This is a genomic window from Nocardia vulneris (genome assembly GCF_001613425.1).
GTDB classification, from domain to species: domain Bacteria; phylum Actinomycetota; class Actinomycetes; order Mycobacteriales; family Mycobacteriaceae; genus Nocardia; species Nocardia vulneris.
On record NZ_BDCI01000048.1, the window covers coordinates 1 to 115,343 of the forward strand.

Annotated in this window: 92 protein-coding genes and 3 pseudogenes (1 of these 95 running past the window's edge); 53 read left to right on the plus strand and 42 right to left on the minus strand. The window is 65.0% G+C overall.

Going from position 1 to position 115,343, the window contains the following annotated elements:
* The 5 genes from NVU01S_RS38775 to NVU01S_RS42905 form a co-directional block, all read left to right on the plus strand.
* The coding region (locus tag NVU01S_RS38775; RefSeq protein WP_156522243.1) for a type I polyketide synthase at nt 1-1,257 on the plus strand (1,257 nt) is incomplete at its 5' end.
* A 352-nt stretch (nt 1,258-1,609) separates the two neighbouring features.
* Nucleotides 1,610-2,425, plus strand: a complete 816-nt coding sequence (locus NVU01S_RS38780; protein ID WP_043679012.1) for a class I SAM-dependent methyltransferase — start codon at nt 1,610-1,612, stop codon at nt 2,423-2,425.
* Between the two features lie 871 nt (nt 2,426-3,296).
* Complete coding sequence (locus NVU01S_RS38785; protein ID WP_043679015.1) at nt 3,297-4,508, plus strand: cytochrome P450; 1,212 nt, start codon at nt 3,297-3,299, stop codon at nt 4,506-4,508.
* Between the two features lie 4 nt (nt 4,509-4,512).
* Entirely contained in the window at nt 4,513-4,743 is a 231-nt protein-coding gene (locus NVU01S_RS45560; RefSeq protein WP_082032362.1) for a 4Fe-4S domain-containing protein, read from the plus strand.
* Between the two features lie 522 nt (nt 4,744-5,265).
* The gene (locus NVU01S_RS42905; RefSeq protein WP_244467468.1) at nt 5,266-6,528 is read left to right on the plus strand and encodes a glycosyltransferase family 87 protein; all 1,263 of its coding nucleotides are present in this window, start codon (nt 5,266-5,268) and stop codon (nt 6,526-6,528) included.
* A 676-nt stretch (nt 6,529-7,204) separates the two neighbouring features.
* On the opposite strand, the gene NVU01S_RS38790 is transcribed toward NVU01S_RS42905, so the two are convergent.
* A complete protein-coding gene (locus tag NVU01S_RS38790) occupies nt 7,205-8,254 on the minus strand; it encodes a GAF domain-containing protein (protein ID WP_169815271.1) in 1,050 nt (349 codons plus the stop codon).
* Nucleotides 8,255-8,287: 33 nt separating this feature from the next.
* Complete coding sequence (locus NVU01S_RS38795; RefSeq protein ID WP_244467469.1) at nt 8,288-9,688, minus strand: cytochrome P450; 1,401 nt, start codon at nt 9,686-9,688, stop codon at nt 8,288-8,290.
* Nucleotides 9,689-10,260: 572 nt separating this feature from the next.
* On the opposite strand from NVU01S_RS38795, the gene NVU01S_RS43850 reads away from it, so the two are divergent.
* From NVU01S_RS43850 to NVU01S_RS43860, 6 genes and pseudogenes are all read left to right on the plus strand, one after another.
* Nucleotides 10,261-11,442 carry a hypothetical protein gene (locus NVU01S_RS43850; protein WP_156161879.1) on the plus strand — a complete coding sequence of 394 codons (1,182 nt, stop codon included), beginning with the start codon at nt 10,261-10,263 and terminating at the stop codon, nt 11,440-11,442.
* A 217-nt stretch (nt 11,443-11,659) separates the two neighbouring features.
* A complete protein-coding gene (locus NVU01S_RS43855) occupies nt 11,660-12,178 on the plus strand; it encodes a DUF8176 domain-containing protein (protein WP_156161880.1) in 519 nt (172 codons plus the stop codon).
* A gap of 1,100 nt (nt 12,179-13,278) precedes the next feature.
* Nucleotides 13,279-14,031, plus strand: coding sequence for an AfsR/SARP family transcriptional regulator (locus NVU01S_RS44420; RefSeq protein WP_244467475.1), 753 nt, complete (start codon nt 13,279-13,281; stop codon nt 14,029-14,031).
* Nucleotides 14,032-14,357: 326 nt separating this feature from the next.
* Nucleotides 14,358-14,819: a GNAT family N-acetyltransferase gene (locus NVU01S_RS38815; protein ID WP_041562578.1), complete on the plus strand. Its 462-nt coding sequence runs from the start codon at nt 14,358-14,360 to the stop codon at nt 14,817-14,819.
* A gap of 499 nt (nt 14,820-15,318) precedes the next feature.
* Nucleotides 15,319-16,227: an FRG domain-containing protein gene (locus NVU01S_RS42915; RefSeq protein ID WP_167829447.1), complete on the plus strand. Its 909-nt coding sequence runs from the start codon at nt 15,319-15,321 to the stop codon at nt 16,225-16,227.
* Between the two features lie 136 nt (nt 16,228-16,363).
* Nucleotides 16,364-17,238, plus strand: a pseudogene (locus tag NVU01S_RS43860) (IS5 family transposase).
* 807 nt (nt 17,239-18,045) lie between these two features.
* Here the strand turns inward: NVU01S_RS43860 and NVU01S_RS38835 are convergent.
* From NVU01S_RS38835 to NVU01S_RS38850, 4 genes are all read right to left on the minus strand, one after another.
* Nucleotides 18,046-18,435, minus strand: coding sequence for an immunity 7 family protein (locus NVU01S_RS38835; protein ID WP_043679033.1), 390 nt, complete (start codon nt 18,433-18,435; stop codon nt 18,046-18,048).
* 19 nt (nt 18,436-18,454) lie between these two features.
* Entirely contained in the window at nt 18,455-19,915 is a 1,461-nt protein-coding gene (locus NVU01S_RS38840; RefSeq protein WP_218023648.1) for a restriction endonuclease fold toxin, read from the minus strand.
* Nucleotides 19,916-20,442: 527 nt separating this feature from the next.
* Nucleotides 20,443-20,697, minus strand: coding sequence for a hypothetical protein (locus tag NVU01S_RS38845; RefSeq protein ID WP_052281203.1), 255 nt, complete (start codon nt 20,695-20,697; stop codon nt 20,443-20,445).
* A gap of 68 nt (nt 20,698-20,765) precedes the next feature.
* Entirely contained in the window at nt 20,766-21,521 is a 756-nt protein-coding gene (locus tag NVU01S_RS38850; protein WP_244467470.1) for an MspA family porin, read from the minus strand.
* 1,431 nt (nt 21,522-22,952) lie between these two features.
* Between NVU01S_RS38850 and NVU01S_RS38855 the strand changes: the two genes are divergently transcribed.
* The 9 genes from NVU01S_RS38855 to NVU01S_RS43870 all read left to right on the plus strand — a co-directional run bounded on the left by NVU01S_RS38855 (nt 22,953) and on the right by NVU01S_RS43870 (nt 32,226).
* Nucleotides 22,953-23,306 carry a hypothetical protein gene (locus NVU01S_RS38855; RefSeq protein WP_156161882.1) on the plus strand — a complete coding sequence of 118 codons (354 nt, stop codon included), beginning with the start codon at nt 22,953-22,955 and terminating at the stop codon, nt 23,304-23,306.
* Between the two features lie 67 nt (nt 23,307-23,373).
* Complete coding sequence (locus tag NVU01S_RS38860) at nt 23,374-24,546, plus strand: AAA family ATPase (RefSeq protein ID WP_043679045.1); 1,173 nt, start codon at nt 23,374-23,376, stop codon at nt 24,544-24,546.
* A gap of 109 nt (nt 24,547-24,655) precedes the next feature.
* Nucleotides 24,656-26,263 carry a VWA domain-containing protein gene (locus tag NVU01S_RS38865; protein ID WP_244467471.1) on the plus strand — a complete coding sequence of 536 codons (1,608 nt, stop codon included), beginning with the start codon at nt 24,656-24,658 and terminating at the stop codon, nt 26,261-26,263.
* 488 nt (nt 26,264-26,751) lie between these two features.
* Nucleotides 26,752-28,023: a cutinase family protein gene (locus NVU01S_RS38870; protein ID WP_043679051.1), complete on the plus strand. Its 1,272-nt coding sequence runs from the start codon at nt 26,752-26,754 to the stop codon at nt 28,021-28,023.
* Between the two features lie 503 nt (nt 28,024-28,526).
* Complete coding sequence (locus NVU01S_RS38875) at nt 28,527-29,153, plus strand: DUF2339 domain-containing protein (RefSeq protein WP_052281204.1); 627 nt, start codon at nt 28,527-28,529, stop codon at nt 29,151-29,153.
* A gap of 17 nt (nt 29,154-29,170) precedes the next feature.
* On the plus strand, nt 29,171-29,686 hold the full coding sequence (locus NVU01S_RS43865) for a hypothetical protein (RefSeq protein ID WP_156161883.1): 516 nt from the start codon (nt 29,171-29,173) through the stop codon (nt 29,684-29,686).
* Nucleotides 29,683-30,945, plus strand: a complete 1,263-nt coding sequence (locus NVU01S_RS38880; protein WP_043679054.1) for a hypothetical protein — start codon at nt 29,683-29,685, stop codon at nt 30,943-30,945. The genes NVU01S_RS43865 and NVU01S_RS38880 overlap by 4 nt, the downstream gene beginning before the upstream one ends.
* The gene (locus tag NVU01S_RS38885) at nt 30,942-31,514 is read left to right on the plus strand and encodes a hypothetical protein (RefSeq protein ID WP_156161884.1); all 573 of its coding nucleotides are present in this window, start codon (nt 30,942-30,944) and stop codon (nt 31,512-31,514) included. The genes NVU01S_RS38880 and NVU01S_RS38885 overlap by 4 nt, the downstream gene beginning before the upstream one ends.
* Nucleotides 31,515-31,542: 28 nt before the next feature.
* Entirely contained in the window at nt 31,543-32,226 is a 684-nt protein-coding gene (locus NVU01S_RS43870; protein WP_156161885.1) for a hypothetical protein, read from the plus strand.
* 223 nt (nt 32,227-32,449) lie between these two features.
* Here NVU01S_RS43870 and NVU01S_RS43875 read toward each other — a convergent pair whose 3' ends face one another.
* The 10 genes from NVU01S_RS43875 to NVU01S_RS38935 all read right to left on the minus strand — a co-directional run bounded on the left by NVU01S_RS43875 (nt 32,450) and on the right by NVU01S_RS38935 (nt 45,375).
* The gene (locus tag NVU01S_RS43875) at nt 32,450-32,791 is read right to left on the minus strand and encodes a hypothetical protein (RefSeq protein WP_156161886.1); all 342 of its coding nucleotides are present in this window, start codon (nt 32,789-32,791) and stop codon (nt 32,450-32,452) included.
* A gap of 575 nt (nt 32,792-33,366) precedes the next feature.
* The gene (locus tag NVU01S_RS38895; RefSeq protein WP_043679063.1) at nt 33,367-34,005 is read right to left on the minus strand and encodes a hypothetical protein; all 639 of its coding nucleotides are present in this window, start codon (nt 34,003-34,005) and stop codon (nt 33,367-33,369) included.
* A 403-nt stretch (nt 34,006-34,408) separates the two neighbouring features.
* Nucleotides 34,409-34,621 carry a hypothetical protein gene (locus NVU01S_RS38900; protein ID WP_043679066.1) on the minus strand — a complete coding sequence of 71 codons (213 nt, stop codon included), beginning with the start codon at nt 34,619-34,621 and terminating at the stop codon, nt 34,409-34,411.
* 40 nt (nt 34,622-34,661) lie between these two features.
* Nucleotides 34,662-35,600 carry a C40 family peptidase gene (locus NVU01S_RS38905; RefSeq protein ID WP_244467472.1) on the minus strand — a complete coding sequence of 313 codons (939 nt, stop codon included), beginning with the start codon at nt 35,598-35,600 and terminating at the stop codon, nt 34,662-34,664.
* A 53-nt stretch (nt 35,601-35,653) separates the two neighbouring features.
* On the minus strand, nt 35,654-36,619 hold the full coding sequence (locus tag NVU01S_RS38910; protein ID WP_052281205.1) for a replication-relaxation family protein: 966 nt from the start codon (nt 36,617-36,619) through the stop codon (nt 35,654-35,656).
* Between the two features lie 105 nt (nt 36,620-36,724).
* Nucleotides 36,725-39,205 carry a type IV secretory system conjugative DNA transfer family protein gene (locus tag NVU01S_RS38915; protein WP_043679075.1) on the minus strand — a complete coding sequence of 827 codons (2,481 nt, stop codon included), beginning with the start codon at nt 39,203-39,205 and terminating at the stop codon, nt 36,725-36,727.
* Nucleotides 39,202-42,198 carry a TraG/VirB4 family ATPase gene (locus tag NVU01S_RS42920; RefSeq protein ID WP_082032367.1) on the minus strand — a complete coding sequence of 999 codons (2,997 nt, stop codon included), beginning with the start codon at nt 42,196-42,198 and terminating at the stop codon, nt 39,202-39,204. Before NVU01S_RS42920 ends, NVU01S_RS38915 begins: the two co-directional genes overlap by 4 nt.
* 17 nt (nt 42,199-42,215) lie before the next feature.
* A complete protein-coding gene (locus NVU01S_RS38925) occupies nt 42,216-44,036 on the minus strand; it encodes a TrbL/VirB6 family protein (RefSeq protein WP_483143705.1) in 1,821 nt (606 codons plus the stop codon).
* A 2-nt stretch (nt 44,037-44,038) separates the two neighbouring features.
* On the minus strand, nt 44,039-44,452 hold the full coding sequence (locus NVU01S_RS38930; RefSeq protein ID WP_244467473.1) for a pilin: 414 nt from the start codon (nt 44,450-44,452) through the stop codon (nt 44,039-44,041).
* Nucleotides 44,443-45,375 carry a hypothetical protein gene (locus NVU01S_RS38935; protein ID WP_052281207.1) on the minus strand — a complete coding sequence of 311 codons (933 nt, stop codon included), beginning with the start codon at nt 45,373-45,375 and terminating at the stop codon, nt 44,443-44,445. Before NVU01S_RS38935 ends, NVU01S_RS38930 begins: the two co-directional genes overlap by 10 nt.
* Nucleotides 45,376-45,759: 384 nt before the next feature.
* Between NVU01S_RS38935 and NVU01S_RS44690 the strand changes: the two genes are divergently transcribed.
* Nucleotides 45,760-46,407 (plus strand): hypothetical protein, encoded by a 648-nt coding sequence (locus NVU01S_RS44690; RefSeq protein WP_052281208.1) that lies wholly within the window; start codon nt 45,760-45,762, stop codon nt 46,405-46,407.
* 77 nt (nt 46,408-46,484) lie between these two features.
* A complete protein-coding gene (locus NVU01S_RS38945) occupies nt 46,485-47,492 on the plus strand; it encodes a TRM11 family SAM-dependent methyltransferase (RefSeq protein ID WP_244467474.1) in 1,008 nt (335 codons plus the stop codon).
* 410 nt (nt 47,493-47,902) lie between these two features.
* Here NVU01S_RS38945 and NVU01S_RS42930 read toward each other — a convergent pair whose 3' ends face one another.
* A complete protein-coding gene (locus tag NVU01S_RS42930) occupies nt 47,903-48,667 on the minus strand; it encodes a TIGR02391 family protein (RefSeq protein WP_167829448.1) in 765 nt (254 codons plus the stop codon).
* 494 nt (nt 48,668-49,161) lie between these two features.
* On the opposite strand from NVU01S_RS42930, the gene NVU01S_RS44425 reads away from it, so the two are divergent.
* Nucleotides 49,162-49,515, plus strand: coding sequence for a peptidase inhibitor family I36 protein (locus tag NVU01S_RS44425; protein WP_043679081.1), 354 nt, complete (start codon nt 49,162-49,164; stop codon nt 49,513-49,515).
* Between the two features lie 375 nt (nt 49,516-49,890).
* Here the strand turns inward: NVU01S_RS44425 and NVU01S_RS38960 are convergent, their stop codons facing one another.
* Together NVU01S_RS38960 and NVU01S_RS38970 are read right to left on the minus strand one after the other, a co-directional pair.
* The gene (locus NVU01S_RS38960) at nt 49,891-51,717 is read right to left on the minus strand and encodes a tetratricopeptide repeat protein (RefSeq protein ID WP_082859558.1); all 1,827 of its coding nucleotides are present in this window, start codon (nt 51,715-51,717) and stop codon (nt 49,891-49,893) included.
* Between the two features lie 125 nt (nt 51,718-51,842).
* The gene (locus NVU01S_RS38970; protein ID WP_043677753.1) at nt 51,843-52,307 is read right to left on the minus strand and encodes a Het-E N-terminal domain-containing protein; all 465 of its coding nucleotides are present in this window, start codon (nt 52,305-52,307) and stop codon (nt 51,843-51,845) included.
* Nucleotides 52,308-52,598: 291 nt separating this feature from the next.
* Between NVU01S_RS38970 and NVU01S_RS42935 the strand changes: the two genes are divergently transcribed.
* Nucleotides 52,599-53,243 (plus strand): uracil-DNA glycosylase, encoded by a 645-nt coding sequence (locus NVU01S_RS42935; RefSeq protein ID WP_082032283.1) that lies wholly within the window; start codon nt 52,599-52,601, stop codon nt 53,241-53,243.
* A gap of 198 nt (nt 53,244-53,441) precedes the next feature.
* On the opposite strand, the gene NVU01S_RS38980 is transcribed toward NVU01S_RS42935, so the two are convergent.
* The 5 genes from NVU01S_RS38980 to NVU01S_RS39000 all read right to left on the minus strand — a co-directional run bounded on the left by NVU01S_RS38980 (nt 53,442) and on the right by NVU01S_RS39000 (nt 57,399).
* Complete coding sequence (locus tag NVU01S_RS38980) at nt 53,442-54,296, minus strand: hypothetical protein (RefSeq protein ID WP_043677669.1); 855 nt, start codon at nt 54,294-54,296, stop codon at nt 53,442-53,444.
* 53 nt (nt 54,297-54,349) lie between these two features.
* A complete protein-coding gene (locus NVU01S_RS38985; RefSeq protein ID WP_043677671.1) occupies nt 54,350-54,802 on the minus strand; it encodes a DUF4254 domain-containing protein in 453 nt (150 codons plus the stop codon).
* 108 nt (nt 54,803-54,910) lie between these two features.
* Nucleotides 54,911-55,417: an NUDIX hydrolase gene (locus NVU01S_RS38990; RefSeq protein ID WP_052281077.1), complete on the minus strand. Its 507-nt coding sequence runs from the start codon at nt 55,415-55,417 to the stop codon at nt 54,911-54,913.
* A gap of 10 nt (nt 55,418-55,427) precedes the next feature.
* Complete coding sequence (locus NVU01S_RS38995) at nt 55,428-55,787, minus strand: hypothetical protein (RefSeq protein WP_156161806.1); 360 nt, start codon at nt 55,785-55,787, stop codon at nt 55,428-55,430.
* A gap of 643 nt (nt 55,788-56,430) precedes the next feature.
* Complete coding sequence (locus NVU01S_RS39000; RefSeq protein WP_156161807.1) at nt 56,431-57,399, minus strand: hypothetical protein; 969 nt, start codon at nt 57,397-57,399, stop codon at nt 56,431-56,433.
* A gap of 388 nt (nt 57,400-57,787) precedes the next feature.
* On the opposite strand from NVU01S_RS39000, the gene NVU01S_RS39005 reads away from it, so the two are divergent.
* Both NVU01S_RS39005 and NVU01S_RS42940 read left to right on the plus strand, forming a co-directional pair.
* Nucleotides 57,788-58,645 carry a helix-turn-helix domain-containing protein gene (locus NVU01S_RS39005; protein WP_043677682.1) on the plus strand — a complete coding sequence of 286 codons (858 nt, stop codon included), beginning with the start codon at nt 57,788-57,790 and terminating at the stop codon, nt 58,643-58,645.
* A 9-nt stretch (nt 58,646-58,654) separates the two neighbouring features.
* The gene (locus tag NVU01S_RS42940) at nt 58,655-59,026 is read left to right on the plus strand and encodes a DUF397 domain-containing protein (protein WP_082032284.1); all 372 of its coding nucleotides are present in this window, start codon (nt 58,655-58,657) and stop codon (nt 59,024-59,026) included.
* A gap of 58 nt (nt 59,027-59,084) precedes the next feature.
* On the opposite strand, the gene NVU01S_RS42945 is transcribed toward NVU01S_RS42940, so the two are convergent.
* Nucleotides 59,085-59,555, minus strand: coding sequence for an NUDIX domain-containing protein (locus NVU01S_RS42945; protein WP_082032285.1), 471 nt, complete (start codon nt 59,553-59,555; stop codon nt 59,085-59,087).
* Between the two features lie 41 nt (nt 59,556-59,596).
* On the opposite strand from NVU01S_RS42945, the gene NVU01S_RS39015 reads away from it, so the two are divergent.
* On the plus strand, nt 59,597-60,565 hold the full coding sequence (locus tag NVU01S_RS39015) for a phosphotransferase family protein (protein ID WP_156161808.1): 969 nt from the start codon (nt 59,597-59,599) through the stop codon (nt 60,563-60,565).
* Here the strand turns inward: NVU01S_RS39015 and NVU01S_RS39020 are convergent.
* The 3 genes from NVU01S_RS39020 to NVU01S_RS39030 are packed head-to-tail and all read right to left on the minus strand — an operon-like array spanning nt 60,552 to nt 63,480.
* Nucleotides 60,552-61,187 (minus strand): hypothetical protein, encoded by a 636-nt coding sequence (locus NVU01S_RS39020; RefSeq protein ID WP_209444851.1) that lies wholly within the window; start codon nt 61,185-61,187, stop codon nt 60,552-60,554. The two genes, NVU01S_RS39015 and NVU01S_RS39020, sit on opposite strands and share 14 nt — an antisense overlap.
* An 8-nt stretch (nt 61,188-61,195) precedes the next feature.
* Complete coding sequence (locus NVU01S_RS39025) at nt 61,196-62,233, minus strand: phosphoenolpyruvate carboxykinase (ATP) (RefSeq protein WP_043677757.1); 1,038 nt, start codon at nt 62,231-62,233, stop codon at nt 61,196-61,198.
* A complete protein-coding gene (locus NVU01S_RS39030) occupies nt 62,230-63,480 on the minus strand; it encodes a glycosyltransferase family 4 protein (protein WP_043677688.1) in 1,251 nt (416 codons plus the stop codon). Before NVU01S_RS39030 ends, NVU01S_RS39025 begins: the two co-directional genes overlap by 4 nt.
* A gap of 482 nt (nt 63,481-63,962) precedes the next feature.
* Here NVU01S_RS39030 and NVU01S_RS39035 point away from each other — a divergent pair, with 482 nt between their 5' ends.
* Nucleotides 63,963-65,036: a hypothetical protein gene (locus NVU01S_RS39035; RefSeq protein WP_043677689.1), complete on the plus strand. Its 1,074-nt coding sequence runs from the start codon at nt 63,963-63,965 to the stop codon at nt 65,034-65,036.
* A 21-nt stretch (nt 65,037-65,057) separates the two neighbouring features.
* On the plus strand, nt 65,058-65,984 hold the full coding sequence (locus NVU01S_RS39040) for an inositol monophosphatase family protein (protein WP_043677691.1): 927 nt from the start codon (nt 65,058-65,060) through the stop codon (nt 65,982-65,984).
* A gap of 473 nt (nt 65,985-66,457) precedes the next feature.
* Here NVU01S_RS39040 and NVU01S_RS42950 read toward each other — a convergent pair whose 3' ends face one another.
* The gene (locus NVU01S_RS42950) at nt 66,458-67,000 is read right to left on the minus strand and encodes a site-specific integrase (RefSeq protein WP_082032286.1); all 543 of its coding nucleotides are present in this window, start codon (nt 66,998-67,000) and stop codon (nt 66,458-66,460) included.
* Nucleotides 67,001-67,678 carry a site-specific integrase gene (locus tag NVU01S_RS43880; RefSeq protein WP_156161809.1) on the minus strand — a complete coding sequence of 226 codons (678 nt, stop codon included), beginning with the start codon at nt 67,676-67,678 and terminating at the stop codon, nt 67,001-67,003.
* 320 nt (nt 67,679-67,998) lie between these two features.
* Here NVU01S_RS43880 and NVU01S_RS39050 point away from each other — a divergent pair, with 320 nt between their 5' ends.
* On the plus strand, nt 67,999-69,702 hold the full coding sequence (locus tag NVU01S_RS39050; protein ID WP_156161810.1) for a hypothetical protein: 1,704 nt from the start codon (nt 67,999-68,001) through the stop codon (nt 69,700-69,702).
* Nucleotides 69,703-69,911: 209 nt separating this feature from the next.
* Here NVU01S_RS39050 and NVU01S_RS39055 read toward each other — a convergent pair.
* Nucleotides 69,912-70,259: pseudogene (locus tag NVU01S_RS39055) on the minus strand (IS701 family transposase); the annotation flags it as partial.
* 556 nt (nt 70,260-70,815) lie between these two features.
* Here NVU01S_RS39055 and NVU01S_RS39060 point away from each other — a divergent pair.
* The 6 genes from NVU01S_RS39060 to NVU01S_RS39080 all read left to right on the plus strand — a co-directional run bounded on the left by NVU01S_RS39060 (nt 70,816) and on the right by NVU01S_RS39080 (nt 78,036).
* On the plus strand, nt 70,816-71,730 hold the full coding sequence (locus NVU01S_RS39060; RefSeq protein ID WP_043677698.1) for an RNA polymerase sigma factor: 915 nt from the start codon (nt 70,816-70,818) through the stop codon (nt 71,728-71,730).
* 326 nt (nt 71,731-72,056) lie between these two features.
* Nucleotides 72,057-73,004: a helix-turn-helix domain-containing protein gene (locus NVU01S_RS39065; RefSeq protein ID WP_043677760.1), complete on the plus strand. Its 948-nt coding sequence runs from the start codon at nt 72,057-72,059 to the stop codon at nt 73,002-73,004.
* Between the two features lie 108 nt (nt 73,005-73,112).
* On the plus strand, nt 73,113-73,301 hold the full coding sequence (locus NVU01S_RS39070) for a hypothetical protein (protein WP_209444852.1): 189 nt from the start codon (nt 73,113-73,115) through the stop codon (nt 73,299-73,301).
* A 461-nt stretch (nt 73,302-73,762) separates the two neighbouring features.
* A complete protein-coding gene (locus NVU01S_RS42955; protein WP_156161811.1) occupies nt 73,763-75,049 on the plus strand; it encodes a hypothetical protein in 1,287 nt (428 codons plus the stop codon).
* Between the two features lie 927 nt (nt 75,050-75,976).
* Nucleotides 75,977-76,510 (plus strand): GNAT family N-acetyltransferase, encoded by a 534-nt coding sequence (locus NVU01S_RS39075; RefSeq protein ID WP_043677704.1) that lies wholly within the window; start codon nt 75,977-75,979, stop codon nt 76,508-76,510.
* Between the two features lie 62 nt (nt 76,511-76,572).
* The gene (locus NVU01S_RS39080) at nt 76,573-78,036 is read left to right on the plus strand and encodes an aldehyde dehydrogenase family protein (RefSeq protein WP_043677706.1); all 1,464 of its coding nucleotides are present in this window, start codon (nt 76,573-76,575) and stop codon (nt 78,034-78,036) included.
* A gap of 142 nt (nt 78,037-78,178) precedes the next feature.
* Here NVU01S_RS39080 and NVU01S_RS39085 read toward each other — a convergent pair whose 3' ends face one another.
* Nucleotides 78,179-79,225, minus strand: a complete 1,047-nt coding sequence (locus NVU01S_RS39085; protein WP_052281081.1) for an AraC family transcriptional regulator — start codon at nt 79,223-79,225, stop codon at nt 78,179-78,181.
* A 242-nt stretch (nt 79,226-79,467) separates the two neighbouring features.
* Here NVU01S_RS39085 and NVU01S_RS39090 point away from each other — a divergent pair, with 242 nt between their 5' ends.
* Genes NVU01S_RS39090 through NVU01S_RS39110 form a run of 5 tightly spaced genes read left to right on the plus strand, consistent with a single transcriptional unit; the run spans nt 79,468 to nt 84,411 of the window.
* Nucleotides 79,468-80,097 carry a hypothetical protein gene (locus tag NVU01S_RS39090; protein ID WP_043677707.1) on the plus strand — a complete coding sequence of 210 codons (630 nt, stop codon included), beginning with the start codon at nt 79,468-79,470 and terminating at the stop codon, nt 80,095-80,097.
* Nucleotides 80,098-80,132: 35 nt separating this feature from the next.
* Nucleotides 80,133-81,305, plus strand: a complete 1,173-nt coding sequence (locus NVU01S_RS39095) for a glycoside hydrolase domain-containing protein (RefSeq protein ID WP_043677709.1) — start codon at nt 80,133-80,135, stop codon at nt 81,303-81,305.
* A gap of 19 nt (nt 81,306-81,324) precedes the next feature.
* On the plus strand, nt 81,325-82,635 hold the full coding sequence (locus NVU01S_RS39100; protein ID WP_043677711.1) for an ABC transporter substrate-binding protein: 1,311 nt from the start codon (nt 81,325-81,327) through the stop codon (nt 82,633-82,635).
* Complete coding sequence (locus tag NVU01S_RS39105) at nt 82,632-83,555, plus strand: carbohydrate ABC transporter permease (RefSeq protein WP_082032289.1); 924 nt, start codon at nt 82,632-82,634, stop codon at nt 83,553-83,555. The genes NVU01S_RS39100 and NVU01S_RS39105 overlap by 4 nt, the downstream gene beginning before the upstream one ends.
* 31 nt (nt 83,556-83,586) lie before the next feature.
* Nucleotides 83,587-84,411 (plus strand): carbohydrate ABC transporter permease, encoded by an 825-nt coding sequence (locus NVU01S_RS39110; RefSeq protein WP_373864245.1) that lies wholly within the window; start codon nt 83,587-83,589, stop codon nt 84,409-84,411.
* Between the two features lie 20 nt (nt 84,412-84,431).
* Here NVU01S_RS39110 and NVU01S_RS39115 read toward each other — a convergent pair whose 3' ends face one another.
* Both NVU01S_RS39115 and NVU01S_RS39120 read right to left on the minus strand, forming a co-directional pair.
* Entirely contained in the window at nt 84,432-85,532 is a 1,101-nt protein-coding gene (locus NVU01S_RS39115) for a glycoside hydrolase family 183 protein (protein WP_043677714.1), read from the minus strand.
* Nucleotides 85,533-85,631: 99 nt separating this feature from the next.
* Entirely contained in the window at nt 85,632-86,114 is a 483-nt protein-coding gene (locus tag NVU01S_RS39120; RefSeq protein ID WP_052281082.1) for a DUF2867 domain-containing protein, read from the minus strand.
* Nucleotides 86,115-86,767: 653 nt separating this feature from the next.
* Between NVU01S_RS39120 and NVU01S_RS39125 the strand changes: the two genes are divergently transcribed.
* The 11 genes and pseudogenes from NVU01S_RS39125 to NVU01S_RS39175 all read left to right on the plus strand — a co-directional run.
* Complete coding sequence (locus tag NVU01S_RS39125) at nt 86,768-87,769, plus strand: ParB/RepB/Spo0J family partition protein (protein WP_043677768.1); 1,002 nt, start codon at nt 86,768-86,770, stop codon at nt 87,767-87,769.
* A gap of 162 nt (nt 87,770-87,931) precedes the next feature.
* Complete coding sequence (locus NVU01S_RS39130; protein WP_043677716.1) at nt 87,932-88,204, plus strand: acyl carrier protein; 273 nt, start codon at nt 87,932-87,934, stop codon at nt 88,202-88,204.
* A complete protein-coding gene (locus tag NVU01S_RS39135; RefSeq protein WP_043677718.1) occupies nt 88,201-89,202 on the plus strand; it encodes an acyl-CoA desaturase in 1,002 nt (333 codons plus the stop codon). The genes NVU01S_RS39130 and NVU01S_RS39135 overlap by 4 nt, the downstream gene beginning before the upstream one ends.
* Nucleotides 89,199-90,863, plus strand: a complete 1,665-nt coding sequence (locus tag NVU01S_RS39140; protein WP_043677720.1) for an AMP-binding protein — start codon at nt 89,199-89,201, stop codon at nt 90,861-90,863. The genes NVU01S_RS39135 and NVU01S_RS39140 overlap by 4 nt, the downstream gene beginning before the upstream one ends.
* The gene (locus tag NVU01S_RS39145; RefSeq protein WP_052281084.1) at nt 90,860-91,903 is read left to right on the plus strand and encodes an SDR family oxidoreductase; all 1,044 of its coding nucleotides are present in this window, start codon (nt 90,860-90,862) and stop codon (nt 91,901-91,903) included. Before NVU01S_RS39140 ends, NVU01S_RS39145 begins: the two co-directional genes overlap by 4 nt.
* A 6-nt stretch (nt 91,904-91,909) precedes the next feature.
* On the plus strand, nt 91,910-92,845 hold the full coding sequence (locus NVU01S_RS39150) for an SDR family NAD(P)-dependent oxidoreductase (RefSeq protein ID WP_043677722.1): 936 nt from the start codon (nt 91,910-91,912) through the stop codon (nt 92,843-92,845).
* A 1-nt stretch (nt 92,846) separates the two neighbouring features.
* Nucleotides 92,847-93,719 (plus strand): SAM-dependent methyltransferase, encoded by an 873-nt coding sequence (locus NVU01S_RS39155; RefSeq protein WP_043677724.1) that lies wholly within the window; start codon nt 92,847-92,849, stop codon nt 93,717-93,719.
* 20 nt (nt 93,720-93,739) lie between these two features.
* Entirely contained in the window at nt 93,740-94,738 is a 999-nt protein-coding gene (locus tag NVU01S_RS39160) for a 3-oxoacyl-ACP synthase III family protein (protein ID WP_043677726.1), read from the plus strand.
* 55 nt (nt 94,739-94,793) lie between these two features.
* Nucleotides 94,794-96,176 (plus strand): NAD(P)/FAD-dependent oxidoreductase, encoded by a 1,383-nt coding sequence (locus tag NVU01S_RS39165; RefSeq protein ID WP_052281085.1) that lies wholly within the window; start codon nt 94,794-94,796, stop codon nt 96,174-96,176.
* Nucleotides 96,177-96,212: 36 nt separating this feature from the next.
* Complete coding sequence (locus NVU01S_RS39170) at nt 96,213-101,864, plus strand: type I polyketide synthase (RefSeq protein ID WP_052281086.1); 5,652 nt, start codon at nt 96,213-96,215, stop codon at nt 101,862-101,864.
* Nucleotides 101,865-101,884: 20 nt separating this feature from the next.
* Nucleotides 101,885-105,052 (plus strand): annotated as a pseudogene (locus NVU01S_RS39175) (type I polyketide synthase); the annotation flags it as partial.
* A 40-nt stretch (nt 105,053-105,092) separates the two neighbouring features.
* Here NVU01S_RS39175 and NVU01S_RS39180 read toward each other — a convergent pair.
* The 8 genes from NVU01S_RS39180 to NVU01S_RS39215 form a co-directional block, all read right to left on the minus strand.
* A complete protein-coding gene (locus NVU01S_RS39180; protein ID WP_043677728.1) occupies nt 105,093-105,968 on the minus strand; it encodes a MaoC/PaaZ C-terminal domain-containing protein in 876 nt (291 codons plus the stop codon).
* Nucleotides 105,969-105,997: 29 nt separating this feature from the next.
* The gene (locus NVU01S_RS39185; RefSeq protein ID WP_063776030.1) at nt 105,998-106,990 is read right to left on the minus strand and encodes an enoyl-CoA hydratase/isomerase family protein; all 993 of its coding nucleotides are present in this window, start codon (nt 106,988-106,990) and stop codon (nt 105,998-106,000) included.
* Nucleotides 106,991-107,015: 25 nt separating this feature from the next.
* The gene (locus NVU01S_RS39190) at nt 107,016-109,358 is read right to left on the minus strand and encodes an MMPL family transporter (protein WP_043677730.1); all 2,343 of its coding nucleotides are present in this window, start codon (nt 109,356-109,358) and stop codon (nt 107,016-107,018) included.
* Nucleotides 109,355-109,636 carry an acyl carrier protein gene (locus NVU01S_RS39195; RefSeq protein WP_043677732.1) on the minus strand — a complete coding sequence of 94 codons (282 nt, stop codon included), beginning with the start codon at nt 109,634-109,636 and terminating at the stop codon, nt 109,355-109,357. Before NVU01S_RS39195 ends, NVU01S_RS39190 begins: the two co-directional genes overlap by 4 nt.
* Before the next feature lie 37 nt (nt 109,637-109,673).
* The gene (locus NVU01S_RS39200) at nt 109,674-112,067 is read right to left on the minus strand and encodes a hypothetical protein (protein WP_043677734.1); all 2,394 of its coding nucleotides are present in this window, start codon (nt 112,065-112,067) and stop codon (nt 109,674-109,676) included.
* A 41-nt stretch (nt 112,068-112,108) separates the two neighbouring features.
* Nucleotides 112,109-112,957: a class I SAM-dependent methyltransferase gene (locus NVU01S_RS39205; protein ID WP_082032292.1), complete on the minus strand. Its 849-nt coding sequence runs from the start codon at nt 112,955-112,957 to the stop codon at nt 112,109-112,111.
* 11 nt (nt 112,958-112,968) lie between these two features.
* Entirely contained in the window at nt 112,969-114,114 is a 1,146-nt protein-coding gene (locus NVU01S_RS39210; protein WP_042255902.1) for an LLM class flavin-dependent oxidoreductase, read from the minus strand.
* Between the two features lie 64 nt (nt 114,115-114,178).
* Nucleotides 114,179-114,598: a hypothetical protein gene (locus NVU01S_RS39215; protein WP_156161812.1), complete on the minus strand. Its 420-nt coding sequence runs from the start codon at nt 114,596-114,598 to the stop codon at nt 114,179-114,181.
* Nucleotides 114,599-114,803: 205 nt separating this feature from the next.
* Here NVU01S_RS39215 and NVU01S_RS39220 point away from each other — a divergent pair, with 205 nt between their 5' ends.
* A protein-coding gene (locus NVU01S_RS39220) for a gamma carbonic anhydrase family protein (protein ID WP_042255860.1) crosses the window boundary here: on the plus strand, nt 114,804-115,343 show its 5' portion. 3 nt of this gene lie beyond the right edge of the window; the window shows 540 of its 543 coding nt (coding positions 1-540); its start codon is at nt 114,804-114,806; its stop codon lies beyond the right edge, outside the window.

The following is a 115,343-nucleotide window of genomic DNA, read 5'->3' on the forward strand; positions in this document are numbered from 1 at the left end:
GGTGCCGAGGGTGGTGGTGTGGATTCGGGTGTGGTGTCGCTGGTGTCGCGGGGCACTGTTGTGGTCACCGGTGGGACCGGTGGGCTGGGTGCGATGCTGGCCCGGCATCTGGTCACCGCGTACGGGGTGCGTTCGTTGTTGCTGGTGAGTCGTCGTGGACTCGCGGCGCCGGGGGCCGAGGGGCTGGTCGGGGAGTTGACCGAGCACGGTGCCCGGGTGCGGGTGCTGGCTTGTGATGTCTCCGATCGCGGGGCCGTGGCGCAGGTGCTGGCTGCGGTGCCCCAGGATGCGCCGTTGACCGGTGTGGTGCATACCGCGGGTGTGCTCGACGACGGTGTGGTCACCGCGTTGACTCCCGAGCGGATCGATACCGTGCTGGCGGCCAAGGCCGATGCGGCCTGGCATCTGCACGAGCTGACCCGGGAGCTGGATCCGGCGTTGTTCGTGTTGTATTCCTCGGCGTCGGGTGTGCTGGGCGGGGCCGGGCAGGGTAACTATGCGGCGGCCAACGCGTTCCTGGATGGGCTGGCCGAGTACCGCCGCGGTCGCGGGCAGGCCGCGGTGTCGATCGCGTGGGGATTGTGGGCCTCGGGTACCGCTATGACCGGCCATCTCGGTGATACCGATACCAAGCGGATGGGTCGCGGTGGTGTGGTGGCGATGTCGGACGAGCAGGGGTTGATGCTGTTCGACGCGGCCGTGGCGCAACCCCGTGCGGGGGTGGTCGCTGCCCGCATGGACACCACGGCCATGGCTGCTCAGGCCCGCTCCGGTGTGCTGGCCCCGATGCTGCTGGGACTGCTGCCCGGGGTGCGCCGGGCCACCGCGGCAGCGGTGAGTCTGCAATCCCGGCTCGCGGGACTGGCACCGGCCGAGCAGCATGCGCTGATCCTGGATACCGTCCGTGGCCAGATCGCCGAGGTCCTGGGCCACGACAGCGGCGCGGTCATCGACCCCGCCCGCAACTTCCAAGACCTCGGGTTCGATTCCCTGACCGCGGTCGAGACACGCAACCGGCTCAACACCGTCACCGGGCTGCGGCTACCGGCAACCCTGGTCTTCGATCACCTGAATCTGTTGGAACTCGTACGTCACTTGGTTCGGGAACTGGCGACCGCTTCAATCCATGCAGAGTCAATCCCCGCAGATCCAAGGGAAGTTGACGAGGACCGGATCCGGCAGCTGTTCGCCAGAACCTCACTTGCACAGTTGCAGGAAGCCGGGATCATCGAGGCGCTCATGTCGTTGGCGCGGTAACACATAACAGCACAAAGTATGGAGGTTGAGTTGTTTCTGGACTCGGGGTGAATTTTGTGTGGCTGGCCTGAATGTAGGTATTTAGTCAGCCGCGCAGCAAACCATCCCATTAAGGGGCGCTTGGCGGAGATTCATCGTGGTTGTAGTAGAGTTCGCGTGCCCAGTAATCCGTCAGGCATGAGCTTTCGGACTGGAGTGAACTGGAAGACAATAGAATCTTGCTATCGAAAAAAATTCTCACATCGGCAAACGAATCGCGCGATTTGGCGGTATGCATGACTGTATGTCTCTACTTGAACTCAGTACGGTAAAGCCATCGACAATTATGGGGATTTGACTCCATGGAGGACTAATGACCGAGCAACGATCACCAGCTTTCAACATAGAAACAATGCCTCGAGGCGGTCCGCATGCTTCATGGCTGGACCGTCGAATGCAAACCGACGTGCCCGAGTACCTCGACCGATATGACGTGCCGGACGAAATAAAACAAATAGTCATTAGTGAACTTGACCGCTACGGTGACCGGGGCTGGAACGAGAGCAATGCACGTACGGCGCTCTCATTGATCTCCGATATTGAGAGTCCGCGGATCCTTGAGTTGGGCGCTGGTCACGGAAAACTGTCCTCGAAAATCCTTGAACTACATCCCACCGCCACCGTGACCGTTACTGACCTGGACCCGATCTCGGTCTCCAACATAGCTTCAAGCCCGCTTGGCGCTAACCGGCGCGCCATTGTGCAGGTCGCCGATGCTACCGCCATCGACGCCCCCGACAACAGCTATGACCTAGTTATATTTGCCATGTCCTTCCATCACCTACCTCCCGCGATAGCCTGGCGTGCAATCGCTGAATCTACTAGAATCGCCACGAAGTTCCTAGTGATCGACCTCCTTAGGCTGCCAACTCCAGCCCTCCCCCTGATCCCTGTAGCGGGCGTTCTCATCGCATTGCCGAGCGCATTTCGCAAGGGTCCGCGCACAATCCTTCCGTTTTTGCATGACCTAATCATAAGTATGCTGCGTGCATATCGGCCACAGGCGCTCTCTGCCCTCGCTGAATACGCAGACTCTGCAATTAAAGTTGAATTCATACCGGACCGTCAGCCGTTCATGTGTGCCGTCTTTTCTCGCGGGCGCTCGAATGTCGAAATCCGCCTCTCCTAATGGTGCGGAGTGACGGATCGCGTCGATCGGAGAGGTGTACGACTTCGGGCTACACTACCGCGGTAATGTCACTTTCTGGTTTCGTATTCGACGGTATCAGCCATTTTCAATGAGAAGGAAGCCTGGGATGCAGGCTTTCGGGGCGTGCGGTGCCCCCAACTGCCGAAGCTCAGTCCCACCGCTACTAGGCGAAAACCTGCCGGTGTTGTGCCGCGCGGGCACTCCCTGACGATTACTTCTGCCTTTATGCTGGACTCGATTACTGGAAGACTGGAGACTTATGGGGTGGCGATGGGTTGGTCTTCTTTACGGAGACCAACGTTTCGCAGTCTTGTTCGTAGGGTGGCGATGCGTAATCCCAGGGCAACGAAATCTCGCCAGGAAAATGCCCGGGGCCGATCTGTAGACGCCACAGTAGGGCTTAGGCTCGATCCTGCGAACAGTTCTACTTCGGCAGGAATGGCTGGGCTGTTCACAGGGGAGCCGGTCGATGGCTTGCCAGTCCGGTTGCTAGTTTGTTTCCGAGTCATCAAACGCTGTGGCGAGGTGAATTAGGACAAGCGGCGCTGCGACCTGGCAGGCACGGCGAAGGAGCGGCGGTCCGGCGGAAGCTAAGTGACGAGTGCACATGGGCTGGTCGGACGTGCAACTGCGTGCGATTCGCTGCTCGATCGAGTGCTCAACACAGGTTGACGTGGTCTGTGCTGCGACGAAGAGGTGTCGGCGACAGCGGACCGAATTTCCCACCGCCGTAAGGCAATCCGTCGTTGACCATCGCGGTGCCGCGTGCCTAAGATCAGAATTCGTCAGCAAGATCGAACGTCGTAGGCAGCTGCTTGGAAGCTGATTCGCTCGTTGAAGGGGAGATCACATGACCGCGCACACCAAGGTACGTCGTTACCCCTTCAATGAACCGGTCCGCCTTGACATCGACCCTCTGTATGTGAGATTGCGCCGAGAGGAGCCGATCGTCCGGGTCCAACTACCCTACGGTGCTGAGGGTTGGCTGGCCACTCGCTATGCCGACATTAAGCTAGTGTTGTCCGATCCTCGCTTCAGTCGGGCCGCGACGATCGATCGAGAAGATATTCCCCGTAGCTCGGCACCTCCGTTCCGTGCGGATGGGCTGCTGGGCATGGTAACCATGGACCCGCCGGAACACACCCGATTGCGGCGGCTCGCCGCGAAGGCGTTCACAGGTCGCCGTGTAGAGGAGTTACGTCCGCGGGCGCAACAGATAGTGGACCAGCGGTTGGCTGATATGGAGCGAAACGGGCCGTCTGCAGATCTCGTGCAGGATCTCGCTCTACCACTGCCTGTCACCATGATTTGTGAGATGCTAGGCGTCCCTGCGCGAGATCAACACCGTTTTCGGGATTTCTCTGAAACCGTGCTTTCCACCTCCGCGTACGCGCCCGCCGATATCCTCGCCGGCCGGATGGCTCTTGAGACGTACCTCGCCGAACAGGTGGCGCGGCGCCGGGAGCAACCAACAGATGATCTGCTCGGCGCGTTGGTTGCCGCGCGGGACAACGAAGATCGACTCAGCGAGGCCGAGCTGGTGAACATGGGTATCGGTCTACTCATCGCGGGGCACGAGACCACGGCGAACCAGATCGCCAATTTCACCTATGTGCTGCTCACCGAGTCTGGGCAGTGGGAATTACTGTGCCGGCGACCCGAGCTGGTGCCTGAAGCTGTAGAAGAACTGTTGCGTTACGTCCAGCTCTTCTCTGGCGCCTCGTTCCCCAGGGTCGCCACAGAGGACGTCGAGCTGGGCGGTATTACCGTGCGGGCGGGCGAAGCGGTGCTGGTCTACACCCAGTCCGGTAACCGGGACGAGGCGGTATTCACTATGCCAGAAAATTTGGACCTCACCCGTAAGGACAACCCGCACATGGCCTTCGGCCACGGTGCGCACCACTGCATCGGAGCGCAGCTGGCCCGGCTGGAGCTACAGGTCGCGTTGGAGGCCTTGCTGCGCCGGTTCCCCCGGTTGGAGCTCGCGGTGCCGGTGACAGAAATCCCTTGGAAGACGGGACTAATGATGCGCGGTCCGCAGGCACTGCCGGTAAAGTGGTAAGGCTATGGTCGAGCAGCGATGGCGGATAGAGGTAGACCGGAAGAGATGTTTGGGTTCAGGAGCATGCGTAGCCATAGCGGCGCAGCATTTCGCGATGGTGGATGACCGCTCCAGCCCACGCTCGGAACTAGTCACGCCCGATGACATCGTCTTGGGTGCTGCCGAATCTTGTGTCATGGGAGCAATTCTGGTGAGCACAGCAGACACCGGTGCGATTCTTGCCCCGGAACAGTGACACTCGTCGAATCGCCTGGCGTACGAACGTTCCAGTGCTACGGGCCCTTCGCAATCGACCGCGAAGGCGCAGAGCTCGGGAGCCGTCGTTCAGATAGGGGTGGCTTCGTAAAGGCTATGCATCGGCGAGCCGCTCTGCCCTGACGCTGTCACCGGCGGTGCGTTGCACCGCCACACGGTTAGGGTCCACCAGGCATTTCGGCCGCCTGAGCGACACGTCGGCACAGACACGCAGCTCGTCGGCATGTAACCATACTCGGCATGGAAAACGATCATCGGCGTTGTCGCGGTGATCAGCCCTGCATGGCCGCTCCATACCTTCCACTGAGTCGAACCTGCGTTCATCGACAGGGTCCGACGGCGCGACGACGCTAGGCTTCCTAGACGTCGTGCACTGCCTCCTGTGTCTAGCTACCAGCAGGCAGAGTAGCGGTTCGCCGGAGACCGAATCTCGTCTCCGTGGATAGTCCACTCAACGGCGGGTTGGATGTGCTCGAACGGCGACAACGTGTACTGTGCGCTTGTGCTTGCTCGCGCTATCGCCATCAATCATCGACTGTTTGGCTCAACAGACCTTTCTCCCGAACGGGTCCTCAAACTGGTCATGTGGCCGCTCGCTGTCGTGACCGGCCTTACGGTCGTGTTCAACAAGGCGCTAGCCGGTGACGTAACTAATGATTTCACTCCCGTATACAAGGCGGCCGTTGCGTTCTTGCACCACGGTCCCGTGTATGACGAGAACCTCGAGACAGTTGATCCACACTATCTGTACTCTCCAGGTGGTACAATGATATTGTCTCCGCTTGGCCTCTTTGGTGAGATTGAGGCGCGCCAGCTCTTTATTTTGGCGAACGCCATAGCGATAGTATTCGCGACCTATTTTCTTCTTCGGGTGTTTGGCTTTGGCCTTCGAACCGTTGCTGCGCCGATTTGCTATTTTGCGATTTTCATTTCGGAACCGGTAGTAAATACGCTCACTTTCGGAAATATCAATGGCTTTATATTTCTGGCTGAAGCTTTGTATATTAATTTTCTGATATCGAGGCGAGATCTATGGGCCGGTGTCGTGCTTGGGCTAACAATTGTGACCAAGCCCACGTTGGCGCCCCTGTTGCTGATAGCTGCCGCCCGTCGACAGTGGTCCACGATCTTCTCCGCTATTAGCGTTCCGATCTTGATCACAGCTGTAGCCTGGCCGTTATCGGCAGATCCTGTTTCCTACTTTCAGCGAAATCTTCCGTATAGCCTCGAAATTCGAGACTACTTTAACTCTTCTATTTCTGGCATAGCTCTTTACTATGGTGTCTCATCTCCGGTGGCAATGGCTGCCCGCTTATTACTTGCCATTGTGACCGCCGCGACGCTTTGGCTCCTGTTTCGATATTATGTCAACGACGACGTATTTTTCGTGTGCACGGCAGCTGGCGTTATCATGACGGCCGAGTTTATACTTGCGTCACTGGGGCAACAGTATTACTCCATTTATATTTATCCATTGATAATGACTGTCGTTATGAGTCAATCGCTCATCCGAAATTGGCCCGCTTGGTTGGCGATATTTGGATTCGTATCCTACGATAAATGGCTCTTGTATCGTAGCCCATCGCTTGGTCGGGACCTTGAGTATCTGCGAGTTCCTTTTGGCTGGTCGCTACTTTTGATAGTTGTATTCTGCGTATTGTCTGATCGCTATTTGACAGCACGGCGCGAAGGTCGACTTCGGCAGGGGATAGATTCGTTCAACGTTGCCCCAGATCTTTCACCGTTGAAATCTTCTCGAAGATAAGTTCGCGTCCGCTTTTTGATGCCGCTCGAATTCTATGATGACGTCGCATATGTGCGCGACAGTGCCGACGAAGACGACTTTCCAGGAACGTCTGCGTCGGTTGCTCCGCCCGATCCGCGCGGGATCCTGAGGACCGGGACGCGACGGTCAACACAGGGTTTAGGTGCTGGTTTCTCAGCAGCAGATGTGAGGTGAGCGTGCGTTAGACTTCACTCCGTGCACGCCGAGATAGCCCTAGGCTGGGGCGTAGCCCGACGACGTTCTCGCGTGCTACCTGCTGACGTGGATGATCCTGAGAGCGAGCCGTGAGTGATTGAAGGCAGCCGCTGCTCCCGCTCGCGGGGATGAGCCCACCAGCGCCGGACCGGTGGGGTTCTTCGAACCGCTTCTTCGCGAAATCGGAGATGATCCGCCCGGCGAGTTCGAAGCGATCGGTTTGCGCTCCCCGCGTCGGCAGGAATGATCCTGCGACGACGGTCCGCGAAGGCGGACGGGGTGTTGTGCTCCTCGCGCGCGGGGGTGATCCGGCCACCGCGGGTAGGTCGGGTCGCGGTCGTCATCAACGTCGGTGCGGGATCCGTGGCCCGCCCGAGATGTGGGCGCGTGCCTCTATACCTCGCATCATCACCGGATCCGCCGACAAACTCGGAGAGCAGCCAGGGCGCTGCTAGCGAGATCAATTGCTGGCTCGGACGATTCGGACGATGTGGAGATGGTCGCCGACGTCGCCGGGGTAGCGGCGGGAGGTGACGGTGACGGGTTGCCATCCGGTCTCGGTGAAGGCGCGTATTCGTGCCGGAGTCGCTGTCTCGCTGTTGCCGGCGAGGCTTTCGAAGGTGCGTTGTAGTGCGTTGTGGTCGTCGGGGTGGAAGGTGACGGGATCGCCTTCGCGTTCCCAGTCGATCCAGGTGGGCACGCGGCTGATCCATTCGGCGATGACCGGCATCCGGAGCCGCGGAGAGTAGGCGAGCAGGGCCGCGGCGGTGGTCTCGTCGTCCGGGGGTGGCTCGGTCCACCAGCCTTCTTTTCGGGCGCTGAACGACCCGGCGCCTGCGCTGAGGTCGCGTACCTCGACAGGGCTGATCACTGGCGGGTTGGTGTCGGTCACGTCGATGGCGAGTCCGCGCATTCCGTTGTGCTGCTCGTCTTTTCGTCCGCGTGCGACGTTGTACCAGGTCATCAGGTGCCCCAGATCGTGAAGCACGACCGTGGAGGAGCGATGGGTCGTCGTTGCGTCCGGGTCGCTGGCCTGCACGAGGAGTTCCTCGATGCGGTCGAATCTGACGACGTTGCGGAAGAATTCGGGTGGTGACAGTGTCATGGAGGGAGCTGGGCCGGCGCAGTCTGGTCCGCGCCAGTTGCGCCACCATTGTTCGGTCACCTGGACCTGGAGGTCGTCGAGATTCCATGACATCCCCGAGGCAGGGCAGTGCGGAGGCGGATCGTCGGTGTCGGGGCCGATCCACAGATGCATGCCGTGTGCGTCGCCAGCAGGACCGATCACCGGCACGATGTCGATCAGGCGCATGCTTCCATCACCGGCGCGAACGACTCGCTGGATCGGTTCTCCGGTGCGCCGCACAGACTCCAGCAAGTCCTCGATGTCGACGAATTCGTGACGACGCAGCATCCGCAACGACGTCCAGGCGCGTGCGTCTCCGTCTTTGCACACGATGGTCATCGGTTCCGGCAGGGGCCCAAGGCATTCCACCACAAACCAACTCACCGCAGATTCTCTCCGCTTCTGTCCGTTTCGATTTCAGGGCTGGTGTAGGGGTCGGGCTGTGAGGGTGTAGGGCTCGGGCCGCAGGGTGCCACGTTCGTACATACGAAGTGGGCCAACACCGCTCAGGTCGTAGGCGTCGAGTACCCGGGCCAGCAGCAGTGTTGCCTCGTGCAGCGCGAAAGCCCGGCCAATACACGACCGCGGCCCCGAGCCGAACGGATGGAAGAACCGGTCGGGAAACTCACGGGACTGGTGAGGGTCGAACCGCTCGGGATCGAACTCCTCTGCTCGCGGCCCCCACACCTCGGGATCGCGTTGGGCTGCCAGGGCCAGCACGAATACCGATCGTCCAGCCGGGATCTTGTAGCCGCCGAGGACTTGGTCGGAGCGGGCGACGCGGAAGAACCCCGACACCGGCGGCCACAGGCGCAGCACTTCGTTCAACACCGCACGAATACGCCGCATCCTGATGATCGCCTCGTACCCGAACTCTTTTCCGTGGGTTGCGATTTCCGCCCGCAGATCCTCTTGCAAGTCGGGGGCAGCCGCGAGGTAGTGCAGGGCGGTTTCCAGCAGAGCAGCCGTTGTCTCATGACCAGCTACCAAGAAGGTGAGCACCTGCTCGCTCACATTGGAAGCCGGGAGGAGTTCACCTGTCTCGGGGTCGGACGTAGTCAGCATCAAGCCGAGCAGATCGTGCACCTCATCGTCGTCGTGCTTTTTGCGGTCGGCGACCACGGCGTCAACGTATCCGCGAATGGCAGCGATCTGAGCCCGGATACGGCGGGCACGTGCCAGGGTTCGAACCGTGCCGACGAGCGGTAGGTCGTTGGCCTGCCCGCTGAACCAGCTCAGAATCTCTGCGAAGGCTTGGGCAAACTGACGGGATTCTGAACCGTCGACGTCGCCGGGACCGAGCAACCCGAGCCGGCGGGAGAACCCGGCTCGACCGATCACCTCCAACGTCGCCGCCGTCATCGCCTCGTGTACGTCGACTTTGCCGTCCGCCGCGGTCGACCAGTGCGCGATCAAATCGTCTGCGACGCTGGTCATTGCGTCGTGATAGACCCGCATCGCTGCCTGGCTGAAGCCAGGAGTGAGAATGCGGCGGGCCTGCCCCCACAGAGGATTCGACGTCCGAGCGGTGAACAAACCCTCGGGCACGACATCGCGAAGCATTTTGACAGGTCCAGCGAGGCACCGGGCCCACGATGTTTCATCGCAGCACTCGGCCGCGAGACGTGCACCGGAAACGATGATGACCCGGCTGCGCAGCACCTTGCGCTCGAAGATCGGCCCGAGTCCGCGCTGGGCGAGCACAAGCTCGTTCTGTGTTGTGCGTCGGCGGTCCACACTGGCCAAATCCCCGAGGATCGGCAAGCGTCCACGGGGGTGCGGCAACCGGCCCGCGGGCATAGCGCTGCTTTCGGTCATGCTTTCAAGCTCTCACTTTCGGAGTAAAGATCCCACCCACGTCCCACCCATCATGATCAAGAGCTTACTGCTATATGTGATTGACGTTACAAATCCGGCGTGGTTAACTGGTCGTGCGCTGGGTGGTCTTTCCCCAGTGGCGTCGCTAATTCCACAGATCCCGCACGAGCGTGTTGTCTCGTGCCGCGAGATCGGAACCGACTGCCACGAGGACCGCCATGTCACCAAAAGCGCATCATCCCCAAGCTCCCGTTGCACCCACGAGTGCCTGCGCTGATCGCAATGTTGTTCAACAACGGTGCGGCGCAGCGTGTTTCACGAGTTTGGCAACAGCAGGATCCAATCGGGGGCCACCGCAGCGGCCGGCGCCAGCGTCTTGCGAGTTCTGAGCGATCGGATCGAGGGCCAGTCTGCGTGATTTGGCAGCACAGCTGCCGTGCGAGGAAGCCCTCTCGAGCTACAGCACATCCGGTGTGGACGGTACTGCCGTCTCCCGAAAGCCCGGCCGAAGCCAGCGACGAAGGCCGTTCGTGGGGTGCTGGCGATCGGACGAGATCGATTGGAGGACAACCATGTCTGAAACAAGCGTGAAGCGTTCGGCGGAATTGATCGAGTCGGCACTACTGACGGTCGCTCGCGCGGCCGACAGTGAACACACGACAGTGGGAATCTGGCTGGTCTGGATACACGAGTACCAGGTGATGGCGTGGGAATGGATCACTCGGCTCGACGTAGCCGTCCCAGCGACGGTTCCTGTCGGTGCGGACACGGTCGTGGTCGTTGCAGTCTCACCGACCCGCGTCGCAGGGGCGGTTATCGGTCGGGTGGACGTGATTTGCGAGCAGATCGCGGCGTCAGGGTTGGCTGTCGAGCCAGTGCACGTGTCGGCGTTGAAAGCCGGTGCCCTGTGGACGTGTCTACGAGTGAATGGTCTCGGCGGCGTCGTTCCGATGCTCGACGGCACCGGCGGGTCGGCGGCACGGCGTCGGCGGTTCGGCCGGTCTGTAGGTGCACGTTCGTTGCGGCGTGCCTCGGCACTGGTCATGGTTGTGATGGCCGTTGTGGTCTATTCGGTCGCCGGGTTTGCAGATCCTGGCGGTCAGGCTGGAGTGATTGCCGCTCCAAGTCCCGGACAAGCGGGCGTGACGGCAACGCCTGCCAGACCTCCCCAACCTCAGGAGATCGAAACTGGTCCGACTGTTGCGACTCCGCGGACACAGCCGCAAATTCCGCGCCAAGTCGGACCGCGCATGTACACGGTGCCGGACTGGTACCAGGGCTCCGATTCCGGCCGAAGCGAGGAGGCGGTGGACGACACACTGCACATCGGTGCCGCCCGTGTTGCACGCCCGGAGTGGCTACCCGGTGAAGTGGCAGAGGCCGAGCGGGCATGGAACGGCTATCTGTCCGGCCAGGCCGCGGTGAGCCTTGATCAGTTCGAAGCTCAGGTTGCAGCGAGCGTGCAAGGTGCGTACGAGGCCGGGCTCACCGAGATCGCCGCGGGAGCCAACGAGGCCGCAGGCGCAGCAGTGGCCGAGGCGAGTGCAGCGGTTGGTTCAGGTGACGGCGAACTGCCAGGGCCTGGTGTCGGCGAGTTGGCCGAGATAGTGGTTGCGACATTGTCGCAATGGCAGAACCCGGCACGAGCATCGGGCATTTCGCCCAGCGTGATTTCGGCATGGGAGCCGACTGTTTCGCAGCTCTGGTCGGAGTGGGAGCAGTGGGGTTCTCACCTACCGCCTCAACTGGGCTGACGGACGGAATATCATGTGTCCTAACAGCATTGAGGATCGTTCTCATGACACGGCTGCAGTCAACGTACCCGGCGTCCCGGTCTATGGTTTCGCGCGTTGGCTCGCCGATCTAGCGGCCAGTCGTCGCGATGTTGCCGTCGGACTGGAGTGGATTCCTCCCCTGAATGCCTGCCGACGTGACCGAGTCGGGTTCCGCCGACTCCGGCGGGGCGCCGCGTTGCTCACGGTTGCCGCGGTGCTCTCGGCGGGAACCTACTTCACCGTCACCGGCGGCGACGTGACATCGATGACGCCAGATGCGAATTCGCAAGTGCACGAAACGATCCCGCGCCCATCACCGGCTGCCGAGGAGTCGACAGTCGTCAGTGGTAACGCGTCCGGGCGGTGTCAGCCTGGCCTGGTTCTTGGTGCTGGTGGAGATCGCGCTGAACACGGTCATCAGGCGATCGTGGCGTTCGAGCACGCCTACTACATCGCGCGTGACGGCCGGCAAGCTCGTGATGTGGTGGCCTCGGACGCGGCGGTGCCCGGGGCGGAGCAGATCCAGGTCGGTATTGATTCTGTTCCGGCGGGCACCACCTATTGCGTGCGGATTCATGCTCTGGTCGGCGGCCAGTACCTCGTCGAACTGACCGAGACGCGACCACGCGAACCGGAAACAACATGGAAGCAACGGATTTCGACTGCCGAGGTCAATGGACGCGTCGTAATCACCTCCATCGCAGCGGTGACCTGACCACACGGAGCTACTCGACAGGACGAGCACTGACGACTGGATGAAAGGGGCCGATCATGTTGATCGCAATCACCGGCATCAGGCCGCGGACAGGGGTGACGACTGCCGCTGTTGCTTTGACAGCGACGTGGCCCCGACCCGAGCAAGCAGTATTGGTCGAGGCCGATCCCCGTGGAGGGCGCCTGGCCCACTACGTCAGCGACGGGCCCGGCCGCGGGCTTATGGGCGTGGCAGCGGCAGCCGGAGCCGGTCGGTGCGGCGTGGCGCAGTTGGTCGAGCACGCTCGCCTACTCCCCGTCGGCGTACCAGTGATTACCGCACCCACGCGAGCCGACCATGCCCACGCGTTTCTAACCGGAGCGGTCGCGCAGCCAGATCAGCCTCCGAGGTCCGGAGACGGCGAGCTAGTGGTGATCGTCGACTGCGGCCTCGCTCACCCGGACTCGCCAGCGAGGCCGATCATGGCTGGCGCCGATGTGTTGATCGTCCTTGCGGACGTCGAGATCGCCGATCGAGGTCTAGTAGGCAGGCAGCTACGTGAGATTGCAGGATGGACGGCCGGTGCTCGGGCGGTGTTGCTGGTGGGCTCGGACCTGGCCGGCGAGTCCGCCGCTGGGCTCGGCGTGCCAATCATGGGTCGGCTACCTCACGATCCTCGCGGTGCGAGCGCGCTGCTGTTCAGTGAGAAAGTTCGAAGTCACCGCGGCTCGCTCGCGTCGACGGCGCGCGAGATCGCAGCTGGGCTGCGAGTCCAGCTCGCGGCAGGCCAGCTAACAGTTGCCGCTGTTGTAGGCGAGCAATGTGGCCGAGGCAGATCGCGGTCACGCTGGCGTGCTTCCCGCGCAGGAAGCGATGCTGCACCCGTGGTGTATCGAGTTCCCGGACACCTCGCGAATCGAGGTCTACCGTCACATCCTCGTTCGAGCCGCGCTCGGACCCAGCTCATGACAGGCCATAGGCAGGAGACCGGTGACGCCGAGCTGGAGATCCTCACAACGTCTCCTGGCCCGTCTGCCGATCAGGCAACCCTGCCGGCTCCAACGAGGTCAGTGGCACCACCAGCTTCGGGCGGATACAACACACCAATGAGGCCCTTGAGCATGAATGTTCTAGGGCCCCTTCGTATCACCTGGCATGCAGGGTCGGATGCCAGTGACGGCATCGACATCACCAGCAGGCTGCAACCTCGAAGCCGCGAGTTGATTGCGTTGCTGGCGGCCCACCCGGGTGGTGTGAGTCGGCAGAGCCTCGTGGAGGCGTTGTGGGGTGCGCGCTGCCCGGTCCGGCCGGCCAACGCGATCAATACTGCTCTAGCCCGCCTACGTGCCGCCCTGGCCGCAGCAACCCAATGCACAGTGTCGACCGGCATCGTCACCGACGGCAGGACTCGGTATCAGCTCGATCCGGCCCTCATCGTGGTGGACTACTGGGCGTTTGCGTCCGCCGTCGACGCGCGCCGCGGCGCGGGTACTGAGCAAGCACGGTTGCAGGCTTGCCGTCGCATCGTCGAATGCGCGGGAGGCCCTCTAGCGCAAGACCTCTGCGCACAGTGGATCGAGCCGATGCGCGAGTCGGTGCGCCGCGATCACCTCAACGCGCTAGGTGTTTTGGCGCGCAGCCTCGTTGATGACGATCCCCGTCGGACGCTGGACCTGCTCGAGCGTGCCATCGCTGCCGACCCAGGCAACGAGCTGATCTACCGCGACATCGTGCGTCTCCAAGCCCGCCTAGGTGAATACGACGCCATCGAACGAACCATGAAGCTACTGGCGCAACGGATGGCCGAGCTGGGGCTGGCGCCGACCGCGCAGACCCGCGAACTCGTCGAGCGACTTCTCAGGCAAGCTCCGTAGGGAGCCTTGCCCCTACGCTTTCGGGATTAAGGCGTCTCGCTGATGTTGTTGTCGTCGCGGTTCGCTGAGGTTCCAGATCCGGCGTGTCTCGACACTCGGTCGTCTCGGCGAACAGCGGTTAGAGTCCGTCGTCGGTGCCGCCGACCATCCGTCGGTGTAAGCGATCCTGACGAGACGCTCTGCGTTAGTCCGCTGGTACGGCAAGCGCATCAACGGATCGGTTACAGCTAATTGGTCTTCCGTTGCATCACTCTGGCCGGTTCCGTCAGCGCGGTATGCGGCAGTAGCGGATGTTCGACCACAGCGGCTGCTGCCAAACTGGTCGAATGATCGTCAGACTTGCGCAGGAGCAGGATCTTTCGGCGTTCCTGAGGTTGGCTTCTCAGGTCGAGCACTGGTTCGGTCCCATGGTGAACGATGCCGGCTTCCATGAGGCCGTGAGCAGACACATCCACCGCTCCGCGGCCTTGGTCGCCCATTCAGGGTCCGGCATCGTGGGCGGATTGCTGTTCGGGGGCAATGCTCCGCGCTATCAGGTGCACTGGCTGGTTGTTTCGGAGCGAGAACGCGGAAACAACATCGGGACGACATTGCTGGCCGAGGCCACGCGGAGGTTTGTCCGGTTGCCGGGCTGCATCGAAGTGATCACCTTCGGTGCCGATCACCCAGGCGCGGTCGCCAGCGGAGCACGAGTCTTCTACGAGAGACACGGCTTCCTCCCCGGCGAGGAAGCCCCAGTGGGGCCGGAGGGCGGTTCACGACAGGTTTATCGCCTGGCCATCAGCTGATCCTGCATTCGGCGTGCGGGCGGTGGCGGTTCGGAAACGCTCCGGAAGCAGCAGAAGTAGTGGACGTTCGGATCGCTCAAGAGGCCGTGCCCACGACAAACCAATGTCAAACGAGGCTTGCCAGTTGCCAGCGACCGCACAGAGCCGGTCCCCAAAACAGAATCGCGGACCGCGTACATGAGTCGCAAGACAACCGCCGCAGCGACACCGAAGACTCCAAGTTCGTCGAACACTTCTGACGATGGAAGTCGACCCACCGTCGAGTTCCATCGCCGGGTCGGAGTCAGTCAATCGGGAACCGAAGTCTTGAAATCTTGCGTCGCGATGCCCCATAGTAAGTATGCTCCGACCAGAGCGCTTTCAGCACGCAAGCCGGGAGGTGTCGTGGACCGGCAACCTTTCATTGAATCAAATGATGCCAATTGTGGACACATCCACGAGTGGGACAAGCTGGTCGAACTTCAGGTTGGACCGACTTCGGCGCCAAGGAAGTAAGTACGTGGGTGCCGATCAGTTTTTCGGGCCGTGGGAAGGCGAACCGGTTACATCATGGGCTGAAGCACTCAAGGCCGTCGAGCAGATCATCAATCGAGTAGGCAAGCGGGCAATGGCCTGGCGAGGGCAAGGAGACGCCTCCTGGAACCTGCACAGTGGACTATATCGACGCCTTCCTGGCCTGGTTGACGAGACACACGGGGCTCCTACGGAAGAAGACCTGCTGAAGTTGGAGAAGCGCGTCGCCTCGTATGTACGCCAGCGCTGGCGTTTCGACCACATGCCGTACCTGCAGCTTTTGGCGCAACTCCAGCATTTCCGGGCGCCCACACGCTTACTGGATGTGTCACTGAGCCCTCTTGTCGCATTGTGGTTTGCCGTCGAGCAACAGTTCGACGACATCGACGGCAAGGACGGACGCATGTTCGCGTTCGACGTTTCGAATCGTGCGGTGTCCCTGACGGCCGAGTGGAGCGCCTACGACATCCCTTGGCAAAATGACGGCAGGAACACACCTTGGTGTCGCGAACTCCCTCTATTTTGGCGTCCACCTGCGTACAACGAGCGAATCCCGGCCCAACAGTCCGGCTTTCTGCTAGCGGGAGTGCCAAAAGTGTACGGCGGTGGTAACTCTCAGTATCGGAAGGGGCCAGGCACGGCAGGCGAGTTCTGGAAGGTGGACGAGGTACGCCATGCCACGTCCGTGCCTACTCGTCTCGCTGGACGAGACCGCGCAATACAGGCAAAGACCGAGCCGAGCTTCACACTGCGAATCAAAGCGGTGGCGAAATCAGAAATCAGAGAGAAGCTGGAGAATCATTACGGCATCAACCCCGCCACCATGTACCCGGATCCTTTCGGCATGGCCGAAGAGGCCCGTAAAGTGATCGACCACGGGCTATTAGACAGTTGACTAGTTGCGGACAGTGATGAACGCGAGGCGGGCTAGGTCATGTCTCCCAATCGTTTTCGTCGATCGCGTCCGGTAGCTCGATCGTTCGGGCATCGTCTTCGCCGTGGCGAGGGTTGTCGGTGATCGGTATCGCGTTCTGACGGATAAGCAGTGGGAGTTGCTGGAGCTGCTACTGCCGACCTCGGGTGGCCACGTGGGCTGCAACTTTGCCAATAGTCGCCTGGTGGTGGAGGGGATGCTGTTCCGGTTGCGGACCGGCGTGCCGTGGCGGGATCTGCCGGAGGTGTTCGGTCCGTGGCAGACGGTGTGGAAGCGGCATCGAAGGTATGCCGGTGACTGGACCTGGGATCGAGTGCTGGTCGCGTTGAGCGCGCTTGCCGATGCGACCGGGAATCTGGATTGGGTTGTGTCGGTCGACTCTTCGATCATCCGGTGTGCATCAGCACGGCGCGAACATCTCCCGTGGCAATGGGGGCACCGGCCCGGATGGTGAGTTATGAGCCAGCTGATCACGCGGTCGGCCGATCCCGCGGTGGGCTGACCACGAAAGCGCATCTGGCCACCGATGGCAACGGCCGCGGTCTGGCGGTGCTGCTGACCGGTGGGCAGGCCGGTGAGTCACCGATGATGCCTGCCGTGCTCGACGCAATCGCGGTGCCGCGGCTGGCGGGTGGCTCGCCGCGCCGTTGTCCCGACCGCGTGCTCGCCGACAAGGCGTATTCCTCGGAGAGTAACCGAGCGACGTTGCGCGGCAAGGGTATCGGTTGTGTCATTCCCGAGCGCGCCGACCAGGTCGCGCACCGCAAACGGCGAGGCCGCAATAGTGGGCGACCACCCGGGTTCGACCGGGCCGCCTACAAGGGCCGCAACGTCGTCGAACGCGCCTTCAACAAGGCCAAGCACTGGCGCGGTGTCGCTACCCGCGACGACAAACTCGCACTGACCTACCGCGCCGGAATCGTCATGGCGCTGACCGTCGAATGGCTGAGGCTATTGGGAGACATGACCTAGCCGCGCATCAACGTCACGACGGCCTTGGCGAAGGTGCCGACCGCGGCGAGTATCGCAATCGCCCCAGTAACCGAGACACCGACCGGGCCGACCAACCACACGGTCAACCCCACTCCGACAGTTAACGCCAGCAGCAGGATCGCCAAATCCCGATGCGACGCCGGATCTTCCAGGGCGCGTGTTGGCGACTCCCGGGGCGCGGGTTGCCGGTTCCGACGCGCGGCAGGCACCGTCCGTGAGTGGTCGGCAGCAGTGCCTGCGCGCCGTCGTCGGTTTCGTCGCGTTTCCGGTATCCCAGCGTTCCGACCACCGCTCACGGATGAGTCAGCCACAGGCGGCCGCCTGTACGTCTATCCAAATATCGCTGGTGCATATTAGGTTTGACGTAAATCTTGAGCAAACTAGCCTATCGATGGCTTTCCGGCCTGGATACATACAATAACCATGGACCTACGACGACGAAAATGCTTGTCACTTTCCTATCGAGTTTCATCGACTTTTATCGAGGGCGGCCGAGCTCGGCAAGGTTCGCTCTAGACTGTCCTCGGAGCACGATGAGGATTCGAAAGCAGTGCCCGGCGCCCGTTCCCCACAGCGGTCCAGGAGCAACGCTCCGCAGGGCATCTGGCGGGGCGGGTCGCGCGCAGCCGGATCGGCAGGGGGCTAACGAGCCTTCGCTATCCACCCCAATGCGGGTACGCGATGCCTTGCGCGATCAACGTCATCGGTCCGGGTCGCTCTCGATTTCGAAGAAGCTGCTCGACGATCGCCCGGCCGATGGTCGGCCTGTCGCGATAGGCACCATCGTTATTCGTCTTGGTTCTCGATCAGTGGAACGCAGGGGGATAGAAGGGTGTCTTTCTGCGTTGATGTTTGCCCGCGGCGCATGACGAATATTTGAAACTCGTTGTAGAGTTTCGGGTCTTCATCATTTCTTACCCACAGGGTACCGAAAGACCCCGGCGCTAAGCTACCGATTTCTTTGAAGCCGTCCAGTACGTTCCAGTGTGGATGGTTCGTGTATCCAGCGAAATGAAGTTGAATTTTTCCATTGACGCGCCGGAGATCGACGAGACCGCTACCGGTATCGAGGGCGTCGAGTCGGGCCTCCACGGCCTGGTATGTCGATTCGATCTGGGCATGGTCGTCGTACTCGACGTCGTATTGCACGGTGAGCCATCCGTGGTACTCGAACACTCGTCCTCCTGGTCGCGGGTCAGAACGGTGTGGTGTCGATGACAACGTCGACGCCATACCGTGCTGAGTATTCGTACAGCTTGTCGATCACGCCTGGCCCTGGTTCACCGTCGAAATGGTAGTACACCTTACGGCCGGTCGCTCGAGCTGCTTCAAAGGACTCCTTGCCCTGATTTCTGAATGCTGAACCGAGTTGCTGTCCGCCTGGTTTTGCTTGTCCGATGAATTCGTCGCTGACGACGTCGAATTCTCGTCCGCTGGGGTCGTTGCCGAACTTCATTCGCGACTGGCCACCGATGCGTTCGGCCAGTTTGTCCGCGTCGGCGTCAGGTTTGTTGACCTTCTGGAGATCTCCCGAGTACTGCTGGCCCTTCGGCAGATCGTCAGGGGCGTTGGGTTGCTCGCCTGAGGGACGGTTCGGGGTGTCATCGCGGTTGGGGCCGCCTTCTCGGGGACGGGTTTCGCCCTTGTCGCTGCCTCCGCTGCGGTTTTCGGTGCCGCGGTCGCTGTTTCCGCCACTTCGTTCGCTTCGTCCTTCGCTGCCCTTCTCGCCTTTGCCTCCGCCGGAGCGGCCTTCTCCGATCAGGAGTTTTCCCAGCCAGGTGCCGGCCCGCGCGAGTCCGCCTTCGGCGAGTAGTGGGGCGAGGACGAGGGCTTGGGCTTCTTCGGTGGTGGCCAGAGCGCGGCCTTCGTCGAGGGTGTCGGTGTTGGTGAGTTCGGTCTGTCCGTTGTTCTGGCCGTAGCTGGACATGGTGAGTGTGGCTTCTTCGAACGCGGTGACCAGGTCGCCGTTGCTGTCGAAGGTTGTGGCCAGCCCGTAGGTGACGCCGTTGCTGTCGGTGTAGGTGAAACTGTTCGGGATGATGTTGCCGTCACCGTCGCGGGCTGGTCTGTAGGTGCGGACGACTCCGTCCGCGCCGGTGGTGGTGATGGTGTCGAGAGCTCCTCGTGAGTCGTAGCCGTAGACCTGGCGGCCACCGTCGGGTGTATCGAAGCTCTGGGCGGTGCGCGTCGAGGTCATCGGGTCGGCACCGGGGATGTAGGCGGTGGTGGTGGTTGTGGTCGTGTTGCCCTCGGTCGTCGACTGCTGGGTGGCTGAGGCGCCTTGACCCAGCAGCAGGGTGGTGACCGTCGGGTCGAGTTCGGTTTCGCCCTCGGCCAGTGGGGGTTTCGCCGGTACTGCCGGCGCGGATTCAGCGTGTGACGGATAGTCGGGCGAGAGTTCGGGGTAGAGGACCCCCAGCACGCCTTGTTGTGTGTTCGATGTCGTCGATGCGCCGCCGCCGCCGCCCTCGTCGAAGCCAGCCGAGGAGGATTTGCCGACCGGTTTGATCAGGCCATTGACCGGGTTGGACGAGGCGTCGAGACGTGCACGGCCTCGCGGATAGGCTGCGGTGAAGCCGGCAGCGGCCGTGAGGACCAGCAGCGGCACGAGGCGTCGGTCTCCGCCGTCCGGGTGCTCCTCACCGGGTGTGGTCACCACAGCAGGTGGCCGCGGCAGCCCAGTGGGTTCCGGAGGCGGTGTTTGCGCGACCTGAGTTGGCGGCGGATCTATTGCTGTGGGCGGTGTTTCGAGCGCAGGCTGACTCGGGGCCGGCTCAGCGTTCGTGGTCGCTCGGGGTGGTGGTAGCGCCGGTGATTCGTTGCCTGGCAGTGACGGTCGCTCGGCGCCCGGGACGGGGACGATAGGCGTGCCGTTGCCGGGTCCCACTGGCGGCGGGGTGAGCGCACCGGCCTTACCGCCGACACCGCTGCTGTTGTTCGGGGGCTGTCCAGGCAACGCTGGTGTGGTGAGCAGAGGCGGCGTGGTGGGTTGGCCCGGTGGTGGCCCCGGCGGGGGCTTCGGCACGGGGACACACGGCCAGCCGGGATGCATCTGCTGCCACTGCTCGCACGGGATGTCAGGCTGCGCAGGAGCGATGCCGGCACCCAAACCCGTTGCCGCCGCGACGATCCCCGCGGCAGCGAACACACCGGCCAGCGGAAGCCGCCAGCGGTCGACGCGCCTCATTTCCGGTCTCGCCACCGCTGGACGAGGCCGTCGATACCCCGCCAGGTGAGCCGACCGGCGATCGACATCCACAGAAAAAGCGCGAGATAAATCAGCACCGCACCGTAATCGTCGGCCCAGCCCGGCACCCGATCGAGCGCCGTGAACGCGACGATGAGCATGATCAGGCCCAGAACGAGCGCGATCAGAGCCGGCACCGCTCCAGCCGGCGAGTCCTGCGTGCGTGCCGTGTGGCCCGGATTCGCGTGCATGGTCGGCTCCTTCACCAGTATTCGCGGGAAGACCCTGTGCAACAGGACATCTCGCGGCGAACGGATAGTCAGAGGTAAATCGGGTCGCCGTAGACGGAGACGGTGTCGTCGGCTTCGGGAGTGGAGATACGGGCAGTGGCAAAGGAGCGCAGCGAGACCGGTCCCATGCAAGCGTCGACTTTGATCTGGACCTGGTCGACGGCGATCGAGGCACGCGCTCCGGCAAGGGGTTTGGTGCCCAATTCGATGGTGGTGATACCGCCGGGTTTGACCGTGGTGGAGATGTTGGGTGTCACCGAGGCGCTGGCACCGAGGGTGACGGCGGGGAACTGGGAAATGGTGACGCTGGCGTTGGGACCGACCGAGAAACCCATGCCCAGAGTGAGTCCGTTGGAGACATCGACTTGGCAGCCGATCTGATAACCGAGCGCGATCGCGCCCGCGATGACAGGTTGACGGCCGGTGCCGGTGACCTCGGCTGTGGCTTTGACCGCGACGAACCCTTCACGGGTGAACATGGTCGCGGCCAGGTTCGGGTAACGGTCGAGAGTTTCACGGGTCTTGGTGACCGAAAGCTGCCAGCCGGTGTCGTTGTCGACCGTACGGGTTTTGTCGGCGACGGGGTCGGCAACCGCGAACCCACTCGCGACCCAGACCACGCCTGCCGTCAACAGACCCGCGACGCCGACACGACACACCCTCGACGACCTCGATGACATGGAGATACCCCCTCGCTGAACCAGCCCGTCGAGTACCTGATCGACGGACATCTCCCATACAGAACATCCCATGAGCAAATATTTAGCAATCTTTGGATGTTGCATGATGGTCGCTGTGACCGCTACTTGATCTGCTTGTTACCTATCGGGCGCAGGCCAGGCGACGATTTGGCAAACATCGGGCGCGATGTGTGAGGTCGCTCATGTCGGATCCGTGACCTCCGCTGTGTTTTGTCATCCCGCCCGGCGGACGTCACACGCCTACGGCACCGTATCTGTGCGCCACGGGGAGGGGTGTGCCGGTACCGGGGCCGCCTCGCCGACGCCCAGACGCTGGCGCCTGGCTGATCTCTTGTTGCCGCCGCTCCCGAACTCGTTGACGAACTCGCACCGATGCCTGACCTGTGCGGCGAGTGTGGTTGTTGCGTAGGAGCGGACCGTAAGCATTTCGAAAAACCGCAGGCGTCTGAGGAACGATGTAGTACGGGCGGTAGCGATTCGCGAAGATCTGCTCCCGAGAGCCAAGAGCTTATCGAGGCTGCAGCTTAGGTGCTCAAGACCTAGGATGTAGCGAGCGGGAAGGTGAAGTTCCTAACCGTCCTAGCGAGTCGGACGGGGTGCCGAATCCTTTAGGCGCAGCCAAAGCATCTATGCGGGACGTGCACCTGGCCTATACGTCCGGGGAGATACTCTTGCTGCCGATCTCGAATCGACTGAGGTCCGGCGAGGCGAGCAATCCCGACTCAACAGTCCCGGCTGTAAGGAGAGTGCGTCTCATTCTGGTCGCGCTCGAATCGGATAAATGGGTTTGATATAGATATAGCATACCGGCCGGACGGGGCGGGATAGAATGAAACCGGCACATGAATACGCACGGAAATGTACTGAATGAAAGATTCAGCACGCACGCTGATGGATAAGTGAGAATCCGATACTTCAACATAACCAGGCATGTGTGAAGCCGGGAGTCTGCAGTGCGGTTGCCGCGGCCGGGGTTGCCGCACTGCCTGGTGATCGTTCGGTGCGTTGTTGGGTGCATCGATCCGCGGCCTGGTCGGGCCTTCGCTTAAACACGCCACCTCGGTCCGGAATCTGTGCAGGTAGATACCGATTTTCAGCTGCGCTGGCCGTTCAGGCTACACAAGCCCGCAGGGCATCCAGAAGATCAATTCGGGCCGGGCGGTCGTGGTGTGGCTAACGAGCGGATGGGCAGGAGGGCCTAAAGCCGGGCCGCATCCGGGTGCCCCTCTGTGCCCGTAGTCCATGTGCCGGCACATCCGACTTAATTTGATACTTAATTGGAGCGGGCAATCGGAAATGCATTGATCAATTCACCTTCGTTCGGTGTGGAGATTTGCGAAAATTAATCGAAATATATTTCTGAAATGACTTGAATTCCCGCAGTCGCGCGAGTTATCGTTAATCAACGGCAAAAACCGAACGCAGTTAATGCGGATGCCGTGTCCGATTCTGATGTATGCAATGATCCACCATGCCCCGATGATTACCGCGTGTCTTGTTGTCGAAGGAGTCGAGATGATATCTCTGGCCACCGCAGATCTCGAAATGGATAGTTTGGTGTACGCCGCTTGCTTGAGCGGTATCGCGCCAGCAAGCTCGCGTGACGAACTCGATACCGACGTATTCGATTGCCCCCGCGCTGCCCAGCAGTGGGCCGAAGAACAGCTGTGCGACAGCGTCAAATGCAGCGGTACCGCCTGGAATTTCCAGGTCGAACTCGTCCGCGTGGAATTTCACGAATGGACGACCGACACCTGGGCCGTCAATGACGAGACGATCGTCGGCCGTGTCAGCTGGGATTCCGGAACCGGAGACGTCAAGTGGCAGACCACCGGCCCCTACATCTGGGCCCACGACGAATGCGACTAACGCAATCCCCGGCCGCACCCCGCAGGCCGGACACATCGATACAGCCTCATCGTTCTAAGGAGTCGACATGACATCGTCCAGCGCCACGCCGGTGCCCTCGTCAGGGACGCGCCTGGGCAATGGTCAGTTGCGCCAGATGGTGGCTGGCGTACTGGCCGACAATCCCGGCACCGCCTACACGCCGCGTGAAATCTCGAACCTCATCGGCCACTCGTCCGGTGCGATCGGGAACGCACTCGCAACGTTGACCGCCGCCGGACACGCCGAACAGACCAGCATGACCCCCCGCCGCTACCGTGCCACCACGCAGACCGTCGGTGCGGCTGCCGGAACAACCCCGACCCTGGCCGCCAACCCGGCCCCCGCCGCCGCACGTTCGAACGCGCCCGCCCCTGCGGCGAACCGAACGCGTGCCACCGGTAGCCCCGCCCTAGCTGCCACGCCGGGCTCGGCAGTGGCCCGGCCAAACGGACAGCTCTACCACTTGCGCAAGTTGGCGGGCCGCGCCGATGTGGAAGTGCTGCGGACCATGCGTGACAACGAGGTCCCGGTGCTACTCTATGGGCCGCCCGGCACGGGCAAGGCGTCGCTGATCGAGGCCGCCTACGGTGATCTGCTGACCGTGCAGGGTGACGCCGATTGCACGGTCGCTGACTTCGTGGGCGAATACACCCAGAACCCTGACGGCACATTCACTTTCGTGCACGGCCCGCTGCCCCGAGCGATGCGTGAGGGCCGGGTGCTCTTCATCGACGACGCGACCCTGATCCCGCCCACGATCCTCTCGTGCGTGTACCCGGCGATGGACGGTCGCAAAGAGATCGTCATCAAAGCCAACAGTGGCGAGATCGTTACTGCCGCAACGGGTTTCTTTGTGGTGGCTGGCCACAACCCCGGCGTGCACGGCGCGATCCTCTCCGATGCCCTGGCGTCCCGGTTCGCGTTCCAAGTGCAGGTCGGGAGTGACTACGATCTCGCCCTGCAACTTGGGGCCGACCCGAAAGCTGTCCGGGTGGCGCGCAACCTGACCACCCGTAAGAACCAGGGCGAAATCGGGTGGGCACCGCAGCTGCGTGAATTGCTGGCGTTCAGCAAGATCGCTGCCGCCACCGATACCAACACCGCCGCCGCCAACTTGATCGGCACCGCCCCCGAGGACGACCGCGCCATCGTTGCCGAGGTGGTTAAGACCGTGTTCGGCATCACGCTCGAACCTCTCACGCTCGGTACCCGAATCTGAGAACCCCTCGCATGGAAAGGAATTCGCAATGGGAAGCCATGTAATCGCAGATCCCGCGACCACGCCCGGGATGCCACCGGCCGCGACCGGGTGGGAAGCGTTGTCAGCGGTGCTGACCGATCAAGCCCCGCCGATCGCTGACCGCGACGACTTGATCGTCACCATCGCCCCGGGCGCGGCGCACGGGCACCCGGCGGTATTCATGCCCCACAGTGCCGCCATCGAGATCGACGGCAGCTATTTGGGCATCGACCCTGATACTGCCCGCCCGGACCGCAACAGCGACCGCACCCGTTACGCAGCCGCATGGGGAGCGTTCACCCACGAATGCGCCCACGCCAAGCACTCACGCTGGAATCCGCCACCGGTCGCGAACCCGGCGGTCGTCGAGGCCGCGATGCTGCTCGAAGAATCACGCATCGAAGCTGCCCACATCCGCCGCCGCCCCGAGGACCGGTATTGGCTGCGCGCAGCGACCACCGAAATCGTCATCGGCGACAACGGCGGACCCGGCGCTGCCGCGCAGGTCCCAGCAACCGAGCACGCCGCCGCTCACAACGCCGCGCTGCTGCTGGGGCGCGTGGACGGCGGCATCCTCGAAGCACCCGAATGCGCCCCGGCCGCCGCTGCGATCGAGTCCGTCCTCGGAGCCGACAAACTCGCCGAACTGCGCGCCATCTGGACCCAAGCCCAGACCGTTGACGACGAGGACGGTGCGGGCATGCTCGAACTCGGGCAACGCTGGCTCGATATCGTCGGCCCCGACCCCCACGCTGCCCCTGAACCCGGCTCGATGCTGTCATCTGCCATCGGCGCAACCATCGGCAATATCGCCGATGCCGTTGCTGCACAGAAGATTTCCGACGATCCCGCCGATGTCGCCGCACGAGCCGCGCGCGAAGAAGCCAGCCAAGCCGCAATCGCCGGGGCGATCGCGCGGCGGGTGTTCGGCAACGGCAGGCAACCAGCATCAGCGCGCAGAACACGGCCACCGACCGCCGTCGAGCACTCGGCGGCGCGGGTTCTGGCTCGCGCGTTTAACACCGGCAGCCAACGCGAACGGGCAATGGTGAAAACCACCTCTGCAATGCCACCGGGCCGCTTGAGGATGCGCGGGGCCATGGCTCGCGAAGCTCAACGCGCCGCCGGGACGATCCCCACAGCCGAACCGTTCACTCGCATCACACGCCGCGCGACCCCTATCCCGCCCTTGCGCGTCGGCATCGCCTGTGATGTCTCCGGATCAATGCGCGAGTACGCCAAGCCGGTCGCCTCGGCCGCTTGGATCGTCGCGCGCGCCGCCGAACTGGCCGTCATGCCCGCACAAACAGCGACGGTCACATTCGGAGCTGCGGTCAAGCCCATCACCTACCCGGGCACCGCACCTGACCGGGTCACCGAATTCACCTGCCCTGACAGCGACCACTTCATCGATGACGCCATCAACGCACTCGACGGCGCGCTGGGGCTGTCGCACCCGGTGAACACACGCCTTCTCGTGATCATTTCCGATGGTTGGTACTTCGACCAGCACCGCACCGAGGCGCAGAAGAGGATCGACCGGCTGCGCGCAACCGGATGCGCGGTGCTGTGGCTGACACCCGACGACGAGGACCGCCGCCCGCTCTCGGGCACCACCGTGCACGTGATCACCAACCCGGGCACCACCGCTCACGAAATCGGCCGCGCCGCAACCAAAGCCGTACGCCACGCCTGAACCCCACCCCCGTGGGAGAGTACTTTCCGACCGCCGAACAGGCGGCTGCGGCGATGGTCGCCGACGCTTAAACAACACCGGCCGATCGAATCGCGCCTTGAGCCACCGGATTTGTCCGGTGGCTCAAGGCGCGATTCGTTGTAGGCACTCAGCTTCCGTGCTGAGGTTCGCGGCAGCACGACACTTTCGGCGCGCTGGTTGTCGGAAACGCGGCTCGAATACGGAGTCCCTTCATGCGGAACACAAAACTTCCCGCACTCGGACCCACGGTTGACTCGAGGAGCGCGCGCATGGTCACTACTGGCACCACCGGGATCGACTCCACTCTCCCCGCACACACGTCATTTCGCCGCCGTTGGGGTGGGCGCGGCCAGGGCGGCTGCACCGCTGGTGTGGCCGCAGCTATCGCTGCGGTGGTGGTCACTGCCGCCACCGCCGGGCAGGTGGGAGCTGACCCCGGCGGCGGAGGGTGCGCACGCTGGACAGCAGTGCTCGTGCCTGGGACCTCGGAGACTTCGGCGACCGCGAACTCGGCTCAACCGGCCGGACTGCTCGCCGGTGTCGGTGCCGGGCTCGCCGCCCGCTACGGCGACGACATCGCCGTGCGCTACCTGCCCTACGCTGCCGCGCCCGCCCCATACCGGGCCTCACAATCCGGCGGAGTGGCTGGCCTGACGAGCCTGCTCGGCGGGCTGTGCGACTCAACCCAGGTCGTGCTGGCCGGGTACTCCCAAGGAGCCGATATCGTCGGCGACGTGACCTCGGCGATTGGACACGGCCGAGGTCCGATTTCCGCGGCACGCGTGCTCGCGGTCGGACTGCTCTCCGACCCGCGTCGCGATCCCGACACACCCCAGCTGGGCGCGCCTGCCCCGGGCCAAGGCATCGCCGGGCCCCGGGCCGAGGACTTCGGCGAGCTCGCCGGCCGAGTCCGCACACATTGTGCGCCAGGCGATCTCTACTGTTCGACCTCACCAGAAACCTCACCCGCACTCTCGGCTATCGGGCGCGCGTTCACCGGCACCGCTGCCCTCGGCACCGACAGCACGAGCTCGGACTCGGCGGCAACGACCGCATCGGGTTTGATTGCCTCGTCGGTGACACGGCAAGTCGTGATCGTGCTCGGCGGTCTGGCCGGATTCGCCGCCAATCTCCCGACTATCGTCGACGACCTTGCCCAGCTGCCGAACCGAGTGCTCGCGGGCGACATCGCTGGCGCCCACCAGCTCGCAGGCGACCTCAACACCCAATTCGAGCCACTGGTCACCATGGCAGGCAAAGTCGATCTGCACCTGGTCGCGCAAGCCCTGTCGATGGCCGCACCGCTGGACTCGAGCGGTACCACCGCTACAGCCGCGCAGATCGTCGACATTCTCGCTCGCGTCGACATCGCCCGCGTGGCCCGCGATGCGGGTATCGCCCAAGAGCTCACCTGGCGGGCAGTGAGCAAAGTCAGCAGCGGAGACCCGCTTGGCGCGGGCCTGGAAATGATCGGGCTCATCCCCGTGGCCGCCGACCTCGCCGGCGTCGCCGCGGTCGCCCTCACCGGAGAAGGCGGCGCCCAATTGGCCGGACTCGCGCAGTCTTTCACCACGACTACCCCCTCTAGTCCCGAGGCCGGCGCCGCCCTCGCCGAGCTCGCACGCGAAGGAGGTGACGCCGCACGCTTCTACGGCGGCGGCGTCCACCAAACCGGCTACCACGACGCTGTGACCATTCTCCTGAACTGGCTCACCAGCCAAATCGACACTGCCCGATAAACCTTCAACTCTCACTGATCATCGGTCGGCACTCGATCACGAAATTCGACGAATTTCGAGACCGAGTGCCGACACTCTCTTGTGGGAAGAGTCTTCGCAATATGCCCTTCTGTCCATAATTCGAAGCGAGCCACTGCGTGATCTCGCCTGTGGCTCGACGCGTGAGCTCGACGCAATTCTGTCGAATCCGAAGCTCGATAGACAGCGTGCATCCCTCGAGTGTTGTCGCGGCGTCGAGACTCCGGACGTGAAATGCTGATCGCTCGTTACGCAACCAAAAAAGACAGTTGGCTTGTTTTTGCAAACGGCTTGACATTTACGGGTGTATCGAGCGTCCATATAGATGGAGGCCCAGGAACTATCCCGGTAGCGCAACCGGAAGGGCCAACAAATGTTCCGGCCGGGACATGACCCACCAACCTCTAACCCGAAATGGAGTTGTCATGTCCACACCTACCGCCACGACACCGACCACACCGAACGAAATCGCACTGTGGTCTGCGGTGGAAAACAACCACAACAGCACTGCCCCTGAACTCGCCGACATCGCCGGAATCAGCGCATCCACCGCTCGCAAGATACTGGCCCGCTGGTCCGCCGAGGGGCGGGTCAAACGCTTCCCGCGCAGCGATCCCCGCTCGGCCGCCCGGTGGGTGCCCTTCCCGGCCAGCACAGAGGAACCCGTCACCCATCCCGGACCAGGCCCCACCGGGTCCGACACGCCCGTCGACGAGCCTGACTCCGCCAGCACGGAATCCATCGAACCGCCACAGACCTCCGACCCTGCCCCAGAATCCGGCCCAGCCGTCGACGACGACAGCGCCGACTCTCAACCTGGCACCGACGAACCCGAAGCGACGCCAGCCGATCCCGCCAGCGGCACCACCGATGCCGATGCTGACAGTGACGCCGCCGACAAGCCGAACAAGCTTGCGCCGGGCGCTTTGCGTGGACAGGTCGAAGACCATCTGCGCGAACATCCGGTCGACGAATTCACGCCCCATCAGATCGGAAAAGAACTCCATCGCTCCAGCGGCGCGGTGCACAACGCCTTAATGAAACTCACGGCAAACGGAGTCGCAGCACAGACCTCGACCGCGCCGAAGAAATTCCGCCTCGCCTCCGCGTGAAGCAAGACTGCTCATGCGTGGCATCGGATACCTCAGTTATCCGATGCCACGCACCCACAGCCAACAACTCCACGTACGGAATAGACCTGATTTCTCACCATGGACAGAGGGAGATTATCGCCATGCCCAGCTTTGCGCATCTGATCTACGGCCCAGGGCCCGACTGTCTCGGCGCGGTAGCGGCCATGCTGACCGAACAGGGATACATCGTCGACGCACCCCTCCATATCGGAGCGACATGTGAACTGCTGGGCTGCAATGGGCGCACCCATCACCATTGGCTGCTGATTGCCTACGGCTCATATAAAGCAGCATTCGCCTCCGGTGGGCGCGACCACATCACCACTGCCTGCGCGGCGAACAACGCCACTTACAGCGGCGGCGGATTCTTCGTCATACCCCCCGCTATAGCGGCCAGCGAATACGAACCGCCAGTCCGGACGCTCGACCGCCGCCCCGGCCGCCTCGAAAACGCTGACACAGCTTCGGCTGCCCGTCGGTGCCCGCTCCAAAAAGAGGAGAGACTTCGATGACGAACGACAACCGCGCCTCAGCGGATCAGGCCCTCGCCGAGCTGCGTCATGCCGCCCAGGCCAAGACCACGAGCGACCTTGGGCAGACGCTCGAATTCTTCGACCAGCAAGACGATTTCGAGCGAGTGTTCCTCCAGAACGAGGCGGGGCTGGGAGCCAATGAGCGCCGCGCGCAGCAAATCATCGTCGACACGCTCTGTGAACGACACCCCGAGATCACTGTGGCCTACCAACAGTGGAAACGCGACCCTGGCACAAACACGCTCGGCACAATTGTCAGCGCCGCGATCCGGGGCCTGGGACCATGCTACGTCTATCGCCACCACAACAATCTGGTCTGCGGCACCCTCGCGGAATACGCACTGGCCTGGCAGCACAGCCGCCCCACCCCGAAGGTCTTGTCGCCGGACGTGATCGCCGCCGACAGCCAGTGTCTCGCCGTATCCATCGAAGAACTCGACGGATACGACAACGGGATGACCACCGGTACCGTGTACCGGTTCACCGCTGGCGAAGACGTGATCGAACACCGCGTCCCCACTGACATCTTCGACGCCGACCCGCCTGCGGCGGACTCAAAGAGGAAGAGGCGCAAGGGGAATGGCAGAATCCTCATCGCTCGTCTCGATGAGTCCTACGCCGACTCCACCACCGGCAAACAGGTCCACAAGGTGCGCGAAGTCCCCTTCAAGGTCCGCCTCCCAAGCGTATGCGACCACCGCGAAGGCTCGATCTGCTCGATCTGCGCCCGCACATGGCAACTCGACTACGACTTCGCCAAAGGCAGGTTCCCATTCCCGCGAGCGCCCCGGGCGCGCGTGGCCGACCTGATCAACAACGGGATCCTGCGACCAGGCACCCGCGTAGACAGTGGAACCGGTGTCAGCGCGACCATCACCGAAGACGGCGGGCTGCTGCTACCCGACGGCCGCATCTTCTACAACCAGGCCGCCGCCAAGATGGCCGCCATGAATACGCTCCCGGCTCGGCGCGCCACTGTCGGCGGTGAACTGCCCGACGTGCCCAGCGACTGCTGGCACGTCGAACGGATTCGCCACTACCCCGAATCCGACCCGATCGTCGTGGTCGCTATCGACGCCGCCAGCGCCACGGAAGCCGAACAACGCGCCCTGGCATGGGCGCGGCACCCCGGCAGCGAAATTACCGCCGAACTCGACGAGGTCACAACCACCGCACACACCGACATCGGCTCAGGCCGGTGGACAGTCCTGCTGCACCTCACGAGTGGTCGGTCATGAACACCCGAAAAGGACCAAACACCAACAGTATTCGGGCAATTATCACCAGTAGCGAGCCCTCAGCGATCACCAGAATTGCTGTCCAGCAGTCGAACCCGCCACCTGTCACGCTAGCTGATGCGTTACATCGCGTGTTCTGCTTGAGCGAACACAGTTCCGACAGCGTCGAGCTGTGGCTCGCTATTGCCGTCGACGCGATCCGATTGATCACCACCAGCACATCCGAAGATCTTTGCGCGGTGCCAATATTCGCGATCTACAACCGCGTGCGCACTAATGCCATGCTCGACCCGCGCACAAGCGCCGTCTTCATCATCTCGGGCCCGCTGACGGGCACGCACTACCCTACGCTGGACGAGGCGGCACGGGCGATCGTAGCCTGCACGACCAACCTCGATGACACCCCAGCCGGAAATGGCCGTACGCGCTGGCGGCTACCCGCCCGCGGCGTCCATGGGGGGTTTCCCAAAAGTGAACAGGATCCGCGCGGCGGTCAGCTACCCATGGACTTCGACGGGGACCAGAGAGGGAGGTGGAGTCGCCGGGCAGACAACGAACCTCTGCGCTGAAGACGGTGCTTCGCGGCAAGATAGACCGATGACACCTGTCTGGATACCACTTGTCGCTTCGGGAATCGGCGTCCTGGGCACACTCACCGGCGGCATTCTGACGTACTTTCTCGGCCGGGGCCTGTTCAGGTTCGATCAGCGGAACCGCCTACGGGACCTGCAGCGCACTGCCATAGCAGATGTACTGGCACGAGGCAGTGAGTATTTCTCAGCCATGACCACGTTAATGAGGCGAAGCGCGCAGGATGCCATACGACATATCGCTGCAAACGACCACGAACGACTGACCGCTCATCGTTCTATCACCGAGGCATTGGATACATCCAGCAGCCGCGTCTCCTACTTGTCGGCCCTCCAGAACGCGTACCTCGTAATCGAGGACGTGCCGATTGCGCGAGCACTCAATGCCTACGCCAACGGCGTGTCCGCGATAGAAGCTCTCGCTGCTCGATCCGTTGAATCCCTCGAAACCGGAGAAGTGCCCGACGAGGCTGAAGTCGATAACGCTCGCGACGCCTTCCTTGCCGGGACAACAGCGTTGTCCGAAACGACGCGCAGGCAACTTCGTCCAGAAGTTCGATGGCACCGAGGCAGCGACAAATCGAACGGATGGCCCCCGGCAGCCGAAGAACCGCGCAATAGCGAGGTCAGCGCGTCAGGCCGTCCACAGGCCGTGGGAGGCCAGGAAACGCCCAGATTGACCGAGAACTAGCGAGGGTTCTTCGACCAGCTCAACGGGCATGCTAGTCGCAGGATTCTCGGCATCGTTTAGCGCACTAAGTAGATCCAGCAGCTGATCCTGGATCGACGCGTGCTCGGGGAGAGCAGCGCCGAACTGAAGTGACATGGTACGCATTGAAATCCGGTGCGAGTCAGCGTTTCGACTCGCACCAGACTTCTTGGTCAGGGGATGAAGAGCCAGACTTCCGTGACCATCAGCGCATCGGAGGATTCTGGCGTCCGAAGCTCGTGAAGAACACCAGGCAGCTACCGAACAGCACCACTGCCTGATCCCAATCGGTCAACCAGCCACCGGCACCAGCTACCGCGAGGCTGATTCCCATCGCGACGACCGGTTGGACGCTCGTCTTAGGATCTGGATCCTCGGGCTGAGATGAGCCCTGTACGGGCGCGTTTGAAGAGGGCATGATAGTCCTGTCCGTGGATTCCGAAATTGTCATGGACCAGCTGCCGCTTCCTGTTGCCTCAGGTAGCGGCAGCGCCCGTTTGAAGTAGCTGAATCTCCAAGCAGGCCAGAGCCATTGGATCATGGTCACGGGTTCATGCCAAGGTGGAGCAGCCTGTGGTCATTACACCCACGGCGCCGAGGTGGAATGGGTACTTCGGAGGGTTTAGTCGTATCACCTACCCCGGAGTAAAAATGGTCATGCGATCCCGACACGGCGAAATTGCCCACAACCATGGCGAACTTGCCCTCGTGCTCCGGGGTAGACGTATAACCCCTCGGGTGGAATGGCATTGCCCTCGGGGTGGAATGGGGGTTAGACGAGGAATGCGGGGGCGCAAAGGCCGCAGCATGGAGGCGAGTTCGCCATGAAAAGTGATGGGCATCACTAGATAGAGGGCTATACGCGTTGTCACGAACGACAACCCGTCGACTAGTCACAGCTTGAGCCGCGGCGGGTACCCGGCGGCGATCCCGCGAACGTGCCCGGACCTACTCACCATCCGGGCACGTTCGCTGGTAAACCGCGCGAATGCGTTCGCTGTTGAGCCGACTGCTATGGAGACAACGCTGAGGACTCAGCTATTTCCTTCCGGTGAAGTCACTGGATCTGTTGTGACTACCGGATTCTTCCGGAGATCATCGTTGTGCGGCTCGCGGTCCTTCCTAAGGGTGGGACGGAAGTTCGTCGACTTCTTGAGGGCTGCTCAGACCGAACAGTTGATGCCGTTTTTCCTTGAGCGCTTGACAGCGCTCATCGAGGTTGACGTCGTAAGCGGCACGGATCCCCAGATCCTCGCGGAGCGCCCGCCGCAAGAGGCGCACAGCGAAACCCAGTGTCTCGTTGAGGTATTGCTCGAGCTCAGCGATTCGTGCAGGCGCAGCCGTATCGGCGTCGATGACTGCTTGGCGGCCAGCATCCATGCAACGGCTGACTTCAGACGCGATGACAAGCGCGTCGTCGGACAAGACCATCTGAGAACGTGCGTAGCTGTCGCGCAACGCTTCCCACGCGTTGTGAAACTTCTCGGGCTCAGGGGCTGTGCCCGCTCTCTCGGCAAGGTATCGGCGGGCCGCGGTGCGGAAGTAGTGTGCCGAAGTGTTGAGGGCGGCATACGCTGCCCGCTTCTCATCTGAGGCCTCCTTAACGGCAAGCTCGCGTAGTTCTTCGGCGCGTAGTTCACGCTGGAGCTGGTTATCAATCCGCTTGGCGCGCAGGGCGTAGAGCTGTGTGGCGATACCTCCGCTGAGCGTGCCCGCCGCGGTGATGGCGGCAACTGACACGTTGGTCCAATCCAGGCTCATACCAACCGATTGTCCACGGCTGCCGAACAAGGCGGCCGGGTGGCCCTGCTCATCATTCTGGGGCCCTGGCGCAGAGTTCGTGATGCGAGTAAGCGATAGTGACTGCCCGGACTACAGGCGTGTTGCAGGTCGGGTTGCGCTGCCCGCCAACTGATTTAGTCGCACAAGCGCGCCCCGCGGTGTTATGGCGCGTTCGATGCCCCAGAATGTTGGGCAATGCGGGCTGACTTTCCGCACGGGCCAACAACGACGGCGCCCGGCGGGAGAGTTGCTGTCTGCCGAAGTAGCGGTCGACTTCGACCATCTGATCGAATGCCTGGCGGCGTTGGTGACTTTGATCGGCAGGCGGCTGGGCGGGCGGTAGGGTTTCGGCCCGATAGGAAGGCGCGCACCAAAGCCGAGATCATCGGGTGTCGCGTTCCCAGGGCAGGGTTTCGACGAAGAGGTACTCCAGCTGCCATGCCCACGAGCATTCGGGGCAGATAGTGTCATTGTGCTGGCATTGTCCAGTAGCGGCGATGGGGACTTCGACTTGGTCGATGCGGTGGACGATGTCTTTGCCTGCGGGTTTGGAGGCGCAGTCCACGAGCGCGCTGACGGTAATCTCGCTGCCCATCGAGGCAGTCCTTTCCGATTTGGCGTAAGGGGATCGCCGGTCATGGCTCAAGCCCGGCGGAGGTGAGGCTGGGTGGGCGAGTGGCACCGTAGAAGTCGTCGCCAGGGTGGCGATAGCTGCTCACCTGCACTGGGATGCCGAAAGTGGGGGCGTGGATCATGCTCCCGGCGCCGAGGTAGAGCCCGACGTGGTGGATGTCGGCGGGGGTTCCGTAGAAGACCAGATCGCCGGGCAGCAGCTCGTTCTCCGGGACTTCGAGCCCGATCGCGTATTGCTCGGTGGTGGTGCGGGGCAGAGTGATTCCTGCGGTGCGGTAGGCGGCCTGGACCAACCCTGAACAGTCCCAGCCGCCGTTGACCTCGGGGCCGTTGCCTCCCCACACGTAGGGTTGCCCGAGCTGGCCGCAAGCGAACTCGATCGCGGTGGCCGCGGCGAGGCCGGCGAGCTCGCCTGGGCTGCACTCGCCGGCGAGGGTTGAGCGGGTGTAGCGGGCAGCTTGGTCGAGGACCTGTTCGACGTACCAGTCGGCGTGGTTGTAGGCGAAGATCGCGCCGTGCAGGTCGGCGGGTGCGCCGGAATCGCACAGGTACCAGGCGGCGGCGTAGGCGGCGTCGACCGGGTCATAGCGTGACGGCGGCCCGGTTCGGCCGGGTGGGTTGCCGTGGCGGGTGATGACGGCGTCGAAGCTGGGTTGAAGGAACTGCATGGGTCCGCCCGCGCCCGCGAAGTTCTCCCCGGAGCGGACTCCGGGTAGGGGTGAGCGGCCGTGGTCGGTTTCGATTTTGCCGATCGCGGCCAGCACCGACCAGTCCAAGCCCGCGCAGACGTGTGCGGCCTGCCGATAGATCACCAGCCGGTCTGCCGGAATGTCCTGGGCTGCTTCACTACTAGGTGTCTTTTGGCCACCGGCGGGCGGGCTCGAGGTCGGTGCGCCGGATTGGTCGTAGATGGCGACGGTGGCGGCCACCGCGGCGATCACAACCGCAGTGAATACCCCTGAAATCCCCGCCGCGCCTACCACTTTGGCGAACATCACGACCCTGCCAGCCACGGGTTCGGAGGCGGAACCGGGCTTGGTGCCGCGATGATGGTCGCCCCCGGCTGCACCGGATCCTCGGCGTCGATGTCGACCTGATCACTGCTACCCGGTGCGGTGGTGCTGGCCGGTGGCCAGCGGGAGGGCAGTTCGTGTAGCCGGGCACGGTCGTGGCCGGTCGTATCGTGGAGCGGCAACCAGACACGATCGGCGGGGCTCGTATGCGCCCCGGTGGGGTCGAGCAGGTCGGCGGCGGCGGTGGCGATCGGCACGGTATCGGGGGCGGGAAGATCCTGCCATGCGTCGAACAGTGTTGTGCGGGCGTTTGTTTCGCGTTGGTGGGTGGGAAACCAGATCAGTAGCGGGGTGGTGATGGTGGTGGCGGCGGCGAGTTTGGCGTAGCCGGGAAGTTTGCGGGTGAGTTGAGAGTGGTTTTCGGTGGCGAGGTCGTATTCGAGGAAGAACTCGATGCTGGTGTGGTGGGCACTGAAACGGCCGTAGGCATCGGGGCGGACGAGATCGCCCCACAGCCGTGCGCAGCGGGTCTGGGACCACCAGGCGTGCAGGGTGCTGTAGTCGTCGTGGTGGCGGGTGTGCTCGGCGAGGCTGGTGAACCAGTCGCCGACTCCGACGGCGTGGGCGAGTTGCAGGCCGACCGCGATGGCGATGGCGTCGCGGTGTCGCCATCGCAGGGCGGCGGGTTCGATGCCTTCCTCGGCGGCGATGACTCGGGCTCCGGCGGGGGCGAGGATGTAATGGTAAGGGAAGCTGCCGATGGCACGTAGTGGCCGGAACCGGTCGATGACCCCGTACCGGTAGAGCTCTCGCAGTCGCCGCCGGGCCAGGCCGATGGCCGGAAAGGCCAGAGCGGCAATGTGTTCGCTGGTCAGGACGCGATGTTCGTAGAGCATCCGCAGCAGCCACCGGTCACGGTCGGTCAACCGTGCGACCAGTACTCCCACACTCGCTCCCGCTGGCGTGCCCGCATGCTCGACTTGGCGAAGGTCTTTCTGTCGCAATGAATCTCCGATCACGAGGTCCTCCTTCCTGGATGACAAGGTGGGTGGCTACCGGCGTGGGTCGTGATGACGGGGCGTGGCAGGGGAACGCAGGCTCGGGCCGGGCGGGGCTGTCGTGGAGGAGTGGGAGCGGGTGGTGGCGCGGATACCGCGGGGGTTGCCGGGAATCGGCGGAGGTAGCGGTTGGGTGATGAGGGTGAACGGCGGAGCTTGCTGGCCGTTGGTGACCAGGCGGGCGGCGGCGTGGAAGGCGTCTAGGTGGATGAGATCGTGTTCGCCCAGCCAGGGGCTGGTGTGGCGGGAGAGTTCGCGGGCGTCTTCGGGTGAGGCTGTGAAGATGACCTTGTTGCGGGCGTTGGCCGAGACCGCGTCGCGTAGTTCGCGCGGTAGTTGGGCGAGGTTCTGATGCGCCAGCACAAGCGAGAGGCGTAGTCCGCGTGCTTCGGCGAGCATGTCTTCGACAGGGGTGGACAGGTTGAGGAAGTTGTGTGCTTCGTCGAGGACCAGGGCGGCGTCGGGTCGGCTGGTAGTGGGGGTGCGGGCGCGGCTGGTGGCGGCTTGCCAGGTGCGTGCGACGAGCAGTGATCCGACCAGGCGGGTGGTTTCCTCGCCGAGGGAGCCTTTGGGCAGTCGTGCCAGGCAGATGCCGCCGTGGTCGAGGATCTCGGGCAGCGAAACGGTGGACGGGCCAGCGGCGAGGGCGGCTTTGACGAAGGGCCGCAGTAGGAATGCGCGGAGCTTGTTGAGCAGCGGGGCGATGATCTCGGCGCGTCCGGCGTCGGAGAGGGTGTCGTAGGAGCGCCAGAATCCGCGCAGGACCGGGTCGGTGGTGGTGGCGGTGAGTCGGGCGCGCAACGCGGGCTCGGTCAACAGTCTTGGGAGGTCGGCCAGGGTGGCGGTGTCGTGCTGGGCGCACAGGGTGAGCAGGCTGGTGCGCAGGACGTCGTCGGTGCGTGGGCCCCAGTGGCGAGAGTAGATGCGGGCGAAGATGGCGATGAGGTTGTCTACGGCCAGATCGACCTCACCGCGGGTGGTGTCGAGAGGGTTCACGCATGGCGGCGGGGTGGGGGAGTCGGCATCGAAGAGCACGACTCGTTCGCCGTGGCGGGCGGGTAGGCGGTCGAGGATGTCGGTGACGAGGTCGCCTTTGGGGTCGATGACGACCACGCCGCGGTGGTGGGTGGCGTCGTCCAGCACCAGTTGGGCGAGCAGGGTGGACTTGCCGACACCGGTGGAACCGAGGATGTGCACGTGGTGGCGTGCATCGGCCACGCGCAACGCGACCGGCCGTTGGCCGCTGCCCGCGTCGGCTATCCCGAGTGGTTTTGTGTGCGGGCCGCTGGTGGCGATGATGGTGGCGGGGGCCAGCGCGCGGGCTCCGGCCCGCGCTACACCGGCGACGGTGGGATCGAAGGGCAGATGCGCAATGGCGGCGAGTTCAGGGATCGAGAGCAGATCGCCTCGCGCGAGCCGTCTTTCGGTCAAGGCCGTGGCCAGTCGTAGGTGCCGGTGACGGCGGTAGTAGTTGAGGTCGGTGCAGGCCCCGAACACCGCGGCGAGTGCATGGGCGCGTCCGCGCGCCACCGCCCGCGCCTGTGCCACGGTCTCGGAGTCGGCGTCCTCGTCGAGGGTGGTGGTGACGGCGTAGCGCAGCCGGGTTTCCCAGTGCCCGCCACGCGCTTTCGCCACCGCAGCGCGGGTGCTGGCGGTTTCCTGCATGGCGGCCTGGCGGTCCCCGTTGCGTGCACGGTAGCGGGGACGAGCGGGTGCGCCGGGGGTGAGCAGGTCTAGCAGATCACGCAGCACCGTCTGGACGAGAGTGAGGGACTGGCCGGGTAGGTGTGTGCTGGCGCGGCGTAATCGGTGGCTGGTGACCGGGCGGGCGAGGACTTGCACGCATGCGGCTTGGCCGGGGTCGAGGTCAGCGGCGGCGGTGATCAGGTCGCGAACCAGATCACCGCTGTAGTCGGTGCGGATGGGCAATCCGTGATTGCGGGCGAGCCGCAGCTCCCCGCCGACCAGCAGCCGACGCTTCCTGCTGGCGGGCTCTGGCAGTGGCGGCGTCGCCGTCGCTGCCGCTCGGGTGCGTGCGCCGGGCCACGCGGATTCCACAGCCCGCTCGATCAATCCCGGCGGGATCGCGCGCGGCACCCACAGCCGGATCGACACCCCGGCCTCGGCGGTCACGCGGTACTCGAACCCGAGATGCGGCTGCCCAAGCAGCACTCGCCGCCAACGCGGCCGCAGCAGCCCGAGCAAATGAGACCAGAACGCCGCGGCCGAACCCGGCTCCACAACAGGCGGGGTGAGCACGATGACCTCGCGGGCACCCGCGGTTAGCCGGCGCCGCCGATATCGCTGGGCGAGCACCACCGCCGCGAGCACACCCACCGCGGCGCCGGCAACCATGGCGCCGCTGGGCTCGCCCACCGAGCGGGCGAGGTCGTCGAGGAGGCGGCCCAGCGTATGGTCGGGATCGAGGAGCAGGCGCCCGAGCCAACCGTGCTCAGCGGGCGGTGCGGTGGTCACGGCGCCTCGCCGAGATCGACGAAGGTGTCCTCACCGTCGGTGTCCTCGCCGGGAGTATCCGCGGTGTCGGTGAGCTCGATATCGCGGTCGTCGCCGGAGCCGGTGAGTTCGCTGGGATCGCTGGTGATGAGGTCGTGCTCGCTCGGCGAGGCCAGTGAGGCGAATACCGCGCGGTGCGCACCGGCCGCGAGCAGACCGTGTCCGCGTGCGGCGGTGAGCAGGAATTGCTGCTCACCGTCGGAGAGCGCGAACGCGGCCGCGACCTCGGTGATGGCTTGCGGGGCTTGATGTAGCAGGATCTGTGTGGCTGCGTTGGCGACGATGGCTTTGCCGAGGTCGGTGGAAAGCACGTCGGCGCAGTCCTGGGTGGCGACGGTGAGGCCGGCCCAATGCTTGCGCAGCGATTTGGCTGCCCGGTACAGGAATTCGGCTCCGGCGGGCTGGCGCATCAGCAGCCACGCCTCATCGACCACGACCAGCCGAGGCCGTCGAGTGCTCGGGTTGGCGACGTGTCGCCAGGTCGCGTCGAGGGCCAGCAGGGTGCCGACGGTTTTGAGCTCTTCGGGTAATTCACGCAGCGAGAAGACCACCAGCGCCCCATCGGGAACGGTGGTGGTGGGCCCGTCGAACAAGCCCGCGAATGCGCCTCCGGCGGTGAACGGGGCCAGCGCTGTGGCCAGGTCTGTGCCGAGGTTGGACCCGCACGCGAGTAGCTGCTCGCGCACCATCGCGAGGGTGGGGGCGGGACGGGTCCAGGTGGTGGGGTCTTCGCTGACTCCGGCGGCGGTGTAGGCGGCCGAGACCGCGGTGTCGAGGGTGGCTCGCTGGGCGGGGGTCTGCGCACCGAGTAGTACCTGGAACACAGTGTGGGCGAACAATTTACGTCGAGTCAGCGCGTCGGCGGGGGCGCTGCGCTTTCCATCGGCGCGGGTGTGGACTTCCAGATCGAAGGGGTTGAGCCGGACTCCGGGAGCACCGAGGTGGATGTAGGTGCCGCCGACGGCCTCACTCAGGCGCCGGTACTCGTCTTCGGGGTCGATGACGACGGTTTCGACCCCGCGATACAGTGAGCGCAGGATCTCGGCTTTGACGAGATAGCTTTTGCCTGAACCACTTCGGCCCAGCACGACGGCATTGTGGTTGTCGACGTGCTCGCCGAAACGATCCCAGAACAACAGTCCCGCTGCGGCGTCGCGTCCGTAGAGGACTCCGTCGGGGCTGGACAGGGCGGCAGGGTCGGTGGCAGGCAGTTGCGGGGAATCGAACGGGAAAGCCGCCGCCAGTGCGGTGGTGTCGAAGCTGCGGCGCATCCGCACCACATCCAGTCCCAACGGCAGGGTAGCGACCCACCCGCCCAGCGCGCGGTAGGTGACAGGGCGGGCATCGATGAGCAGGCTCGCCGCCAAAGTCCGTACAGCGGCGACCTCTTCGGCGAGTTCTTCGGTGCTGTCGGCGTGGACGGTGAGATATACCCCGACCCGGAACAGCCGGCCTTCTCCCCGCGCGATCGAGGCCGACAGGTCCGCGGCGTCCTCGGCGGCGACTTCGACGCGGGCGTCGGCCAAGCGGCCCTCGACGGCGCTGTGACGGCGGGCAGCCTCGAGGCGAGCGAGCTGGCGGGCGAGTCCGGCCGCGGCGCTCACCGGATCGACCGGCTCGATGTGCAAGGCCACATCCACCCGGCCGGGATGGCTCAACAGTGGCGACACCCACGCCGGAGCCACCTCGCGCGGATACCCGATCACCGCGAGGGTGGCCGCGTAGTCTGATCCCGCTTCAACGTGACGTGCCCCGACCGTCAATGACTCCGGCACGAACCCGGCAGCGGAACTCGTGCGGGATCGGTTGCGTCGCAACCCACCCCACCCGTGAACCCGAGCGGCGCTGTGGGGGTTGTCGTCTGCGTCATCGGCATCTGAAGCGAGATAGTCGGCAATTTCGGCGTCAGCGGTGATGACCGCATTCGGCGCGGCGGTGTCGGCGGCGGCCGGGATCAGCCGGGCGGGATTGGTGGCGGTGGTGAGCACGGCGGCGGCTTGGATGTCGTCGAGGGCGGTGACGGTGATCCCGAGTGGGCCCAGCAGCTCGCGGGCCTCGTTCAGGCGGCGTTGCAGCCGTGCTTCGGCGGCACGACGCGCGGCAAGGCTGAGTTGGCGCTGGGCGCGTCGGCGACCGGCGAGCAGTCGGCTCAGCATCGTCGCCGGAGTGGGCGCACCGAGTCCGGTAGTGGGGATGGCCGCGACATCGAGCGGTTCGCGCCACACGAGCAGGACCTGGCGGCGAAGCAGTTGTGCGTCACGGTCGAGATCGGTCAGATGCTCGGCGTGTTCGACCGCGGTGGCGGCGAGTTCGGGCGACATGTCGCGAGCGCGGGTGTGCAACGCGTCGATGTGGCCGGATAGGTCCAAACGTGTTGTGCGGATAAGGATCTGCACCGGCTGACGCAACGAATGCAGCCAGCCACCCAACTGCGCGACGAGACTGTCCTGCTCGGCCGGAGTTCGCAGCGTGAGGTTGATGGTGCCCGCCGCCGCGATCACCGCGAGCCCGTCGGCGCCGAGGTCGACCACTCCGATATCCGTCGACCCGGCGCTCACACTCTCGGGAAGATGCACATCGCTCGCCGATAAAGGTTGTGGAACAACAGGTTTGCCGCCACGGGTGCAACGGGTGAGCCAGCGTGGAACCGGATGTATTCCCTCGGGTGCTGTCGAGAGGTGCTGGGGGCGTAGCCGGTGGACTATCGCGGCGATCAGCAGTTGGTCGAGACAGAGCCCGTCACGGGTGGACAGCACCAGAACCGTCACGACCGTGCCGATCGGTACCGCACACCCCACGAACACCGGTGCGGCGACCAGAGTGCGGGTCGCCACCCACACCAGATACAGCGTGAGGGCGGTGACGGCCAGGATGACCAATTGCCGGGCGGTGAACGGGCCGAGCAACCGGTCAGGGCGATCGACATCGGCGGGGATACGAATCGGAGCAGACATGGCGAGGTGCGTCCCTTCTACTTCTTGCGTGGCTTCCGGCGGCGAAGCGGCAGATCTGGGAGCGGCAGGTGCAGCTGCCGCACCGGCCGCCGTGGCGGGGGCGGGCCAGCGGTCGGCGGTGGCGGGGGCGGGGGCGGAGGAGCGGGAGTGCGGCGGGTTTCGATCGGCAGCGGGTATTGCCCGCCGCGACCCGGCCGGATGCGGGCATAGGGATCGGGCGGGGTGAACTCGAACGCGAGCTGGCGCCCCCCGCCGACCTGTGCTCGTGTGGAGGCCGGCGAGACCGCGGGCGCGGTGCTCGGTCTCGCCGGGACCGGGGGAACTCGGCGCACCTCGATCGGCAGCGGGTACTGTCCGCCGCGCAGCGGGCGCACACCCTTGTACGGGTCAGGCTCGCGGAAGTCGAACTGCAACTGTCGGCCCCGCCCAGCCGCCGGTGTCCTTGTGCTGGTGGTGATTTCGGGGGCTGAGGTCGAGGCCAGGGTGTGGCGCGGGATACGTCTTACCCCTTCGAGGGGCAGCATCATCTGCCCGTCGCGGCCGGGGCGGGCGCGCGTGTACGGGTCCGCTGCGGCAGCCGGTATGCGGGGTGAGTGTCGGCGGGCTGGAGCGAGGTGGTGGGTAGCCGGGGTGTGGTGGCGGGTGGATGTGTTCGTGCCCTTGAGCAGGCTCAACGTCTTGTAGGCCAGGTAGCTGCGCACAACCGTGGCGGGCAGGGACCGAGTGGGGTTGATTTTGCAGGCGGACAGCAGCCAGAACGGGATCTTGACCAACATTCCCACCAACGCCAAAGCGACGATGAGATCGACCAGACCGTCGCGGTCGGGTGTGCCGAAGGCGGGGAATCCGTCTGGGGACAACAACACTCGCGCCGCGGTGACCAGGGTCAGTGATTGCACGACCTGGATTGCAAGGCACGCACCGAAGGCCCGCCACCACCAGCGTGCGATTGGCTCGAGCATCGGCAGGCCGTGACACATCAATGCCAAGGGGGCCGCCACGATCAACACGATCGTGACCGACACGCGTACCACGTAGGTCACCAGCAGCACCGCGATCAACACCACCAGCGCGGTCGACAACAGCAAGGCGAACACCGGCCCACCGGTGGTGTTGGTGGTGACGAGCTCGCGCAGGGTGGCTGTGGCCGAATCCGGATCAACTCCGTCCCCGGCCACAGCACCGGCCATCGCGTTGGCCAACCGCACCGCGTAGGTCGCCACCAGCATGCTCATCGCACCGGCGATAAAACCGGCCACGATTCTCGGTAGTAATTGCGTTAAGCCCCAACGGTTTTGCAAAGTCTCGTACATCATCAATAGGACTCCGGCGGCCATGATCACCAGCGCGTAGCTCGCGGTGACCAGTTGCCACGAGGAGTCCCACAGCTGTGCAACGCGGGGAAGGTCCAACGGTTCGGGTGTGGTGAGCAGCGTCGCCGACAGCAGCTCTAGCAGCGGGTTGAGCGCCGAATCCACCAACCGGCGGAAGAACCCATCGATGGCTGCGGCCACACACCCGCTGATATTGCGCACACCGCAGTCCGGATCGGCATCTGTCGAACCTGCGGGCACGGGTGTCGACGGTGTGCTCGGCACCGAAGGTGTCGAGGGTCGGGCAGGGCCCGGCACCGCCGACGGTGGAATCGACAACGAAGGTGGCACCGCCGGAGTCGCAGCGGTCGGTGGGGCGGGCACCGGTGAGTTCGTCGGTGGTGGGTCCGCGGCGCCGGTCCCGATGCCGCACAGCAGCATTGCCGCGATCGCAACGAACATGACCAGTGCTGGGCCACTCTTGCGGCCCACTGGCCCGATCCGTGTCAGAGCAGGGGCGGGCATGCTCAGTCGCCCACGATCGATTTGAGGACCGCGACGATGACCGGCGCCAGCATCGCCAGCACATAGCCAACACACGCGGCCTTGAACGCGATCTTCGCCTTTTCGATCTCCCCGGGATCGGAGCCACCGATCTGGTATCGGGCACCGGCGATGGTGAGGCAGACCGTCGCCAGCACAGCGAGAATCCCGACGAGCCAATTGCGAATGTTGTTGAGGACCTCATCAATTGACCCGGCTACCGCCAGTACCTGGGTGAGCGGTTGGGCGGCAGCCGAACCCGCCATCGAACCCGCCATCGACACCACACAGGCGACAGCAGTGGCGGCGACCACGACCATCCGGATCGGCCAATGCCGTCGAGCACGTACGCGACCAACGGAGTGTGCGGGGGCGGGGAAACATGTGGTCAGGCGCATCGTCGGGAATCCTCCGTGTGAGCCGGGTCAGCGGGGACGGCAGGAAACCGTCTCTGACTCACCACTCCGGGATCACGCCGCGTTTTCGACACCGGCGCGCGATTTCGGTGCGCACGCGCCGGGTCGAGCGTGACCGCGGACAGCGCTGCGGCTTCGGTAGTGCTGGTGCGTGCCGGATCGAGTTCGGCCGCGCGGGCTTGCAACCAGGCGGTGAGTTTGCGTTCAGCGCGCAGGCGGGCCTGCTGCAGCCGGTCGTAGGAGTCGCCACGTTCGAGCGCGACCGAGGCCAGGCTTCGATGCTCGAGGCGAGTCGAGGCGATCAACTCCGCGGCGAACGCCGAGATCACCCCGCCGGCAACCGCCTCGCCCAGCAGCAGCTCCGGATGACCTGCCGGTGCGGATCCGATCGGGCGATGCCCGCGTCCATGGCCCGCGGTGTCGAGTTCATCGTCGGGTATCGGCGCGCAACGTGCCTGCTGCGCCCATCCGTGGGCGCTGCGGTAGGCCGCCCACCGCAGCCGGGCCACCAAATACGGGCGGTCGAGGTCGATGCGGGCCAGCTCACCGAAGAACCCGGCCAGCACCGCGGACTCGGCATCGGCGCGACCGTGCAGCCGGAACCGGTGAGCGAGTCCGGCCAACATCGGCAAAGCCATCCCCGCACACACCAGCCTCGCGTCGCGATCATCACGCCGGGCACCGACGATCAACCACCGCCAGACCGCATCGACCGTGACGATCGGCAATCCCGGATCACATACGAGCTCTCGCAACCGGCCCCACGTCGGAACCGGCTGCTCGAACCCTGCTCGCAGCTCGGGCGCGAGTTCGACTGGCTGATCGGCCAGAGCGGTGAAAGCGGTTCGTACCGCGGCCAGCGGTGAGGAATTCGAGCGGTGACGACTGCGCTGCTGTGCATTCATGACGATCAACTCCTGGCATCCGAAAGGGGAAAATTCCGACCTCGCCAGGACACAAACTCGCCGCCACCAAAACGCCACCGATCGACTTCCAAACGACCTCCAACCAACTTCCGCGCCCGCCACAACGCGCGGTAGCGCACGCCCGCGGCAGTGGCGGCACGTCCGGCGAAAAGGCTGCCGCGAGCAGGGCGGTGGCGTTTCGGTGGCGGACCGCCCCAAGCCAGCCCGCACCGCCACGAACAGAGGAGAAGATTCGGCAGAAAGTTCTGTGGGCGCAAAGCCCCGAGCGGGCGGCACGGAATTCGCGTGGGGGTGATGTCGGAAATGCGGTCGGGGTTCGGAGTGAACCAGTGCACGCACTGCCCCGACTCCGAGGAGCACCGAATGGTTTCTCAGCAGCCCGCGCGCTCGGCGCGTACCCGCCCGCCGGTCCCGGCGACGCTGTGGTCAGCCGGGCCCGACCCGCTCGACCTCACCCAGCCGTGGCCCCGCCCGATACTGGTGCGAGCGCTGCACGAGTTCAGCCGGCTCGGTGACCGAGTGATCCTGTTGCCGCTCAACACCGCGACGCCCGGATCGGGTGCTGCGGTGATGACCGTCGTCGAAGCCGGCGAGACCGACCGTGCTCTGACCGACCTGCATGCCGAGATCACCGATGCGAGTACCGCGGATCTGATCGTGACCGACCTCGCGCGCGGTCATACCGATCCCGCGCACCTGCACGCCACAACCGAATGGGCCGCCACCCGGCTGCGTGCAGGTGGACTGCTGGTCGTTTCTGCCCTGGCCACCCACACCCGGCGCGGGCTGCTGTGCGACCCGACCGGCGCGATCGTGACCGCCGCACAATCGGCCGATCTGCTCTACCTCCAGCACATCATCACCGCCCCCGTCGACCGCGACGCCATCACCCCGGCCCTGCCCGCCGGGTCCGGCCCCCAGCGTGGCGTGCAGGCCCATCGAATCGTCCACGTCGATGTCCTGGTGTTCCTGCAACCCAGCGCCCAGGCCGCGGAGCGGCCCTCCGCCTAGATACCAGGTGCGACGGATCGCTCTGCCCAAGCCGATCCGCCGCGATCTATTCCCGGCCCCGAGTGAAAGGCATTCCCGTGAACGCCATTCCAGACCCCCACCCGATGTCGTACTCCGGCACCCATGTAGCCGGTGTGCCGGTGTCCGTATGGGCGACCGCCCAGGTGTCCTCTACCGCGCAACGTGCACGCCGATACCTGCCCGACAGCACACCGCATCCGGCGAAGATGCTGCCTGCCATCGCCGCCCACGCCATCGACCACTACACTGGCCCCGGCGATCTGGTCCTTGACCCGATGTGCGGTATCGGTACCACCCTGCTCGAAGCCATCAACTCCGGCCGTGACGCAGTCGGCGTCGAGTACGAAACCCGCTGGGCCGAGATCGCCCGGGCCAATCTCGACGCCGCACGAAACACGGGAAACGACCGCAATGCAGAGGTTTTCACCGGCGACGCCCGCACCTTGGAACGGCTGCTACCCCAGACCTACCGAGGCGCAGTCGATCTGGTTATTACCTCACCCCCGTACGGAGACTCCACCCACGGTCAGGTCAGGACCGGTCCCGGCACGAAGGTTCACAAATACAACCACCGCTACGGGCACACCCTCGACCGCGGCAACCTAGCCAACCTCGGACTCGCCCGACTGCTGACCGGATTCACCCGCATCCTCACCAGCACCGCCACGTTCCTGCGCCCCGGCGGGCACGTCGTCGTCACCGCACGCCCCTGGCGGCAGCACGCCGAACTGATCGACCTACCCGCCCACATCATCACCTGCGCCACCCTCGCAGGACTCGAACCCGTCGAACGTTGCGCCGCACTCCTGGGCCGCCTTGCCGATGGGGACCTGATCGCCCGCAGCAGCTTCTTCCAACGCGACTTCATCACCAAAAACCGCGACGCGGGCCTGCCTGTCCACCTCATCGCACACGAGGACGTTCTGATCTTCCGGCAGCCAGCAACATCCCGAAGTACTCTCGCGCTCAAGCACTTCTGCGACCATGGCCAATCCCGTGGTCAGGCGTTGCGAGCAGGGGATGACACCCGCATCTGCGAAGATCCCGACGATAAGGCGGCGTAGCCCTCGGGCGTTTTAGTTAGCATCGAGCGTGTAGTTACTGTCTGAACTCCGACTCAAGCACGAGTGGTGGCGTCTAGAAGCCCTGGTCTCGGCATATGTTTCGAGGTATCGGATGAGGGCGAGGGTTCCCTCTGCAAGCGCAACGAACGAATTCTCGGACCCGACCACCTGGCCTCCCGCAACAACCTCGCCGACGCCTACCGGGCGGCGGGACGATCATCGCCCGCATCTAGCGGCCGATGTGCAGCTTCGGCATTGGCTCGATGTCAGAGAAGTTCAAATCAGAGTATGCAGGTGTCCAGCAGGTCGGGCGACCGCCTTTGGATAGCGCTCGTGGGAACGATGCGCGCTCATCGACATTCGCGTGCGTTGGGCATGCTGTCAGCCAACTGATTCGGAAGACCCGTCGATCAGGTGTCCGGGCCTTCGGCCACCAGCAGCTGGGCGTCTTCGATGAATCGAGCGAACAAGCTGAAGGCACACAGGCGTTCCAGCGCGGTGTGCTCGGTCAGTTCGATCTCGTCGTTCGGCAGATGCCCCAGCGGGTTCCGGATCGCGCTGAAGCATCCCGAACCGAACTCCATGACGCCCCGTCGCATCGACTCGGCCGTCTGATCACTGCTGAATTCGTCGTATCGAAGGCGGGGCTTGCCGACCTCCGGGGCCTTCTCGGTGAACGCCTGCTTGACCAAGTCCAGCTCGGAGACGTCCCGGCGCGAAAGCTTGGCCTGCAGCATGGAATTCACTGCTTTCGCCGCAGCGAGCACCGCTTCGTGGCGGTGGCCCGTCGCCCATTGCGCTGATGCGGCCTGCCAGACCAGTGGATGCAACCCCGAGGCATTGATCTGCGGTGAAAGGTCGCTGCCGCCAAGGTTTTCCATCACCTCGTCGTAGCTCTCCAGACGAGCCAGAAGGCGCTGAGCACCTTCCCGCTCCTGAGTGAACTCGAACTTGCTGGAGGGAAGCAGAGCTGACTGCCACTCGGGGTAGAGCTTGTCTAAGATTTGGCGTATCGGTTCTGCCAGCTCAATAGCCGTATCTCGACCACATGCTGGCAGGAAGGTATCCCGGCCCCGCATCGTCGATGCTGGACGTTGGATGACCGGGCTGGCCCGGTCGACAAATTCCCTCAGTCTCGTGCGTACCCACTCGACGTTGACGCCGTTCAGATTCACGTCCGCCATAATCACATACCGCAAGGTAAGGAATCGATCCGGTTTCACAGAGGGCTACCTGGGCTATAGAGACTCCCTCGACCAGCCATCCAGAGCTTGGTTCCGACCAGGCCGAGGTCCACATATTGGCAGGAGAGTGCGTTCGGCCTGCTGCGGCTTGGCCGGATCGCTCAGCGCGATCAGCGGCATTATCGCTCACTCGTGCTGACTGAAGTCAGTCAGTGACCGATTCGGCGCTCGTCCACGAAGCGGCTGCGTCGCTGCTTGTTTTCGATGGCGCAAGCGAAGTTCTTGGGGGCGGCCTTCGATTGCGGGTTGGTCAGGGCACCAGGGACACCGCCGCCCCACGGGCTCTGCGTCGCAGCAGGCATTGTCGGCGGCGATCGTTGTCAGCGCGTATGAGATTTTCGATACGCCGACGATATCCGCCGAATTATACCGTCGACTCTGAAATCCCCTGTGTCACAGGAGATCTAGAGAAACAGGAGAAGACGATGAAACTGCGCGAACTCGCCGTGACGGCCCTGCTGGTCCTCGGCATGTCCGGCTTGGCTGTCCCCGCCCAAGCCGCCGCCGGATACGACCGCTGCCCGAACGGGCATTTCTGCCTCTTCAGCGCCGCCAACGGGGGCGGGCGAATCGCCTACTTCCGCCTCGGCTCCACCGATCTACGCCTGCAGAACATCGACGCCCAAGCCTATTCGAAGTGGAACCGTACCGGCCGATACTGGGACGGGTTCACCGAGTACAACTATCGCGGCGGCGTCATCTTCCGGAGCGGCCCCGGTCAACAACTCAACGTCCCGGCCGATGTCGCCACTCAGGTGCATTCGGTGAAGCCGGCCTGACGCGAAATCGGCGAGACGCGACAGCGTTCGCCATCAGCTGGGGTTGCGGGCGAGCAGGCAGAGCGGCGGCCCACGTAGACAGACGACAGCCCCGCCCAGCAAAGCTGCTGGGCGGGGTCACGGACCAGGCGGCGACTTCATCGTTACAGCGCTCATGCGGTTTTCCGCAGGCTCCACTACAGGTTCCCGTGATTCCCACAAACGGATGTTCCCACGATCCGCAGAACTCGCCGTGAGCTCGAACACCGCGCTCACGCGGTTCATGTCGCCACGTAAGCGGCATGAGCGGATGTGCTGCTGACTAGGCATATGTGCGGTGGTGACCCGCTACTTTGACGGGCTACTGCGGAGTTGGGGGTGCACTGGTCGGGCAGGTCAGCGCTCGTCGATTGTTTCTGCTTGCGTGGTGGCGAGATTGATGCGGACAGTGTCAGTGAGCGGATGATCGGCCCCAAGGATCTGCTGGCAATCACGCAGTAACGACTCGAACAACGGGATGGCTTTGCCCAACTGCCCCGCCGACCTGTAGGCGCCGGCGAGGTTGTTGCGGGAGGAGAGAGTGTCAGGGTGGTCGGCACCGAGCACCCGCTCGTAGTCGGTGAGGGTGGCTTCGTAGAGCGCGATGGCGTTGCCCAACTGCCCCGCCGACTCGTAGGCGCCGGCGAGGTTGTTGCGGGAGGTGAAAGTGTTCGGGTGGTCGGCACCGAGCACCCGCTCGTAGTCGGTGAGGGTGGCTTCGTAGAGCGCGATGGCTTTGCCCAACTGCCCCGCCGACCTGTAGGCGCCGGCAAGGTTGTTGCGGGAGGTGAGAGTGTCAGGGTGGTCGGCTCCCAGCACCCGCTCGCGATCGGTGAGGGTGGCTTCGTAGAGCGCGATGGCGTTGCCCAACTGCCCCGCCGACTCGTAGGCGTACGCGAGGTTGTTGCGGGAGGAGAGAGTGTCGGGGTGGTCGGGGCCGAGGAGGTGGTTGTAGTCGGTGTGGGTTTGTTCTGCGAGAGTTAGGGATCGTGCGGTGTCGGCGGAAGTGATCAGTTGGTGCACAGCCCAGGTTCGGGTGGCGAGTACTTGTTCGAGTAGTTGAGGTTGTGAGGTTTTTGGTAGTCCGGTGTCCCAGATCGCCTCGATCTGCTCGGCCAGGTGTGCTCCCTGCTCGCGGCGTACCCATGCCTCCTCGTCGTCGAACAGGGCCGGAACTATCACGTCTAGTGAGTTGTGCACGAGAGGTTCTGTGGCACTCGCGGATTGAGCGCGTTCGCGGAGTATCCGGGCGATGAGGCGGTGCATGATCACCGAGTCGCCGGTGGTCGACCAGGACATCAGCGACGCGGTCACGCAGCGTGCGATGGCTTCATCGAGGTGGCCGTGCGGGTCCGGCAGCAGTGTTCTGGTCACCCCGGAAGGCGATAGCATCGCCATCACCGTCAGCAACCACGCCACGATCGCGTCCACGTCGGGGTTTTCCGTGGCTGATTCGACGGCGTCAATGGATAGCAGGATCGCTCGAGCTACTGAGTGCGGATAGTCGTGGCCTGCCGTGCGCGCCAACACATCCGGCAGCCGTCGCTGGCTCAGCAAGCGCAGGTAGTGCGGGTAGTCCAGGCGTCGGCTGGTGATGGTCGCAGTCGCGCTCGACAACGCCAAGGGAAGATCGCCCAGCACGTCGGCGACTCGGTCGGCGTCGGCGTCATCGGGCAGGTTGGTGGCATCGGCGAGATAGGAGCGTGATTCCGCACGGGTGAATCCTTGAAGCTCGACTGTGGCACCGAAACTGGTGAACGAACGATCCGTCGTGGTCACGATGACCCGGACCCCGCCGGTGGCGGGCAGCAGCGGCCGCAGTCTGTCCGGGTCGACGGCATTGTCAAACACCAGCAGCCCCGCCTCTGAACGACCCGAGAGATGATCCCGCAGGCGGCGAGCCGAAACCGCCGAATCACCCTCGGGATCGGCGACACCGAATCGCTGAGCTATCTCCGCGAGTCCGGCACGTGCCAAGTCGAGGGATTCAGCACTGATCCACCCCACCAAACCAGCACCACGATCGACTTCATCACGAGCAATGGAGGCAGCCAACTGCGTTTTCCCCACTCCCCGCATTCCGGTGACCACCACCGCCACTCGCGAGCGATCCAGCACCGCCCGCAACCGATCCAACTCGACGCGGGCGATGAAGTGGGTTGGCAACTGGGGGATCTCACCCACTATCGCCCGCCCCGGCTCTTGCGGCCCGCGTCCGGCGCTGTTGATGCGGAGATCACCGTGGATGACGTTGCCCGTGAAGATGTTCGCACCTGTGCCCGGCGCGGGTGACGCGGTGGTACCTGGGATCAGGACCGCGTCACGGTAGGGTCCGGCGGCCCCTGAAACCCCGCCCGCACCCCGCTGATCTTCGCCTCGCCCGCGATCGTGCTATCAACGAGCCGCACCCCGTCGCCGGTGGATTCGATATCGGAGATCTCCAACGCCGTAGCAACGAGACCGTTCACATCGACGCCCACCACGGCCTGCGGGGCGTGCTGCCGCACGGCGTCCAACACCGCCGCCGCGGCAACCGCCAACTCCGAATCGCCACCGGCACCAGCATCTTCGAGGTCCTCGGCCAACGACTCCCGCTTGGCCTCAGAGTCCGGCCGCCGCTCCACCCCGGTCACATCCACATCGCGGTACTTGCGCGAAATCGCACTCTTCAACCCCGCATACGCGTCCTTCACCAACTCGGTCGCAGTGTCCGTGGCTCCCGCCAACGCACCCGCAGCAATCGCCGCAACCACCGCCGCTGTCACCGGATCCATACCGACCACCCCGCAATCTATGCTCTGCCAAACGAATTCCCGAAATCCTCCACCCCCATCCCACCACGCAAGCACCCCACGGACATATCAATCGATCATCCGACAGCACGGCTACCTACCTGCCTACCACCATGGACACACCGTGCGTCCGCAAGTCGGCACGTCCGGGCTTCCAGCGGCGCAGTCGATCTCATTGCGCCCACCGCCCAACCAGCGGCGTAGCGGATACTCGAATACGTCGATCGATGTCAATGACTATCGCGCACTGACGGCTTCTGTCATGCTGCACCTGTGACGACGCTGGGTCGCAACGCTGATCGAACTATTCGGGACGAGAAGAAGTCTCGCATCTGGCAGTCTCATGTCGCACCGCTCAACCACCTGGCCGATCGCATCGCCGACGCCGAAAACCTCCCGCATGGTTTCGTTCCGTACGTCGATCCGGATCAAGGAGGCGTCCACGCTCGTGTTCTCGTGCTGCTGGACAACCCTTCGACAAAGGCCCAAGCCGCCAGGGACAGCGGTTCTGGATTGCTCAGCCTGGACAACGACGACTGGACAGCCAAGAACTGCCGAGAAGCGTACGCCGCCAACGGGATTGACTGGTCACAGGTCGTTCACTGGAATGTCTGCCCCTTCCCGATCAGCCGGGACAACGGCGGATCGACCGCTTCCGAGCGCAGCCGCGGGGCGCGTTGGACACGAGAGATGGTCGACCTCCTACCCGAACTCGAGATCGTGCTTTGTCTAGGGCGGGCAGCCGAGGATGGATGGAAACGAGCCGCAGTACGGAGGAGCCTGTACGTATTTCCGCAAGGGGTGCCACATTGCTCACGCCGTGGCCTTGCCTCGTCCTCTGCTCGGGAGCGTTTCGAGGCCGCTATTGCGCAACTGGCCCTCATGCTGAAGTCGCCTAGCGATACCGTTCGTCGCTGAGCTCGGTCCAAGTGCGATGCGGAACGGCTCCGCGCTGTGATGGTCTTGCTTTGACGAATGCCGGCCGGGAGATCACATCACGTACGCACTTCGGCATTACCGAGCATTCGAACCGGAGCGGTCGATGCTCGGCTGAGCTTGTGACCATGCCGGGGATCAAATCGCCCAGGCGGGCCCCCCGTCACTGAGCTCCCTTGCCTACCCTTCTGCTGATTCGGTAACGGCAGGTGTTGGAGTCCTCACGCAGCAGTCGGTGCCCGCTGCCAGGGCCAGTAGGGTCCACACTGATTGCTGCTCGCCGGTCATGGCTTGCCATTCAGTGTGGAAGTCGGCGTCGTCGACAGGCCAGGAGTGGCGGGTGGACAATCGGCAGACGCTTGAGCGCAGGGTCGTGTCGATCGGGTAGACGGTGAAGTCGTTGCTGTGGTCGGCGACCGCACGCGCAATCGCCGTGCGGTCAAGCTGGGGCATCACTTTGGTGATCGCTTCGACAAGCTTGACCGCCGGGGCCCCCGAGCCGAGCAACTCGCGCCACTGCTCGCCGTGGCGGAGATAGGCGTCGGCTGCTAGTTGCAGGGCAGGGAGTTTCACTCGCACCAGAAGGTCCGTGACGTCCTCGCGTCCTAGCGCAGCGATCACGTCGGGGCGCGGGAACAACCAGCCGGTGTTGCCGTCGGGGGTGTGGATGCGGCGGCCGTAGGTGCAACACAGCCGGTAGTAGAAACGTTGCAGATGTTTTGGGGTCAGGAATTGTCCGAGCAGCGCGGCGCCCAGGGCGTCCCACAGGTCTGGGTTGGCCAGCCGGGTGACCGTGCCGAGCGCGCGTAATGGTGCGGTCAGGGTGAGCGGGCCGGTGAGGGTGGCTGGATCGAAGTAGCCGACTGTGATCGGCACGGGGCGTGCGTCGGCGGGTTGGCAGTTGATGAACAGGGTCTGGGGGAGGTCCTCGGCGGTCACGATCGAAATCCTGTGATGGTTATCGGTGAGGACGCGGTGTGCGCGTCCGTCCTCAGAGCGGTTCCATCCGGGATGGTCGAGCATCACGGTGGGCATGGTTACTCCTGTGGGTTCTCGAACTCGATAGGTGGGCAACGGGTTAGTGCGGGTCACCAGGGGCCGAGAAAGGTGGTGGGGACGCGTCGGGTGCCGTGGCGAAGTTCGTCGATGAGGTCTTGGTAGCCGCGGGCGAGATCGCATAGGCGGGTCCAGGCGTCTTCGTAGAGTTGGTCGGAGGCGTAGGCGAGCGCGACGAAGGTTTGATGGGTCAACTGGGCGAGTCGATCCACCACTTGCCCAAGGGTTTCGGTGTGGAGCGGGGCTGTCGGTGCAGGGGGGAGGGTGTCGAGGACCCAGGTGTCGATGGCGCGAACCAGCTGGATCCGATGCCAGGCAAGTCGCTCGTCTTGACCTGGGGCGGTTTCGAGATCAGCGTGGATTTGGGCCAGTTCGGCGGCGGCATCGAGGACCGGGTGAGCGCTGATGAGCGGCATACCGCGACACGCCATCAGCAGTAGATCTTTACCGGGGATTTCCGCCGGGTCGGCGAGGCGGGCAGTCATGGCGCTGGGACTAGCGGTAGGCGGAGTCGGCCGGCCTCGGGCGGCCCGAGGTGGTGGATCTGCCCGCGTCTGTCAGCGAGCAGGGGTATGGGCGGCGTGTGGAACATCTCAGCGCTCCTTGTCTTCGGTGCCGGGAGTCGTGGCGGTCGTGTGATAGCCGCGTCGTTGTCGAGCGTGGATGCCGTGTGCGCGGCTGTAGAGGCCCAGCACGGTCTGGGTCGTTTCAGTGACCAGCGGCGTCTCGGCGACCAGGCTGGTCCAGGTGTAGGCGTCATGGTCGATCACCTCGATCGGCTCCGGCACCGCCACATCGACAACGAAGGCCACCAGCCGCTGCCTTGTGCCCAAATCGCTGGCGGCGCCGTCGAGTTGGGTCAGTACTTGCGTGATCGACCCGGCGCGCAGACAGGTCGCAGTACGAACAAGCGTGATGATCGCTGAAGACAAGTCCTCGCTGAGATCTAATGCGCCGGTAGGTATTTCCCACTCGCCTTCGATCGCCTTATCCACGACGGGGCGACGCAACAGCAGCACTTTGCCGTCGTGGCGGACCACCACAGCGACCGAGAGTTGCTCGATACCATCGCGCCGTGCGGCGCTGGTGAGCAGGCGCAAGTCCGGTACCTCAGACATCGTGGCCGCCTGACGGGAAAGCGCCCTTCTGGAGCAGGGGGTTGCCGACCCGTAGTCGTGTCATTCGATAAAGCCGATACCGCCGGGCAGCAGGATCGTGTTCTGGTCGGGTGGCGGGCAGGTCCCAAGCCTCGATCACCAAAGTGGCTGGGTCGGTCCACCGGATCCGTACGGTGACCGCGCTGGCGCGTAGCCAGGGCTGGCTTTCGAACCAACTGCGGTGGACGACATCGGAGACGAGCAACTTGGTGGTCTGGGCGACCAACGCCGCGTAGTACTGAACGCCCCAATGCTCACAGAACCAGACCGCGTCCTCGACCGCCTGCACGATAGGGCGTCTGTCCAGAGGCACGGTCGCGGTGATAGCCAGCTCGGCACCTGGCAGAAACGATATACGCTGGGTCGCTGGCTCGGCTACTTCGACAGAACACATGACTCACCACACTTTCCGATAGGGGGCTAAGGCATCCACAACCGTTGACAAGGAAAAGGTTTCAGCCCTGCCGTGAGGTTGTGATCGATCCAGACCACGGCCAGATGCTGGTCGTAGGCCGCGCGAGCGAACGCAGCAGCGGCGCATTCCTCACCGCAGTAGTGCAAAACCGGCCCGTCGTAGAAACAGACAGTCAGATGACATTGCGACATCGCGACCACCCCAGCCCGCTACATCGGCCCGCGAACGGATACACATGGACTGGGCGGCCGAGTAAGTCGCGGCCATCGCCGCCGGGGCAGCGCGGTCCACACCTCTGCTCTGTGTCGTAAGACATCGAGCCACCCGGCGACGTGGGTGATCGAAGCCACCAGTACGACATTGACGACTTCGAAGTCGAGCCCTGCCAGCAGCAGGCAGAAACCCGAATCTGATTGCGTCAGAAGAACATCACCGTCCAACTCGACTCCGAGCTCGACAGCTAGGTCCTCGAGTGCGGCGATGTGGGCGTCGGTGGCCGGGCCTGAATGATCCAGGCGCACAATCGCATACGCACGCCGGATCACGAACGGCTCCTCGCGGAACGGCCGCTACATCGCGGGCGCGGTTCGTCGCCGGGCAGCCGGTAGCGAGGCAGGGGAAGGTCGAACCAGGTGACCGTGCCCCCGTCCTCTCCGCGGTCGCGGCTCACTTCGGCGACGTGCTGGCGATCGCACAGGTTTTGCAGTGCGACGCTGATCGGCTCGTCGGCATGGTCGCGGGTTTCTTCGACCATGACGATCAACCGGACCGGGTAGCGCAGCCAGCGCACCGTCAGCCGGTTCGCCTGAGGTGCCTGATTCGTGCGGGTGGTGAAACGTATTGCCGCATTGACTACTTCGGTGAGGAGTGCGTCGACCTGTTCGACCAGATCTCCGAGTCCGGCGCGGGTGAGGTAGCGGTGGGCGCTGAGCCGTATGACCTCGAGTGCCAGGCCATACGCATCGACCTGCTCGACCCCCAGCTCCACCGGCCGGTCCTCGTCCAAATCCTCGTCACCCTCGTGAGCGAGCGTTTCCGTGTCGCGCTTGGGCGGTACCACAAGCGGTATCGAGATCGGGTGCACGTACTCGACCGATACCTCCGGATCGGTCCGCAAAATCCTTTGCAGTACAACGTTTCTCGGGTACCCAAGGCCGTCGAAATGACGTGGTGACGGCGCGATCACATACACCCCACCCCACTGTGACAACGCGTCCAGCATCGATGTAAACGCCGGTGTCGGCGGCGGCGCCGTCAGCAGTCGGGATACGTCGACACCTTCCCTCGCCGCGATCTCGTGGAGCCCCTCGATGATTCCCGGGCCCGAACACTCGTCCAGCGCAGCGAGCAACGACCACAACGCGGTGACCGGCGAACCTACCTCGCAGAACACGCGACCCCGGATGCTGCCACCACACCTCGCGGCGAGCGCCTCCATCTGCGCCTCCGCCTCCGTGCGCCGAGCCCCAACCAACGGCAGTTGCATATAACCGAAAATTTCAGTGGGCATCGACTACTCCGCCCAATGCTGCGCTCAGTTTGGGTTGGACCCCGAGCGCTAAGTGATCTGATGCAATTGCGTTGCGAGGCAGAATTTTCAGCATCACAGCACTTCTGGTGAAGGGCTGATATTCACACGGTGTATCTGAACCGGCGGCGATCCAGTCCATCGCGCCGACGAGTCGGTCTCGGCGTCTGGTTCGATTGCCGACTATCTGTGTCGAGCGCTGGAGAGCAGCCATCGCTGATCCTCGTTCCCGATCGTGTCCGCAGTAGATCTATGTTCTGCATATCATAAGCAAATATATAAGCACATACAATAGCTGATATGTAGCGAAGGCTGGGTAGACTCGGCGTGGTGAATACTGGGGTGTCCCTAACCCGCTGGAGGAACGACTGTGACCGTCAGCCGCTCGCACCCGTCCGCGCTGCGATTTCTGATCGGCCATGAGCTGAGAAGCGCGAGGCTTCGCGCACGCGTCAGTCAAGCAGCTGCGGCCCAGGAGCTGGGATGTACGCAACCGAAGATCAACAACATGGAGACCGGCAAATATCAGCAACAGCCCGAGGAGGCGGCCAAGCTGATGCGGCTTTACGGCGCGGACCAAGACCAGATCAGTCGCATCGAATCACTGGTGCGAAGAGCAGACGACGGAACCCAGCTGGCTCCGTACAGTGACGTGCTGCCTGACTGGTTCCGTACCTTCGCCGGTCTTGAAGCGTTGGCCGCAAGTCAATTCACCTATCAGGCAATGACTCTCACGGGTCAGCTCCAGACTGAGGCGTATGCCGCCGCGCTCCTGAGCGGAGGATTGCAGATCGCGCCGTTGGACTTGCCGCAAGCCATCAAGGCGCGAATGGCACGCCAGCGATTGACGTCGGAAGCGAGTCCACTGGACCTGGAGGTCGTCGTGGAGGAAGACACCCTCACGCGGCTCGTCGGCGGGCCAGAGGTGATGATCGAGCAGCTGCGGCACCTGCTCGACCTGACACAGCGACCCAACGTCAAGCTGCAGGTGATGCCGAAAGCCACGGCGGTACACGTCGGCCTCGACGGGGACTTCACGCTGCTGAGTTTCGCCGAAGCGCAGAGCCTCGGCTACATCGAATACCAAACCGGGTCGCTGTACGTGCAAGACCCTGATCAAGTCGCGCTGTATAAACTGATTGCTGATCGACTCCAAACGTTGGCCCTGTCCGCAGATGAGTCTGCTCAGGTCATCCTGGAACATGTCGATCGTCTGCAACGAGCGTAGGAGCATGGAATGACTTCCCGGGACCGTCTGACGTGGCGGACCTCCAGCTACAGCGGAACCAACGGTGGGCAATGCGTCGAGATCGCGTTCGATCCGGCGACGCAGCGGGTGCTGATGCGCGACACCAAATTTCAGCGAACCGCGGCTGGTGATGGCGCAGATCAGCCAGTGATAGAGATACCTGATTCCGATTGGCCGGCCTTTCTCGCCTCGGCGACGACTCCGACCTCCGGGATCGCTCGCAAAACCCCATCCATTGAGCCTCACCCTTCAGGGGACGTGACGGTCCGCGGAGCGGACGGAACCACCCTGACCTTCACTGCTGGAGAGTGGACAGCTTTTACTTCCGGCGTTTCGGACGGAGAGTTCACGGCTGCGTAGGCGAGATGTGCGGTTGCCCTGCACATCGTACGAGCGGATGGCCGGTCTTCCGCAAGAGTTAGCCATCTCCCGGAGTGGGGCGGGACTCAGTGTCGCGAAGCCGAGAGTGACCGGTCCACCTGTGCCAAGTGGATCGTGCATCGGCGTGGATGGCTTCCCTCAGCGCGCCGGGACGTAAGTCAGTGGTGGTGAGCTGATTTGTCGGTAGCCAGTCGAATTCCAGATGTGGTTCCTGGCTTAGGGGTTGTCCGTCCAGCGCGACGTCGAAGACCAAGTTGATTTCGTGCCGGGTGTTTCGATCGTCATCGACGTAGCCGTGCTCGATCACTGCGACCATGCCGAGGACCGTGGCACCGGTGCCGAGTTCTTCGGCGATTTCGCGGATGAGTGCGGCTTCGACTGGTTCGCCTGGTTCTACGTGCCCGCCGGGTAGGAACACCCATTTCTTGCCGCGTTCACGTGCTACCAGCAGCTTGTCACCGTCACGAATGACTGCGCGGGCGATGATTTCGGTTGTGGCGGTGCTCATCTGGGCCCAATCTTGTCGGAGGTGACTCGTACGGTGAATGGGTGATTTCGGAGCTTACCGCTGAGGATGCGGCACGTGGCGTGCGGCAGGTCGTTCCCGATGTTGGTCATGTGTTTCCTGTCCGGCCCCTTCGGCAGGGGCGTAATCATGTGTCGTGGGTGATGTCGTCGGCGCGGGGGATGCTGGTGTGCAAGGTGCTGGTTGGGCTGGGCACGTCGCTGGCGCAGCGCCTCGCCGAGCATCGGCGACTCTGCGAGCACGACGCTCCTGTCGCGCCGTTGGTGGCGTTCGCGGAGTCGTGTCCTGCGGTCGGCGACCGGCCTTTGGTGGTGCTCGAGTTTGTGGCAGGTATCGACGCCGAAGAGGCGGCACCGTCGTTGGGCGCTTCCGTTATGCGGGAGTTGATGCGTGATTCGGGTGCTGCGGCCGCGCGGTTGCACCGAGTCGCAGTCGCTGGATTCGGTGATCCGGTATCCGGTCTCGGAGCAGGTCCTGGGACCTGGTCTGAAGTTGTCGAGGTGCGCGCGCACAGCCTCGTCGAGTCGACCGTCGTGGATTCGACGACCGCGCGGTTGCTGGGGTCGGCGGCTGATCTGTTGTGCGGTTTGGCAACTGAACTGGCTGAGGTGAGGCCGGCCGCGGCACATCTGGATCTGTTCCTTCCCAATATTCTGGTCGATCCTGACGGTCGGTTCCTGCGGCTGCTGGACCTCGAACACCTGCGTTGGGTCGACCCGGTGATGGACTTTGTCAAACCTGCGATGTGGATGTTCGCTCAGCGCTGCGACTGGGCGGGAGCTTTTGCCGATGGCTCCGCTTCGGTGGCTGGGTGGCCGCGGTGGTGGGAACCGCGGATTTCGGTGGCGACGGGGCTGGAGTTGATCAGCGGAGTCGACTATTGGGCACAGGTCGGCGACCGTGACATGTTCGAGGACTACTCGCGCCGCTTGCGGGCGTGGCTGAATTCCGATGGCGCAGAACATGCCTGGTTTGCGCTCAGTCAAGGATGACCTTCGTGGCGTGCGTGGCGTAGGCTTCCCAATCGCTGTCTGTCGTGTCGATCACCGTGCATGGCAGCGGCGACGTCGCCACCCATGACATCAGTCGGCGCTGGGCATGGCAGACATATTCGGCTCGCAGAGCATCGGTCTTGCCGAATTCTTCCAGGTAGCGAGCCCATTTCGGGCTTCTGTACTGTCGCGTCGATTCGATGCACTGGAGTTGGATTTGCGGCTCGGGTACGCGCAGCACGATCAGATGGAGGCCGAGATCGGTCAGACGTTGTTCGTGATCGAGCAATTCGGCTCGGTCAATCGGCAGTCGATAGACAGGCACGTCGAACGCCAGGCATTCCAGAACCGCGGTCGGGGTCCATTGATGTGCGAACCGGTGGTCGGGCAGCGTGCTCGAGCGGAAGCGGCGATCGGCGTCTTCGAGGAAGGTTGTCAGCTCCCGGAGCCACGACAAGATTCCGTCGGCCTTGCTGGGCACGCTGGCGTCCATGTAGGTGTGGGTGGTGATCGTCGCCGCCTGGGGCACTGCCAGCACCGATTGACAGTCGGCGTCGACCAGGTGCGCCAGGATACGTTGGTAGACAGAGGTTTTGCCCGCTCCCCAGACCCCAGCGATCACACATCCTCTCATGAGTTGATCCAAGCCCAGATCGTGTCGGCGAGTTCAGGTAGCTGCGCCGTATCGGTCCAGGTCAACGCCAGCACCGGCACCGAGGAGGCGAGTGCTGCCCACCAATGGCCTTCATTCGCGCGGGACTGTTCATCGTTGTGCGGGAACAGATTCAGCCAGTCAGTCGCGAGTGCGTCCTCGCGACCGAAATCCAGATGCCGGCGCAGATGCCATCCATCGATGAGTGCGGGTGCTGGCTCGGCTGTGCGTGCGACGACGACGATATGGCCGATAGCGGCGGACGGGGCCGGTGCGCGGCCGAAGACCTGACCGACTTCTTCCGGTGTGAGTTCAACTTTGCCGTCTACCAGAGCGGGCCCCCGTGCAGGTGTCATGCGCGGCAATGCCTGCGCCAAGGGTCGAGATCCAGCCAGGCCCTGCGGGGTGAACCGCCATGCCAACGGCACCGCCGTCGCCTGCCAGCTCCGGCCGTTCGCTGTGACCATCGTGCGGTCACCCGCGATCGGTGCCGCGTGGCGTTCGAGCAACGTGGTCAGCATGGTTGTTTTACCGGAGCCGGGCTTCCCTCCGATGAGTACGCCGGCGTCGCCAGCCAGGACTGATCCGGCATGGACATCGACTCCGTCGCAACGGTTTTCGATGCCGCGCATGAGCAATTGGCGGATGACCCTAGTCCCGATCTTCGCTGCGATGTCGCAGTCGTCGCCGGTCACGGCGATCGAGCCCGGCACGGTGTCGATCATGTGGTCATATGTCCACTCCGGTAGCAGGATTTCGTGGTCGTCGACGGTCCAGACCAGGTAGCGGTTTCCTGGGTGGGCTGTTCGACAACTGATAGGCTGCCGGGCGGTGAACAGTCGGCGGGCAACGTCGATGGCATGCGAGTCGCAGGCGATTGTCACGGTCACGTCCGGTTGCCGGTCAGTTCGCGCGATGACGAATGGAGCGAGGTAGGTTCGCATTCGGTCGGCCACCGCGTTGCTGGCGATCACCGCACACCGACAGCCCGCGAGGTCGAGAAGCTGCGCTGTCATCGCCGACCACTCCATGCAGGGACTGACGACATGTGAACTGCGCGACCGGGTTCCGTGTGGCGAGGAGTGCCGAGCGCGCCCTGTGCGGCGTGCTCGGATCGCCACCGCGGTGCCGCAATCCGACCGGGCTCGGTCAGCGCCAGATCGCGTGCAGGCATCGGCAACCAGATGCGGCAACGATGCACCAGCTCCGCTGCGATCTGATGCCATGACAGCTCATCCTCCACGGTGCCACGTCCGGCCAAGCCGAGGTCGTCGAGCAGCATCGGGTCCTTCATCAGGGACGCGATCCGCATCGCCCAACGGTCCAGGTCGTCGTCGACGACGACACCGGGATGTGCTGGCGGCAGACCAGCCACTGCCTCAGTGGTCGCCAGAACTGGCAGACCGGCGGCCATGTAGTCGAGGACCTTCATTTTCGAACCGGCTCCGGCAGTCAGCGGTGCCAATCCCAATGTCGCATCGCGTAATGCCATCTCGATTGATGGTGCGGGGCCGAGGAATTCGAGCCCTGCTTCATCACGCGTAAGGGCGGCTGGCCCGCGGCCGATCACCTGGACCCGGGCCTGCGGGCACAGCTCACGCAACCTCGGCCGGACTCGGTCGCGAAGATGTTCGATCGCAAGCTGATTCGGCCGATAGAACAGATTCCCGACGAAGACCAGCCGTTGGCTGTTCCAGCTCGGTCCCCAGTAGGAGGAGGGTTCGGCTCCATTCGGAACCAGCTCGACCCGCTCGGGAGGGACATCTGCGCGAAGGGCGAGTATGAGTTCTCTTTCTGCGCAAGCGATCACGAAATCGCTGACGTCAAAAGCCCTGCGCTGCACTCGAGCCAGGCGGGCGATCTCACCAAGCGGTTCCTGCAAACTGTGCGCCAACGCCGCATCGTCATCGTGCACGTCGTAAAGCAGCCGCGCGTGCAGCCGATCCGCCAGGGGGCGACCGACCACGAGGAGCGCTTGCGCTTCGCAGACCACGACCACATCGACCTCGACCCCAATCGCCCCGGCCAGTACCGCCGGGTCGTAGTAGTCGTGCGGATGCACGAGCACGACATCGATGGGCCAATCCGACGCAGTCCAGTAATCGTTGCCACGATCGCACAAGGCCAACGTCACCTGAGCACCCGACCGCCGCGTGTGTTCGGCCAACGCAAGCACTCTTGCCGGCGTGCCCGCGAGCGCATATCCGCGCTCGATGTTCGGGGAGTCAAGCAAGAACAACAGGTTCGGAGACGGCACGTTCACGACGCCTCCTCGTGCTTCGATAGACATTCAGGCAACAACTGACTGTTCCTAACCTGTTGCAGGAAGGTATTTTTCGGACGTGTTCTCAAGTTCGAAGCTGGGCGCCAGGGTTCCTCAGGGGCCGAACCTAGCGTGAATTCCGTTGCAGCCAAATGAATTCAGCTTCCGGCGACTGGAACCCCATCAGTCATTCAGCTCTTGACCTTGGCTCGCTACTTCGTCGTCCACCATCGCATTCCCGGGTACTGGCAGACACCTGTGTGACCGTTCGACGGCCGCCTGAATTGTGGGTAACCGTGAACTGTGCCGCAGTTCTATTCGGCCCGACTTTGCCCATTGCGATGGGTAATCTGAGGGCGCCCACGTTGTCTCCGGCTCGGAAAGGCCACCCTGTGGAAGCCTCGGCAACCCCGCCGGACAGGAACTCCAGACGGTCGAACCGCCAGCTCAGCCCTCAAGCGCGCGGCCGGACAATGGCTGCTGTGGGCCGCAAGCTGTGGAGTGAACTGGGCTCGGTGACCTCGGCCGCGGCCGAGTTGATGGCCCAACACCCTGAGGTGCCGAGCCTTCAGGCGCATCGCTACGCCGCTGGACTGTCCCAAGACAATGCTGCCGCACGCTACAACGAGGTCACCGGCCACCAGACCAGCCTCGGCGGCACCACCATCAACGCTTGGGAAAGCTGGGCACGCGGGCGAGGCCAAGGATCGCCACCTTCACTGCCCAGCCTGCTGATCCTGTGCACCGCGTACGGCCGCGGTCCGCTCGGTGTCTCCGAGGAACCGATCTCCCCGGCAATCTTGATCGCCGAAGCCTACGAACGACTCCCGATCGAAGACCAACTCTCCCTCAAACAGTTCAGCGCCCGCCCCGCCGCGAGCCGAAGCCTCGCGCCAGCACAGCCGTTCGCGTTCACTCGCTCAGCCGAGCACCTCGCGACCGACCCAGCCACCCAGGTGGCGAGCGAGTTCGCTCTCACCGTGCCGACGATCGAATACGGCAACTCCGAAATTTGCGTCTACACCCTGCCCAACCCGCGCCCCGGCCAGCTATTGGATCTGACCTGGCATACCTTCGGCCTCGGCATCCAACGACTGGCTGCGCAGATCAAGAACGTCGGCAAGCGCCTCGACGTCGACATCTGCTTCGGCATCAACGAGGCCGGCCTGGTCATGGCGACCTTCCTCGCCTCGGATCGATTCTCCCGCTGCCCGATCGGGTACCTACGCTGCAACAAAATCCGAGACGGCATCGATCTCGACGACGCTTCCCACTTCCCTGCTGCCCGAACAGAACCCACCATCGTCGTCTGCGACTTCGAGGTCAAGCACGCCGACGTCATCGGCTACCTCGCACGCCGACTGCGCGACCGCTATCCCGGTGCCGAGCTCTACTTCGCGGTCTTCGGCGCCATGACCAAGGACCGCGACCTCGATGTCACCGGCTTTGACGACCTCACCGGCGCGGCAATCATGCACGCCGCCGGCTTCGAAGCCATTTTCATCGCCGCCACGATGAGCCCGCCAGGAATCGAACCCCCACTCGAGTTGCGCTAACCGCGAAAGGGCCACCACCAAGTGACCGAACCCAGCGCTATCCCCGAACTCGCCCAACATCTCGCCCGCATCGTCCGTCAAGCCATGGACGACATCCGGCCTCGACTCATCCATGCAGCGCTCAGCGGCGACCGCGGCGAGAACGAAAACCTCCGCCACTGCGACAACTTCCTCTCCGACTACGACCTGTGGATGCACCAACGCTATAAACAGCTTCTCCAAGAGCATCTGCCGTCATTCGTCTACGCATCAGAAGAAGCAGACCCCGAAGTCATCGGCGACGATCCCGACCCGGATCTGTGCGTACTCGTCGACCCCCTCGACACCAGTGAACTCGCCGTGCGTGGGCTCTACGGCTACACCCACGTCCTGGTCTACTCACGCCGACAAGCCCGCCCCATCGCCGCCGTCGTCGGCGACATCTTCCACCACATCCAGCTCTACCTCGCCGCCCAAGACCACACCGGCGCCGACCGCGCATTCCTGCTCACCCGAGAAGGCCACCCCCACCCACTCAATCGACCTTCCCAAGCCCGCCTGCCCGAAGTGCTCGTCACCAACTACCTCATGCGCCCCGAACAACGCTTCCGACCCCTCGCGACCCAGCAACCGTTCCTCGAAGCGCTTGCCGCCGAATCCGAAGACGGCAAAACCCGCGGACGTATCGGCGTCGATTTCGGCTCCATCGGCCTATGCCATGTCGCCGCCGGATTCACCGACGCCATGATCGAATTCTCCAAAGGCTTCGCGATCTGGGACCTCGCACCCGGACACTTCATCCTCCACGCCGCCGGAGGCACCGTCACCGACCTCCAGGGATCCCCACTCACCCTCGACTACGACCTCACCTCGATGACCGACATCCAAACAGCGATGAGCCAGCGGCAGCGATTCATCGCCGCAGGAAACCCCCACCTCGCCGGAGAAATCCACACCAAGCTGCACTGACGGGTCCGGCGACATGGTGCGGCGTGCTAGCTCTTTGACATACAAAGGCGGTTGAGGTCAGATCGCTCACGAAGTCCAAGACGCCATGGTGCCAGGATTTGCCGTCCGGGTGCTCGACGCGGTCGATGGCCAACGGCCTTGGGTGAGAGCCCACGACGGAGTCGACTTGAACTAAGTTGGCGCGCTGGGTGTCCTGGTCTGTGACAGCGTCAGGAAACACGCTCTTTTGGGCAGGTCCAGCGGACCAGAGTCGCCGAGGGCTGGACGTTGACCATCCGGAGACCGATCGAGATACGGGGATTCGGTTGAGAATCGCAAGGTAAAGAAGCGTGCTCTCCGAGCACGTGGGATGATCCGAGCACAGCCTGGTTCATGGCATCCAAGTGGGAGTGCTCCCCGCGCACGCGGGGACCCGGTATAACGGTGGATTCCTTCGAGGACCTGTGGTCAGAATCGAAATGCGACTAAACCGATCAGTCCTCGTCTTGGCTTCTCGTGCTGCTTTCTTTGGCTAGCTTCGAGATGTTTGCCGCTAGTGTCTGGGCTCGGCCTGCGGCGATCTTCTGGTAGCGCATTGCTGCTTGTGGTGTCTTGTGGCGCAGTCGTTCCATGACTTCGGGCAGCGTGCCGCCAGCTTGCGCTGCGACTGTGCCTCCGGTGTGTCGTTGTTCGCCGGGGCGAAATCCGGAGCGGCCGATCTTTGCGCATGCCGCGTCGAAGATGCGGCGATAGATCCATTCCCGCATCGTCTTGCCGGTGTTGGGGTCCGGGAACAGTAGCGAGTCGGGGTCTGGGCCGACATATGCCCGAAGGTGTTGGCGGATGGCAGCGCGAATGTGGTCGGGAATCACGACATCACCACTCGATCCGGATTTCGGGCGGTCGATGACGATCTTTCCTTCGCGGTATGTCGCGGCCAGGGCGACGGTCAGCAGCGAGCAGTCCGCATTCAGATTGCGGCGCCGCAGTTCGAACGTTTCGGAGGGGCGCAGGCCACACCACGCAGCGAGCAGGATTTATGCAGAAAGCTCGGGAGGCATCGCCGCTGTGAGTGCATCTATCTCGGTCGGAGCCAGAACAGTCGCGTCGTGTGCCGGTTCTACGGCAGTTGCGCCCTTGATGCGGCAAGGATTTTTCTCGATGAGACCGTCGTCGACTGCAACGTTGAGCACCATGCGGAGGACCTCGTATGCCCGAGCTCGAGTGGTCGGCACATCGACATCCTTCTTGTCGCCCTTGAATTTCTTTCCCCGGGGGCGGACGCGGGACACGGTGCTGTACCAGTCGCGGACCATCTCTAGGGTGATTTGGGGGAGCGGTGTCAACTCGAACGTGGGGTTGATGTGGTCGCGCAGAAGGTAGTTGTAGCTGTCGACGGTGCGGCGTGCGAGCGGCTTGCCGCGGCGGGACACGCGTGTTGCGACGACCTTCTTGGCGTACGGGCCAAACAGTATCGCGGGTGGAGGTTTTCCCGCGGGGGCGTCACGAGTGGCTGGGGCCGTCCAGATGCCGAGGTCGATGAGCTTCCGCTCATCTGCGCACCAGCCTTGGGCACTTTCCTCTGTCGGAAATGTATGGGGCGCTTTGTGGATGGCGAGATCGGGGCCGGTGTAGTTCGCCTGCCATCGCCCCGACGGAAGTTTTCGGATCATGCCGAAGGCTCGGCGGGTACGCGTGGGTCTCTTTGCTGGCATTGCGCGACTCCTGTCCCTGTCGGGCATGCGAATTAGTGCATAATACGTGCAGAATTGTAGCCTATTCGGGCGCAAGATTGCCCGTGTGTGCACGGAGGCGTTTTAGGTTAGCATGCAGGTAGAAGCCACAAAGTGCCGGGATTTATGCCTCATTGGAAGTTGATGTACCGCTGGTTCGAAACCAGCTGGGACCACCAAGAAACAGCAGGTCAACGCTAAGAGAGCGGCGACCTGCTTTTTTCGTGCCAAATACGTGCCAGATTGTATCGACGACCAATGCGTGGCTACTTCTTCACTGCACCGGGCGCATGGCGTTGTCGATGTCTTCGACCGCGATGCGTATCTGGCCTCGGAACCTATTGTCGGGCGAGATCCGCATTGCCATGAGCGCGGCGGCAGGACAAACCAGAGACGAGTGGCTAGAAGCGCTCGACGATATCGACAAGCTGTTGCGTTACGCCCATGCGGAGTTCAGTGAAGGGGCTATCGAGGCCGATCTCGCCACCGCACTGAAGATGTTCGGCGAGCTGAGCGCGGACCGCCAGGACGAGATCGTCAGGCATATGAGCCTGATTCTCAGCGGTGCCGAGCAGGAGTGGCTCACCGGTGCACGCAAATACCAGGTCGCTGTGGAACGGATGAGCGGTGACCGCGTCGAGCGGGCTTGGAAATTCTTCGAAGCCGATCCGCGGCAGCCTGGGAGATGGGTGACGGCACCTGCCCCGTCCACCGCCGCCGACCTGCGCGATGCCGTGCTCGGTTCGGCTGCAACGCTTTTGGCGATCGTGATCATGCTGGCCGGTGGGATCAGGGCCAGCGCCGTTGTGAGCGCAGCGCTCCTCGTGGTGGGGGCCTACGCGGCGGGGCGTTGTATGATTGTTTGGCAAACCCATATGCGGCATGTTCACAGCGTGTGGGCACACCACCAGCCGCAGACGTATCAGCAGGAAACGGTGTTCGACAACATGGTCGACCAGTGTTTCAGGCAAGGGAATCCCGGTGCTTTGCAGGAAATCAGCGCAGGCTACCGCGGATATCTCAAGCGCAGGCTGCAGCAGCAGTACGGCATGTCCGGGTGCCACCCTACTGAGGTGAAGTGGCTGATCCAGTGGCATGTCTGGCGATTCGGTCAAGGAATCGACTACCCGGCTGCGCGCTCCGCCGTGGCGCAGCGGGCATCGAACCTGCGGACTATCGGCGCAATCCTGTGGGTGGTCGTCGTGACTGTGCCGTTCGTCGTCGGCGGGTACTGGGCGTTGCTTGCTATTGGCGGCTGGTGGGGCATCAGCGGCATCGTCCGGATCTTTTCCGTGTCCAGGGCACAGCACCTGCTCGCTCAGGATGCCGAGGTTGTCTTCGCCGACGAGTGGTCCGCGTACCAGCGATGGCTCCAGGTTCTGGCCGACCGGCCCAGCGATCCGGAGATGGAACGCTGGCTGGCCCTGGACAAGGCACATCTCAAGAACGAGGCGCTGCTGCGAGCGAATCTTCGCGAGCGTGACCTGGTCACCTACGTTGTGCTGACCGAACGGGCTCTCTTCGCACGAAGGAGCAGGATCACCGGCGGGCCGCCACGGTACGAGAGGTATGTAGTCTACATCTTCCTGCTGACCAAGTACGGAATGCGAACCACGCGTATCTATCTGGACCTCACCACCGGAGACATGCGAAACGAGCAACACCAGATGTGCACCTACGATGCGGTGGCTTCGGCTTCTGCCACGGAGAAGGGGGTCCGTAGGTTTCGGGCAGATGGTCGAACCGCAGTGGATAGTCGCGGTGACAGGGTCTTTCGGCTGATCCTCCTCAATGGCACCTGCATCGCCGAGGTCCGGGAAAGTGGACGAACGACGAGCGATGAACCGCCCGGATGGGACGACGATCCTGAAGACTTGGGCTCGATCTCGACTGCGGGATTCGACAGCGCCCTACGGGTCCTGGAAGCGGTGGCTACCGAGGGCCGGGATTGGATCGCCCGTGACCGCGAGCGTAAACAGCGATGGGCACGAAACTGGTGTACGTAGATACGCATCGAGACAACTAGAACCGGGCGGATGCCGATCTCCCCGGCAGCGGTGGTCCTGCGGGCGGGCGACTGAGCCCGGCATATTCCAGCCGCATTTCGTGATGTTGTGCCTGTCTTCGCTGGTAGTGGGCTTGTTGGAGTGGTGTTGGTGTCGTCGCCGCCAGGTCGACCAGCGCCGTAGCACGGCGAGGTCCGAAATGGGAGTGATCAGGTGCGCCAGGAGACGCTTGATTTCACCGGGTGTGGGTGGAATGACGCCGCTGCTAACGCTTTTGGGGAGATAATGGCGGTAACGGCGAGGTAGGTGTGCTCCAGCATCGCCAGGGTGATGTGGCGATACCAGGCGTCGTAGCGGCGGACCTGATACTGGTCGAGGCCGACTTCAGTTTTCGCGGTCTGGAAGCAGACCGACCAGCGGGCACGGGCGACCCGGATGAGCTCGGCGTCGCTTGTGCCGATCGATGCACCGCACAGGTAGTAGGCGATCTCAAGCCCGCTCTTGGCGTTGCGGGTCAGCGACCGGTGGGCCAGCAGCCAGCGCCGCCACCCCGGGCCGACGCCGTGCTGATGCACTCCCACGATGGTCGAGTCGACCGACATCACCCAGTCTACCAAGCGGCCCCGTACAATCCCCGCACGGGGCCGCGCGGCCGAATCGGTTCGCGAGATTCCTCAACGCCGTCGTCGTTTGGTCGCGGCCAGGACCGCGCGCGCATCGGCTCGACGGTCTTTTGCCGGGTGGAAGACCGCGACGAATCCGGCGCAGAGCCGGGCGGGGCCGTCAGCGTGTAGCCACCATAGGATCGACCCGAGGATCGTGGCAGCAGTACCCGCGCCAGTCACCAGGCTGATCACGATATCGCCTTGTCGATTATGTTGGGGTAGAACGTGTTCGGCAATGCGATTCCTTTCTCGCCCTTCGCCGAACGTTGTAGGCGGCCCGGAGCTGACGATTCCTCGCGGTGACGAGGAATCGGTGTTTCGTTGGCGGGCGGGGAACTGGCGGCGCCGAGGCGCCTAGAAGGGAGGCGTCCGCGCGTAGCCGCCGCGACGGGTCGAACACCGGGCACGGGCCGGGTGTGGTGTCGAGCGCGCGGCGAGGAGGAAGCCGATGGCCGCGTCTGAGGATGCGCCAATGTCGGAGTGGGGGTCACCGGACACCGCTCATCCGCAACCGTGTTCGGGTGAGCACCCAGAGGACTTCGATGTCCCTCCGGACGCGCAAGAAGATGCGCAACTCAGAGCGGCCGCCCGGGTGGACTACGTCCTGGATTCAACGGCCATCGTGCCGACGCCCGACGAGACGCGCGAACGCTTGAACGCCGACGACGAGTTGCTTGCGGCACTCGAGAAGTTCCGCTTCACTGGCCCAGCATGGGATCTGTTCGCCGATTCGCTTATCCGATACAGTGCCGCGACGTTGGATGCATGGTCCCAATACGGTCGGGTCTTCCAGGTGTTGCGCGACCACGGGGTTCGCTTGATGCCGCCCGCGACGCAGCGAGAACGCCGCCGCCTTGCCGGTGAGCCCACCTATCGTGCTGAACTCGTGCGCCCAGCGATCGCGGCAGCCCTGGTGAAAGTCCAGCGCGCGCTCCAAGCCGGCACTGGCTGGAAACCCGACGGTGGCATGAGTCTGACCACCTACTTCGTCGGTGCCTGCGTATTTGCCTTCGCCAATGAATTTCGCAAGCTCCGACGACGAGACCAGTTCCTGTCCACCGGCCACGCGGACTTCGATCCAGATGAGCTTGCCGACGATGGATTCGGCACATTCCTCTGTGCCACACCGTATCCAGACCCCGAGACAACCGCGATCAACAATGCGACCATCCGCAATGCGCTGCACGGGATGTCGGAGTTGGAACGCGCGATTGTCTGGGGCAAAGTCAGCGGCTACACCGCAGCAGAGATCGCTGAGTTGAATCCCGGGACGACTAAAAAGGCGATCGAACAACGATGGGCACGGCTCAAGGAAAAGTACGAATGGATCGATCGGGTGACAGTGACGAGGAGGATGTCATGAACCGATCCGAAGACACGAATCCGGCCACACCTGCTGATCTCGCCCATATCCGCGTGCTGATTGAGCGGTCATCGCTGGGAACACCCGGTGCTCGTCAGTTGCAGCAGCGGACCAGCCGCACGGACCTTGTGCACATCCGCGGCCTTGCGGAACCGCAACGGCGCATCGGGAAGACTGTTGAGGATCTGGTGCCAGCCACGACGCCCGCCCCGCAGGCAGACTCCCCCAAGCGTCCACGCGATGCCGCCCTGACAGAGGAGCTGGAAGTGGTCCCGTTGAGCAGTTCGATCGTCGACGGCCAGCATCGGATATCAACCCTTCTCAATATTCAGTTTGCGCGGCGTCGAGCAGCGGAAACCACCTTCGTCGATTCGAGTGTCAGAGAAGGTGGCCCTGTGGTTTTGCGGCTGGCTGTCGGTGGTCAGCTGCGCAGATGGCGTGAAGGATGTGGGATCACAAAGGAGGCAGCGGGGGAGTATATCCGCAGCTCGAATGCCAAGATCAGTCGGCTCGAGCTCGGTCGGGCCGGGTTCAAGGAACGCGATCTCATGGATCTGTTGACCCTGTATGGAGTAACCGATTCCGATCAGCGGGCGACGATCCTGGATTTGGCCCGCAAGGCCAACCAGCCGGGCTGGTGGCATCGATACAGCGATTTGCTGCCGTCCGGGTTCGAGACTTACATCGGATTGGAAAGCGCTGCGCAGACGATCAGAACATTTGAAGGCCAACTGGTTCCGGGACTGCTGCAAACCGAGGACTACGCCCGTGCCGTTATCGCGGTGGCCCACGACAACGCGTCGGCGACGCCGCAAGTAGAGCAACGAAGTCACGGCCGGGAGATCGACGTCCGAACCGCGCGACGAGTGGAGTTGCGCAGCAAACGTCAGGAGATCTTGGATGCAGCGGGCGGGCCGATCCTATGGGCGGTGCTGGATGAGGCCGTGCTGCATCGACCGGTCGGCGGCACGAGGGTGATGCGCGAGCAACTCGAGCATCTCGTGGCGATGTCGACCAAGCGCAACGTGATAATCCAGGTGTTGACATGTCGGTCTGGTGGCCACGCGGCGGTGGGTTGCTCATTTACGATGCTCGGCTTCGCTGAGCGGGAAGTGCCCGAGATCGTCTATCTCGAGCATTTGACGGCTGCGCTGTACCTGGACCGTCAGGAGGACGTCGAAACCTACCGCGCAGCAATGAACCAACTTGTCCTGCAAGCGGATACGCCGGAGCAGTCACGCGCCCGGCTGATCGCCGCTGCGGCGCAGATGTAAACAGGCGGTCTACTCTGCGGCTCCCGATTCACGAGTGGCGCACGCTCCGGCGAAGCGCGAGAAGGGGTCTCGGTGGTGTGCGCCGCTTTACCTTCTAGGTAATCGACAGTGCGCCGCACCGCTGCTGAATGCGCGGCGCAGTTCGACGAGTTGATGGCCTACGTGGTTCCCGAGGACGCTCGAGCCGGTATCGAGACCTTTCTGGTCGACGGAACGGACGCCGTCCTCTTCGGCATCTCGCCGCAACCGTGCGCGCCGCCGGCAAATCGTTCGACGGTCCTTTCGCCTTGCGCCTGACAGTCGAAGACGGCCGTATCACCCGGCACCATCTGTACGAGAACAGCATCTCGATTGCGGCGGCGTGCGCGAGTGACCACTAGGTTGTGTCTCCCAATGGCATTGATGCATGGAGGGCTGATCGTGCATCGTGGTTGCCGTGGCGATGCTCGCGCGAGATCGGTATCAGGTTCTGGCGGACAAGCAGTGGGAGTTGGTCGAGCTGCTGCTACCGAAATCTGAAGGGCAGACGCGCTACGCTCTCGTGTGTGGTCTTTGTTGTAACACTCTCTGTACCAGAGCTTTCCGGCATCAGGCCGGATCTTGTAACAACGCAGCGCCTGACCAAATCACACCGCAAGGGACGTCTAGGTGCGGCAAACCTACGGCTCGTACTGGTTATCCAGGATGAGTCCGCGAAGAAGCGGAATCGGGAGTTGGTCTGGCTAGGTGTTGCGGTTCATCGGGGCACAGTAGGCGCGGTGGACGACAGCATCACCATTGATCATCTTCGAGAGTGTCGGGAGCCCATACCGCTAGATGGAGCTCGTGGCATCCTTCGGATGCTTCCCGCGGAAGCCCGCGAGCAGATTGATAGGGCGGTATCCCTTGATGGCGATGGTGTCGGCGCATTTGATCGCTCGGCTTGGTACGCGCTGGATTCAACGCTGCGGCGCACGCGACCAGATCTGGCGCCGATCCTTGAGTGGCTGAGCGCGCTTGCCGAACCTCCTGTCCTGCGAAGCGACGACGCCGCAGACCGCGCCTGGCAGGAACAGCGAGATGCGGTCGGCACTATCGCGCGCATCTTCGACGTCCCGCCAGCGAGTTTTAGCGCCTGGCGACGCCCTACTTCGCCACATGCACCCTACCTGGCTGGGCTCATTCCGGAACCGGTGGAGCACAGTTTGATCGACCACGACTCAAGGGTTTCCGTCACTGATCGCGGCATATTTGACGAATGGGGCGGCGACCCCAGTTTCAGATGCGATATTCATGTCGTTGAGGACACGGCAGGGCGGAGACTGGAGGTCGCAAACGTTAATGCCACGGACGTCGAAAAACGTCTAGGTACAGACATGATCTATTACCATGAAGCGACGGCGAGCTTCATGCTCGTTCAGTACAAGCGCCTAGATGCTGCCACGCGCACAATGTCAGTCGATTCAAGACTGATGGACCAGCTCGAGCGACTCGAAGCGGTTTCACGCCTCAGCAAGCAGCCTGCTCGACCTGAAGATTGGCGACTTGGAATTGATCCCTGTTTTCTGAAGCTCGCCTACTGGCCGAGTAATCAGAATAACCGCGGCGACAGCCTGTCGCCGGGAATGTACCTGCCCGTTTCGTACATCCGGCTTCTGCTACGGCACGATTGCACGCTCAGTGGTCGAAAGCGCAGTGACGGATCGCCGGGGAGGATGCTCGGGTATCCGCAAGTCCCACGCCACCTCGTAAGTACCCAATTCATCGAACTGGTTCAACACGGTCTGGCTGGCACGATCGGAGTCACAGTGGAACAGTTGCGTGCCTTTGTTTTTGAGCGGGTCAGGGCAGGTCACGATGCCGTGATCGGTACAGAACGTAGCCAAGAGACACCCAATCAGCGGCAGAAGCGGATTCGCGAACGCAGTTCGAAGAAGCGATCCGTCAAACACATTGCCCTCAATACCGCAGGCGCTGACGACGACCCCGCTCTGTTCTCCTTGCCATCCGCCGAAACAAACACCCCCACACGAAGTACGTCGCCGAAGCGGCGGCAACCCAGATGATCTGAGTTGCCGCCGTGCGACGAATTCGGCCTAGCGCAGCGGTGGCAGCGGTGTTGTGGAGGACGATGCGGGCGAGCCGGTAGGAGTCGGTGTCGGTTTCGATGATCTGCCCGCCGAAGTGAGCCTGTCGACAATCGCGGCGCAGAGCTGCGGTGCTGGCGCGCCCAAAACAGGACCTGAAAGTCGATGCTTGGCTGTACATTCCGGGCAGAGATGGCCCTTGCGGTCGATATCCACGGTGCCGACTGGCAGTTCGAAACGTGCAGCTGCTCACGGGTGCGCAGCTCGAACACGCTGACCACTTCGTCCATTCGGCGCTGTTCGTCGTGCCGACACCTCGCTACGCGGAGAGAAGGCTCGACTGAAGCCTGGACCGATGCGGGTGGGGATCCGACTTCCAGTCGACTGACCCCCGGGCCGTGGATCTGGGTTCCCGTGGACGCAAGGGCTGCGCTGGAGGAGACAACTCCGTGTCGAGGTCGGCGAGGGCCACACGCTGTACGGTAAGCCCGCTTACCGTGATCATTCGCTGTTGCGGCTGCGACGAAGTGGTGTTCAACGTCGAGGTACGCTACGGCCTTCAGGTCCCGGTCCAAAGTCCACCTGACCTGGCAGCAAGGGCCCGACACGCCACCATGGCCCATGCGCAGGACACTTGCCCATACCGCTCCACGATGTCCTGGCCGAACAAACACTGATCCGCGATAGTCCTCCGACATGCCGAAGCATGGCACGGTCCGGCGATGATCACCTTGATCGACGTTTGGGTGGCCGCGCTCGCGGCGGGCCCGAAGCAGAACATGATCGCCGTCGAGGTCCCGCACGCCGATCCGGTCGACGGTATCGGTCTGCTCGGGGTCCGTCGGCAGTGTAGGGAAACGCGGAGAACACCGCGGTCAGGGAATCCGATTTCCCTAAGCTGGGTTCGTGGTGACCTATGCGGACTTCCCGGAAAACCTTGTGACCGAACGGCTCCGGCTGCGGTCCTGGCTGCCCTCGGACGCGGCGGACTATCGCGCGCTGTGGGCCGAGCGGGATCCGCGGGCCCGGCATCGGATCGGTGCGGACGGACGGCCGACGGTCGAGGACATGCGGGTCTGGCTGGCGGCCAACCCGCTCGGTCCCGATCCGGGGCTGGGGTTGCGTCCGATCGAGCGGCGCGACACCGGTGAGTTCATCGGCTATTGCGGGCTGATCGTCGGGCAGGGGTCCTTCGACGAACCGGAGATAGCGTACGAACTCGCGCAGCGCGCGCACGGTCACGGGTACGCCACCGAGGCGGGCCGGGTGGTGGTCGAGGCGGCGGCGCGCACCGGCCGGCGGCGATTGTGGGCGACCGTGCGCGAATGGAACACCGCCTCGTTCCGGGTGCTGGCGAAGCTCGACTTCTACGACAGCGGGCGGGTCACCCCGGATCCTGTTCGCGGCGACTCCATTTGGATGACCCGCGTACTCGATTAGCCATCCGCTGCGGTGCCGAAATCGTATACGATTACTCCAGTGAGTATCCGGGAGGAACGACGATGGCATCGGCACATTTCACCCCCGCCCTGAATCTCATCGGCGGAACCTGGCGCGACGCCGATGAGCACCGGCTCAGCTACGACCCGGCCACCGGAGATGTCATAGGGGAGTATGCCTTCGCCACCCGCGCCGACACCGAAGAGGCGATACAGGCCGCCCGAGCGGCGTTCCATACGACCGAGTGGGCCACCGATCGGCGGCTGCGCGCCAAGGTGCTCGGCGCGATGGCCGATGCGGTCGAAGCGAACCGGGCGGCGCTGATCGACCTGCTGTCGCTCGACAACGGAAAGATCAAGCGGGAAGCCACTTTCGAGATCGACATGGTCGCGCCCAAGTTACGCTGGTGGGCGGCCATGGCGCTGGCGGATTCGGCCGGGCGCGCGTCGGACATGGGGCAGGGGCGAACCTCGATCGTGCTGCGCGAGCCGGTGGGCGTGGCCGGGGTCATCGTGCCGTTCAACGCGCCGGTGATCTTGGCGGTGCGCTCCCTGGCACCGGCTTTGGCGGCGGGGACCACGGCGGTGGTCAAATATCCGGAGGAGACCGCGCAGATCTGCGCGCTGTTCACCCGAATCATCGCTCAGGTCAACGACTTACCCGATGGTGTGCTGAACACGGTCGTCACCGACAGCAGCGGTGGTTCGGTGCTCGTCGAGTCGCCGGATGTGCCGGTCATCAGTTTCACGGGTAGCACCGCCACGGGACGTGCGATCGCCGCCGCCGGCGCCGACCGGCTCAAACGGTTCGGGCTCGAGCTGGGCGGCAAGTCTCCGATGATCGTGTTCGAAAGCGCCGACCTCGACGCCGCGGTGCCGGTCCTGACCGATGCCGTGACGGTGTTCGCGGGCCAGTTCTGCATGGCCGGATCCCGTCTGCTGGTGCACGAGTCGTTGGCGGAGGACCTCGGCAAGCGGTTGCGAACCTCGTTCGAGGCGGTCCGGCCGGGTCCGGCACGCGATTCCGCGAGCGATATGGGTCCGCTGATCTCGCAGCAGAACGTCGAGCGGGTCGATGCCGTTGTGCGGGAAGCTATTTCGATGGGAGCCGAGGTCATCGTCCGGGGCGGTCCGTCGGACGATCCGCGACTGCGGGGCGGGGCGTTCTACGAGCCGACGGTCCTGGCGGTCCGCGACAACTCGCTGCCGATCGTGCAACGGGAAACCTTCGGCCCGGTGCTGACGGTGCAGACTTTCCGCACCGAGGACGAGGCGATCGCCCTGGCCAACTCGACCGAATACGGTTTGGCCGCCAGCATCTGGACCCGCGATGTGGACCAACCCCTGCGCGTGGCCCGCCGCATCGAGGCGGGCACGGTCTGGATCAACGACTGGGCTGCGGTGTACGACGAATTCGAAGAGGGCGGCTACAAGCAGAGCGGCCTCGGCCGACTCAACGGTCTTGCGGCACTGGAGGATTTCGTCGAATACAAACACATCGCCTTCGCCCCGGCCGAGCGGCACTGAATCGGCGGACGCTGTCCGGAACCTGCCACGCCGACGCGCAGGGCAATTTTCATCGTCTGACCAATCTCTCGATTACTCACCAGTAGCAGACCGATTGTTTCGATAAATCATCGGAAAAGCGTTGCCGGGGAGTGACGGAGATTTATCCCTGTGCGACACCGGGCGGTCGAGATGTGTCATCGCGCAAGGCGCGGGCCATATTTCGAACGTGCTGGGGCGGCGCGCCGAACCAGCGCCGGGCGGCCCGGGTCAGCGCCGACGGCTCTTGCAAACCGACCAGTGCGGTGATGCGCGCCATGGCGAAATCTGTTTCGCTGAGCAGCCGATAGGTCGCGTCGCGACGGGCCTCGTCCAGCAGCCGGGAGAAGGTGGTGCCTTCCGCGGCGAGGGCACGTTGCAGTGTGCGTTCGTGCACGGTCAGCCGCTGCGCGACGGCACCGATGGTCGCGGTCATGGCCAGACTTTCGATCGCGACGCGGACCCGTGCGCTCATGGTCCGCTCCGGCTGCGGGAAGTTCCGGTTCAAGTAGTCGACCGCCAGCGCGCGGACGCAGCGATCGCTGCCGAGAACCGGCTGTGCCAGCGCATCGGCGGCGATCCGGAGTACGGTGGTGTCGTGTCCGAACGACGTCGTGACACCGAAGAAGGCGAGATACCGGTCGGGATCGCGCGGTGCCGGATGGGGCAGGCGCACGCTGCGTAAGCCGTAGTCGCCGTGGCGGGCGCGCCGCAGCGTTGTGTGCAGGACAGCGACCGCGAAATCGATGCCCTGCGTGAGACCGCCCGATTCGGCAGGATCGCCGAGATGCAAGCCGATGATCCCGGCCTGCTGCTCCGGGTCGGGCACCAGCTCCAGCACGAGGCCGGCGTGCTGAATGTGCAGATACCGGCAGAGCTGGCGCAACGCTTCCCCGACCGTGGCCGAATTCATGACCGCGACGGTCAGGAACCCGAACTCCGAGCCGTCCTGACGCGCGGCCAGCCGCAAACCGAAATCGGGACAGTCGAATTCGGCGGCCGCCACCTCCAAAGCCCAGCCCAGCGCTTCCGCCGAGACGAGCGCGTCCGCGTCGTCCATCGTCGCGCGGTCGATTCCGAACCGTTCGAGCAGGCGACCTCCGTCGCCGCCGAGTTCGTCCACCAGCGCCGCATATCCGCGCAGGCTCGACGCCTTGGCCGTGACCGCCATCGGGCACCTCCAGAAATCCCGCGATACGACGGTGTATCGCGAACCGCCGATATGCCACGAATTCGCGAGCAATCGGGCAGCCACCGAACAGACCCCGAATCAGTCTTACTCGCGCATGCGCGGAAGTAGGGGTGATTGCTCGGGATGGTTCGAAGAATGGGCCTCGAGCGTTAAGGTGGGACAGGAGCGGTGTCGTTCATCGCATTGTCGCAGTGGGCAATCCACCCGAGAGGGGAGGAACCGTGGCGCAGCAGGGGGAGTTCGGGTTCGTGCCGTTGTGGCCTTTTCGGAGTGAGGCCGAGGCGGTGGAGTGGCAGGCGGCGTATCGGACGGACGGGGCCGATGCGTGGCATCTCGACGCGGAGCTGACGGCGCTCACGTTCACGCAGGAGTATCTCGGCCTGCGGACGGTGGACCAGGTGGTGGTCGGCGTCGGCCGCAGCGATACCGGCGGGGACGAGCGTTTCGTCGGCGTCGGGTTCGTCGCGCCCAACGGGGCCCAGATCACGGCGGCGGTGTTGCATCTGGCGCGCATCGGAGCCGGTGACGACGCACCGTGGGAGGTGGTCGGGTCCGACGGCGGCACGCTGTCGGTGGACGAGCCGGGGTACGGGGCGACGGTCACCTCACCGCTGGCGGTGCGCGGCCGGATCACGGGGGTGGACGAGAGCCTGATGGTGCAGATCCGGGTGCACGGCAGCGCGGCACCGGTGGGCGTGGTCTCCGGTATCGCCGCCGGCGGGACGGATGAGCCGTGGTCGGCGACCGTGCCGTTCACCGCGGAACCGGGCGATGTGCTCACGATCGCGGTATCGACGGGCGGTCATATCGCCGAGGTCGAGCATTTCGCCGTCACCGGCGCTCGGCACTGAAACCAATACACCGCGACCACAGGATGGGCAGAGCCGTGACCCAATTGATCGACTTCTCTGCCGCGCTCATCGAGCCGGCCGATATTCGGGCGGCCGGATTCGCCGGCGTGGTCGGGTATTTCTCGGAATCGCGTCCCGGCACGAACTTCGGGGCGAAACCGTTGCGCCGGGACTATTGCGATCGACTGCGCGCCGAAGGCCTGGAGATCGTCACCAACTACCAGTACGGCAAGGGGCCGACGGCCGACTGGCGCGGCGGCTACGACGGCGGCGCCCGGCATGCGGAGACGGCGCTGCGCTTCCATTTCGAGGCGGGCGGCCCCGGATATCGGCCGCTGTACGCGCCGGTCGACGACAATCCGACGCTGGACGAGTGGAACAGCCTGATCGCGCCGTTCCTGCGCGGCTGGGCGTCGGTGGTCGGCCCGGAATGGACCGGCGTCTACTGCAATGCCCGATGCATCGACTGGGCGTTGGAAGACGGTGTCGGGCAATGGTTCTGGCAGCACAACTGGTCCGGCGACCCGGCTATCAACCACCACCATCCGGCCGCCCACATGCATCAGATCGAGATCGATCAGCGGGAGATCTCCGGCGTCGGCATCGACGTCAACGAGGTATTGCAGCCCGACTACGGTCAATGGTCGGCGGCGCGCACACCCGGACCGGTTTCGCCGATCAGCCGCGAAGACGACCAGACCGGCATCAGCCCCAACACCTCTTCCCGCGGCGGTGCACCCGTGCTGTGGTTTCTGCTGCACACCCAGGAGGGCAACGGCGACGCCCAATCCCTGGCCAACTATCTGCAGAACCCGAATTCGGGTGTCTCCTACCACTACACCGACGACAACACCGGCACGGTGATCGACGTGGTGGACACCGATCTGGCCTCGTGGTCGGTGCTCAGCGGCAATTCGCGGTCGATCAACCTGTGCTTCGCGGGTTCGCGCGCGGCCTGGTCACGCGACGAATGGTTCGCGCGGATGCAGCGTGGCATCGACTGCGCGGCCTGGCTCGCCGTGCAGGACTGCCGCAAGTACGGGTTGCCGATCCGGACGATCTCGCCCGAGGAATTGGGTGCCGACGAACGCGGCGTCGCCGATCACAACGCGTACACGATCGGCAAGCGGGACGGCACGCACACCGATGTCGGACCGAACTTTCCGTGGGACTACCTGAACGCCAAATTGACGGAGTACGGCGCGTAATCGATTCGGAAGGGGCCTCATGGTTACACGGCGAGCATTGCTGTCCGGCGCCGCCGTGCTCGGCGCCTCCCTGGCCGCCCCAGGGCTGTCCGGCTGCGGCGGTGACTCGAACGCGTTGACCTTCTTCTTCCAGGCCGCCCCGGCCGAGGCCAGGGTGCGCAGGCAGATCATGGAGGCGTTCGGGCGGCTGCACCCGGAAATCGAGATCCGCGTGCAACTTTCGGGCCCCGACCCGCAGCAACAGATCCTCACCTATTGTGCGGGCGGTAAATGTCCGGACATCCTGATGCAGTGGGAGTCGTACTCCCGGTTCGCCGCCCTGGGCGTGCTGCAGGACTTGAATGTCATGCTGGACCAGGACCCCGCCTACGCCGCGCAATTGCGTGCCGACAGCACTCCGAATCTCTACGAGACGTTCACTTTTCAAGGCGGACAGTACGTTCTGCCCGAACAGTGGGCGGGCATCTTCCTGTACTACAACAGAAGGCTGTTCGACGAGGCGGGGCTGAAGCCACCACCGGCACGGTGGAAGGACGCCTGGACCTTCGCGGAATTCCTCGCCACCGCCCAAGCTCTGACCGAGCGGGGCGCGTCGGGCAAGACCACCCGATGGGGTTTCGTCGATGCCTGGCCGGTGCCGCGCTGGTCGGCGGCGATCTTCGGGATGAACAACGGCGCAGCGTGGTTCACGCCCGCGATCGATCCCACCCGGACCAACATCGATGACGATCGCTTCATCGAGGGCTTCCAGTTCTACACCGATCTCTCGGTGCGGCACCGGGTCGCGCCGCAGGCCGCCGACCTGCAGGCGCAGTCGGCGCTGGATCTGTTCATGCAGGGCAAGGCGGCGATGGTGCTGACCGGGCACTGGCAGTACAGCGGCTTCCTCGCCGCGCCCGATCTGGATTTCGATGTCACCGTGCTGCCGGTCGGTCCGCAGGGGCAGAGTGCCAAATCCGATGTGGGGACCACCGGTTTGGCCATCGCCGCGTCCAGTTCGAAGAAGGACCTGGCCTGGGAGTTCGTGAAGTTCGCGACCGGACCGGCGGGGCAGCGGGCCGTCGCGGAGTCGGGCCTGTTCGTACCGGCCCTGCAATCGGCCCGGCGTTCCGCCGAATTCGTCCGGTCGCACACCAGGATCAGCAATCTCGAAGTGCTGATCGACGGTCCCGACAACTCCAATCATCTTCCGGTGAGCCCGCATTGGCCACAGGTCGACGCCGCCTTCACCCGCTTCTCCGATCGGGTGCTGCGCGGTGCCGCCCCCGCGTCCTGGTTCAAGGACGGTCCGGCCGCGGAACTCAACCGGCTGCTCCAGGGGTCGGTGTGACTGCCGTCGGGCACCGCGGCGCCGGACGGCGGCCATCCGGCCTGACCCGTCGTAAAGCGGCCGCGGGCCGCACGTTCATCGCGCCGAATCTGCTTGCCGTACTGGTGTTCCTGGTGTTCCCGCTCGGTCTGTCGCTGTATCTGAGCTTCCACCATTGGAATATGTTCAGCGCCCCGGAGTACGTCGGCGCGGCGAACTATCGCCGGCTGTTCGCCGAGGACCCGCTGTTCTACATCGCGCTGCGCAATACCGTCCTGTTCACCGTCGTCACCCTGATCCCCACCGTCGTGATCAGCCTCGCCGTCGCCGCCGCGCTCAACGAAAAGGTCAGGGGCATAGCTCTTTTCCGCAGCGTCATGTTCATGCCGCTGGTCGCGTCCACCGCGGCGATCACCGTCGTCTGGAAGTTCATGTTCGCCACCGAAGGCGGACTGTTCAACGCGATGCTGGGCTGGTTCGGCGTCGATCCGGTGCCGTGGCTGGCCGACCCGAACTGGGCGCTGGTGTCGCTGTGCCTGGTCAGCATCTGGAAGAGCGTGCCGTTCGCCGCGGCCGTGCTGCTCGCGGCGATGCAGGGCGTGCCGGCGGAGCTGTACGAGGCCGGGCGCATCGACGGCGCGGGCGGGTGGCAGCGGTTCCGGTCGATCACGCTGCCGCTGATCCGGCCCGCGCTGGGCTTCGTCTTCGTCATCACGATCATCAACACGGTGCAGGCCTTCGATCAGGCCTACGTGCTGACCGGCAGCGCGGGCGGCCCGGAAACCGGGACCTATCTCTTCGGCATCATGTTGTTCCAGAACGCGTTCGTCTTCAACGATCTCGGCTACGCGTGCGCGCTCGCCTGGGTCATCTTCGCGATCCTGCTCGCGCTCACCTATTTCCAGCTGCGACTCTCGCGCACCGGCACCGAGGAGACCTGACGTGGCCGCCACCGCGAAATATCAGCGGGTCATCGCCCGGCGCACCCTGCGCGGCGTGCTGGTCTATCTCGCGCTGGTGGTGATGGCGTGGTGCGCGCTGCTGCCGATCCTGTGGGCGCTGGCGGGCTCGCTGAAGCCGCCCGGCCGGATCACGGGGACCGACCTCGTCCCGGACGATCCGCAGTGGTCGAACTACCGGCTCGTCTTCGAGTTCGTGCCGTTCGAGCGCATGTTCCTCAACACGATCCTCTATGCGGGACTGGTCACCGCCGGGCAGGTGTTCTTCTGCTCGCTGGCCGGGTACGCGTTCGCCCGCTTGCCGTTCAAGGGTCGCGACGCGATCTTTCTGGCCTACCTGGGCACCCTCATGGTGCCGCTGACGGTCACCGTGATTCCCCAGTTCATTCTCATGCGCACGTTCGGCTGGGTGGACAGCCCGCTGGCGATGATCGTGCCCGGCCTGTTCGGCAGCGCCTTCGGCACGTATCTGATGCGGCAGTTCTTCCTCACACTGCCCGCCGAACTCGAGGAGGCCGCCATCCTCGACGGCTGTTCGCTCTGGCAGACCTATTGGCGAGTGTTGTTGCCGCACACCACACCCGCGGTGCTCGTGCTCGCCGTGCTCACCTGGGTCACGGTGTGGAACGACTTCCTCTGGCCGCTGATCATGATCCAGCGCGACAGCATCTCCACGCTCAACCTCGGCCTGGTCTGGATGCAGGGCCAGTACACCGCCAACTGGCCGGTGTTCATGGCCGCGTCGATGATGATGCTGGCGCCCATGCTCGTCGTCTACGCGCTCACCCAGCGCGCTTTTGTGCACGGTATCGCCACCGCGGGGCTCGCGGGGCGCTGAAACCCTTGCGCCGCAACAGATCAGGCGGACAGGCCGGACCACTGGGTGACGGTGTAGGGCCGCTCACCCAATCTTCCGTTCCACGAACTGATGAGCAAGGTCAGATCGGCCGGGCTCGCGCTGCCGGGATGCAGGTAGCCGCCGTACGGGAACGGCTGGGTCCGCCGGAACCAGTGCGTGGGCGGCCACATCGTGCTCCCGACCACCTGGGTTTTCGGCGCGGTCCAGAGGCGGTCGGGGCGCGGGGCGGTGCGGGTGCGGATGCTGAAATCCGTCACGTCGAAATAGCTCATGATGTACAGCTCGCCGATGCGTTTCACCGAGAACTCGGCGATGCCGTTCGCCCACCCGAACAGTGACGAGGGCGCGGCCTGCGCGGCGGGCACCCACTGCCACGTCTCGTCCAGGTAGACCCAATGTTCGCGGGTGTCGAGATCGCCGTGGAAGAAATCGGCGGGCCGGTAACGGAACAACTGGATCTGGCCCCGGTCGCCGGTGTAGAAATGGCTGCCGTTCCAGGCCTTGCTGAAGACGTAGAGCCACCCGTCGGGGTCGACCCCGGCGAACGACCACATCATGTCCAGGCTGCCGGGGTTGCCCTGCCCGTCGCCGGGCCAATGGCGTTCGAAATCCTGCCAGGTCGCGCCGTTGTCGTCGGAATAGGCGATCCCGGCCATGAGCGAACCGTCCACCGCGCTGCCCGGCCCGACCCACCGGTGCACCGAGGTGTATTGGATGAAGATCCGGTTCTGCCCGTCGACGGTGAGCGTGATCGCGTCGTTCGGGATCCGGCTGACCTCGAAGCCGAAACCGTTGTCCGCGTTGTGCTGATAGTCGAACAGCTGCGCGCAGGTCGGCATCGGCTCGGCCGCGGTGAACGTGATCGGCGTATGCCCGCTCGCGTCGAAGGTGGCCTGGTACAACACGACTGGGCTACCGATGAATTCGCCGGTCGCCTCCTGCCCGCGGAAGGAATCGCCGAAGACGTAGCCCCAGGTGCCGTCATATCGTCGATAGGGGATACCCAGGTCGCTCGACCCGAGCCCGAACCGGCTGGCCGAGTCGCCCGCATTGTCACACAGGTAGGTCCCTTGCTGCGGTGTCGTGCGGCTCTTCGGCATGATCCCACCCTCCTCAGCGTCCCTACCGAACATCATGCGGCGCATATCCATCCGACACGCCGGATTGGCGGAGTCGCGCGCAGCGCCGGTGCCGACGACCTACCGGCTGACGGGCTCCGACTTGCCCGCTCGCCGCAGCAGATAGGGAATGACCAGGTTGTGGCCGGGCTGCATGAGCGCCCACACGAAACGCGCCACTCGGCGGTCATAACGGACCAGCGTGGTCCAGGTTACCGCCGATCCGGTGGTCACCACGATGTTCTGCGCGGCCAGGATCCGCGACTGTGCTTCGAGCACAACATGGTTCGGCCCCCGCTCCGCGATATGCCAGCCGAGCACGTGTTCGGCCGACCGAGGTCCCAAACGCAGCCCCAGCACGACCCGCCACCCGGTCCGCAGCAGACCCCGCATGAGCGCGGGCGCGCGCTCGAACACCAGCCGGGACCACAGCTCCGGTGTATCGCGCGACCCGGAGGCACTCAACTCGAAGGCCGACACGTGGTCGGCCGCGGCCATGTCCTCGCTGATCGGCAGCTGCGGCGGGGCCGCAACTCGCTGAACCCGCTGCGCGGTCGTCTTCATCCTCCACCCATCCCTGCGCGAGACGACTTACTACGACCTTTCGTAGTAAGTCTGCCTGCGCGCAGGGGTATCTGTCCGGGGAACGGCCGAATCGATCGCCGCCACGCCGCGTCTCATCGAGGGCGGGTGCGACTCGATTCGCGGGTGGAAAAAGGAACGGCGCAACAATACCAATTGAATCGCGATTTCGCCATCGATTGTCGGTTCCGGGCGCTGTCGACTTCGCGTTCGCCGGTACGGTGCGGTGATGTGACATCGCTATTGCCTTTCGCTGAAACCTCCTGTCTCCGCTGCCATTTCGACTGCCGGAACCGGCGATAGCGCGTTGCCTCGGCCGACGAAGTGTGATGCAATCTCTCGTGGCGAGAAGGGGGTGACGAGCGAGTTGACAAAGAATGATCCGGCTGCACGGTTATTCGCCTCCACATCGAGCGCATTGCCTGATCTGACGTTGTCGTAATTATTTCCGGGTCGCGGCCGGGGGAGTGGTCATCGGTCGCCACGGTGCTGAATGCTGAATGGGGGTGTGCGCAATGGCGATGATCGCTGGACTCGGGTCGCGTTCGGCGGCCGCACCCTTACTCACGGCGCAGAGTTTTCATTCGATGCGGCGATACAGTAAAGGAAGGTTTCCCATGCATGTCGGGTTGCCCATGGTAGCGAACAAACTCGTCGAAAGCTCGGCCGGTGAACAGAAATTGTGTTCCGCGATCGTCGAGTTCCCCCTTTCGGAACTGCTACCGCCGGAGTCGTCGCCGCGAACGGCCGGCGAGAATGCGGCGCACATACGGATGCTCGCCGAATCGTCGACTGCCTTTCCGCCGATCGTCGTGCATCGGCGTACGACGCAGGTGATCGATGGCGTGCACCGGTTGCGTGCCGCTCAGCTGCGTGGCGACAGCACGATCTCGGCCGTGCTGTTCGACGGCAGTATCACCGAAGCGTTCGTGCTCGCGGTGAAACTCAATGCGGCACATGGTCTGCCGCTGTCGCTGTCCGATCGCAAAGCCGCGGCGCTGCGCATCCTGATGGCGTATCCGCAATGGTCGGACCGCGCGATCGCCGCCGTCGCCGGAATCTCGCCCAAGACGGTCGGGGTGATCCGCAGCCGGTCGGCTGAGGAGATTCCTCAGCCGACCGGTCGGATCGCGCGCAACGGCGTGCTGCACCGGACCGATGTTTCGGCAGGCAGGCGACGTGCCGCGGAGTTGTTCGCCGCCGATCCGAATCGGTCGGCGCGTGCGGTGGCGGTGGCGGCGGGCATTTCGCTCACCACGGCCAAGGAGGTCCGCAAAGAACTGCGCGGCGGTTCGGATCCGCTGCCCGCCCGCTGGGCAGGTGCCGATCCGGCGGCCGGCCGCGCCGCGGGTGATGGGCCGGAGGTCCGGGCGGGAACGGATTTCGGTGCGCAGGAGGCGGTCACCGCGGAGGTGCTGCAGCAGTTGCGCCGGGATCCGTCGCTCCGTTTCACTGATGCGGGGCGCAAACTGCTGCGCTGCCTGGAGACCCCTTTCGACAACGGCGCCGATTGGGGCTCCGTGGTGCACAACATTCCGAGCCACTGTGCACCCAATATCGCGAAACTTGCCCGACAGCGTTCGCAGGATTGGCAACAACTCGCGCTGATGCTCGATCAACGCTCGGAAACCGAATAAACCGGCGCGGTCCGGTCTCGAATATTGACAGGTCGCTGACCGCAAAAGTAACGTCGGCGACGTGCACAGCAGGATTTCCCGCAGCTGAATCCTGATTCCTGTAGACATTTCCGTGATTTCTCCACCGGTCATTTTGTCACGCCGGTAGAAGGGGGCTTATCGATGATTACCCTGGATCAGGTCGAAGCCAAGATCAGGCATAAGCTCAAGGGCAATTATCCGGCCGATCTCGTGATTTCCGGCGACACCGCATTGGAAGATATCGGGCTGTCGAGTCTGCAGACCGCCGAGATCGTCTTCGAGCTGGAGGAGGACAACGAGATCGAATTCGATCCCGCCAAGGCCGCCGATATCCAGACGCTGGGCCATCTCGTCGCGTTGGCGAACGAGATCCTCGCCGAGAAATACCCGTCTGGCGAGGAAATTCCACGATGAACGGCCGCGAGCACTACATATATATTCTCGCGGCGTCCATCCTGCCTTTCGTCGGCGTCATCGCGGCCATGGTGCTGCTGTGGAACTCCCTGGTAGGCCCCGCGGACCTGGCCGTTTTCGTGATCATGAGCGTGATCGGCGGACTGGGGGTCTCCATCGGCTATCACCGGTTGCTCGCACACCGGTCGTTCAAGACGACTCGGCCGATCAAACTCTTCTTCGTGACCGCGGGCGCGATGGCAGGTCAGGGGCCGCCGCTCATCTGGGTCGCACACCACCGCCGCCACCATCGGGTGGCGGACAAACCCGGTGATCCGCACTCGCCCTACTTCGAAGACCGAGTGGACTTCCGCGGCGTCGTGAAAGGTCTCTGGCACTCGCACCTGGGCTGGCTCTTCGACAAGAATCTGTCCTCCGATCCGGTGCGCTATTGCCCGGATCTGTGCCGGGACGCCGACATCCGATTCCTGTCGATCAGGTTCGTCCCGGTCGTGCTCGCGGGCCTGCTGCTGCCGGGGCTGCTCGGTCTGGCTTTCACCGGCACCCTGGCCGGCTTTCTGACCGGCATCCTGTGGGGCGGGCTGGTGCGGATGTTCATCGGAAACCACGTGACCTACGCGGTGAATTCGATCGGACACTACTTCGGCAGACGCCGCTTCGACACCGCCGACGAATCCCGCAACGTGTTCTGGCTGTCGATCCCGTCCTTCGGGGAATCCTGGCACAACAACCACCACGCGTTCCCGCGTTCGGCGCGGCACGGGTTCCGTTGGTGGGAGCTGGATCTCAGCGCCCTGACCATCTACACGCTGGAGAAGCTGCATCTGGCCTGGGACATCATCCGCATCGACCCGGTCCGGCAGCAGCAACGGGCCGCCGGGCTGAGCCGGGTCGGCAGCGGCCGCGCCGCACCGCACGAGCCCGCCCGTCCGCTGGCCGAGCGCGGGCAGGCGAGCGCCAAGGATCTGGGTCCCGTCGACGTGGCGGATGTGGAATGACTCTGTGGCAGCGGCTTTTCGAGGATTCGCGATCGTTCGGATCCAGCGCCGCCTTCTGGGTCGACGGCGGATATGTCGCCACCAGCTGGGCGGAACTGGTTGCCGGGGCGCAGGATACGACCCGCGCGTTGCGCAGGCACGGAGTAGGGCCGGGAACCCGGGTCGCGATCGTGCTCACGAACGGCCCGCACGCGGCCCGCGCGCTGGTGGCGAGCTGGATGTGCGGCGCGGTGGTGGCTTCGCTGCCCGTGCGGGTGGCGGGCACCGACGCCGCCGGTTACGCGGACCAATTGCGCGTCGTTCTCGATCAATTGGAACCCGTTGTGCTGCTGGCGGATGCCGCGCTACTGGCGAGCCTGCCGGGCCCGCGGGACGACGGGGTGCCCCATGTCGCGTTCGAATCCCTCGGTCGCGAACGGGACAGCGTCGAGCCGGCGCCGCCCGGCGCGGACGAGGTGGCGTTCATCCAGTACTCCTCGGGCAGCACCGGGTCGCCCAAGGGCTGCATGCTGACACCGCGGGCGATCGCGGCACAGCTGGACATGCTGGCGAACCTGACCGAGGCCGAGCCGGGCGAGGTCGGGGTCTGCTGGTTGCCGTGGTCGCACGACATGGGGTTGTTCGGCGGTCTGCTCAGCGGCTGGTGGAACGACGTCACCACGTATTACTCGACGCCGCAGCGGTTCCTGATGTCGCCGAAGACCTGGTTCGAGGACATCGCGCGCTACGGCGCGCACTACACGGCGGGCAGCCCGACCGCGTTGCAGGTGGCGGCCCGGGTCACCAGGCTGCGCGCGAAACAGCTGCCCGGATCGCTGGCCCAGTTGAAGGCGGCCATCATCGGGGCAGAGCGGGTCTATTGGGAGGTGCTCGAGAGCGCGGTCGCCGACCTCGGCCGATTCGGGTTACGCCGGCAGGCGCTGATGCCCGCGTACGGCCTCGCCGAGGGCACACTCGCGGTGACCGCGACGCCGCTGACCGAGGAGCCGCGCTTCCTCGCGATGGACGCGACGGCGCTCGCGGCGGGCCGGCTGCGCCGCGTCGATCCGGCCGATCCCGGCGCGACGAAGGTGGTCAGCGCGGGCCCGGTCTGTCCTGGCACGGAACTGGTCGAACCCGGCCCGGACCAGGAGCGGCTCGCGCCGATCCGATTCCGTTCGGTGTCGTTGGCCTGCGGCTACTACGGTGATCCGGCGCGCACGGGTCAGCACTTCGACGACGGGGTGCTCGATCCCGGCGACCTCGGCTTCGTCGTGGACGGTCATCTGTACCCGGTCGGGCGCAGCGACGACATGATCTCGGTGGGTGGCCGCAACGTGTACCTGCGCGAGGTCGAGAAGGCCATCGAGGTGTCCGGCGGCCTGCGATGGGGTTGTTCGACGCTGGTCGACTCCGCGCGAGTCGGCCGCCCGTGGCTGACGCTGCTGGTCGAGTCAGGCGGTGCCCGCACCGACTTCGGGGAGGTGGCCCGCGGGGCCGCGGCCGCCGCGATGGCAACGGGTGCACTGGAACTCGACGAATGCGTGTTCCTGCGCCGCAACGCGTTGCCGAGAACTCCCAGCGGCAAGATCCAGCGGCATCGCTGCCGAGAGCGCCTCGCCGCGGGCGGTTTCGCGCGGGTGGCGACGGTGCAACTCGCGGAACAGGCGGAGCCGGCGTGAACGAAACCATCCCCTTCAGCAAGCGGCGCATCCTGGTCACCGGTCCGTCCGGGGTGATCGGCCGGGCCCTGGTCGAGGCGTTGTCGCGGCACCACGTCACCGGTTTGGTGCACGTCGACACCGAGCGGCCGGACGTCACCGAGGTCGTCCACGGCGACCTGGCGAAGCCGCTGCTCGGCTTGACCGCGTCGCGGTGGCACGAACTGGCCGAGCGGGTCGATGTCGTGGTGCACTCGGGCGCGCTGACGACGTGGGGCAAGAGCCGCAGCCGCTACCAGGAGATCAATATCGACGGCACCGAACGGGTGCTGGAGTTCGCGCGCCGGGCCGGGGCGCCGGTGCACTATCTGAGCACCTGTTTCGTGCACGGGATCGAGCGCACGGGCCTGGCGGATGTCGCGCAGGACAACGTCGTCCGGCCTTACGTCTGGTCGAAACTCGAAGCGGAGCGGCTGATCGCCGCGAGCGGTGTCCCGTACGCCGTCTACCGGCCGACCAATCTGGTCGGCGACTCCCGGACCGGGGCAAGCAGCCGCCGCCAGATCGTGCAGGTGATGTCGGAGTTCATCTGCCGCGGGAAGGCGCCGTATCTGCCCGCCCACCCGGGCAACCTGCTCGACTTCGTGCCACTCGATGTCACCGTCGATGCGGTGGTGCGCACCCTGGAGGCCGATGATCTGCGCGGGCAGATCGAATGGCTCACCTACGGCGCCGACGCGATGACGGTGGCGCAGGCCAGAGACATCCTGACCGAGCACGCCGCCGCACTCGGCCGCCCCCTGGGCGAGCTGCGCATCGTCGACCCGCGTCGGCGGCTGCCGGTTCCGCTGGCGGAACTGCCGCCGTTGACGAGGTCGTTTCTGAAGGTGCTGATCGATGTCAGCGAGATGACCCATGCGGCGGGCGGGGTGCTGCCCAGCTCGAAAACCGAACTGCGCGAACGGCTCGGCGTGGACTTTCCGTCCGACCGCGACGCCTATCGCAGCAGCCTGAAGTTCTGGGCGAACGAGGCCGCCGTGGCGCGGACAGCAGAGAGGTGACCCGCTATGACGAGAACCAGTGACTGGCAGCGGCCCGACCTGTCGGGCCGGATCGCGCTGGTGACCGGTGCCAGCCGCGGCGTCGGGCTCGGCGTCGCCCTGGCGCTCGGCGAGTGTGGGGCAACGGTTTACGTCACCGGCCGCAGCACCCGGCGCGGTGGCACCACCGAGGGCGTGCCCGGCACGGTCGAGGACACCGCGGAACAGGTGACGGCACGAGGCGGGAAGGGGATCCCCGTGGCGTGCGATCACACCGACGACTCGGACAATGCCGCGCTGATCGCGCGGATCGCCGAATCCGAGGGCCGCTTGGACCTTTTGGTGAACAACGCTTGGGCGGGCTACGAAAGGTTCAGCGAGGAGGCGCCTTTCCATGCCCCGTTCTGGCGGCAGCCGATGTGGCGCTACGACCTGTTCGCCGGCTCGTTGCGAGCCCAGTACGCGGTCAGCGCCCTGGCGGCGCCGTTGCTGACACAGGCCCCGGCGGGGCTCATCGTGAACGTCTCGTTCACCGACGGTGCGGTCTACCTCGGTCAGGTGCCCTACGACATCAGCAAGTACGCCTCGGACCGCATGGTGGTCGGCATGGCCTACGACCTGCGCAAGACGTCCGTGGTGCCGGTCGCCCTGCATCCGGGTTTCGTGCGGACCGAACGGGTCTCGGGCGCATGGGATCTCGTCGGCGCGGGCCCGGCCGAGGTCGCGCATTCGCCGGAATACGTCGGTCGTGCCGTGGCCGAGCTCAGCGTCGACGCCGAGTTGGCGGGTTACGCCGGTGCTCGCCTCGCCGTCGGCGATCTGGCGGCCAAGTACGGATTCAGCGACGTCGACGGTCGCCGGCCGCCGCCGTTCCGGCTCGAGGGCACCATCACGCTCGCGGCCCGCATGGAACGCCTCGGCCGGATCGCGCGCACCGTGCCGACGAATCGCCGGGAGGCATGAAATGGCCACGGACACCGACTATCTCGGCGCGTCACCGACCGCGATCCAGCATCACTACGACGCGGGCAACGACTTCTATCGGCTGTGGCTCGACCCGAGCATGACCTATTCGTGCGCCCTGTGGGCCGAGGGGGACGACACCCTCGAACGAGCTCAGCAACGCAAGCACGACTATCTCGCCACCCGCGCCCGCGCCGCCGGCGCCGGACGCGTACTCGACGTCGGGTTCGGCTGGGGCGCCATGGTGCGGCGGCTGCTCGACACCCACGGGGTCGGACACGTCACCGGTCTGACCTTGAGCGCGGCCCAGTTGGCGGCCACGTCGGCGTGGGCGGACGAACGGTGTGATCTCCGGCTGGAGAACTGGACCGACCACCGGCCCGCACAGCCCTACGACGCCATCGTCTCCATCGGCGCGATGGAGCATTTCGCGAATCTGGGCATGAGCCGGGAACGCAAGATCGCGGCCTATCGGCAGTTCTTCACCAGCTGCCGCGAATGGCTGGCACCGGGCGGCAGGCTCGGATTGCAAACCATTGTGCGCGGCCATGATACGGCCGCCGACTGGGCGATCCAGCGGGAGATGATCCGGGTCAATCGCTGGATCTTCCCGGAGTCGGAGGTGCCCTGGCTCGCGGAGGTGTGCGCGGCGAGCGAGGGCCTGCTGGAGGTGGTCTCGGTGCGCAATGACGCCGCCGACTACGCCCGTACCTGCCAGGTCTGGCTGGACCGGCTCCTGGCCGACCGGGCACGGGCCATCGAATTGGTCGGCCCGGCGACCACCGAACGCTACGAACGCTATCTGCGGGTATCCATCGAGGTCTTCCGGCGCAAGCATGCCGGCTTGGCCCGAATCGTCTTCGAACGCTGGTAGCTCGAAAAGGATTGCGACACATGCCTACTGGAATTGTTGATTTCGGCAGCTACCTGCCCGGGCCGCCGGTTCCCGCGACATTCTTCTTCACCGAGGAGGAGTTGGCCGCACCGCTGGCGAACAACCCCATGTTCAAGGCGCCGGCCACCCGGCATCACGTCGGCGACGAGCGTGCCGCGGAGATGATCGTCGCCGCGGCGCGGCCGATGTTCGAGCGCCTCGGGCTCGAACCGTCCGGCAACATCGATATTCTCCTCACGAATGTGATGCTGCCGGACCATCCGATCACCGGATCCGGCGCGGAAGCGGCCGCACTGCTCGGGTGCACACCGCGCTGGGTCATCGATCTGCACAACGGCGGCTGTGCGTCGTTCGGCTACATGATGCGGCTCGCGGACGCGATGATCACGAGCGGCGTGGCCCGCACCGCCCTGCTGTGCAACGTGCAGAACGGTGCGGGACAGTTCTTTTCGCAACCCGGCGTGCGCAAGAGCCCGTTCGCGGCGGTGGCGGGCGACGGCTGCGGGGTCACCTATGTCAGCGCGCACGGCGCCGCGCCGCTGTTGGGCACCAGCGTGATCCACTTGCCCGAGTACGCCACCGACCTCGGTCTGTCGGGCGGACGGAAGTATTGGGAGCCGGGTACCGAGGAGCTGATGGTGAGCTTCCCGCACGAGAAGCTCGGCGACATCATCCAGCGCGGCAACACCTTGGTGCCCGAAGCCGTCACCGATGTCTGCAAGCAGCTGGGTGTCGCGACCGAGGACATCGACGTGCTGGTGACCAACCAACCGAACAAACTCTTCCTGCAGACCTGGCGGCAAGCGCTCGGGGTGCCTGCGGAGCGCCACTTCGACTCCTACGACGAATTCGGGAACCTGTACACCGCCGGTGTGCCGGTGACGTTCGAACGTGCGCTGCGGGCCGGCGCGGTCGCCGACGGCGATCTCGTCGTCTTCGCCGGATTCGCGCACGCCGGGGATATGGCGTCCGCAGTGGCTGCCCGATGGCACGGATGACCCCGAAACCGCCTGCCGTGCACGACACGTCTTGCCCCGACCGCGAAAGGTTCCGATGACCGACATCGCACCGGCCCCGGCCGCACTATCCGGCTCGGCCCCTGTGAAACACGAAATATATTGGCGCGAGACAGAACCGGTTGTTCCCGGTCCGCCCCTGCGGGGCGACGTCTCCTGCGATGTGTGCATCATCGGCGGCGGGTACACCGGCTTGTGGACCGCGCACTTTCTCAAACAAGCCGATCCCGGCATCTCCATCCACATCCTCGAAGCCGACTACGCGGGCGCGGGCGCGTCGGGGCACAACGACGGCTTCGTCACGCCGACCATCGGGCACAGCCTCGGCGCGCTGATCCATCGGTTCGGCGCGGAACGCTCGAAGCTGGCCTACGCCGCGGTGGGCAAATCGATGCTCGAGCTGGGCCGTTTCTGCACCCGATACGGGGTGGACGCAGAGCTGGAGCCCGCGGGCTACTACCAGGTCGCGGCCGACGACGATCAGATCCGCCTGCTGGAACGCGATATCGAACTGGCCGCGCTGCTCGGCGCGAAATCCGGGCTCGACCTGCTCGACCGCGATGCGGCGCGCGCGAGGATCGATTCCCCGGCCATCCGGGCCGCCTTCAAAGTCGGTGGGGCGCTGATCAATCCACACCGGCTCGCGCGGGGACTGTGCCGGGTCGTCACCGCGGCGGGGGTTCAGGTGCACGAGCGGACCCGAGCACTGCGGGTAGAACCAGCTCCGGGGGGATATCAGGTGACCACCGCGCAGGGGCGGGTGAGGGCGAGCCGGGTGTTGTACGCCACCAACGCCTATCAGCATCAGTTCGCCGAGTTCCGGCGCAAAGTGGTGCCGGTGTGGAGCTATGCGGCGGTGACGCAGCCGCTGACGGACGCACAATTGCGGCAGGTGCGCTGGCCGGACCGCGAAGGCTTCGTCGAGGCGGGCAATTTCATCGTGTTCGGCAGGCTCACGGCGCAGAACCGGTTGCTGTTCGGTGGAGGTCGCGCCGACTATCACTTCCGGCGCGATATGGACGAGGCCCGCCACATCGACAGCCCGCGGGCGACCGCGGCGCTGCGCGCGGTGCTCGCCCGGTATTTCCCGATGTGGCGCGATATTCCGTTCAGTCACACCTACGGCGGCTGCGTGGCGATCACCCGGGAGGTGGTACCGCACGTCGGCGCTTTCGGTGACGGCCGGTTCTACGCGCACGGTTACTGCGGCAATGGCATCGCGCTCACCCACACCGCCGGCAAGGCGTTGCGCGACCTCATCCTCGACCGGGACACCTCGTACAGCAATCTGCTTTTCGTGCGCGGCAAAGAGAAGGTGTTTCCGCCGGAACCGCTGTCGTTCCTCGGCGCCAAAGCCGTGTCCAGCGTGCTCGCCGCACAGGATCGACATCCGAAACTCATTCGCGGCCAGTTCGTCTGAATCCGGGCAACGAGACGTCACCGAAAGAAGATCGCCATGACCGATACGACCGACGATTCGGGTTCGGCTTTCGCGCACCGTGTTTCGCGCTCCGAGCCCGGCCGGCGCTACGGGCTCTGCCTCGATCTGGTGCTCACCGAGACCGCGGCACTGCTCGGCTGCGCACCGAACGAGGTGGTACCGGACCGGGCCTACCTGGACTACGGATACAACTCGCTGGCCGGTCTGGCCTTGACCGAACAGCTGTCCAGAGCTACCGGCCTCGAGTTGCCGCTCACGATGCTGTTCGATCGGCCGAATCCGGCGGCGGTGGCCGAATACCTGCTCGACCGGATCGCGCCTATTGCACCGCGAGACTCCGAATCCGCTGTGGCAGAGAAGCTTCCGGAACAAGAGGGCAATTCTGACGACGATATCGCGGTGGTCGGCATGGCCTGCCGCTATCCGGGTGGGGTGTCCTCGCCGGAGCAGTTGTGGGCGCTCGTCGCCGAGGGGCGCGATGCCATCGGTGACTTCCCGGCGGACCGCGGCTGGGACCTCGCGCGGCTGTATCACCCCGATCCGGCCCATCTCGGTACCAGCTACACCAGACACGGCGGGTTCCTTTCCGGAGCAGCGGAATTCGATCCGCAGTTCTTCGGGATCAGTCCGCACGACGCGGTGGCGATGGATCCGCAGCATCGGTTGCCGCTCGAGGGCGCCTGGGAGCTCTTCGAGCAGGCGGGTATCGATCCGACGAGTCTGCGCGGTAGCGCGACGGGCGTGTTTCTCGGGGTCTGCAGCGGCGACTACTGCTATTTGACTCGGGAACCGGCGGCCGGTCTCGAAGGCAGGTGGGGCCTCGGAATGATGGACAGCCTCGCGTCGGGCCGGGTGGCGTATGCGTTCGGGTTCCTCGGGCCCGCCATGAGCATCGATACCGCCTGCTCTTCCTCGCTGGTGGCGGTGCATCTGGCCGCGCAGTCGCTGCGCCGTGGCGAGAGCACCCTCGCGGTCGTCGGCGGGGTCACGGTGATGTCCACTCCCGCAGTGCATGTGGAGTTCAGCAGGCAGCGGGCGCTGGCGCCCGACGGCCGGTGCAAGTCCTTCGCCGACGCGGCGGACGGCACCGGATTCTCCGAGGGCATGGGTCTGCTGCTGTTGGAACGGCTCGGCGACGCACGACGCAACGGCCATCGCGTGCACGCGATCCTGCGCGGCTCGGCGGTGAATTCCGACGGCGCGAGCAACGGCCTGACCGCCCCCAACGGCCCGTCGCAAGAACGGGTGATCCGTGCCGCGCTGGCCGACGGCGGACTCGCGCCCGCCGACGTCGACGCCGTCGAAGGTCATGGCACCGGCACCGTACTCGGCGACCCGATCGAGGTGAACGCGTTGCTCGCCGCCTACGGTCGCTCGCGATCGGCGGATCGCCCGCTGTGGCTGGGCTCGCTCAAGTCCAATATCGGTCACACCTCGGCCGCCGCGGGCGTCGGCGGACTGATCAAGACCATCATGGCGTTGCGGCACCACACGCTTCCGCGAACGCTCCACGTCGACGCGCCCTCCCGGAAGGTGGATTGGGGAAGCGGGGCGGTCTCGCTGTTGACCGCCGCCGTGCCGTGGCCCCCGGACCGGTCCGGCAGACGCCGCCGCGCCGCGGTGTCGGCCTTCGGCATCAGCGGGACGAACGCACATGTCATCGTCGAAGAGCCGCCGGCGCAGTCGGTTTCCGTCCCCCCGTGCCCCGAGGCCGAGACGCCCGCGGTGTGGGTGCTCTCCGCGCGCACCCCGCGGGCGCTCGCACAGCAGGCCGATCAGCTGGGCGCCTGGCTCGACGCGCATCCGGACCAGGACCCTGCCGAACTCGCGCGCGCGCTCGCCGAGACGCGGGCACAGCTGGAGCACCGCGCGGCCCTCATCGGGACCGGGAGCGCCGAATTACGCACTGCCCTAAGCTCCTTGGCCACCGGCGCGCCGAGCGGTGCGGTGCTCACGGGACGTATCCGGCTCGATCGGAGATCCACCCTGGCGGTGATGTTTCCCGGGCAGGGCGCTCAATACCTCGGCATGGGCACCGAATTGGCCGCGCTGTACCCGGTTTTCGCGACGGCGTATCGCGACGTGCACGCCGAACTCGATCGGCACCTCGATCGGCCGCTCGACCGGATCATCGCGGGCACGGATGAACCGGGTCTGCTCGACCAGACCGGGTACACCCAGGCGGCGCTCTTCGCTGTCGAGGTCGCCCTGTACCGGCTGCTCGAATCCTTCGGGGTGCGACCGGCTTACCTGATCGGGCACTCCGTCGGTGAGTTCGCGGCCGCACATGTCTGCGGCGTGCTGGATCTGCCGGACGCCTGTCTGCTCGTGGCGTCGCGCGCCCGGCTCATGCAGGCGCTGCCCGCGGGCGGGGCGATGATCGCCGTCGAGGCCACCGAGGCCGAGATCCGCGCCGATCTTCGCACCGCGGGGACCGACGTGGCGGTCGCAGCGGTGAACGGGCCTGCGGCGGTGGTGCTTTCCGGCTCGACCGAGGAGACCACCGCGATCGCCGAGCGGTGGTCGGCGGCCGGGCGGCGGACCAAACGCCTCACCGTCAGTCACGCCTTCCACTCGCAGCTCATGGCCCCGATGCTGGCCGAATTCGCCGATATCGCCGAGCGGATCACGGTCAACAGGCCACAGATACCTGTCGTCTCGAACCTGACCGGTGCGCCCGCCGACGATTTCGGCACCGCCGAGTACTGGGTGCGCCATGTCCGGGATACGGTGCGATTCGGTGCCGGGCTCGCCTGGCTCACCGACGCGGGGGTCGACACCTTCCTGGAAGCCGGTCCCGGCGGCCAGCTCTCGGTGCTCGCGAAAGGACATCTCGCCCACTCCGGGCAGGACGCGGTGGTCGTCCCGACGATGCGACCGCGCCGGTCCGAGAGTCGCACCCTGCTCACGGCGTTGGCCACGGCCTATGTCGGCGGCGCGCCGGTGGCCTGGTCCTCGGGCCCACCGGCGAGCGCACGGCGGCTCGAACTGCCCACCTACCCGTTCGAGCGGCAGCGTTACTGGGCCGAGCGCGCACCGGCGGTGCCTGCGGGCGACGACTGCGGCCTCGTCGCCGATCGGCATCCACTGTTCGCCGCGACACTGGAGCTGGCCGAGGGGACCGGCTCGCTGTTCGTCGGCAGCTGGTCGGCGAGCACGCAGCCCTGGCTGCGTGCTCACACGGTCTTCGGCGCCGTCGTGGTCGCGGGCGCGGCGATCGTCGAGATCGCGACGCATCTCGGTCGCCGCTCGGGCACGCCGACGCTGACCGAGCTGACCTTGCACGCGCCGCTCGTGGTGCCGCCCGACCGGGCGGTGGCGGTGCAGGCGCGGCTCGAACCGCTCGGTGCCGGCCGGCAGTCGTTCACGCTGCACGCCGACCTGGGTGCGGGCTGGACCCGGCATGCCACGGCCACGTTGAGTGCCGATGACACTGTCGCGCAAGCACTGTCGATCGCACTACCGCCGGGTGCCGTCGCACTGGACATCGACGAGTTGTATCCGGAACTCGCCCGGCGCGGCCTCGGATACGGACCAGAATTCCAGCGTCTGCGTGCGGCATGGCGGCACGAGGACAGCCTTTACGCAAGGATCGACCCCGTGCCCACCGGGGCGGAGCCGAGCGAATTCCTCGTGCATCCCGGAACTCTCGACGCCGCCCTGCACGCCGCGCTGCTGGAACGCCCTGACGAGGACGGCACGGTATGGCTGCCGTTCCTCTGGTCGGGGGTCAGAATCCACCCGACGCCGCGATCCGGGTCCGCGTTGCTGGTGCGATTGACCGCGGCGGGGCCCGATTCGGTGCGGATGACCGCGGTCGACGAGTCCGGTGCCCTTGTCGTCTCGGTCGAATCGGTTCTGGCACGCAAGGTTTCGCTGGCACAGTTCGGCGCGGCGCAGGCCGCGCCGGCGGACTCGTTGTTCCGGTGCGAATGGCAGGCCGTCGACCCGGCCGCGCAGGCGCCGGATCCGGTGGCGGTCGCGACGGTGGGCACGGCGCAGGTCACCGGTGCGCGTCGGTATGCCGACCTGCCCGCGCTGATCTCGGATATCGAATCCGGCGCGTCCGTACCGGAATTGATCGTCGTCGACCCCGCCGAGGACGTCTCGGCGTCGATCGCCGACGTGGACCTGCCCGCCGCCACCGCGACGGTCGCGCACCAGGCGTTGCGCTTGGTCCAAGAGTGGCTGTCGGACAGTCGATGGGCCCGAGCCCGGTTGCTGTTCTGCACCCGCGGCGCGGTGTCCGCGCGGTCCGCGGATGTGCTGGATCCCCGGGCGGCCCCCGTGTGGGGACTGGTCCGCAGCGCGCAGACCGAGCATCCGGATCGGTTCGTGCTCGCCGATATCGAGCCCTCGGTCGATGCGGGCACGCTCGGCCGCGCGATGCGCGCCGGTATTCCCCAGCTGGCGGTGCGGGACGGGCAGGTGCTCGTGCCGCGGCTGCGGCCGATGCGCGCGCCGGACGGTGGCGCGCCCTGGTCCGAGCTCGACGGCTCGGTGTTGATCACCGGCGGTACCGGCGGACTCGGCGCCCTCGTCGCCGAACACCTGGTGGCCGAACACGGCGTGCGGCGGCTGATTCTGGTCGGCCGGCGCGGTGCGCAAGCCGCGGGAGCGCCGGAACTCGTTGCCCGGCTGCGGGAATCGGGGGCCGAGGTCGAGCTCGCCGCCTGCGATGTCGCCGATCGTGCCCAGCTCGCCGCGCTGCTCGCCCGGGTCCGCGCCGGGCATCGGCTGCGCGCGGTCGTGCACGCGGCCGGGGTCCTCGACGACGGCGTGATCGAGTCGATGACCACCGAGCGCCTGGACCGCGTGCTGCGCCCGAAGGTGGCGGCGGCCTGGCATCTGCACGAATTGACGGCGGAGCTCGATCTCGTCGCGTTCGTCCTGTTCTCGTCGGCGGCGGGTGTGCTCGGCGCGCCGGGCCAAGCGAACTACGCTGCCGCCAACGCCTTTCTGGACGGGTTGGCCGGCTGGCGGCGGGCACGTGGCCTCGCCGCGGTGTCGATGGCCTGGGGTATGTGGGCGCAGCCGAGTGCGATGACCGCCGAGCTGACCGCGGCCGACAAGGCGCGCCTGGCCGGGGCCGGGTTCCTGGCGCTGGAGCGACCAGCGGGACTGCGATTGTTCGACGCGACGGCCGTTTGCGCTGAGCCGTCCGTCATCCCGCTGGCGCTCGATCCGGTCGCGCTGCGCGCGTCGGGAATCCCGCTCGCGCCGATCCTCTCGGATCTCGTTCCCGCCGCCGCCCCCACGGCGGCGTCCGGGACGTTCGGCAGGCAATTGGCGCACTTGCGGGGCAGCGAACGGGAATCGGAGCTGCTGCGGCTCGTCTGTGTGGAGGTCGCGAGCGTCCTGCGCTATCCGTCCGGCGACGCGGTCGATCCGGACCGGGCCTTCACCGATCTCGGCTTCGACTCGCTGGGCGCGGTGGAACTGCGCAACCGGTTGAGCTTCGAAACCGGCCTGGTGATACCGACCACCGTGATCTTCGATCATCCCTCGCCCGCCGCGATCGCGGGCTACCTGCACGACGCGATGTTCGGCTCGGCAGGTGCACCAACGGAATTCGCGACCGACCAGAGCTCGGCCGGGGCAGCACTGGATGCGATGGACGCGCTGGACGCCGAGTCGCTCATCCGGCTGGCGCTGTCCGACGACTGATTCGACAGGGGTTGTCCACCATGGCCGTTGACGGTGATGAGCTGGTGCGTGCACTGCGCACGACGATGAAGGAAAACGTGCGGCTGCGCGCGGAGGCGCTACGGCATCGCGAGCCGATCGCGGTCGTCGGCATGGCCTGCCGGTATCCAGGTGGCGTCGGTTCACCGGAGCAGTTGTGGGAGCTGGTCGCCGCGGGCCGCGACGCGATCGGGGACTTTCCCGATGATCGCGGCTGGGACCTGGCCCGGCTCTATGACCCGGACCCCGATCACAAGGGCACCTCGTATGTCCGTTCCGGCGGATTCATCTCGGGCGCAGCAGATTTCGACCCGCGATTCTTCGCGTTGAGCCCACGGGAAGCGATCGCGCTGGATCCACAGCAGCGGTTGCTGCTGGAGGGGACCTGGGAGTTGCTGGAACACGCGGGCCTCGACCCCGCTGCCCTGCGCGGCAGCCGGACCGGTGTGTTCGCCGCGACGATGTATCAGGACTACACCTGGCTGTCCGCCCAGCACGCGGACGCCCTCAACGGCCGCTGGGGACTCGGCATGATGGGCAGTGTCCTGTCGGGCCGCGTGGCGTATACCTTCGGCTTCACCGGGCCCGCGCTCACGGTGGACACGGCCTGTTCCTCGTCACTGGTGGCGACGCACTTGGCGATGCAGTCGCTGCGGCGCGGTGAAAGCGATCTCGCGGTCGCGGGCGGCGCGACCGTGATGGCCACCCCGTCGGTCATTCTCGAGTTCAGCAGGCAACGCGCACTCGCCCCGGACGGCCGGTGTAAATCCTTCGCGGACAACGCCGATGGCACCGGCTGGGCGGAGGGCATGGGTTTGCTGCTGCTGGAACGGCTCGGTGACGCGCAGCGCAACGGCCATCGCGTTCATGCCGTGCTCCGTGGATCGGCCGTGAATTCCGACGGCGCCAGCAACGGCCTGACCGCGCCGAGCGGTCCCGCTCAGGAGCGCGTCATCCGTGCCGCACTCGCCGATGCGGGCCTGGGTCCGGCCGAGGTCGACGCCGTGGAGGCGCACGGCACCGGCACCACGCTCGGCGATCCGATCGAAGCGAACGCACTGCTCGCGACCTACGGGCGCGACCGCGCCGCGGATCGACCGCTGTGGCTCGGTTCGCTGAAGTCGAACATCGGCCACACCCAGGCGGCGGCGGGGGTGGGCGGACTGCTCAAGATGATCATGGCCCTGCGGCACGACACGCTGCCTCGGACGCTGCACGCGGAAGTGCCGTCCAGCCGGGTGGATTGGGGCGACGGAGCCGTCTCACTGCTGCGCAGTCACCGGCCGTGGCGTCGAGACGTCGCCGGTGCACCGCGCCGCGCCGGGATCTCCGCGTTCGGCGCCAGCGGTACCAACGCCCACGTGATCGTGGAAGAGCCGCCCGTCACGCCGGCAGTGGAAGACTGTGCCGCGCAGCCGGATCCCACGTCGCCGACGGTGTGGCTGTTGTCGGCGCGGACCGCAGCGGCGCTCACCGCACGAGCAGTGCAGCTCGGCGCCTGGCTCGACGCCCATCCCGCGCACCGGCCCGTCGACCTCGCCCACAGTTTGGCCACCACCCGGGCGCATCTCGAATACCGCGCCGCCATCGTCGGTACCGGCGTGGCCGAATTACGCTCGGCCCTGCGGGTACTCGCGGAACAGGCCGCACCGAAGCGGATGACGTACCGCGATGGCATCGCCCGCGGTACCGGGACGAAGGGAGGCCATCGGGTCGCCTACGTCGTCGGGTCCGACCGTGCCGGGTGGTCTCGCGCGGTGGCGGACCTACTCGGCACCGCACCGGTTTTCGCCGAGCGGTTCCGGGCCTGCGCCGATGCGCTGCTCCGCAACGGCGGCGCCGACCTGCGCGCGGTGGTGACCGGGGCGGCAGGTGCGCCACCGGCCGACCGGGACGACGTCGCACGGCAGGGATTGTTCGCGCTCGCCGTGGCAGCCGCGGCGGTCTGGCAGGAGTATCTGCCGGCGTCGGTACCTGTGATAGACGACAACGTCTGTCCCGCGGCCGGCCGATTCCTCTCGGGCACTGTCACGCTGGAACAGGCTGCGCGGGAAGTCGTCTCGAACATGTCACAGCCGCTGAGCCGACGCCTCGCCGAACTGGTGGTGGCCGGTTATCGCACCTTCATCGAACTCGGTCCCCGAGCGAATGGACCAAGCGGCATCGCCGAGCAGGTCGCCGAAACGGACAGTGCGAGAAGGGCAGTCGTGCTGGCGGGCTTGGCGCCGTTCGACCGCGCCGGTACCTACGACATCGCCGGCGCCGTTGCCGCGGCCTACGCCTGCGGCGCCACTGTCGACTGGTCCCGCCTGATCCCGCCCGGTCGCCGGATCGACTTGCCCACCTACCCTTTTCAACGCAGCCGGTTCTGGCTGGAACCGGTCGCCGAAACCCCGCCGCCGCCCCCGCAGGCTCCCGCCGCGAGCGGTCATACGCTCACGGCGCTCCTGCGCCGGGCCGACGCGGCGGGCGATCTTCTCGGGGGAGTCGAGATGCTCGTCTCGGCCTCGCGCTATCGGCACAGTTTCGATTCGGCGACGCGCGGCGCGCATCCGGGATCGGCCATGCTGCTGTCCGAGGGCGCCACGCCTGTGGTGGTCTGTGTCCCGTCCTTCCTGGCGGGCTCGGGCCCGCACCAATTCATCCGTCTGACCACCGAGTTCACGACTCGGCCGCGTGCTTTCGCATTGCGGCTACCGGGTTTCGGCAGTGCCGCCGCGCAGCCGGACTCCTGGCAGGCGGCCCTCGAATCCCTCGCCGACACCATCACGACGGCGTGTGGTGACCTGCCTTTCGTGCTGGTCGGTCATTCGATCGGCGGGGTGCTCGCGCACGCGCTGACCGATCACCTCGACCGCGTGGGCCGCGCGCCGGCCGGGCTCGTGCTGATCGACACCTTCGACCCCGCTCCCGCACATCGGCAGGCGACCTTCCGCTGGGCGATGCGGCACATCATGAGCCTCGACCCGGGCGGCGTCGTACTCGGTGACGACAATCTCCTGGCGATGGCGAACTACCTGCGGTTGTTCGACGAATGGCAACCCGCGCAGAGCACTGTGCCGGTCTTGGCGTTGGCGGCGACCGGTACCACGGCTGCTGCACCACCGTGGCAGATCGGCGGGACGCAGGTGCAGGTGGCCGCCGATCACTTCTCCATCCTGGAAGCGCACGCCGCCGAGGCCGCGCGCGCCATCGAGCCGTGGTTGCGGACTATCGCGGGGTGAGGGAGGCGGTGAGATGCGCGAATCCCTTGCCCGCGTGCCGCAGTGACAGGTGCCAACCGGACCCGTCGTGCGTGCGTTCGACGGCCAGGCGGGCTTCACCCGGAATGAGCATCGGTTTGCCGAAGGTGACGTCATAGGTGCAGGCGGCGGGGAACTCGTCCGGTACCGAGCCGAGAACGGCTGCCGCCTGCCACATTCCGTGTGCGATCGGACCGGGGAAGCCGAGGATACGGGCGCCGATCCCCGAGACATGGATCGGGTTGTAGTCCCCGGAGGCGGCGGCGTAGCCGTTGACGGTGCGCTGGTCGACGCGCAACGGCGCGCCGGACGGCACCGGGGAGTCGTCGCCCTGACCGTCCGGGCGGGGACCCGCGGGACGCTTCTGCTGTTTCAACAGCGTCGCTGTCTGTTGCCACACCGGTTCTCCGGCGGTGGACACCTCGCTGATCAGATCGAAGACCTTGCCCCGCCGGTGATCGCGCAGATCCGCCGAATGCACGGTGATCTCCAGTAGCTCGTCGCCACGCAGCGGCCGTCGTTGCTCGATGACGTTGCGCAGGTGGACGAGTCCGGGCAGCGCGAACGGGAAATCACGGGCCACCATGAGTCGCATCGCGACCGGATTGGCCAGGACGGACGGATAGGTGAGCGGCAGTGCGCCGGTGTCGGTGAGGCCGCAGGCCGCGCGATACGCGTCGAGTTCGGCTCGGCGCACGGGCGCGCCGGCCAGCGTCAGTCTCGTGTTCGGCAGTGTCTGCGGCCGCGCATTGAGGACCGGGATCGGCAGCGCGCCGACGAAGGCACGCAGATACAACTCGCCGATCCGAGGTCTACTCGACAGCTGCTCGGTGGATGAACTCATGGGGCTACCCGTTCGTCGTAGTGAGCCGGTCAGGACGGCGTGGGCAACGGAGCAGCTCCGTGCTCATGCTCGGGCACCGCGTATTTGCGACCCACCCGGGTACCGTCGCGCCAGCTCTGTGGCCGGGCCAGGAACGGTGTGTCGCCGAGCGCGGCGACGTCGTCCACGAGTGCGGTCAGGCGGCGGTGTGCGGTAGCCGACGAAGCCGCGCCGAGGAATTCGGCGGCCTCGGTGCGCAAGCCCTGCGAAAGCGATTGGCTCGCACCGAAGTAGACGCTGTGTTTCACCGCGCGCACGGCGGTTCTGGGCCGGGTCGCCAGCCGAGCCGCGGTGGCGCAGGTGTACTCGAGCAGTTCGGCCGGCGGTACCACGGCCTCGACGAGGCCGGCCTGCAGTGCCTGCCGCACGGTCAGGGTGGCGCCGTCGAGCAGCAGGTCCAGCGTGCGCGCCGTGCCGAGCATGCGCGCGAGCCGCTGACTCGCGCCACCGCCGGTGGACAGCCCGGCCAGGATCTCGATATTGCCCAGGACGATGCGTGCGTCGTCGGCGGCGCAACGCAGATCGCAGGCGAGTGCGAGCTCGAAGCCGCCGCCGAGCGCCGGACCGTTGATCGCCGAAAGATACACCGCGCCTGAGCGATTCATCCGCAGGATGGTCTGCCGCCAGCGATGTGCCCAGACCGCGCCGACACCCGCGGCGCCACCGAAACGTTCCGCCGCGGTATCGGCGCCGGGCAATCGCAGGACGAGATCCAGCGCGCGCACACCGATCTGCAGCAGGGGCGCAGGCAGCCGCGGCGCCATCGCCGAAGTGTCGCGCAGAGCGGTCGGTTCGGCGTGCCCGAGGAACCGGCCGTCCACACCGCCGGTCAACACGACGGCTCCGACCGAGGGATCAGCCTCCACGGCCTTCGTCAGCAGATCGAGATCGCGGAGGAGGGCGGCGGTGACGAAGTTCGACGGCGGAGCGGCGTAGCGGGCGATGACCACTCGCCCGGTCTGGCTCAGTTCTAACGTCTCCATCGGAAATCACTCCCTTGCAACGGATTCAGGTCTTGTCGCCGGGCCACCAGTTCCAGCGGCCCATGAGGCTCATCGCCGCGGGCACGATCATGCTGCGGATGACGGTGACGTCCAGAGCGACCGCGATGGCCAGCCCGATGCCGATCTGTTCGATCGGCAGGAACCCGCCGAAGCCGAACGCGCCGAACACCGCGATCATCAGCACCGCCGCGCCCGTGATCAGCGGCGCGGTGCGAGCGATGCCGACGGCGACCGCTTCGTGGTTGTCCCGGGTCTGCAGGTACCGCTCCCGAACGCGGTTGAGCAGGAACACCTCGTAGTCGGTGCTCAGCCCGACCATCAACGCGAGCACCAGGATCGGGGCGAACGACAGCAGATAGCCGGGTTGATCCAGCCCGGGCACCTGTGGCAACCAGCCTTTCTGGAAGATCGCGACGAGCACGCCGAAGGTCGCGCCCACCGCGAGCCCGTTCATGAGAATCGCTTTGAGCGGCAGGAAGATCGAGCGGAACGAGATCAACAGCACGACGTAGAGCGCGATGAGCATCAGGACGATGACCCAGGGCAGCTTTCGCTCGATCTCGTGGTTGGGGTCCACCGCTCGTGCGGTATTGCCGCCGACATCGGCGTGCATCGTGGCCGGCAGGGCTTCGGTGCGGGCGCGAACCCGGTCCAGCAGAGTGATCGTGGCGTCGTCCGCGAAGGGGCGGGTCGAGATCACTTCGACGACGGATTTCTGTCGGTCGCCGGAAACGTAGTACCGCAGACCCTGTTGTGCGTCCGCCGGCAGCCGGTCGAAGGTCGCCGGGTCGAGGGCCTGCCACCGCAACTCGGGTGAGAGCTGTTGCGTGACAGTGAGTGCGGAGTTCACCGCGGCGACATCGGGGAGTGCCGACAGGTCGGTGATCAACTCGCTCAGCTCGCTGCCGACCGACGGATCGGTGACCGTGGCGTCCGAACGGACCACGACCTGGATGGGGGCGGCGACGCCGGGGCCGTATTGTGTGGCGACGCGGTCGAACCCGCGCCCGATCGCCGAGGACGACGGCAGGATCTCCGGGCCGGGCAGTGACAGTTTCATGTCCGCCGCCGGTATCGCGAGCAGGACCAGCACCGCGATACCCGCGCCCAGGAAGGCGAACCGGTGCCGCATCACCGTCGCCGCCAGGCGATACCACCGATGCGACGCCAATCGGGTCTCGTCGGCGGACTCGTCGGTCCGGAATCGGGCCGGAATAGGGATCTTTCCCGCGTTGATCCGCGGGCCGAGTACCTGCAGCAGCACCGGCAGCAAGAGCAGCGATGTCAGGGTGGTCACCGCGACGACGACCACGGCGCCGACGGCCAGCGAGACGATCGTGTTCATCCGGACGATGAACAACGGCAGCGCCGCCACGATGATGGTCAGGCCCGAGGTGGCGACGGTACGGCCGCCTGTGCGCAGGGTACGCAGCACCGACTGGTGCACCTCGTTGCCCGCGGCGAGTTCCTCCTTGAACCGTTTGATCATGACGAGCGAATAGTCCACGCCGACACCCAAACCGAGCATCAGCACGATGTTCTCGACGAAGATCGACAGCTCGGTGCGGGCCGCGAGCACGCCGATGATGCCGAGCGTCACCGCGATCCCGGTGATCGTGACCGCCATCGCCGCGACCATCGCCAGCACGCTGCGGAACAACAGCAGCAGCACGATGACGATCAACGGAAAAGCCAGCAGCTCGCTGCGGATCAGGCCCTCGGCGGCGAGTTTGTTCGCCTCGCCCTGCATGCCCTGCACGCTGAGGATGGCGACATCGAGGCCCTGTTCCTCGAATCGCGCGCCGAGGTCCTCCTGCACCACCGGGACCTTCTTGGTGGCCTCGTCGTTGCCGAGGCCGATCCCGATCGCGGTGGTGACGGTGCGCCGGTCCGCACCGACGAACTTTCCTCTGTTCAACGGCGACAGCGTGTTCCAGCCGAAGCTGCCGCTCACCTGGAGCCGCGCGTCGGCGACGGTGGTCTCGAACACCTCGCGCGCTCGCTGTTCGAAGGCGGGGCTGTCGACGGTCTGTTGCTTGTCGTGGATCACCAGCAGCACGTCGGTCGCGCCGCGGCCCGCCAAACCCGCGGCGAGCTCGTCGCGGACCGCGACGGTGCCCGACCCGGGCACGTCCCACCCTTGGCTGTTCAGCGATTCGGCCAGGGTGGCGCCGCCGAGCGCGCCGAGCATGAGCAGCACGATCCAGACCACGGTGAGCAACCGGACCCGTCCGGCCGTGAATCGGGCGACCAGATCCGGCCAGCCCGAACGGATTCCGTCACCGGAGCCGGCCGGGTCCCGGCCGGCGTCGTCGCGGTCCGCCGCCGGGGGTGCCTGCCGGGTCAACGAATGGCCTCGGCCGCATCCGCCTGCGCCCGCCGCGCGGCCAGATCGTCGACGAGGTCGACCACCTGACCCACCGTGCGGATGTCGACCAGGAGTTCACGATCGACCCGGTGTCCGAGGTGGCGTTCCAGGTCGACCAGCAGGTCGACGAAATCCATCGAATCCATGCCGAGGTCTTCGCGCAGATTGGTTGCCGGATCCGACATCTCCTCGATCGGCAGAGCCATCGTCTCGCTGATCAACGCGATCACGCGTTCCTCGATCTCGACCCTGTTCATAACGTCCCCTCCTGGTCCACTCGGCGTCGGTGTCTCGTCAAGATGGCAATGCAGTCCCCGCTGCCGCCAACGCGGCGGGCGCGAGTTCGTCCCGCTGCCATCCCAACACAGAAAACCTGCTCAAACCATCACCTTCGTTGTTGTGGCCGAGAAAGATCGAATAGAGGTTGATCGTGTTGCTCTGGTCGAGCTGATCGGCGAAAGGCACATCATCGAAGGCGATTACGCGCCGATGGCGGATGGTGAGCGGCCCGACCTGCCGGTCCCAGTCGTCCGGGGTGAAGGTCAGCACCCCGGTTTGTCCGCTCACCGCGCCGGGCCGCAGACCCTCGCGATAGGTGCGGATGACCGAGTGGCTGCCGTTGACGAACCGGAAGATGTTCAGGCTCTTCGGCATCGGTGCGCGGTCGACCGCGATCTGATGGACCAGCGCGGGCAGGATGTCCGGCGTCATCGCGGCCGAGCCGTCACCGGTGAAGCAGAGTACGTGCTCGTCGCGCCGGGTGACGACGCCCGGCAGTGCCATCAGGCCGTCGCCCATCAGTCCGCGTCCGTACCAACCGGAGAAACCCCGGTGGGTCCTGGGCAGGTTGTTCACCGCGGTGAGGCCGACCCGGCCGATATCGTAGACGCCGACGTAGCGGTAATCACGGTGCTGGATCAGCTCTTCCAGCACCGACCCGAGACGGCGGAAGAAGTAGTTCGTCGTCATCGGCCGTAGTGGCAGCAAGCCGACCACGTCACCATAGGAGTCGGTGCTCGCCGCGATGGCGGCGCGCCGATGCGCCAGCACCTCGGGGTCGACGTCGAGTCGATCCAGCAAGGCGCGCAAGACCTGCTCGATGTTTCCGGTCACCGTGAGGCCAGCGAAGGGAGCCTGGTCCACGGCGTGCTCGACGATCTGGATCGGGGCGAGCCTGCGCAGCGACGACTCGGCGAACGGGGTGTCGATCTGCGGTATGGCGCTGTTCAGGAAGATCACCTGCTGCTCGTCGGCAGGCCGCAGTTCACCCTTGTCGTAAAGATATTGGTGCACCCGCGCGGAGTAGCCGTACATGCTGAGGGTGCCGAGGTATTCCGGGACCACGGTTCCGTCGCGATAGCGAGTCACTGTGCCCGGCTGGGCAACCGAGTCGGCCAGGGCGATGCCCGCGCGGTGCGACAGTTCGTACATGAGCTGCTGCGCGTGGCCGGACAAGGGGCCGACCTGGCACAGCAATCGGACTCGTGCCGAGTTGAGCAGCTCGGACAGCCGGTCGAGTGCGGGCGGGTCGATCGCCGCCGGTCGATCGGGAGCCGTGGGTTCGACGGGGGCGGCCATGTCCGGATTCGCCTGTAGTACTTCGCGTGTCGCGAGGATCATCACCGGCCCGCGGTCGGCGTCGTAGGCGGCGAACGCTTGCCGCAGGCCCTCGCCGATGTGCTCGGTCCGCTCGATGTAGACCACCGGAAACCCGCGTGCCTGCAGGGACGGCCGCGCATCGCCGGTGCGGTGGATGGTGCCCTGGAAGGGATGCCATTGGTTCGGCCGCGAATCGCAGCAGACGATGAATCCCTTACTGCGCGTGGCGACGTGGTTGGCCAGCGTGCCACGGAACTCGTCGTGCATCCCGCTGGTCGTCACGATGACGAACGGTGCGCCGTCCAGGGTCCAGCGGGCCAGCGCGGAGCACCCGTGACTGTGCTCGCTCGGCGCCCGGACGATCGGGTTGCCGTTCGCCATGGCATGGGATTCCATGTCATCGATGAAGGTGGCGACGCCGGATCCGGTGTAGTAGTGCAGACCCCAGTCCTGACCGGCCCGCCGATTCAGGAATGCGGAAAGTTCCCGCGCCACTGCGCTTCCGGAGAAGTCGGGGCGCAGGCGCTGGTGCAGGTGTACCTGCAGCGAGTCGACGAAGGCGCAGGCGATATCGGCCGCAACGACCCAATCGTGCTCGGGGTGCCACCGCGGCGTGAAATGTTCCTCGGCGTAAAAGGTGTCGAGGTCCGGAGCGGTGTACACGTGCACGGTGTGCGGGCCGGGATCGAATTCGATGGTGCCGGGCAGCGAGATCGCGACCTTGGCCAGCATCCTGTTCACGGTGTCGGGCTCGGCGGCCCGATACCGGCAGTCGTCGTGGTCGATGACCAGCAAGGTGAGCACGGCGGCGCGGCCCGCCGCGGCGGCGGCGAGTGCATCCGGGAGCGCCTCGAGCGAGTCAGCGAGCACGAGCAAGAGCGGGTCTTCGGGTGCGACCGCGTCCAGAAAACGGCGGGCCCTGGTCAGCACCTGGTCGTATTCCGGTTGCACCGGGGCCCGAGCAGGCGTCGCGGCGATATCCACCTCGCGCGGTCCGGCCAGGTCTGCGAGTACGCGGGCGGCCGAGGGGCCGAGGGTAGCGCTTCGGGACACGACGGCGAGCAGGCGTCTGGTGCGGCTGACAGACATGAGTTGGCTTCCTCCACAGCTGGAACAGTGAGATTCGAGGATCAGTCCGGACGTCGTCCGAGCAGGGCGACCGCGGAGGTGGGCAACCAGCCCGGCCGTCGGGGATCGGGCTGCGGGAGGCGGGCGAACGGCCGCAACAGCGGCGGTAGCCGATGCCACCGATCCGCGGCGACGAGATGCGACGAGCACTCCTCGACGGTCCAGCCGAGCGGCTCGAAGTAGCCGATGCCCGCGGCCGGGCCGAATTTGACGACAAGATTGTTCATCTTGCCGCGTAGGGCGGGTTTGGACAGCGCGACGAATGCCGGCGAGATGATATCCGTTATCCACCAGGCTATTTCGGGGCGGGTCAGGTCCGCGGACAGCGATCGGACCTCTGCTTCGGCCAGATAGAGCAGCAGTCCCTCGGTGATCACCACGGTTTTGTCTGCATGCTCGACGGCGCTGTCCAAGAAGTCGCGACGCGCCTGCGGGTCGGCCAGATCGACGCGGTGTCTGCTGATCCGGCAGCGCGGTGTACGCAGCGCGAGACGCTGTTGTTTCTCGTCGATCATCGCGGGCAGGTCGGCCTCGTGCCATTCCAGCTCGGGTGGCAGCTCGAGCCGGTAGGGCCGTGTGTCGAGCCCGGCCGCCAGATTGATGACGCGATCACAGCCGCGCGCAACGCAGGTCGCGATCATGTCGTCGATCAGTTTCGTGCGGGCCACGAAGAACCACGCGCCGAGCAGCGTGCGTTTGGCGGCCGCGGCGATCGCCGCACCGCGCCGGCCCGCGAGTTCCGCGGCGAGAAAATCGTCGAAAAGCGCGTCGGGCCGGGCGGATTCGGCGGCCCGGTAGGTGGCGACCCAGCGCGCGGTATCGGAGATGTCGGAGATCAGTGATTCGGCCACGTGGTATCCGTTCAGAGTCGGCGCAGCCGCCGCATGATCTGGACCAGCAGCGCGTTCGCCGCCATGCCCTTGCTCAGACTGTGCTGGAAATAGCTGACGTTCAACAGGACTGCGTAGCGCACACCGTGGTCGCGCCATTCGGCGATCTGTTCGACGATCTCGCTCGGTGTGCCGACCATGTTCAGGTCGCGCACCAGCGAGCTCGGCGCCTTCTCGGCGTAGGACAGCATGGTCGCTTCGTCGAGCTTCTGCGGCAGCAGATCCTGGGCACCCGAGAAGGTCGAGCCCAGCGGATGCGCCACGCCGTGCCGGGCCCACATCTTGGCCGAGGCATTGATGGTGAGCGTCCGTGCGACGACGCTCTCGCACAGCTCGTCCACCGCGTCACGAGTCGGTGCGGTGAGGATGGTGAAGGTCACCGCGGGCAGGATGGCCATCGGATCGCGCCCGGCGTCCGAGGCTGCCGTCCGGATCTGGTCCAGGCCCGCCGAATAGTCCTCCGGCTGAATGGAAAGGCCCGGCAACCAGGCGTCGGCGTAGCGGCCCGCGATGCGGAGCATGCGCGGGCCGTGCGCGGCGATCCATACCTCCGGCCGGGTGCCGCGATAGGGCGGTACGTCGAAAACCGCGTTGTGCAAAGGGAAATAGGGTGATTCGCGGCTGACCGGCGCACCGTCGGAATCCCACAGCAGGCGGATGGTGGCCATCGCCTCCTCGAAACGGCCCACGGGTGTGCGCCAGTCGACGCCGAACGGCTCATTGTTCAAGCGCTCGCCCGGGCCGATGCCGAGAATCGAACGCCCGCCGGTCAGCAGATGCAAGGTCGCGGCGGCCTGCGCGGTCACCGCCGGATTGCGGCGACCGGTGTCGGTCACGCCGATACCCAGCCGCTTGCGGGCCAGGCCGTTCTTCGCGGCGAGATAGCCGAGCGCCAGCCACGGGTCGTAGCAGGCGTGGATGCGTGGCACCAGATGTGCGGCGCCGACGTATTTGGGTGTCCACACCGATTGCGGCTGCAACGAGATCAGGTGATCGGGAACCCACAGCGAATCCGCGCCGCCCGCCGCTGCCAGCATCTGGCTGCTGCGCAGCAGCATGTCGGGCGTGAATCGGGGATGCAGGCCGGCATCGAGTAATCCGGTCCGAAAACGTTTCATCGTGAGATCCATGAGTGACCTTTTCGTTGGCTGCGGTTCGGGTGTCGGGGCACGGCGTGGACGTTCATTGCGGCAGCTCGGCGTCCTTGCGATCGCGTGCACGCAGGTGCGCGGATATTCCGATCGCGGTGGCGATCAGCCCGCCCGCGACGCCCGCGACGAGCGACAGCCAGTAGGGCAGTGCGATTTCGCCGAGATACCACGGTTGGCTGAAAGGGCCCCAGTAGAAAGGAATATGGATCACGATGAGGCTCAATGCCACCGAAGAACCGAAATGCGCGAGCAGGACGGCGGCCCACGGGTGTCGGCGCACGATGAGTGCCAGCACGACGAAGCCGACCACATCGGCGAATATGCCGCAGATGCGCACGGCAATCGGTGTCTGATGCCAGAGGTAGATATGTGCGACGGAATGCAGGGCGAAACCCGTCATATAGGCCGACCAGCCGATGAGTAAAAGCCGGCGGTCAGGTGGATTCGACACGAGAAACCCCCTCCTGCACAATGCGACGAGCTATAGGCCTTTGCCGGATGCGGCGATATTTCTTTCGACTTCGATGCCTACCGTGATATTTGCACGGTAGGCGGTCTCGAACGCGAGTGTCAACGGGGCCGGAAGCGTTTCCGTCCGGTGCCGGGGACGCCCGTACGCATGGTGTCCGTGCCGCGGTGGCACCTATTGTCTCCGCATGAATCTCTTTGAGTTCGAAGGCAAATGCCCGGTCGTCCATCCCACGGCATTCATTGCGCCGACCGCGACGCTCATCGGCGATGTCCGGATAGCAGCGGGTGCGTCCGTATGGTACGGGGCGGTGCTGCGCGGTGATATCTCACCGATAATCGTTCGCGAAGACGCCAATATTCAAGACAATTCGGTTCTGCACGGTGTGCCCGACATGCTCACCGAGATCGGCCCCGGCGCGACCGTGGCGCACGGCTGTCTGGTGCACGGCGCGATACTCGGTGCGGAATGCATTCTCGGCAATATGAGTTCGGTCCTGGACGGCGCGAAAATCGGTGCCGGTTCGCTGATCGCGGCGCACTCCCTGGTGCCCGCGGGATTCGACGTCCCGCCCGGGGTGCTCGCCTCGGGTGCGCCGATGCGGGTCCGGCGGCCGATCGAGGGCACCGATTTCGAGGCGTGGATCAAGATCAATCCCGGCTACTACGCGGATCTCGCGCGGCGCCACCGTAAGGGTGTTGTCGCCGTGCCGGGCACCGCGGTCGAC

What these genes read in the sequence shown, in the direction of transcription:
- NVU01S_RS38780 (WP_043679012.1), top strand. Translation starts at nt 1,610, where the DNA reads ATGACCGAGCAACGATCACCAGCTTTCAACATAGAAACAATGCCTCGA.
- NVU01S_RS38785 (WP_043679015.1), top strand. Translation starts at nt 3,297, where the DNA reads ATGACCGCGCACACCAAGGTACGTCGTTACCCCTTCAATGAACCGGTC.
- NVU01S_RS45560 (WP_082032362.1), top strand. Translation starts at nt 4,513, where the DNA reads ATGGTCGAGCAGCGATGGCGGATAGAGGTAGACCGGAAGAGATGTTTG.
- NVU01S_RS38795 (WP_244467469.1), bottom strand. Translation starts at nt 9,688, where the DNA reads ATGACCGAAAGCAGCGCTATGCCCGCGGGCCGGTTGCCGCACCCCCGT.
- NVU01S_RS43850 (WP_156161879.1), top strand. Translation starts at nt 10,261, where the DNA reads ATGTCTGAAACAAGCGTGAAGCGTTCGGCGGAATTGATCGAGTCGGCA.
- NVU01S_RS44420 (WP_244467475.1), top strand. Translation starts at nt 13,279, where the DNA reads ATGAATGTTCTAGGGCCCCTTCGTATCACCTGGCATGCAGGGTCGGAT.
- NVU01S_RS38815 (WP_041562578.1), top strand. Translation starts at nt 14,358, where the DNA reads ATGATCGTCAGACTTGCGCAGGAGCAGGATCTTTCGGCGTTCCTGAGG.
- NVU01S_RS38845 (WP_052281203.1), bottom strand. Translation starts at nt 20,697, where the DNA reads ATGCACGCGAATCCGGGCCACACGGCACGCACGCAGGACTCGCCGGCT.
- NVU01S_RS38850 (WP_244467470.1), bottom strand. Translation starts at nt 21,521, where the DNA reads ATGCAACATCCAAAGATTGCTAAATATTTGCTCATGGGATGTTCTGTA.
- NVU01S_RS38855 (WP_156161882.1), top strand. Translation starts at nt 22,953, where the DNA reads ATGATATCTCTGGCCACCGCAGATCTCGAAATGGATAGTTTGGTGTAC.
- NVU01S_RS38860 (WP_043679045.1), top strand. Translation starts at nt 23,374, where the DNA reads ATGACATCGTCCAGCGCCACGCCGGTGCCCTCGTCAGGGACGCGCCTG.
- NVU01S_RS38880 (WP_043679054.1), top strand. Translation starts at nt 29,683, where the DNA reads ATGACGAACGACAACCGCGCCTCAGCGGATCAGGCCCTCGCCGAGCTG.
- NVU01S_RS38885 (WP_156161884.1), top strand. Translation starts at nt 30,942, where the DNA reads ATGAACACCCGAAAAGGACCAAACACCAACAGTATTCGGGCAATTATC.
- NVU01S_RS43870 (WP_156161885.1), top strand. Translation starts at nt 31,543, where the DNA reads ATGACACCTGTCTGGATACCACTTGTCGCTTCGGGAATCGGCGTCCTG.
- NVU01S_RS38895 (WP_043679063.1), bottom strand. Translation starts at nt 34,005, where the DNA reads ATGAGCCTGGATTGGACCAACGTGTCAGTTGCCGCCATCACCGCGGCG.
- NVU01S_RS38900 (WP_043679066.1), bottom strand. Translation starts at nt 34,621, where the DNA reads ATGGGCAGCGAGATTACCGTCAGCGCGCTCGTGGACTGCGCCTCCAAA.
- NVU01S_RS42920 (WP_082032367.1), bottom strand. Translation starts at nt 42,198, where the DNA reads ATGTCTGCTCCGATTCGTATCCCCGCCGATGTCGATCGCCCTGACCGG.
- NVU01S_RS38925 (WP_483143705.1), bottom strand. Translation starts at nt 44,036, where the DNA reads ATGCCCGCCCCTGCTCTGACACGGATCGGGCCAGTGGGCCGCAAGAGT.
- NVU01S_RS38930 (WP_244467473.1), bottom strand. Translation starts at nt 44,452, where the DNA reads ATGCGCCTGACCACATGTTTCCCCGCCCCCGCACACTCCGTTGGTCGC.
- NVU01S_RS38935 (WP_052281207.1), bottom strand. Translation starts at nt 45,375, where the DNA reads ATGAATGCACAGCAGCGCAGTCGTCACCGCTCGAATTCCTCACCGCTG.
- NVU01S_RS44690 (WP_052281208.1), top strand. Translation starts at nt 45,760, where the DNA reads ATGGTTTCTCAGCAGCCCGCGCGCTCGGCGCGTACCCGCCCGCCGGTC.
- NVU01S_RS44425 (WP_043679081.1), top strand. Translation starts at nt 49,162, where the DNA reads ATGAAACTGCGCGAACTCGCCGTGACGGCCCTGCTGGTCCTCGGCATG.
- NVU01S_RS38970 (WP_043677753.1), bottom strand. Translation starts at nt 52,307, where the DNA reads ATGGATCCGGTGACAGCGGCGGTGGTTGCGGCGATTGCTGCGGGTGCG.
- NVU01S_RS38980 (WP_043677669.1), bottom strand. Translation starts at nt 54,296, where the DNA reads ATGCCCACCGTGATGCTCGACCATCCCGGATGGAACCGCTCTGAGGAC.
- NVU01S_RS38985 (WP_043677671.1), bottom strand. Translation starts at nt 54,802, where the DNA reads ATGACTGCCCGCCTCGCCGACCCGGCGGAAATCCCCGGTAAAGATCTA.
- NVU01S_RS39000 (WP_156161807.1), bottom strand. Translation starts at nt 57,399, where the DNA reads ATGCCCACTGAAATTTTCGGTTATATGCAACTGCCGTTGGTTGGGGCT.
- NVU01S_RS42940 (WP_082032284.1), top strand. Translation starts at nt 58,655, where the DNA reads ATGACTTCCCGGGACCGTCTGACGTGGCGGACCTCCAGCTACAGCGGA.
- NVU01S_RS42945 (WP_082032285.1), bottom strand. Translation starts at nt 59,555, where the DNA reads ATGAGCACCGCCACAACCGAAATCATCGCCCGCGCAGTCATTCGTGAC.
- NVU01S_RS39025 (WP_043677757.1), bottom strand. Translation starts at nt 62,233, where the DNA reads ATGACAGCGCAGCTTCTCGACCTCGCGGGCTGTCGGTGTGCGGTGATC.
- NVU01S_RS43880 (WP_156161809.1), bottom strand. Translation starts at nt 67,678, where the DNA reads ATGCCAGCAAAGAGACCCACGCGTACCCGCCGAGCCTTCGGCATGATC.
- NVU01S_RS39050 (WP_156161810.1), top strand. Translation starts at nt 67,999, where the DNA reads ATGTCTTCGACCGCGATGCGTATCTGGCCTCGGAACCTATTGTCGGGC.
- NVU01S_RS39060 (WP_043677698.1), top strand. Translation starts at nt 70,816, where the DNA reads ATGGCCGCGTCTGAGGATGCGCCAATGTCGGAGTGGGGGTCACCGGAC.
- NVU01S_RS39080 (WP_043677706.1), top strand. Translation starts at nt 76,573, where the DNA reads ATGGCATCGGCACATTTCACCCCCGCCCTGAATCTCATCGGCGGAACC.
- NVU01S_RS39085 (WP_052281081.1), bottom strand. Translation starts at nt 79,225, where the DNA reads ATGGCGGTCACGGCCAAGGCGTCGAGCCTGCGCGGATATGCGGCGCTG.
- NVU01S_RS39100 (WP_043677711.1), top strand. Translation starts at nt 81,325, where the DNA reads ATGGTTACACGGCGAGCATTGCTGTCCGGCGCCGCCGTGCTCGGCGCC.
- NVU01S_RS39115 (WP_043677714.1), bottom strand. Translation starts at nt 85,532, where the DNA reads ATGCCGAAGAGCCGCACGACACCGCAGCAAGGGACCTACCTGTGTGAC.
- NVU01S_RS39120 (WP_052281082.1), bottom strand. Translation starts at nt 86,114, where the DNA reads ATGAAGACGACCGCGCAGCGGGTTCAGCGAGTTGCGGCCCCGCCGCAG.
- NVU01S_RS39125 (WP_043677768.1), top strand. Translation starts at nt 86,768, where the DNA reads ATGGTAGCGAACAAACTCGTCGAAAGCTCGGCCGGTGAACAGAAATTG.
- NVU01S_RS39130 (WP_043677716.1), top strand. Translation starts at nt 87,932, where the DNA reads ATGATTACCCTGGATCAGGTCGAAGCCAAGATCAGGCATAAGCTCAAG.
- NVU01S_RS39135 (WP_043677718.1), top strand. Translation starts at nt 88,201, where the DNA reads ATGAACGGCCGCGAGCACTACATATATATTCTCGCGGCGTCCATCCTG.
- NVU01S_RS39140 (WP_043677720.1), top strand. Translation starts at nt 89,199, where the DNA reads ATGACTCTGTGGCAGCGGCTTTTCGAGGATTCGCGATCGTTCGGATCC.
- NVU01S_RS39150 (WP_043677722.1), top strand. Translation starts at nt 91,910, where the DNA reads ATGACGAGAACCAGTGACTGGCAGCGGCCCGACCTGTCGGGCCGGATC.
- NVU01S_RS39155 (WP_043677724.1), top strand. Translation starts at nt 92,847, where the DNA reads ATGGCCACGGACACCGACTATCTCGGCGCGTCACCGACCGCGATCCAG.
- NVU01S_RS39160 (WP_043677726.1), top strand. Translation starts at nt 93,740, where the DNA reads ATGCCTACTGGAATTGTTGATTTCGGCAGCTACCTGCCCGGGCCGCCG.
- NVU01S_RS39165 (WP_052281085.1), top strand. Translation starts at nt 94,794, where the DNA reads ATGACCGACATCGCACCGGCCCCGGCCGCACTATCCGGCTCGGCCCCT.
- NVU01S_RS39170 (WP_052281086.1), top strand. Translation starts at nt 96,213, where the DNA reads ATGACCGATACGACCGACGATTCGGGTTCGGCTTTCGCGCACCGTGTT.
- NVU01S_RS39180 (WP_043677728.1), bottom strand. Translation starts at nt 105,968, where the DNA reads ATGAGTTCATCCACCGAGCAGCTGTCGAGTAGACCTCGGATCGGCGAG.
- NVU01S_RS39185 (WP_063776030.1), bottom strand. Translation starts at nt 106,990, where the DNA reads ATGGAGACGTTAGAACTGAGCCAGACCGGGCGAGTGGTCATCGCCCGC.
- NVU01S_RS39195 (WP_043677732.1), bottom strand. Translation starts at nt 109,636, where the DNA reads ATGAACAGGGTCGAGATCGAGGAACGCGTGATCGCGTTGATCAGCGAG.
- NVU01S_RS39200 (WP_043677734.1), bottom strand. Translation starts at nt 112,067, where the DNA reads ATGTCTGTCAGCCGCACCAGACGCCTGCTCGCCGTCGTGTCCCGAAGC.
- NVU01S_RS39210 (WP_042255902.1), bottom strand. Translation starts at nt 114,114, where the DNA reads ATGAAACGTTTTCGGACCGGATTACTCGATGCCGGCCTGCATCCCCGA.